This window comes from Sulfitobacter litoralis (genome assembly GCF_900103185.1).
Lineage (GTDB): Bacteria > Pseudomonadota > Alphaproteobacteria > Rhodobacterales > Rhodobacteraceae > Sulfitobacter > Sulfitobacter litoralis.
In genome coordinates this window covers 1-94,641 of sequence record NZ_FNJD01000013.1, presented here as the reverse complement: position 1 = coordinate 94,641, position 94,641 = coordinate 1, and the positions used below count along the sequence as shown (strand labels likewise).

Sequence of the window (94,641 nt, the reverse complement as noted above, 5' to 3'; positions counted from 1 at the left end):
AGCTCCTTTACCTCAGGCGACGTCGCCTGCCGTGCCGTGTCGCCAGATAACCGGCGCTTGCCAGCTTCGAGAAACTCTTTTGACCAGCTGTAATACAGGCTCTCAGCAATACCCTCCCGGCGGCATAGCACCGAGATGCTTTCCTCGCCACGCAGGCCCGCCAATACAATGCGGATCTTCTCTTCAGCTGAATAGGTTTGCCGCGTCTTGCGGCGGATGTTCTTAACCACCTTCTCGGCGGCTTCTTTGGATGTCTGCGGCTTCTTCGTCATCTCGATCTCCTAATCGATAAGATGAACCAGAAATCCTCCCTTATTCAAATCCTCAAATCTGTCCCAAGGGTGCTGACGTCAGACAGTCGAAACAGGCCCGACCGACGCTGTTCTTAATGCGCCAGCTCATCCCTACTCTGCGGCTCTTCGTGCCGCTGCGCCCCAATTTTTTGAGCCGCTTTCAGAGCCATTGTCCGGGGAGATCCCAAGCCCTCTCAACTTGCCAGAAGGGTGCCGTTTTTCGACACGTTGCCCAAGCGCGCAGAACGATTGCCGGCTGAAAGATCCGCAGTTGGGAAAGCTCAGCCTTCAACGCGCAGTCGCGTGTCTGCATCCGCTGGCATTAAAATAGTCGTTCCTCTTCAGCTAAAACAAGATCATCGCGAGCCCGTGGCAAGTGGTGCTAACTACAGGAAACCCGTAATGTTTGACTTCTTCTCTGCTCGCCGTCCCAGTACGCTTGCTTCTTCAGCGATGATCGCAACTTCTCACCCGTTATCAACCTCAGCCGGCCACGAGATCCTGACCAAAGGGGGCAACGCAGTAGATGCGGCGATTGCTGCAGTGGCTGTGCAATGTGTCGTCGACCCTTTGATGACCGGTATAGGTGGAGACTGCTTTGCGCTTTATGCGCCAAAAGGCGGTAAGGTGAAGGCCCTGAATGGGTCGGGACGCGCGCCAGCTGCCGCGACAGTCGAAGCTCTAAAAAATGCAGGTCTCACGGATGAGATCCCCCAAACAAGTCCACATTCGGTCACGATCCCAGGTGCCATTTCGGGGTGGTGCCTTTTGCACAAGGATCATGGCTCTTTGCCAATGGACCAGTTGTTCGCACGCGCGATAGAATACGCTGAAAACGGCTACCCTGTAACACCGCGCGTCGCAATGGATTGGGCTGCGAACGCAGATATTATTGGAGGTGATGAACATGCCGCAAAGCTGTTTCTGCCCGAAGGTAAAGCGCCGAAAGCGGGCGACATGCACGCCCAACCCCTGCTCGCCGAAAGTCTGCGCATCATAGCAAAAAACGGCGCTGCAGGATTCTATGAAGGTGACGTGGCAGCGAAAATGGCGGCACATCTGCAATCTCTTGGTGGGCTGCACACCGAAGCGGATTTCCACGAAGGTCGGGATCAAGCGCACTGGGTTGACCCGATTTCATCGCGTTACGGCGATCATGACGTCTTTGAATGTCCACCGAACGGCCAAGGTTTGGCGGCCCTTCTCATTTTACGGATCCTGTCACGCTTTGACATGGGTAAGGGACTTTCCGACGCTGACCGCATCCATCTGCACGCTGAGGCAACTAAACTTGGATACCATCACCGCGATGCTTTGATCGCTGATCCTGCAGACTGCCCAGATGTTGTCGAAACACTCTTGTCTGACGAGGCCGTAGACGCACTGGCCGCGCGGATCGACATGCGCCGAGCTATGCCCCCTACGCTTTGGAATGAGCCAGAGCATAAAGATACGATCTATCTCAGCGTCGTTGACACACAGGGAAATGCGCTGTCTTTCATCAATTCAATCTTCCACGGTTTTGGCTCGACGCGTTTAGACCCCACCACAGGTGTTCTTTTTCACTCTCGGGGTGCGTCGTTCAGGCTTAATGAAGACCATCCCAATGCCATTGCGCCACGCAAACGCCCCATGCACACGATCATCCCTGGAATGCTTTGCAAAGATGGTGTCGCCGTGATGCCCTTCGGCGTCATGGGCGGGCACTATCAAGCGGCTGGCCACGCAGCCTTTTTGTCTGGCGTGCTGGACTTGGGAATGGATATCCAAGAAGCAATGGATGCACCGCGCAGCTTTGCGCATGATGGTGTGTTGGATATTGAACCAAGCGTTGCCTTGGAAGTCCGCGAAGATTTGACGGCGCGCGGGCACGTGCTGGCCTTGCAGGAATCCCCGATTGGTGGGAGTCAGGCAATCTATATCGACCCCGATACAGGCTTGCTGACAGGTGGGAGTGACTCAAGAAAAGACGGAATGGCTTTGGGATTTTAGTATTAGTTTCTTGTGATCTACTGGGGTTCAGAATGCATAAATTTCGGCGTCTTGCGGTATCTGAACCCCAAATTCTCTCTTCAATTTGCAGCCTCTCATTGGGCGCACCGGCAGCATAAAGGACTTTCACGCCAGCTTTACCATCCGGTTTCGAACCGATTAGATGGCCTGAGAATATCTGGCAGATAAGAACGACACACGAGACGGGGAAATTATGGCGGCAAAATGTGGTGGTAGTCCTAACGCCCCAACAAAATCCCCTAAATTCAGAAGTCGCGATGCGACACGGACACAAGCCGAAATATTGGCCGTCGCTATAGACGAGTTTGCCGAACACGGTTTTCACGGTGCACGGATTGACCGCATAACAAAGGCTGCCAAGTGCAACTCGCGTATGATCTACCATTATTTTGGTGGGAAAGAGCAGCTCTACATCGCGGCTCTTGAGGACATTTTTCAACAGATCCGAGACCAAGAAGCGCAGCTAAATTTTAGCGTAGGGGATCCTGTCACGAAGTTGAATGAACTGGTGGAATTCACCTTCGATTACTTTAAAAATAACGCCGATTTTCGCAAAATGACGCGCAATGAAAACGCTCTGAACGGGATGTATATCGCGCGCTCAGCTGTGATGCGCGACATGTCGGAGCCTCTCATCGTAGCAATCCGCAATCTGGTAGAACGTGGATATTCAAGCGGAGTGTTCAGTCGAAAGCCTGATCCCGCCCAGCTTTATCTTAGTATTGTCGCCCTTTCAGCCCACCACCTGAACAACGCTGCCACTCTTGGCATTGTTGTCGGCCAGAACCTCCATGACGACGCGTGGCAAGAAGAACGTCGGCAACACGCCAAGGACGTCATTCTGAGCTACCTCGGCATCCAGAATCATTAACGCTGTTGCCGCTTCGGAATTGACGCCCAAACTGCCTCGAAAGCGAAAGAAGCGTCAATTCCCCCAATAGGGGAACATGGAGTGCTGTAATTTCAAGCCAGCACCCAGGACCGCGCCTCTTTCTTGAGCGGAGCCTTTTAATTCTAAAACTTTTTACTTAATTTTATTTATAGGCTCACCGCTCTGCAGTTTGATGACTGCATGAACATATTAAATCATCATAAACAAAGCACCGGCACCCCTCTCCAAGTAGGGCCGTCGCCATATCGCTATGCAGTAGAATTGCAGTCGGCGTCTGTTGTTTTCGGCAAGGGAGATGATGCTGTTACAGCACTGTCGCCTACGTCTTTAAAAATGGATGCAGGTGACTTCGTGGCACTTGTCGGCCCGTCGGGTTGCGGCAAGTCGACTATCCTGCGCCTTGTGAGCGATCTGATACAGCCGTCGTCTGGTGTAGTCCTTGTCGGCGGGCGAGAAGCTTCAGCCAAACAGCTGCGCATCGGTATGGCGTTCCAGAACCCCACTATGCTGCCGTGGCTGACAATCGAGCAGAATGTGATGCTGCCGCTCAAGATCGTGGCCCCGTTCAAGGCGACATTCCGCAAGGATCGTAAAGGGGCTTATCGGGACCGCGTCCATCGTTTGTTAAAACAGGTAGGCCTTCAGGATTTTGCCAATCACTATCCTTGGCAGTTGTCCGGTGGGATGTTGCAGCGATCAAACCTTTGTCGCGCACTCATCCATGAGCCCGATCTGTTGCTGCTTGATGAACCCTTCGGGGCGCTGGACCAATTCACGCGCGAAGAGCTTTGGCAAATTCTTCAAGACCTGTATCTGGACCGCAAACCGACGGTGCTGCTGGTCACACATGACCTGCGCGAAGCCGGTTTTCTGGCAAAACGTATCTGCGTGATGAGCGCACGACCCGGACGGGTCATATCGGACGAACCCGTCAACATCCCGCAGCCCCGGGACATTAGCATGATCTACAGCCCAGAATTTGTCGAAATGACCCAAGGCCTGCGCGAGTTGATCGCACAGGTGCGTAAATAGGATGAGTGCTATGACCGAGAAAAATCGCATCCGAATGCTGTCGTTTTCACTGATCTTCGGCTTCTTTCTGATATGGGAAGTACTTTGCGTCTTACTGGACGTCTCTGACCTTGTTCTGCCGCGCCCGTCCGAAATCCTCGTGACGCTCTGGGTCAAGTTTCCGATCTTGGTGCCCCACATCGCCCAGACATTATATTCAACGCTCACCGGCTTTGTGCTTGGTGTCGCGATTGGGACGGCATTGGGAATCATGGTGGGTACATCCAAAGTCGCCTACGCCGTCGCTTCTCCTTTGCTGGTTGGCTTTTCATCCATCCCCAAAGTCGCAGTAGTCCCGATTTTTGTGCTCTGGTTCGGATCGGGCACGACACCTGCGATCCTGACGGCGATGGTGATTTGCGTCTTCCCGATTGTGGTGAATATCGCCACGGGACTGGCCACAACAGAACCTGACCTTGAGGACGTGCTCAAAACGCTTGGCGCTTCAAAGCGGGAAATCTTGGTAAATGTCGGGCTACCGCGCACCATGCCCTACTTCTTTGCGGCGCTGAAGGTTGCGATCACGCTGTCCTTTGTTGGTGCCGTACTGTCCGAAACCGTGGCGTCCAACCGTGGCATCGGAAATGTCATGATGACCGCCTCATCGAACTTCCAAGTGTCGCTCGTATTTGCAGGTTTGATCATTCTCGCTCTGCTTGGTGTGGCCCTCTACTCCCTGTTTTCGCTTCTTGAGAGGCGCGTCACAGGATGGGCAACCCGCGGCAATGACATCGCAATGTCCTAACCAACCCTCCCCTCATCGAAATAAGGAAAGCTGAAATGAAGAATGTTCTCGTGGGTGCCACCTTGGCGCTAATGGCTGGCGCAGCCCCAGTGTTTGCCGAAATGACCGACATCCGATTCACCCTGGGCTGGAAAACGCAGGGCTCTGATGCGCCTTTCCTTCTGGCGCTGGACAAGGGTTACTTTGAAGACGAAGGGCTGAATGTGTCCATTGACCAAGGCGAAGGCTCGGCTGCGACCGTGACGCGGATCATGGGTGGTGCCTATGACGCAGGTTTTGGCGACATCAACGCAATCATTCAGAATGCTGCGGCACGCCCGGGTGAGGCACCTGTCATGGTTTATCAACTGTGGAATCGTCCCCCTTTCGCGATTGTGACACCTAAGACGGCAGGCATCGAAAACCCTGAAGATTTCGAAGGCAAGACACTTGGGGGCGCTCAGGGCACGCCGACAACACGGCTCTTCCCTGTTTTCGCCGAAATCAACGGCATTGACCTCGATAAAGTCGCCCAAGAAAACATGGCACCAAACCTGCAGGAACCAATGATGATCCGCGGGGATATCGATGGCGCGTTCGTGTTCACTTCGACAAGCTGGTTCAACCTGATTGCAAACCGCCAAGACCCGGCAAATGACTACAACTGGTTCAACTTCGAAGACTACGGCATGGACCTGTATTCCAACGGCATGATGGTGTCCCGTGAGCTTCTGGCGGAAAACCCCGAAGCCGTTGCAGGGCTGGTGCGCGCGGTGAACAAAGCGACGATGGAGGTATCTGCCAAACAAGACACTTCGGTCGAGGCGATTATGGCATATGACAATCTGGTGGACGCCGACCTGGAACGCGCGCGGTTGGAATTTGCGCTGACCAATCTGATGAACGCCCCTGAAGTCACGGACATCGGCATGGGTGATCTTGTAGACGAACGTCTGACCCGCTCGATCGAGATCGTCGCGAAAGGCTATGATCTGGAGCGTCTGCCAGAAGCTTCAGAGATTTTTGACCGGTCCTTCCTTCCTCCGGTTGATGAGCGCCGCTTTGAAACGACCATTAACTAACGCTTAACCTCACTGCGGCAGGTGATCGCCTGCCGCAGTGAGGTATCCTGAAAATTTCCCCCACCAACTTGTTCGCGGAACTCTATATGTCCAAGCATCGGTTATTGCTCAGCGGTGGGCTCGTTCTTGTTAAGAATGAAACCTTCGAGCGCGTTTCGATCCTTGTGACGGATGGCATAATTACGGCCCTACTCGCAGATGGCGACGGCCCGGAAGATGCGAAGCGCATTGATGTCAGCGACCGCCTTATTATTCCCGGTCTCGTGAACGGCCACACCCATTCACACGGTGCGCTTGGGCGTGGTGGCGTCGCTGGTGACATGACGCTTGAACCGTTCCTTGCGGGATCAGCTTGGCTGAATGCATCACGCAGCACCCATGATCTGCGCCTCGCAGCAGAACTTTCGGCAGCTGAGTTGATCCGCAAAGGCTGCACAAGTTGCTTTGACCTGTTCATAGAACTACCAGGCCCGACAGTTGAAGGTATCCATGCGGTTGCCGAGGCGTATCAAGGTGCAGGCTTACGCGCCGTCGTTGCCCCTATGATCGCAGACAAGACCATCTATCAGGCCTTGCCTGGACTGCTGGAGCAATTTGACCAGCCCCTGCGTGACATCGTTGCCGCCCTGTCGATGCCGGACTGGCAAGATATTATCGCAGTATGCAATGAGGCTTTCGCGACTTGGCCCGTACCAGATGGGCGTGTCCGACCCGGGATCGGTCCAACGATCCCGCTGCACTGTTCAGATGCTTTTCTTACCTCGTGCGCAGACGTTGCCGCACAGCATGAAATACCGCTGCAAACCCATTTGGCTGAAACGCGACTGCAACAGGTCATCGCACATCAGAAGTATGGCACCAGCCTTACCGCACATCTGGATCATCTACAGGTTCTAAGCCCGAAATTCAGCGGCGCGCATGGTGTTTGGCTATCGCAATCAGAGGCCGACCTCCTTGCGGCCCACGACGCCTGTATCTGCCACAACCCCCTTAGCAACCTGCGGCTCGGTTCTGGTATTGCACCCGTACGGATGCTTATGAACAGCGGTGTGACCCTGGGGGTCGGAACGGATGCTTCGAATACCAGTGACGGTCAATCCATGTTCGAAGCCATGCGCCTTGCGGCGACGCTAAGTCGGGCACAGGCAAGCGACAGCGAAGAATGGATATCCACCCGTGATGCTTTTGCCATGTCAACGACAGGCAGCGCTCGCATTATGGGACTTAAGAATGTTGGTATGATCGCCGAAAGCTGGGCCGCAGACATGCTGTTTCTGGATGCTGGCTACTGCCACTATACGCCACTGCGTACCCCGCTTGACCAGATTGTATTTGCCGAAAACGGTGCTGGCTTGCGTGAGGTGATGATTGCGGGTGAGTATGTATTCGCCAATGACCGCGTGCTGACCCTCGACGAACAAAGCCTTGCTAAACGCGCCGCGGATGCCGCTACACGGCTGGATGAGACAAACACTCAAACACGTTTAATGAACGCAGCAGCATCCGCTGTCGTGCAAAGCTTCTGCCGCGCGACCTGCGCGCTCCCCTACCCCAATTAAAATGAAAGTTACCGCCATGACCCAGCAAACAGACCCTGTAGCCACAGCAAAAGCAATCGTGGAAAGCTATCTTGAACGGTCGATGGTGCCCGATCCTGAAGGAGCCGCAGCCTATGTCAGTGACGGTTTCAAATTGGTGTTTACCGGGGGACGCGTTTTCGCCGGCCCCGCAGAGAGCGCCGCCTTCAACGCAAAACGATATGACTGGGTCAAGAAGAAGTTCCTACGTACTGACGCCGCCCTCGACGAGGCGACAGGGGAGGTCCATGTCTACAACACCGGCTATCTTTACGGGGCGTGGAAGGACGGGACCACATTCGAAACGAACCGGTATTTGGATAAGTTCGTTGTTCGCCACGGCAAAATTGTCAGCACCGACGTCTGGAACGACAGTGCCGAAATAATATTGCACAAGGCTGGTTTAGCAGAAGCGGAACTCTGAATTATGCTCCCTCATCATGGTAGGTACGACTACTCTCCAATCTCTAAACGCGCCGACTATAACTGGCCTGAAGGCAAACGGCTTGCAGTCTACATAGGACTCAATCTCGAACATTTTTCCTTTGGCTCTGGACTTGGTGCCGAACTGGCACCTGGGGGCCCGCAACCAGATGTCCTAAACTACGCTTGGCGCGACTATGGCAACCGCGTTGGTGCATGGCGGCTGTTAGAGTTGTTTGATGCATTAGGGCTGCCTGCCAGTGTGCTCGCCAACAGTGAAATGTATGAATACGCGCCAGACCTCATGGCCTCGTTCAGCGCGCGCGGACACGAGATCGTCGGGCACGGGCGAACGAATTCCGAACGCCAAAGCGACCTGACGACAGAGAGAGAAGCCGAGCTGATCTCCGAAGCTACGAAAGTCCTCAACGATGCCGAAGGTAAACAGCCAAAGGGCTGGCTATCTCCCTGGATCTCGGAAAGCTTCGATACGCCAGATCTACTTTCAGAGACTGGGTACAAATATACGCTAAACTGGTGCATGGACGATCAACCTGTTTGGATGAAAACACGCCACGGACGTCTCTTGTCGATCCCCTATCCGCAAGAGGTCAACGACATTCCCTCTATCGCCGCACGCAAGGATGGTGCGGCCGAATTCGCGAATATGATCATCGATAACTTTGACGAAATGCTTGAACAGTCGTCGCGGCAACCACTTGTCATGGGCATCGCTTTGCATCCCTATTTGGTCGGACAGCCCTATAGGCTTAGACATTTACGCCGGGCGCTGTCTCATATTGTTTCCAATCAAGACCAGGTATGGCTGACGACAAGCGGGGCTATTTCAGACTACTGTTATGAAGTGATACCTGACTTGGTTCCCTGAGCGATACGGTAAGCCCACTTTATCGTATCGTGTTTTTCAGGATTGCGCTTCTCATGAGAACCGCTACCCGAGATTGTTAAATTTTCCCCTTGAGAGGCTCGGTTTCGCGAATGCAGACCACGAGCGTTCAGCCGTCACCGCATATCTAACACCTCGTTTACACCGAGAGTGATAGCGGTTGACGGCCAACATGCTTGTCCGTGACACACATTCGACTCAAACCTATTCTCAAGAAAACAAACCGGACAAACTTTCAAATGCCATCAAGTCACTGATATTATGGCAGAAAATCCTACCATCCCAGCCACTTCACTTTAGACATTCTTAAGATCAGGCCCTCGGGCCGCTGTAGGGTCCGAAATGCCCGATACGTAGGGTTGGCAATGCCCCACTACCTGCACCCTCATTCCGACACGACTGTATTCTAGCTGGATTTATTGAAGAGCGACTCTGGAAGTTTCAGACCGGTTCGATAAGGGTGATGAAAATCCGCAACCGAGGCATCTTTCAATGTTCCGCGATCTTTCAGTGCCCGCAGTTTCCATGGGCCTACTTGCCGCATTTGTCGGATATTCAGCGTCATTCGCGATTGTACTGGCCGGGTTGACCGCAATGGGGGCCACTGGCGCGCAGGCGACGACGGGTCTGTTTTTCGCGACCCTCGGCATGGGGATTTGCAGCATCTGGCTTCCTGCCGTAACGCGCATCCCCGCCGCAGTGGCATGGTCTACGCCGGGGGCGGCCTTTCTTGCGACAACGGCCATCTTGCCTGGCGGGTTTGCCGAAGCCGTGGGCGCTTTGATCTACTGCGCCGGATTGATCGTTTTGACGGGGCTGGTCCCCGCGCTTGGCCGGATCGTGGCCGCGATACCGAAGCCCATTGCAAATGCCCTGCTCGCGGGCGTTCTGCTCAAGCTCTGTCTTGCCCCTGCGCTTGCACTTGGCAGCATTCCCTTGCTGGTTTTGCCGGTGCTCATTGCATGGCTGGCGGGCTTGACGTGGAACAGGCTGGCCGCGATGCCTTTCGCTGTGATTGCGTTTATCGTGGTCCTCTTTTTCGCCGTCGATACGTCGAGCAGCCCGCTTCAGAACGATGGGGGATGGCTCCCTACCTTTGCTTTAACAGCCCCGTTCTTTACGGTTCAGTCCTTCTTTTCTGTCGCTCTGCCGCTGTATCTAGTGACGATGGCGGGGCAGAATATCCCCGGTTTTGCGGTGCTGGAATTGAACGGCTATTCAGTCGAGCGCCAACCCCTAATCCGCAAGACCGGCCTTGTCAGTCTTGCGTTTGCACCGTTCGGGTCCATTCCTGTCAACATGTCCGCGATCACCGCAGCGATGATGGCTGGCGACGACGCGGGCCGCAATCCGGCAACCCGCTATTGGGCGGCAATCACTTCGGGGATTGTCTATATCCTGCTTGCGTTTGCTGCCGCGCTGATCACCGCACTGGCAAGCCTAGCACCGCTTGCTTTGATCACTGCGGTGGCCGGGCTTGCACTTATCCCCGCTTTGGTTGGCTCGCTCTCGGCGGCGTTCACCACGCCCACCCAATTAGAGGCACCGGCGCTGACGTTCTTGATCGCGGCAAGCGGTATGACGCTTTTTGGCATAAGCGGCGCGTTTTGGGGCGTCATCGTAGGGGCGATCATCTGGGTGGCAAAGGCCATCGCGCATCGATTAAAGGCCTGAGCTTCTATTGGCACCAGAGGTTAAAAAAAGTCGATGCATTGCACATATATTTTCCATGAAAAGATTTATATCTGATGATAACGTATTCCAACTGCCCAGTTTACACTTTGACCGAGTGACCTAGTTAACCAAAAATGAACCAACTGAAGAAAATGCAGAATGACTGAAACAACAACGCCCGACGTAGCGCAAAGGTTATCAACCGGGACTTCGGGTCTCGACGATGTGCTGCGCGGTGGCATTACACCCGAACGGCTTTATCTGGTCGAAGGCACCCCCGGAGCGGGCAAAACAACGCTCGCGTTGAAGTTCCTGATGGAAGGACGTGCGGCGGGCAGTCAGGGGCTTTATATTACTCTGTCCGAAACCGTGAATGAGCTGACCGCCGTGGCACGGTCGCACGACTGGACCCTGGATAACATCGCACTGTTCGAGATGGTGGCAGAAGATGAATTCAGCCCCGACCACGAACAATCCCTACTACACCCAAGCGAAGTTGAGCTTGGTGAAACCGTGCGCGGGATCATTGATTTGGTAGAAAAAACCAATCCGGACCGGGTCGTACTTGATAGCCTGTCGGAACTGCGTTTGCTAGCCCAGAATCCGCTGCGGTATCGGCGGCAAATCCTTGCGCTCAAGCATTTCTTTGCGCGTCGCAAATGCACAGTATTGATGTTGGATGACCGCACCGCCGAACCAGGCGATCTGCAATTACATTCGATCGCCCACGGCGTCATTTCGCTGGAGCACTTGGCGAATGACTTTGGCTCTGAGCGGCGACGCCTGCGGGTGATCAAGATGCGCGGGCTAAAGTACCACGGCGGCTATCATGACTTCACGATCGAGCGGGGCGGCATTTGCGTCTATCCCCGTCTGATCGCAGCGCAACATCACCGCACGCATTCGACGGACCCTGTTACCACGGGGCTCAAAGAGCTGGACGCGCTCTTAGGCGACGGTTTGTTCCCCGGCACCAATGCGCTGATGGCAGGCCCTGCGGGCGTGGGTAAGACGACAACTGCGGTGCGCTGCATGATCGCGGCGCTGAAGCGTGGACAGAACGCCGCCTATTTCCTGTTCGACGAACGCCTCTCGACGCTCATGATCCGGTCCAAGGCGCTTGGTATGGACCTGCAACCGTTCATCGACAACGGGACGCTGCAGATCCGGCAAGTTGATCCGGCAGAATTGTCACCTGGTGAGTTCGCCCATGCCGTGCGTAGCGCGGTCGAGGATAGTGATGCCAGTGTTGTGGTGATCGACAGTCTGAACGCCTATCTGCACGCGATGCCCAGCGATAATTTTCTGGTGCTCCAGATGCACGAGCTGCTCAGCTACCTCGCCCAGCAGGGGGTGGTTTCGATCATGGTCCTTGGCCAACATGGCGTTACCGGCGACCTGCGCTCGGATATCGACATCAGCTATCTAGCAGACACCGTTTTGATGATGCGGTTCTTCGAGGCAGGGGGCGAAATTCGCAAATCCATATCTGTCATCAAGACGCGGACGTCGGACCATGAACGCAGTATTCGTGAGTTCAAGATCGATCAAGATGGCATCAGCATCGGCGAGCCGCTCCGCGGCTTCTCATCCATTCTGTCCGGTTCCCCTGTCTATAACGCCTCCAAGGATCACCTTATGGCGCTCAGGGGCGACGACAAGGATGGACCAAAGTGACAGGCCTGCCGCCACTCGGGGAAACTCAGGAAGCGCCGCCTTTAGATTTCTTCTCGTCCGTTGCGGTCATGGCACCGCGGGGGCGGGATGAGACCGTCGCGCGGCAATTACTGGCGAAGGATGGGATCGCGTCGATCTCCGTCTTATCGCTGACGCAGTTGTCCGAGCTTATATCACAACATATCGGCGCGGTGCTGATCACCGAGGAAGCCCTCAGCGGCGCGGATGCCGACGCGCTGGCCCTTGCACTGGATGCGCAGCCGTCTTGGTCGGACGTGCCGTTTATCGTTCTTGCCAATGGGACCACCGGCAGCCGCAGCGAGCGGGCTGCGCAGCGCATCGACACGTTAAGCAACGCCGTGTTATTGTCGCGCCCGCTTCATGCCGAAGAGTTAATCCGCGCCGTGCGGTCATCACTGACAGCCCGCGGTCGGCAGCATCAAGCGCGTCGCCAGCTCGAAGAATTGCAATTGCGCGAACGCCAGCTGTTCGAGAGCGAAGCAAAATTTCAAGCCATTGCCAATTCGGTGGACCAAATGATCTGGTCTACCTTACCCGATGGGTTTCACGACTATTTTAACGATCGATGGTACGAATTTACCGGCGTGCCTGCTGGCTCTACCGACGGCGAAGGCTGGAACGGAATTTTCCACCCCGACGATCAAGAGCGCGCATGGGAGCGGTGGCGCCACAGCCTCAGCACCGGTGAGAACTACGAGATCGAATACCGCCTGCGTCATCGTTCGGGCGACTATCGCTGGGTGCTTGGCCGGGCCCAGCCGGTACTAGACAAGGACGGTACCATTCTGCGGTGGTATGGCAGTTGCACCGATATTCACGAAATCAAAGTCGCCGAAGAACAGCGCCACTTGATGCTGGGTGAAATGAACCACCGTGTCAAAAACACGCTGGCCATGGTCAATGTAATGGTCTCGCAGACCCTCCGGCTGGCAGATAATCTTCGGGATGCGCAGACGTCTTTGCAATCGCGTATCGCCATGATGGCCCAGGCCCATGACCGCCTGATCGCGACGTCTTGGGCAGAAACCCGGCTGCCCGAAGTGGTCGACGCCGCACTGGCAGCGCATCGCACCGGTGAAGGTCGCTTTGATATCGAGGGACCGGATCTCGAAGTGGGTTCAAAGCAGGCGCTGGCGATGACCATGGCGATCCATGAGCTAAGCACCAATGCCAGCAAATACGGCTCTCTTTCGGCTCAGGGCGGCAAGGTCCGCATCTGCTGGGCGAAAAAAGATGATGTCTTCACGTTCACTTGGGTCGAGACAGACGGCCCCCGGGTTTCGCCCCCAACCAAACGCGGCTTTGGCAGCCGGATGATCGAACAGGCACTCGCAGGATATTTTCAGGGAAAGGTGGAACTTTCTTACGACCCAGAAGGTTTACACTTCAAGCTCAGTGCGCCCGGCTCCGGATTGCTGCTCTGATACTTCCGTCTCTGCAGAATGAAAGGTTGCGCTGCGCTATGTATTCCGAAAACACCTCACGGCTTGCCGTCCTTGTTGTCGAAGACGAACCCCTGCTGCGCATGGACGCCGTCGACATGATAGGCGATGCTGGTTTCAAGACCTACGAAGCCTGTTCGGCCGATGAAGCGATGGCACTGATCCGCGACAATAATGATATCGGAATCCTGTTTACAGATATCGACATGCCAGGGTCCATCAATGGGCTAAAACTTGCGGCCTGCATCCGCGAAGGCTGGCCGTCAGTAGAAATTCTTATCGCGTCGGGCGTCGTGGGCGTGACGGATGAGGTTATGCCGGAGGGTTCGAAATTCTATTCCAAGCCCTATGTAACAGCGCAAATTATTAGCGATATGAAAACGATCGCGGCGTCCGAAGAACATTCCGTCTAGGCCGGAGTTCGAAGGTAGGGTCGATTTTATACCGGCAGGGTCGCCCCCGCCGTTTTTTTGTTTACAATACCAACGGCTAGGGTCCTACATCTTATAGAAATTGCAAGCAGACGTCGGCTTTCTCAAAAGGGCTAAGGTCTGTCGCGACTTCGATTTACACGATCCGCAACCGACCGACGCGCCAAGCAGGCAAGCGTACGATCGCAGCTGTACCCTTATCCGTGGCTTGAACCTCGAATTCACCACCATGAAGCTCAACCAGTTTTCGGGTTAACGGCAAGCCAAGCCCCAAACCCCCGCGGGTATCTCTGGTTCTAATATGCCCCCCGACGACGAAAGGTTCATACAGCGCCGCGAGATCAATATTGTCGTCCAATGTGCCGGTATCAGTGATTGAAAGTTCAAGATTTCTAGCGCTATCCAACCTACTTCCGATGGTGATCTCTGATCCGCCGTGGTTGATCGCATTAAGGGCAAGCGCGTGCAAAGCAAGTTTGATATGATGGGGGTCGATGTAAATGGATGCGGTGTGCGCATTCTCATCTAGCGCAATCGACTTCAACTCGCCATTCGCACCCGGCAATACCAATTGGGCAACACCGTTCAGAATATCGTCCAATTCGCAATCTTGTTCGTTCAGGGAAAGCTCTCCGGTCGACGCGTCACTATAGGTGATAATCGCTTCAACCAGCCCCATAAGATGCTCTGTCGATTTTCGTGCCGAACTGATCAGCCCTGCATTAACGCCACGATCTGCCATCGCCTCGAGCAACCGCAAGCTCCCAAAGAGAATGGTCAGCGGCGTTCGTAATTCATGGCCGATAAGGGTGATAAAGGTCGATTTCGCGCCTTCGTCTTTCGTAAGATCTACCGGGGTTGGCGGCACGCCTTCCAACGCGGCGACGACGGCTTTTCCCAAATCTGTCAAGATCGACATCTGGTGATCCGATGGCGCTTCGTGAGGAACCAGATCAAGGACGCACAGGCTCCCAAATCGGTGCCCAGACGACAACACCAACGGGACCCCCGCATAGAACCGGGCACCAGGCCCGCCTTCAGCTACCATCGGATGGGTCTCGAACCGAGGGTCTTTGCTGAGATCCGGCACGACCATCGGTTTACCCGACATTATCGTATGGGTGCAAAAGCTGTTGTTCTTGGACATCCGGTCAAGCGCGATACCAACGACGGACTTGTACCACTGGGTCTCACCTTCAACGACACTGATGTGTGCAATTGGACAATCCAGTATCTTTCGTGTCGCGTCGCAAATGGCATCGAAAACGCCACTATTTGCTTCGGTCAGGCCGGGAACAGCAAAGACTGATCTAAGGCGTGCTTCTTCATTGAAGGGAATAGGATAGGTTCTCAATGTGCACCTCGTTAACTCTTTATTCAGCGACTATTGACTAGAAATTGTGTCTAATCAATTATTTATTAGCCACCGGTGCGTCTGGGTTTGGTTAAACGTTGCCGCAACTATCACAGCGGGAAGTTTGCCATGATTTCGCGCTAAGCGGGTGAGTATTCGACCGACACTGACTTACCCAGCGAGCTGTAAGTTTGGGGTGAAGCGCGCGGTCGACGCCTCTACCGCGTAGGCCTCTGTAAAGACTTCTGGATCGCGCGCGATACAGGACACGGCATCGGTGATAAATTCCACTTTGGCGTCGTCCATCAGGACCGAGAATGCAAGCCTGGTCCAGCCGGGTTTGGCGACTTCGTTGCCAGATGCAATTTCCGCACGCAGCTGATCAGATTGTGCCCGGTCGATCCCCAGCAAGCGGTGTGCATAAGGACCGGCACAGGCACATCCGCCGCGGGCTTGAATGCCAAAATGATCAGAGAGGATGCGACAGACCAGTTGCGGGTGCACGACACTCCCGTATCGGTCGCGGACCATGAAAGAAAAAATGGGCAAGGCCGTGGCATCGACCGTACCCAGAATAGTCAGCCCCGGCACGTTTCGCCACGCCGTCAAAGCTTTGCGCCGATGCGCGCTCAGGGTCGCTGCCATATGCGCCTCGCCGATTGCCTCTTTCACAATAAAACACAGTGCCGCGCGGATATCGCCGATGACATTGGGCGTGCCGGCTTCTTCTCGTGCGACCACATCGGCAGCATAATCCTGCCCCCAGGGGGATACAAAGCGCACTGTGCCGCCACCCGGGCTGGTCGGCCGGGCGCGCTTGACTGCATCGCGGCGCAAGATCAGCACGCCAGAAGCCCCCGGCCCCCCGATGAATTTATGCGGCGACACGACGACCGCATCCATCCCCATCCCCATATCAATGGGCAGATACGGCCCTGCCCCCGCATAATCCCAGACGCTCATCGCGCCGCTCCGCTTGAGCAAACGGGTGATCGCGGCGACATCGCTGACAATGCCCGTGACGTTCGATGCGGCCGAAAAACTTCCAATCACGGACCGGTCGGCATGGGCCGCGAGCCGTGCCGCCAGATCATCCATATCGGGCCCGCCAGCAGCGGCTTCGGCGATATCTATGACCTCTGCGCCGGATTCGCGCCATGGCAAGATGTTGGAGTGATGCTCATAAGGTCCAATCAGCACCAGCGGGCGCTTTCCCTCGGCCATCATCGCATCGACCCCAAGCAAAGCGGCCAGCTTTGTCAGTCCAGCTGTGGCCCCGGCCCCGGCAAAGATAACCGCATGATCCGTGTCCGCGCCACACGCCTGCGCCACAACGCGTCGGGCTTGCGCCCGCAAACGGTTCATATGTCGGCCGCAGTAAGACGCTTCGGTATGCGCGTTGGAATAATAGGGAAGCACATCCTTGGCGATCCGGTCTTCAAGCTGCTTTAGCGCCCGCCCGGAGGCGACATAATCTGCATAGATCAAAGGGTGGGGCCGCGTGGCCCAGGGACCATCATGCCCTCTCCTATCAAGCCAGAGCGCAGATCGGGTATGATGTCGCCAGCAGTAATCTCGTGGCGAAAGCTGTCAAAGAGCTCGGGCGTCTCGGTCATGGGTCAATCCTTCTATCTTGCCGTAAGTTAAAGTGACAATGACATGAGAAGCTGCAATAAACTTACCCTATTACCACCAACTTTCCGAGGTTTTTCGTTCAAATGACCCAACAACCAGCCCCAAAGCTCGACCGGATCGATGCCGCGATTTTGCGCGTGCTCCAAAAAGATGCGTCGCTGTCGCAACGTGACGTCGCTGATCGGGTGGGGCTGTCGCAGAATGCGTGCTGGCGTCGCATCGTCCGCTTACGGGAAACGGGGGTCATCACCGGCCAAACGCTGCGGCTGGATCATGAGCGGATCGGGCTGGGATTAACGGTTTTTGTCATGCTGCGCACACGGGATCACTCTCCGGAATGGCTCGAGACCTTTCGCAAGACGGTCCTTGGGATCGAGAACATCATTGACGTGTTTCGGATCGCCGGAGATTACGATTACATGCTGAAAATCGTCGCGCAGAACATGAATGATTTTGATCGCATCTATCAGCGATTGATCGCAGGGGCCGCGCTAGAAACAGTTACATCCTGCATCGCCATGGAAGCCATCGCCGATCGGCGCGACCTGCCGGTCTGACGCGGCCCAAAGGCGCATTGCGCGTTAAAAAGAAGGGCGTTCGGCGCAGCTCTTTGCACCATCGGCAAGGTCCCGCATACAAAACAGGCCGCGGCACAATAGCCGCGGCCTGTAGGGTCCAACGCGTCCGGTTGTTAGTCGGCAATACCGCCTCCGCGTAACCGAACGACGCGATGATTAGCAGTTACTGCATGCCGTAGTTTGCACGGTCCAGCTTGTCGTAGATCTCTGCTTTGGCCAATGCTGCCAATGCGTCCGTCTCGCTGTGCTCCACATCCGCCAGCAGATCGGCCCAGCGATCAACGATGCGCTTATAGTCTTCCAGCAGCGCTTCGGGGTTCTCGATGCCGCGGCCCTTGGCGTTCTCGATCAGGACGGCCTCGTCGGCGATCACAAATTCCGCCAGCGCATCCGTCAAAGCCTGATCAGGTTCAAACACCTCCATGCCGCCTTCTTTGGCCGCGGAAACCGCTTTTTCAACATCTTTGTCAAACTCGACCCGGTGCTGCGCAAGGTAGTATGCCATCTGGTCAAACAATACGCCGCGCGACTCTTCCGACAGGCCTTGCCAGAACGCAGGGTTATAGCCCCATTCGAAACCGGCATAATAGTTGCCGACGGCCAACGTGTTCATGTGCGTGACCACATCCGAAAGCGAGAAGGAATCCAACGCATCCGCAGCCGCAACCGCACAATCAAGCGATCCTGTGTCGAGGCCAGTGTACATCTCGCTTGACGGGATAGACACGGGTACCGCGCCCACATGTTCGGCAAAGCGTGACCAGGCACCGCCCGCCATGCGCAGACGCTTGCCCTGAATATCCTCGTAGGTAGCGACAGGCGTGTTGCACATCATGTAGTATTGCGAAGTCGAATATCCGCCGCCGAAAACGACGCCATTCTCTTTCCACTCGGCCAGTGCGGCCTCGTTGGTGAGGCCGAATTCGGTCGAGGCAAAGGCCATGACCATCGGATCGGTGTTATAGAAAGCAAAGTTGCCGATCAGGTTGGCAACGGGCAGTTCGGACGGGGTGTAGGTGCCCGCGTGATAGGTCACTTGTGCCACGCCATCGCGCACGCCTTGCAAGGATGCGGCCGGCGGCAGAAGCGATCCACCGGCGAAAACGGTAAAGTTCACGTCCCCGTTGGTTTCCTCGGCCACGCGCTTGGCGAACTCGACATAGGGGCCGCGCACCATCGAATGGCGTTCGGCAAAGAAGTGGTTGGCGTTTTGCGCGATGGCAGCAGTGCCAAGGCCACAGGCCGCGAGGGCCAAAAGGGATGTCTTCAGTTTCATATTGTCGTCTCCTCCGGTTGAAAAGTTTTCACTGCGCCATGAGCGAGGGCAGGAATAGGCTGATCGCGGGAAAGGCGATCAAGATGAACAGGGTTAAAATATCCATAGCGATGAACCACGTGGTGCCCGAGATGATGTCGCTGAGCTTGACCTCGCCCGATAGCGCGCTGTGTAGGACGTAAAGGTTCAGCCCAACGGGTGGCGTCACAAGGCCGATTTCAAGCAGTTTGATGCAGATGATGCCGAACCAGATCAGGTTGATGTCAGCGGCCTCTAGCACCGGCAGAAGGATCGGCAGCGTCAGCAGGATCAGACCGATGGAATCGATCACCATGCCCAGAATGATGAACAGCGCAGCGATCATCAGGATAATAACGATCTGATTATCCGAAACGGCCAGCATCATGTCGGTCAGCGCCCGTGGCACACCTGACAGCCCCATGAAACGGGTGAACATCACCGCTCCAATGGACAGAAAGAAGATCGAAGACGTCGCCAACGTCGTCTGACGGATCGCCTCGGCCAGTGCTTTGCGCGTCAGTGAACGACGCAACAGCGCGACGGTTGCAGCCAGAAACGCCCCGACGGCCCCTGCCTCGGTCGGCGTGAAAAACCCACCAAAGATGCCACCTAAAACGCCCAGAACCAACACAGGAAACGGCCAGACCGACCACAACAGGCGCAGCAGTTTCTTGCGGTCAATCCGCTCTACTACGGGTGGCGCAAGCGCAGGTGTCACCGTGGCACGCACGGTAATCATCGCCATATAAACAAACGCTGATAGCACGCCGGGAATAACACCTGCGATAAACAGCTGGCCGATCGATTGCTCGGTGAAGATGCCGTAAAGCACCATCAGGATCGATGGCGGAATGAGCGAACCAAGCGTCCCAGACGCCGCGACGACGCCGGTGGCCAGCGACGGGTGGTAGTTTGCCCGCAGCATCTCGGGCACGGCGATTTTCGACATGGCAGCAGTCGTCGCGATGGACGACCCAGAGGCCGCGGCGAACAGGCCACAGGCACCGACGCTCGCCGATGCCAATCCGCCCGGCACCCGCGCCAACAAAACGCGCAGCAGATCAAACGCGCCCGCCGTCAGGCCGGTATTGGCCGCGATAAAGCCCATAAACAGAAACATCGGGATCGCTGTCAGCGACCAGTCGCCGATCAGGTTAAACGGCATCGCACTCACGATCCCAAGTGCGGCTTGCAGGTTGAACATGACGGTGATGCCGACAAAGGACACCGCCATAAGCGCCGTGCCGATGGACATCCGAAAGGCCAGCAGGCCGAACAGGCTACCGACGCCGATCCATCCGATCAAAAGGTTGCTCATGACATGTTCCCATCAAGTTGAGATTGCGTGACGGGCTGCCCGCGCAGCACAAGGATGGCGCGAAGAAAAGCCGCGAGACTGGCAAGGCCGAAGCCAAGCGGCAACACCATGCGTGACGGCCAGACGATGACCTCGCGCCCGCCCATGACCACCTCTCCGACGCGCAGCGCCCGCGCGGCATCAAGCCCCGTACGCCATGTCATCACCGCAAGGATCGCCGCTGCGGCAAGGCAACTTAGTACCAAGGCCAGCTTCTGAAGCCAGCTGGGAAAGTGATTGAATAAAAGATCGACCGAGATCTGCTGGTCCTGCATTTCAACAAAGGCCATCGGCAGCATCACCAGCGCGATCATATAATAATAGGAAGACATCTCGACGGTGCCTTGGATCGGCGCATTCCACACCAGTTTCGCGACGACATCGGCCACGATATTCAGCATCATCGCGATGACCCCGAAGCCGCCAATAAACATCAGCGATGCGCATAATTTGTTGAATAGTGTCAGCATCGGGCCTCCTCCCCATACCAAAACGGGGACCAAGCCCGTCATTCCGCCTCAACCTCTCCGCTCAGGGGGCGGTTGACAAATAGCGATGATTGATCGAGTGATAACGAAACGCGATCACCCGGGAACATGCGCATGACCGACACCAAGAAACCCACCCGGCTCGACCTGCGGCATCTGCGATATGCTTTGGCCGTGGCGGACGCCAGCGGGTTTCGCGCAGCCGCCGAGACGCTCAATATCGCGCAGCCCGCCATTTCGAAAGCCGTGAAAGACACTGAAATCGATTTGGGGTTCCGTATCTTTGACCGCAGCGGCCCGCGCGTTCTGCCCACGCCCGAGGGGGCCGTCTTTCTTGAGGATGCGCGCCAGACGGTGGCCCAGTTCGAACGAACCATCCGCGCCTCGCGCCAGAATGCGGCCGGCGCACGGGGGCATATCATCGTCGGGTATTCGGCGCTTGCCACCTCGCGGCAAATCTCTGAAGCGCTGGATGCTTTCCACCGCAGCGTGCCGGGTGTGCAAGTCGAGATGCATGTCATGTCTACCGATAACATGCTGAAAAACCTGAAATCTGGCGTGATCGATCTTGGTTTCCTGCTGTCTCATCCCACCGTCGGCGCGCCGGGGATCGACCAGATGCCGGTTTGGCGCTCGCGCATTGGTGTGGTCGCCCCCGCCGGAGAAGCCCCCGAACGGGTCGAAGACCTAACAGGCGTGCCCTTTGTCATGGGGCTGCGCGAAAACTGGCGGTCTTGGCGCGCCCTTCTCGACAGCGCGTGTGATCGGGCGCGGCTTAGCCCCGTGGTGGTGGACGAGGCATGGGACGTACAGGTGATCTTGCAGCGCGTGGCCGAGCGGCGCGGCGTGACGCTGTTCCCCACGAGCATGGCCGATAGTCTGCCCGCCGCGCTGGAATTGACACCGGTCGAGGGGCTGGATGCAGAAGCGACGATCGCAATGGCATGGAGCATCAAGGCAGATACCGGCTTGCTGCGGCAGTTTCGCGGTCACTTCCCCCCGCTGGGTTGATCGCTTTCGGTTATCGCGCGATATCGCGAGTCTATTTGCGTAACCGCCCCATAACGCGATTTTATGGCAGCATGAAACAGATGCCGATTGCCCCATTCGACCTGCCCCAAGCGCAGCCTTTTCTCCTTGAGGGCAGCGATATCGGCTTTCTCTTTTTTCACGGCTTCACCAGCACGCCGCAAAGCGTGCGCGAAGTCGCCCTAGCTGTGCACGCGGCAAGCGGTGCGACGGTGTCTTGCCCATTGCTCGCAGGGCATGGCAAAGACCCGGCAGCCTTGGCGCAGACCGGCCAAAGCGATTGGGTCGGCTCTGCCGAAGCGGCTCTTGAAACGCTATCGGCGCGTTGTGCGCGGGTGATCGTCGGGGGGCTTTCCCTAGGCGCAACCCTGTCTCTGAATCTTGCCGCGCGTATGCCCGACAAGATACATGGCGTGGTCAGCATCAATGGCTCTACCGGGCTGTACCGCCCCGAAGTGGTCGCCCCGCTTTATGAGCCTCAGGGGGCGGCGTTCATCAGCGGCATCGGTTCGGATATTGCCGAACCGGGCACCACCGAAATCTGCTACGACCGCATCCCGCGTGAAACCCTGAAAGAGCGTTTCCTTCTTACCAATGCCACCGGTGCGCTGCTGCCACTGATCCGCCAGCCCATTTTGATCTTGCAATCGCGCCGCGATAACGTCGTTGATCCGCAAAATGCACCGCGTATCGCGACCTCGGTGGCGTCTAGCGATATCCAGCTTGGCTGGCTCGAGCGATCCTACCATGTTGCGACATTAGATTATGACCGCGGCCTGATCGCCGAACGGATCACCGAATTTTTGCGGCGTTGCACAGCCTGAGATAGCCGCAATCTACGCGATTATACCGCCGCCGCCGACACAGATCCGCCATCAGGGCGGAACCCTGACCCGCTGACCGGGGTTCTATTCCCTAGATGTCATCGGACAAAGGGCCTCCTTCTCATGCGAACCACACTGACTGTTAACGGCAAAGACCATAGTCTTGATGCAGACCCCCGCACCTCGCTGCTGGATGCGCTGCGCAATCACCTGAACCTCACCGGCACCAAAAAAGGCTGCGATCACGGACAGTGCGGGGCCTGCACGGTCATGATAAACGGACGCCGCATCAATTCATGCCTCAGCCTTGCCTGCATGCATGACGGCGACGAGATCACCACAATCGAGGGGTTGGGCGACGAACACAACCTGTCGGACATGCAGCAGAATTTCGTGAAACACGACGGGTTCCAATGCGGTTATTGCACCCCGGGTCAAATCTGTTCAGCCACCGCCATGCTCGAAGAGTTCAAAGCCGGCTGGCCCTCCAATGTTTCGGGCAGCCTTACCGCGTCGCCCGAGCTGACCGATGCTGAAATATCAGAGCGGATGTCGGGAAATATCTGCCGCTGCGCCGCCTACCCCAATATCGTCGATGCAATCCGCGAAACCGCGGAGGAGAAGTCATGAAGCAGTTCGACTATATCCGCGCCAGTGCCAACAGCGATGTCACCCGCACCCCAGACGCGACAATCATCGCGGGCGGGACCAACCTGCTAGACCTCATGAAGCTAGAGGTGATGACCCCTGACAAACTTGTCGACATCTCGCGGCTGGACCTGAAACAGATCACTCCCACGCGCGACGGCGGGCTGCGTATCGGCGCTTTGGTCACGAACTCTGACCTCGCGGCGGATATGACGGTTCGCGAAGACTATGCCGCACTGTCGTCGGCCCTGTTGGCCGGTGCGTCGGGTCAACTGCGCAACAAGGCGACCACCGGCGGCAACCTTTTACAACGGACCCGCTGCTATTATTTCTATGACACCGACCAACCATGCAACAAACGCGAGCCAGGTTCAGGCTGCGGCGCGATGGAGGGGGCGAACCGGCTCCATGCGATCCTTGGCGTCACCGACAAATGCATCGCCAGCCATCCCAGTGACATGGCGGTTGCGATGCAGATGCTGGGGGCCGAAATCGAGATCGAGGGCACGGATGGTGCCTCTCGCACGGTACCGCTGTCCGAATTCTATCTGATCCCCACCGATCCCGCAGTTGAAACAGTTTTGCAATCGGGTGAACTGATCACCGCCGTCACCTTGCCCGCCCCTGCGGAGGGGAACCAGACGTATCGCAAAGTACGCGATCGCGCATCCTACGCGTTTGCCATGGCATCAGTCGCGGCGCGGATCGAGGTGTCGGAAGGCAAAATTACCCAAGCCGCAATCGCCTGTGGTGGCATTGGATCCATGCCGTGGCGCGACCCGGCGGTCGAAGAGGCGCTCGTCGGGCAAGAGCCTTCGGCCACCTTGTTCAGCAAGGCCGCCGATATTCTGGTGGCAGATGCAGCGCCCAAAGACGGCAACGCATTCAAAGTGCCACTGGCACGGCGCACGTTGATTGCCACACTCAAGGAACTGACGGGGGTACAGCAATGACCGACGGTATCAACATCTCGACCGCCGAACTGACGATGAACGAACCCGACGACCGCAATCGGCTGGATGTCACGGTTCAAGGGTTGATCCACACCGGCATGGACCGTCCCGACGGCCCGCTCAAAGTCTCTGGTCGCGCCACTTATGCGCACGAAGACCAACCGGCGGGCATGATGACCGGCGTGCTTGTCCGCGCGCCTGTTGCAGGTGGGCAGATCACCGGATTGAACGCCGAAGCCGTGCGCAAGCTTGACGGTGTGCGCGACGTGTTTCACGGCAAGACCTTCCTGCGCAACCCTGCCCAAGGCACCGCAAACGAGGCCCCTGTCCAGCCGGATGGCAAGATTTCCTATATCGGGCAACCCGTCGCGCTGGTTGTGGCCGATACCTTTGAACAGGCCCGTCACGCTGCCCATATGATCGAGCTTCAAATCACGCCCGAGGATGCCGTGACCGATCTTGATGTGGCAGAAATTGAAACGCCGAAGGACAAGCAATCGTCCCAAGGCGATCTGGATGCCGCGCTGTCAGATGCCGCCTATACCGTGGATGAAACCTATCGCACCAGCGGGCACAGCTCGTCTGCGATGGAACCCCATGCCGCGATTGCCCAGTGGGATGGCGGCAAGCTGACCCTGCGCGGGTCGTATCAGATGCTCAAATACAATGTGAATGAACTGGCCGACGCGCTTGGGGTTGACGCTGAAAATGTGCATATTCTGGCGCCTTACGTCGGTGGTGGCTTTGGCTCGAAACTCGGGATTAGCCACGAGGCAGTTGCCGCGGCCCATGCCGCACGTGAACTTGGGGCCCCCGTAGCCGTTGTACTAAGCCGCCAACAAGTACTTGAGGCCACGATGCGCCGGTCCGAGACGGTTCAGCACATCAAACTAGCCGCGGACGCTGATGGACGGATGACCGGCATCGGGCATGATTCCACCGTCTCGCAATTGTTGGATGAAAGCTTTGCAGAGCCGGTATCGCAGGCGACGCCTTTCCTTTATCGCGGTGAAAACCGTGAAATCGGGATGCATATCAAACGGATCAACCGCATGTGTGCCGGCTCTGTTCGTGCACCGGGCGAGGCGGTGGGTATCACCGCGCTCGAGATCGCGATGGACGAGCTGGCTGACGTGAGCGGCATCGATCCGGTCGAACTGCGCAAACGCAACATTCCTGAAGTGGACCCTTCGGACGGGCGCGAGTTCTCATCTCATAAATTGGCCGAGGCACTGGACGACGGGGCCAAGACCTTTGGCTGGGCCGACCGCGAGGCCGGCAAAACAGACGGAGAGTGGTTGATCGGCTACGGCATGTCTTCGGCCACGCGGGTCAACATGCTGGGCGAAAGCCATGCGCGTGTCACGCTGAACGAAGACGGCAGCCTGCTGGTCGAAACCGATATGACTGACATTGGCACCGGCACCTATGCGATCCTGACCCAGATCGCCGGCGAGATGCTGGGCGTGCCGGCGGACCGTGTGACGGTGCGCTTGGGCGACAGCAGCCTGCCCAAAGCCGCCGGTTCAGGGGGCAGCTGGGGTGCCGCATCATCGGGCGGGTCAGTCTTTGTTGCATGCGAGGCGCTGCGCAAAAAGATTGCCGAGACCATGGGCGTAGAAGAACGCGACCTGACCCTGCAAGACGGCGTAGCCACTACCAACAATCGCCGCGCCGATTTGCCAGAATTCACCAAGAACGGCCCCTTCACCGTCGAAGGCACGATCAACAAGGGTGATACCCAGACCGACCGTCGCCAGGCAACCTTTGGTGCATTCTTTGCAGAGGTCGGTGTAAACAGCGTCACCGGCGAAACACGTGTGCGCCGGATGCACGGCAGCTTTGCCGCAGGGCGCATCCTGAATGCCAAGACGGCGCGGTCTCAATGTCTAGGCGGCATGACCTTTGGCATCGGCATGGCACTGACCGAAGAGCTGATGTTCGACAAACGCGACGGCCATTTGGTTAACAATGATCTGGCTGAATACCACGTGCCGGTAAACCTTGATGTGCCTCAGCTTACAGTCAACTTCGTGCAGGAACGCGACCCTTGGGCCAATCCGATGCAGGCCAAAGGCATCGGCGAGCTTGGCATCTGTGGCGCAGGGGCGTCGATCATCAACGCGATCTACGATGCCTGCGGCGTGCGTGTGCGCGATTTGCCCGCGACGATGGACAAAATTCTGCCGGGGCTACCGGATATGTAAGACTGCCTGCGCGAACCCCGACCAAACCGGCGCGGCTTTGCCGCTGCGCCGGTAAAATGACAAAGCGATGACGGTATGGCCGCCCAGCTTGAGGATCACGTCGTCTGCGTCACCCTACGGCATCTCTTTCTGCCCGATGGCGTCTAACTGCCCTGCGGGACCCCCGGAAGTGCACATAGCATTTCATACAGATAACTGGCCGCGATCATTGCCGTATTGCCCGCCGGATCATAGGGCGGAGAGACTTCAACCAGATCACAGCCCACCAAATTTAGTCCCGCCGTCCCGCGGATGATTTCCAGCCCCTGCATCGTGGTTAACCCACCCACCTCGACCGTGCCTGTACCGGGGGCGAACGCGGGATCAAGGCTGTCGATATCAAAGGTCAGATAGACCGGCGCGTCCTCGATCTTGGCGCGGATATCCGCCATCATGGGCGTCAGCGATTTGTGCCAGCATTCTTCGGCCTGAATACAGGTCCAGCCCTGTTGCCGCCCCCAATCGAAATCATCCTTACTATAGCCGGTACCCCGCAGACCAATCTGGAACACCTTGTCGTTTTGCAGACAGCCTTCCTCCCACGCGCGTCGGAACGGGCAGCCGTGAGCCTCTTTCTCGCCGAACATTTCATCGTTGGTATCCGAATGGGCATCCACATGGATCAGCGCGACAGGCCCGTGTTTTTCAGCGACCGCCCGCAAGATTGGCCAGCTGAGCGTGTGATCCCCGCCCAGTGTCAGCGGGATCACCCCATGGGACAGGACCTCGCGGTAGTGATCCGCGATAATGGCCACGGTTTTCTTGAGGTCAAAAAGGTTGATCGGCACGTCACCGATATCCGCCACCTGAAGATGTTCGAACGGGGCCGCACCGGTCGCCATGTTGTAGGGGCGGATCATGCGGCTTTCGTCGCGTATCTGGCGGGGGCCTAGCCGCGTCCCGGGACGGTTCGAGGTGCCAATATCCATTGGGATGCCCAGAAAACAGGCATCCAGCCCCGCCGCCGTTTCTGCCATCGGCAAGCGCATCATGGTCGCAGGCCCACCCGTGCGCGGCATGGAATTCCCGCTAAGCGGCTGATTATATGCTGGTTTGTTCATCGTCCCATTCCTTTTGGCTCTGGCATGGTACTTGGCGCACAGACCAATTCACGCGTCCCCGTTTGCATGCAGCTTCGCAGCTTTATCCGCAAAGCCAAGCAGCTTTCCGCGGCAACGCCCCCCATGCCTCTTGCAAACCGCGCCCGGCTTTGCCACCTATGGTACCGAGAGGACGACCTCCCCTGAATGGAAAATTGCCGGGACGACCCGGCCCTTCACCGAGGTATACCCATGCGCTCCGCATTAGACCGTCTTCGCCACGCCCTCAGTTTTGAAATCATCGCGCTGATCCTTGTGATCCCCGCTGGTGCGATCCTGTTTGACGTACCCTTACATGACTTTGGTGTCGTGGGCATTGTCAGCGCCACGCTCGCGACGCTTTGGAACCTTGGCTATAACGTGCTTTTTGACTTGGCCTTGCAACGGCTGACGGGAACCACCCTGAAATCGCGCATCGTCCGGGTGCTGCACGCGCTGGCATTCGAGGCGGGGCTGCTGGTGGTGCTGCTGCCGTTCATCGCTTGGTATCTGGGCATCAGCCTGTGGGATGCCTTCGTGCTGGATATCGCATTGGCGGCTTTTTATATCGTTTATGCCTATGTCTTTAACTTGATCTACGACACGCTCTTTCCGCTGCCGGAATGGGCGCAAGAGCAGGCAGAAAGCACCTAGCCTGCCACGGCGTCGTGGTGATCAGACCGGCAGCGTGAAAGACGCCTTGATCCGGTCCATCACCACGGTGGTTTTGAACCCTTTGATATCCGGGTTGTTATAGAAAAAATCGCGGGTGAACGCCTCGTAATCCTGCATGTCCTTGGCGCTGACGATCAACATAAAGTCGGTCTCTCCCGTCACGTAATAGGCGCTCATCACCTCTGCCCGCTCACGCACCGCCCGTTTGAACCTGTCAATGATATCAGAGCGTTCCCGCGCCAGCTCCACCGCGATGAGCATGGTCAGCGGGCGCCCCACCGCTTCGGGCGATACGACGGCAATATCGGCCTCGATCGCCTTGGTGGCCCGCAGCCGCGCGAGCCGCCGCTGGATCGACGTTTGCGACAACCCCACCAGTTCTGAAAGACGCGCGCTGGTCAGCAGATTGTCACGCTGCACGTGATGCAGGATTTTCCGGTCTATCGCGTCAATCATCCTGAATTCCCCATATTTTCCAAAAGTTTGCAGCTTTTACCCACGTGACGTTGATATTCGCATAAATGCGGAGGCCGAAAAAGCTAAACTCGCACAATACCCTGGCAGGATTTCCCACATGATTGACCATTCTTTTACGCAGCCCGAATATGCAGCACGTCTGGCAAAAACACGCGCCGAAATGGCCACCCGCGGGCTGGACGCACTGTTTGTCACCGATCCGTCAAATATGGCGTGGTTGGCGGGCTATGACGGGTGGTCGTTCTACGTGCATCAGGGCGTGCTGCTCACCCACGAGGGCCAGCCTGTCTGGTGGGGCCGCGCGATGGACAGTGCAGGTGCCCAGCGCACCACCTATCTGGATGATGACAATATCGTCGGCTACGACGACACCTATGTCCAGAACCCCGACAAACACCCGATGGAGGATCTGGCCCGCCTGATCGCCGCCCGCGGGCTAGAAAACGCCCGTATCGGGTTCGAACTGGACAATTATTATTTCACCGCCTCTGCGTTTCTGACGCTGCAAACACGGCTACCGGGCGTCAACATTCAGAACGCCACCGCGCTGGTGAACTGGCAACGCGCCGTCAAATCCCCCACTGAACTGGAATACATGCGCCGCGCCGCCCGGATCGTTGAACGGATGCACGAGGTAATTCGCGAAAAGGCCGAAGTCGGCATGCGCAAGAACGATCTGATCGCGGATATCTACCACGCCTCTGTCAGCGGTGCCCACGGGCACTGGGGCGACTACCCCGCTTGCGTGCCCATGACGCCCTCCGGTCTGGATGCCACCGCGCCGCACATCACATGGGATGACGCCCCCCTGCGGAATAACGAAGGCACGTTCTTTGAAATCGCAGGGGCGCACCGGCGCTACCAATGCCCGCAGTCGCGCACCTTGTTTCTGGGCAAACCGCCACAAAAGTATCTGGATGCGGAAAATGCCGTTCTCGAGGCAATTGACGCGGGGCTAGAACAAGCCAAACCAGGCAACCGCTGCGAAGACATCGCCCGCGCCTTCAACACCAACCTACGCAAACGCGGGTTCGAGAAAGACAGCCGTTGCGGGTATGCGATCGGGTTGTCTTATCCGCCCGATTGGGGCGAACGCACCATGTCCTTCCGCGCGGGCGACACCACAGTGCTTGAACCGGGGATGACCTTTCACTTTATGCCAGCGCTGTGGCTGGACGACGGCGGCATCGAGATCACGGAACCTATCGTCATCACCGAAACGGGTGCCGACTGTCTGTGCACCACCCCGCGTGCGCTTATGATCAAGGAATAGCGCCATGCGAGACAATCCAATCTCGGCCACCATCGATTTTGAAGGCACGGGCGTGCAGCACGGCTATTTGCGTCTGCCCTATAGCCGTAACGACAGTGCTTGGGGGGCGATCCAAATTCCGGTGACCCAAGTGAAAAACGGCGACGGCCCCTCTGCCCTGCTAACCGGCGGCAACCACGGCGACGAATACGAAGGCCCGTTGGCCTTGGTCGAGCTTGCCCAGACCTTGCAGGCCAAGGACGTCACGGGTCGCGTGATCATCATCCCGTTCATGAACCAGCCTGCCTTTGCGGCCGGCACACGCGTGTCTCCGCTCGACGGGGTGAACATGAACCGCAGCTTTCCCGGTCGTCCCGATGGCACGCCCACGCAGAAGATCGCGGATTACTTTCAACGGGTGCTGCTGCCGATGGCGGATGTCGTGCTTGATTTTCACTCGGGTGGCAAAACGCTTGATTTTCTGCCCTTCGCTGCCTGCCACACGCTGGAAGATGCGGACCAGCAGGCCCGCTGCCGCGCCGCGCGCGATGCGTTCAACGCGCCGTTCAGCGTCGAGATGCGCGAGATCGACGCGCTAGGCATGTACGACGATGCGGCAGAAGCTATGGGCAAGACTTTCGTCACCACCGAACTGGGCGGCGGTGGCACCGCCACGCCTGAAACAGCACAGATCGCTCGTAAAGGGGTGCGTAACCTGTTGATCCACGCCGGTATCCTTGAGGGGCGGCCCGTCACCGCCCCATCACGCGTCCTGTCTCAAGACGACGACCGCTGCTTTCATGTCACCAATCAAGGTGGGCTCGTCGACTTCAACGTCACCCTTGGGCAAACCGTAGCCGAAGGCGACCTGATTGCACGTCTGTGGGACGGCCAACTCACCGGCGCCCCCCCGCGCGAGATCCGCGCCCAGATGGGGGGCATCGTGATCGCCCGCCATCACCCCGGACTGGCACAGCCGGGCGATTGCCTTGCCGTGCTGGCCACCGAACTCACCTAAAACTCTCCTAAACAGAAAGCCTGACCTATGCTTCGCAATGATGATCAACTCGCCACATGGGACCGCGAAAACTTTTTCCATCCCTCTACGCATCTGGCACAGCATGCGCGGGGTCAATCCGCGACGCGGGTGATCACAGGGGCGTCGGGCGTTCATATCGAGGACCGCGATGGCAACCGGATGCTGGACGCCTTTGCCGGGCTTTATTGCGTGAACGCAGGCTATGGCCGGACCGAAGTAGCCGACGCCATCGCCGAACAGGCGCATCAACTGGCCTATTACCATTCCTATGTGGGCCACGGCACCGAGACCTCGATCACGCTGGCGAAGATGATTATGGACCGCGCACCGGCGCATATGTCCAAGGTCTATTTCGGTCTGTCAGGCTCGGACGCGAACGAGACGAACATCAAGCTTGTCTGGTACTACAACAACATCCTTGGCCGCCCGCAGAAAAAGAAAATCATCTCGCGCTGGCGCGGCTATCACGGGTCGGGGCTGATGACCGGCTCGCTGACCGGCCTGTCACTGTTCCACGACAAATTCGACCTGCCGATGAACCCCGTGATCCACACGGACGCCCCCTATTACTATCGTCGCAAGGACCGCACCCAGTCCGAAGCCGAGTTTACCGCGCAATGCGCCAACGCGCTTGAGGCGCTGATCCAGGCCGAAGGGCCGGACACCATCGCGGCCTTTATCGGGGAACCCGTATTGGGCACCGGCGGCATCGTGCCCCCGCCCGCCGGATACTGGGACGCAATCCAAGAGGTGTTGAACCGCCACGACATCCTGCTGATCGCGGATGAGGTCGTGACTGGCTTTGGCCGTCTGGGAACGATGTTCGGGTCCGATCACTATGGGCTGAAACCCGATCTGATCACCATCGCCAAGGGACTGACATCGGCCTATGCACCGTTGTCAGGCTCCATCGTATCGGACCGGATGTGGAAGGTGCTGGAACAGGGCACGGACGAGAACGGCCCCATTGGTCACGGCTGGACCTATTCGGCGCATCCCATTTGTGCGGCGGCGGGTGTCGCCAACCTCAAGCTGATCGACGACCTGAACCTTGTGAGCAACGCCGCCGAGGTGGGCGGATATCTGAACGCCTCGATGAAAGAGGCGCTTGGCGATCATCCGAATGTGGGGGACATCCGTGGCGAAGGGCTGCTTTGCGCGGTGGAATATGTGGCCGACAAGGCAGACGCCACGCCGCTTGACCCTGCTGCCAAGGTGGGGGCCGCGATCTCTGCCGCGATGCTCGAACGCGGCGTGATCGCGCGTGCTATGCCCCAAGGCGATATTACCGGCTTTGCGCCCCCCTTCTGTATCTCCCGCGAAGAGGTCGATACCGTCGTCGCCGCAACCGCCGACGCGGTGGAAACTGTGCTGGGATAAGCGTCTCGGTTCGCCTTGTTTCGCAGGGCGAACCGCCCGTTGGAAAGGGTTACCCTATAAGGGCGCTAACACCGCTCTTGCCCGTTGCAGCCCCTGATCGTTTGCGCAATGACTAACCCCAAGCTACGGGAGGAGCGCAGATGCCACATTGGTCACAGACGATCACGGATCGCATACAAACAGAAACCCATTTCGACGGACGCGAGATCAAGTGCTTTAAGGATCGTCCCGCCGACTTGAACGCCATGCTCGCCGCCGCCCTTGCCCGCGCCCCCGATCAAGAGGCCGTGGTCAGCGGCGACACCAGACTGACCTATACCGACCTTGACCTGCACGTGGGCCGCATCGCCGCAGGTCTGAGCGCGCGTGGCGTGGCCAAGGGCGACCGCGTCGCGCTGCTGCTGTCGAACCGTTGGGAATTCATCGCCACGATGATGGGCTGTCTGCGGCTTGGTGCGATTGCCGTGCCGATCAACATCCGCGAAGGCACGCCAGAGCTGGCGTTTATCTTGCGACAATGCGGTGCCAAGATCGCCGTGCATGGCACGGATGTCGCCGACCGCCTGCCCGCGCCCGCCGATCTGCCCGGCCTGACCCACCGCTTTTGTGTTGGCGGCACCGCAGCCGGAACTGACGTTTTTGACACGCTCCCCGCCGAGGCACCGCTGACCGACGCCGTGCCACTGCACGAGGACGATATCGCGGTGATCCTCTACACCTCCGGCACCACAGGCCAGCCCAAGGGCGCGACACTGACCCATCTTAACATTGCCCATTCGGCGATGCATTTTGAACTTTGCATGGAACTGGGCGCGCGCGAACGCTCCCTCCTCTGTGTGCCTGCGAGCCACGTGACCGGCCTTGTTGCCACCGTCTTTACCATGCTCCAAACCGCTGGCTGCACCGTGATGATGGAGCACTTTGGCGCACATGAATTCCTGTCGCTAACCGCAGATGAAAAAGTCACGCAGACGCTGATGGTGCCGGCGATGTACAACCTCTTTCTGCTGCGCTGCAATGTCGACGACTACGACCTGCAACACTGGCGGGTCGGTGGCTACGGCGGCGCGCCGATGCCGCAATCCACCATCACGGAGCTGTCAGAAAAGCTGCCGAACCTGTGCCTGATGAATGCCTATGGCGCGACCGAGCTTACCTCTGCTGTAACGATCCTGCCTATGGGTTTCGGCACCAAACGCGCGGACAGTATCGGTATCGCCGTGCCCTGCGCCGACATCCGTATCGTTGACAGGCAAGGCAATGACGTGCCCGACGGCACCCACGGAGAGCTTTGGATCAAGGGCGCGATGACCGTGCCCGGCTATTGGGACAACCCAGACCGCACCGCCTCCGAGTTTCACGACGGCTATTGGAAAAGCGGCGACATGGGGTCACGCGATGCCGAGGGGTTCATCTGCCTGCACGACCGCCGCAAGGATATGATCATTCGCGGCGGCTATAACATCTACAGCGCCGAGGTCGAAAACGCGCTGACCGCCCACCCGTCCGTGATCGAATGTGCCGCCATTGGCTGCCCTGATCCGGTGCTGGGGGAAAAGATGCATGTGTTCATCCACACCACCGATACGGCGCTGGACCTCGATGCGATCAAGGCCTTCGCACGCACAAAGATGGCAGACTACAAAGCGCCGGATTTCGCGACGTTCGAACCCGATCCCCTGCCGCGCAATGCCAATGGCAAGATCGTCAAGAACACGCTTCGGGATAGGCTAAAGGCGCAGGCCTGAGCGCATGAAAAAAGCCGCAGGGCATATCGGCGCTGCGGCTTTCATCTGTGTTGGATTAGGCGCGATCAGGTCGCTGCCGGTTCCTCGTAGGCAAGCTCATGGTCGCCAAGGTCCATGATATCCTCGCCGGATTTTTCCCACTCTGCACGATCCTCGTCCGTCGCCTTGGGCGAGAACAGACCGGTCACCGCATAGAACACGCCGATCAACGGTGCGGTCCAGCAGGCAAAGGCCAGCGGGATATACAGCAGGTTGGTCAGGTTACCATCCATCACACCCAGCCCCAGCGCCGAGATCACAAAGGCACCACCGGCGTTCCAAGGGATCAGCGGGCTCATCAACGTGCCGCCCTCTTCGACCGCGCGGCTCAGGTTCAGGGTTGAATAGCCCATCCCACGGTACAGGGGCGCATACATACGGCCCGGCAGCGCAATCGAGATATAAGGATCACCCGCCACCATGTTGGTCGCAAATGCCGTCCCGATGGCCGAACTTTGAACCGCGCCGAAGCTTTTCACACGGCTGACGATCGCCATAATAATCGCCTCGAGGCAGCCGGTACGTTCCAGCGCACCGCCAAAACCCAAGGCAATCAACATCAGCGAGATGGTCCACATCATCGACTGGATGCCGCCCGCGTTCAGCAGGCTGTCGATGTCGGCGATGCCAGTGTCGATAGAATAGCCCGACTGCGCAAAGGCAAACACGTCATGCAGACCGGCACCCTGCCAAAAGATCGCGACCAGCCCACCGGCCAGCACACCCGCAAACAGCGACGGCAGTGGCGGCTTTTTCATCAACGCCAGCACAATCACGATCAACGCAGGTGTCAGCGGGATGATCCCTAGGCTGAACCGTTCTTCCAGACCGGTCGTGATCGCATTGATGCTGCTTACATCGCCAACGCCCTCTTCGATCAGCATGAAGCCAACCACAATATAGATCACCAGCGCGATAATCATTGCAGGCACAGTGGTGGGCAGCATGTTCTTGATGTGGTCGAAGACGTTCGTGCCCGTTACCGCAGGGGCAAGGTTCGTCGTATCCGACAGCGGTGACACCTTATCTCCAAAGAATGCGCCCGATACCACAGCACCTGCGGTCCAATAGGCCGGAATACCAAAGCCCGCACCAATGCCCATCAACGCCAGTCCGATGGTCCCGACCGTGCCCCAGCTGGTCCCCAGCGACAGCGACACCACGGCACACAAGATCATGGCGGCTGCCAAAAAGATCGACGGCGTCAGCAACGTCAGCCCATAGTATATCAACGTCGGCACCGTGCCCGACGCGATCCATACACCGACGATCATGCCCACCACGATCAACACCGCAAGCGACGGCATCGACACGTGGATCACGTGAAACACGCCCTCGCGGATGTCCATCCACGTCTGCCCGCGAAACACACCAAGCAGGGACGTAATGGCCAATCCGAGGATCAGCGGAATATGCGGCGTGAAATCGCCGTAATAGAAGAGTTGCAGCGCCAAAAGCCCAAGCGTCAGAACGACGGGCAGCAGCGCCAGCGGGAGCGATGGAAGATCTTTATTGTCCATTTTGTCCTCGTTTTTATTGTCTTATTTACTTTTACACACACAGATTCCCCTTAGGGTGGCATTGCAGCCCTGTGATGCCAACCAATCTTATTCTAGGGCGTCTGATTGAAATTTCAGGCAATTTTCCGCTGTTATTTGAAGGCGCTAAATAAAATTGGCCCTCTGTCCCGCTGGAAATTTGGAATTACAGATGGTTGATTCCGCGTTAAAATCGCAATTTTCGCGCAAACCCCGCATTGGGCAGCAAAATTCAGCGCATTCCGCTTCATGTCATTGAACTTCCCGCGTAATTATAAGAATTCTGCAATGCAGCAACGAACAGGAATCAGTTTTGATGCATCATTTGTCTCGCACCCGCCCGATGTCTCGCCGCTCTGTTTTGCGCACAGGGGGGGCTGCCTTGGCTTTCGCAGCTGCAATAGGTGTGCAGGATACGGCTGCATGGGCGCAGACCAGCGATGCGGCAGAGCCTTTTACCTTCGAGACATTGATCGCACAGGCGCGCAGCCTTGCCGGCGAAGACTATGTCGCGCCGACGCAATTGGGCGACCCGTTTACCTCGTTGGACTATGACGACTATCGCAACATCCGGTTCCGCGAAGACAGCGCGGTCTGGAAAGGCCCCGCGGCGCAGGCTGTGGTACACGCCTATCACCCCGGCTGGCTATTCGACGGCACCGTGGCACTCTACGAGGTTATAGACGGCACGGTACAGCCGCTTGGCTTTACCTCGGACGACTTCATCTATCAGGCCAAGGCGCTCGAGAAAATTCCGACTGGCACAGAGCTCCCCGGCGTGGCGGGCTTTCGCATGAACGCGCCGTTGAATGACCCGCAACAGTTCGACGAGATCGTGTCGTTTCTGGGCGCGAGCTATTTCCGCGCCTTAGGGGCGGGCAACCGCTATGGCCTCAGCGCGCGCGGGTTGGCGGTGAACACCGCGACCTCAGAACCCGAAGAATTTCCCCGTTTCAGCGCCTTCTGGCTGCAACGGCCAAAACCCGGTCAGACGGCAATGACCTTCTTTGCCCTGCTCGAAAGCCAGTCGGTGGTGGGGGCGTACAAGTTCACCGTGACCCCCGGGGCCACCACCACGATGGATGTGACCACCGAATTGTTCTTCCGCCAAGACGTGCAGCAGCTGGGCATCGCACCGCTGACCTCTATGTATCTGTTCGGGCTGAACGATCAGGGCAGCTTTGATGATTACCGCGCCCGCGTCCACGACAGTGAAGCCCTGATCGTGAACACCGGCGAGGACACGCTATTTCGGGTGCTCAACAACCCGCCGAAACTCGCGAATTCATACTTTGGCGCGCAATCACCCAAGTCCTTTGGCCTTGTGCAACGCCACCGCGCCTTTGACGACTATCTGGATGCCGAAGCCCATTACGAGTTGCGCCCCACCCTCATGGTCGAACCCAGGGGCGACTGGGGCGAAGGTATGGTCCGCCTGATCGAGATTCCTTCGGATCTGGAAGGAAACGACAATATCGTCGCCTTCTGGACCTATAAAAACGGGTTCTCTGCGGGGGACAGCAAAAGTATTTCTTACCGCCTGAACTGGGGCATGACCCCACCCGGTGCCTCTTCTACACTTGCTCAAGTTTCACGCACACTTGCCGGACATGGCGGCGTTGCAGGCGTAAAACCGCGCAATGATCGCCGAAAATTTGTCATCGACTTTGAAGGTGCAACTTTAGCGGAACCAAATGCCGAGAACGTGGTTGAGGCCCATGTAAACATCGTCGGCGGCAAAGTTGCAGGACAAGTGCTTCAGCAGATCGACGGCCACGACCACATGTGGCGACTGGTTCTAGAGGTCGTCGCCGAAACTGATGCTACGGTTGAACTGCGTGCCAATCTGGCCGCGGGTGACCGACGCTTGACCGAGACTTGGGTATACCAATGGCTGAAAGAATGAATACGTCTGTGACATCAACTTCTTCCGAACCAATGACCGACTTTGACCGCTACGCGCCCCGTGCTGCCCCGCTGGATATGCCGCGGCAGGTACTTGAACATGATGCCCGCCCGTCGCTTTTCGAGGTGCTGAGCCGTATCTTCATGCGTAGTGCCTGACATGCCCTCTTATGTGCGCGATGGTGCCACGCGGGCCAGCCGCGTCGGTGCAATTTGCTTTGCCCTGCTTTGTGCGACGGCCGCAGCCGCGACGCTAGCGCAGGCGGGTCTTAACACGGGCTTTGATATCTGGGACGGTTTTGCCGTTGCGCTTATTGCGCTCACCACCGCATGGTTAGCATGGGGGGCGGGGCAGGCGTTTTTAGGCGTGCCGTCCTTTGACCCGCTGCCCGACATGGACCTGTCCAACGCAGCCTTCCCCCCCACAGCGATCCTTGTGCCGATCTGCAACGAAAACCCTACAGAGGTTTGCGCCCGCATCACTGCGATGCGCCAATCCATGCAAGCTGCCAATGTGCCGGTCGATTTTGCGATCCTATCCGATACCTTCGACCCTGACGCGCTGATCGCAGAGCGAGCGGCACTCGCCCCGCTTTTCGCCGATGATAGCGCCTCTAATCCAGTCTTCTACCGCAACCGCACAGACCGCCATGGCCGCAAGGCTGGAAACGTCGAAGATTTCATCCGCAAATCCGGCGGGGCGTATGAATACGTCGTGATCCTTGACGCCGATAGCTTGATGGAGGGCAATACGATCCGCCACCTCGTCGCGCGGATGGAGGCAGATACGACCCTCGGACTGCTGCAAACACTGCCCAATATTTTCGGGGCGGGGTCACTATTTGGCCGTGCGATGCAGTTCTCTGCGAGTTTTCACTCACCTGTCTTTGCCCGCGGTCTGGCACGGATGCAGGGCCGTGCGGGCCCGTTTTGGGGGCACAATGCCATCGCCCGTGTACGCGCTTTGTCGCAGTGTTGCGGCCTGCCCGAACTCAGCGGCCCTGCCCCTTTCGGCGGCACAATCCTGAGCCATGATTACGTCGAAGCCGCGCTGCTTGTGCGTGGCGGTTGGCGCGTGGAAATGGACCCGCGCATCACCGGATCGTTCGAAGAAGGCCCCGACAACCTTCTTGCCTTTGCGCGTCGGGATCGTCGGTGGTGCCAAGGCAACCTCCAGCATATGCGTCTTGTCGGTGCCCCCGGTCTGCATGGCTGGAGCCGTTTTGTCTTTGTCCAAGGTATCATGGCCTATCTGGTGTCGGTCGCTTGGGGCGCATTCCTGATCGTATCGCTGTTGGCCGCCGCGACCAACGCAAGCCCTGATTACTTCCCCAATGCCTATCAGCTTTTTCCGGTTTTCCCCGACGACAAGACCTTTCAGATTGTTGCGCTGGCCTTTGGCATTGGCGTGCTGCTTTTGCTGCCTAAGCTCGCGATCTTTGGCGAAGCTGCTGCAACGGGGCGCGCACGGGGCTTTGGCGGCGCGCTGCGCGCGCTTGGGTCCGTGCTGGCCGAAATCCTGCTCACCGCGCTGATCGCGCCGATCATGCTGATGTATCAAAGCCGCGCCGTAGCCGAAGTCTTTGCGGGCAAGGACGGTGGCTGGCCTGCGACTGCACGTGGCGAAGGGCGACTGACGCTGACAGAAAGCTGGCGTGCAAGCCGCTGGGTGTCGCTGTTCGGGATCGTGGTCACAATTGCAGTCTATCTGTTGGTGCCGAACCTGATTTACTGGCTGCTACCTGTGACGCTTCCCATGTCGATCGCCCCGCTGCTGATCACCGTGACCTCGCACCCCAGCAATGGCCGTGTCTTTACCACGCTGCAAGAACGGGTCACGCCCGCTGTAATTGCCGCCTACCGCGAGCACCTGAGAACGGGTACCGCCCAACAAGGATCGTCGCATGACCCAATCGTCCAACCGGCCTGACGCCCAGCTTATTCCCATCCGGCGTGGCGTTGATCTTCCACGTCGCGCCCGCGATCCGCGTATTGATGCCTTTCGCGGGCTGGCGCTGATCATGATCATCATCGACCACATGCCCGGCAACCCGTGGGAGCATTTGACCATTCGCAATATCGGGTTCTCCGACGCGGCAGAGGCGTTCTTTATCATGTCCGGCATCGCCGCCGGCATCGCCTATTCCCCCGCCATCGGTCGGTGGATGTCGGGCGATCTGCGCCTATGGGATGCGATAGCCCCGTTGTGGCGGCGTGCGTGGCAGCTTTATATCGTGCACATCGTGCTGACGGTCGCCGCCATCGGGCTGTATGCTTGGGCGGCGGATACGTTTGTTCGATCCGAATTTCGGGTGATGCACAACCTCGCCTTGCTCTATGAGCAGACCGGTGCCGCGATGGCGGGGCTTGTTACGTTGGGCTACCAAATCGGCTATGTGAACATTTTGCCGTCTTATACTGTCTTGTTGCTGGCAGGCCCTGTTCTGATTGCCGCCGTGCTATATGCGCCGCGTACGACGCTGGCTGTCGCGGGGGCGTTTTGGCTTTATGCGGGTGCCACGCGGCTTACCATCCCGAACCACCCCGGTGGCGGCGGCTGGTTTTTTAACCCGCTCACGTGGCAGCTTATCTTTGTGATCGGTCTGGCAATCGGTGTCCGCCACCGCAAGGGCGAACGGCTGGTCCGCAACTCTGCGCTGTTGTTCAAACTGGCGGTCAGTGTGTTGCTGTTCATCGCGGCGTGGCGCTACGTGCCCGGTCTGGGCAGTTTTATGAACCACAAGATGGCGCAACTTGGCGGGATTGGCCTGCCCGCTAATATCGTGACTCATAATAAGTCCATGCTGGCGCTGCCGCGTTTGGTCCATGTCCTTGCGCTGGTCTATGTGCTGTCCTGCCTTCCCATCGTGACACGCATATGCGCGCACCGTCTGGCCGCCCCGTTCCGGCTGATGGGCAGTCACGGGCTGCTGGTGTTCGGTCTTGGCACCATTCTGGCACTGGCCGGTCAAATCATGATGGACATTGAAGCCACCGTGACGGCCTTGCCGTGGATCCTGCCGCCGGTCGCGGTCGCGGTCTGCTATGTCGCTGCCTTGCTGGCCGAAGCTGCACGTAAACAACCGCAGCCAAAGCAGCCAGCAGCAGCCAGCAGCCGCCACAGCCCCACGCCCCGAGATGGTTGCCAGCAGTTCAACGGCCTAATGCCACGGCCCAGCCCCACCCATTGACGTAACACCCGATGTGCGACCTTATCCCGCGCATCGGGTTTTCTTTGCGTTCAAGACCACCCATAAGCACAAAACAGTGGAAATAGGGATCATTCCCCTATCTCGTAGCGTAATTTAGAAATGTCGAAAGAGGCCCCCATGTCAGGAACCGGAAAAAGCGCGATACCAACCCGAGGGTGGCTACAATTCATCGCGAGCCTTTTGATGGCGGTGTTTCTGACGCTCTCCCCCCTCGCGGTACAGGCGCAGTCCCTGTTTATGGGGGGCGGGTCCTCTGACAAAGAAACGACCGAAGCGGCGCCTGATGCCGTAGCGAAGGCACCGCTGGATAGCCTGCTTGAGGTTCTGAAAGATGACGACGCGCGTGCGGCGCTGATCGCGGACCTTGAAAAATCGCTGGACGCCTCGGGCAACCCTGCGGGCGACGAGAACCCCGCGATTGAAACCATCACCGCTGCGGCCGATGCCGAAGGTGTGTCAGTCGGGCGGCAGATCGCGCTGATTACCCAGCAGATCGGGCAAGACACGGTGAACACGCTTACGTCGTTCTGGACCGCGATCGAAGGCGGCGGCGGCGTGTTCTCCGGCCTTAGCGGATCAGAGCTATCGGTCTTACTAGACGCCCTGCCCGGCCTGTTGGTGGTGATTGCGATCACCGTTGTCTTGTTTCTGGTGCTGCGCTATCTGGCACGCGGGCTGTATGCCCGTATGGGCCGAACGGCTGAAAACGTCGGCATCTTCCGCTCTATCGGTCTGTTTCTGGGGTCGAACCTGCTGGACGCGTTTATCGTCATTGTGGCCTGGGCTGCGGGCTATCTGATTACCATCCTCGCCGTGGGCGAAGCCGGCCAGATCGGCATCCGTCAGTCGATGTATCTGAATGCCTTTCTGCTGGTCGAGATGACCAAAGTCATCATCCGGTCCTTCCTGTCGCCCGTCGCCTCGGGGCTGCGGCTCGTGCCCGTAGGAGATGCGGCCGCCAAATCGCTGACCCGGTACCTAAGCGTCGTGGTCAGCCTGCTGGGGTATGGCCAGCTGCTTGTCGTGCCGATCGTCAATCAAAGCGTCAACGTGGCTGCGGGTGCAGGCGTTTCGGCACTGCTGTCGGTGATGGTACTGCTGTACCTCGTCTATATCGTGCTGCGCCGCCGCAAGGCCGTTACCCGCTGGCTTCAAAGCGAAGCAGATCCCGTTGAGGCGACGGCGGCAGAGGGTGTCGACCCGGCCACCATCGCCAAGGCACGGCGCGGGTTCATCGCTCGTATTCTGCATGGGCTTGCCGGCATCTGGCATTGGGTTGCACTGACATATATTGCGGTAATGTTCATCGTCCTGATGACCCAGCCTGCTGATGTGACGCTCGAGGCGATTGTTGGGTCGGGCAAGATTTTGGCCGCGATTATCATTGCAGCCCTGCTGTCGGGCTGGTTGGCGCAGGCCGTGCACCGTGGTATCTCTTTGCCCGATGACGTGAACGCCAAACTGCCGCTGCTTGAACGCCGTATCAACACGTTTGTCCCGCGTGCCTTTAGCACATTGCGTCTTTTCCTGCTGATCTGCGTGCTGTTCTTTACACTGGACGTGATTGGCATGATCGACATGCGCAGCTGGCTTGAGGGTCAGGTCGGTCTGGCGGTCACCAAGGCGCTGATCTCTGTTGGGTTGATCCTGACCGTGGCCTTCGGCATCTGGCTCGCGCTGACATCCTTTGTTGACTACAAGCTGAACCCTGAATACGGCGCTGTGCCGACCTCGCGGGAAACCACCTTGCTGACGTTGCTGCGCAATGCGGCGACCATTGCGCTGATCATCCTGACGCTGATGTTCGTGCTTAGCGAAATCGGGCTGGATATCGGGCCACTGCTGGCGTCTGCTGGGGTGTTAGGTCTGGCCATTGGTTTTGGCGCTCAAAAGATGGTGCAAGACATCATCACCGGTGTGTTCATCCAGTTCGAGAACGTCATCAACGTCGGCGATGTGATCACCGTGGGCGGCACCACAGGCACGGTCGAAAAGCTGTCAGTGCGGTCCGTTTCCCTGCGCGATGTGCAAGGGGTGTTCCACATGATCCCCTTCTCGACCGTGGATGTGGTCAGCAACTATATGCGCGGCTTTGCATATACGGTGTGTGACATGGGCATCGCTTACCGCGAGAATGTCGAAGAGGCCAAACAGGCCATGTTTGATGCCTATGACCGGATGATGGAGAACGAGCCCGAGATCGCAAATAGCATCATGGGAGAGCTGGAATGGTTCGGCGTGCAGTCGCTTGGCGACAGCGCCGTGGTGCTGCGCGTGCGGATCAAGACCGATCCGGGCAAGCAATGGGGCATCGGGCGCATGTACAACGGTTATCTCAAGACGGTCTTTGACGAGCGTGGGATCGAAATCCCCTTCCCACAGCAAACTATTTGGCTGGGCGAGAACAAGGACGGCACCACTCAGCCGTTCAAGATCGAAGGCCCCGCAGCCCAAGATGCCGATAAGGGCCCCAAAAAGGCCAAGACGGTGTCCAAGCCGATCAAGGCGGATGATGTGCCCGACAGCGACGATGCCGACGGCGACGGTGGCGCAGACCGCTAACAGACGCGGATGACTGAGATAAAAAAGGCCCCCGATCAGCGCTGATCGGGGGCCTTTTTGTATCGGATAGTCTTCGCGGGCGCTACATCACCGCTTCGATCAGATACGGGCCTTTATGTGCCAGCCCTGTCTCGATCGCCAGCTCCAGCGCTTCGCAATCGCTGACCTGCGTTGCCTCCACGCCCATCGACTTTGCCATCTGCGCGAATTCGAGCGTTGGTTGGTCAAGCGACAGCATATCCATCGCCTTGGGCCCCGCATTGCTGACACCAACGTTGGTCAGCTCGCCGCGCAGGATCTTATAGACGCGGTTGGCGAAGATCACGATGGTGATGTCCAGCCCCTCGCGCGCCATCGTCCAAAGCGCCTGCACCGTGTACATCGCGCTGCCATCGCCAACCAACGCCATCACCTTGCGGTCAGGGCATGCCACCGCTGCCCCAATCGCCACGGGCATGCCATAGCCGATGGACCCGCCGCAGTTGTTCACCCAGGTGTGTTTCGGGGCGCCTGCCGTTGCGGGGAAGAATGCGCGGCCTGTGGTAATCGCCTCGTCGACGATAATCGCATCCTCGGGGATACTGCGCGCCAAGGCTTGCGCGATGCCGCCGGGTTCCAGCGGGCCGCTGGGTTTGTCCGGCGTCGATGCCTCTGCCACATGCGCAGGCGCGGTGCCCGTCGCGTCAGCCCCGCTGCAAAGCGCTGCCAGTGCCGCTTCGATATCCTGACCAGTGGTGCACAGATTGGTAATCTGCGTGCCTTCGGCGGTCAGGATGGCGGGCTTGTTTGGGTAGGCAAAGAAACCGACCGGCGCGCGCGCGCCCACCAGAACGATGCGTTTGAACGGGGCCAATGTCTCTAGCGCTTGATCAATCGGATAAGGCACGCGGTTGACCACCACACGACCCGCCCCGCGTTCCTGCCGCGCATTGGCCCATTCGCTTAGCAATTTGCAGCCTGTCTTTGCCGCGATCCGCCCTGCGACCTCCAGCATCTCGGCGCTGAGCGCGGCACCGCCCAACAACAGCAAGCTGTCGGGACCGGACAGCGCGGCGACGGCTTCCGCCAGCGCGGCCGCGTCAAAGGCGGGGCGCACTGCGGGTTCAAGCGCGGGCGCGACGGTTCCGCCCTCGTTCCAGGCGGTATCACTGGGCAGCATCAGCGTCGCCACCTGCCCCGGTGCCACATTCGCCGCCTGCACGGCACGGGCTGCATCCGCGCCCACATCCGCCGCCGACAGCGATGTATGCACCCAATGCGACACGGGCCGCGCGATCCCTTCGATGTCAGAGGTCAGCGGCGCGTCCAGCTCGATATGCGTGACCGCATGTTCGCCGACGATGTTCACCACGCCGGACCCGGCCTTTTTTGCGTTGTGTAGGTTCGACAACCCGTTGGCCAGACCCGGCCCAAGGTGCAGCAGGGTGCAGGCGGGCTTGCCGGCCATACGGTAATAGCCATCCGCCGCCCCCGTCGCCACGCCCTCTTGCAGGACAAGGATCGACCGCATGCCGGGCACGTGATCCAGCGCAGCAACAAAGTGCATTTCCGACGTACCGGGGTTGGTGAAACAGGTGTCGAGCCCGCTATCGAGCAGCGTCTGCACAAGGCTATCCGCGCCGTTCATCTTGTCCGTATCCGTTTGATCGTTCATGAGTTTTTCCTTGTTCACGCAGAGACCGCCGCCCAGAAAGGCGCACGCAATTCTTTCTTGAGAATTTTCCCGATAGAGCTGCGCGGCAGTTCGCCGCGCAGTTCCACCGCCGACAGACGCTGGCTTTTGCCTAGTTTGGCATTGGCATCCGCGCAAACGTCATCGCCCGAACGCGTCGCCCCTTCGCGCAGCACAACCAAACCATAAGGCGTTTCACCCCATGCCTCAGACGGCACACCGATCACGGCGGCATCAATCACATCTGGGTCCGCCAGCAGCACCAGCTCGAGATCGTCAGCATAGATGTTCAACCCGCCCGAGATGATCATATCTTTCTTGCGGTCCGACAGGATCAGAAAGCCGTCGTCGTCAAAGCGCCCCATATCACCCGAGCGGAAGAAGACGTTGCCCGCTTCGTCACGCCAGATGTAATCCGCCGTCAGATCATCGCGCCCGAAATAGCCCGCCATCATCGTTGGACCACGGCCGCAAATCTCTCCCACCTCGCCCTTGGGGACCTCTTTGCCGGTCTCGTCAATCAGCCGAATTTCATTGCCCGGCGCAGTCTGGCCCACCGTATGCAATTTGTCGGGATGTTCGGCAGAATTCAGCACTGTGACCCCGCCCCCTTCGGTCAGGCCATAGTATTCAAGCAACTTACCGGGGAACCGCGCCAGCACGTCCGCTTTGACCTCGGCCCGCAGCGGCGCGGAGGTCGAGAATTTGACCTGCATCGACGACAGGTCAAACTGGTCAAAATCGGGCACATCCATGATCCGTTTGTACTGCACAGGCACCAGCATCGTGTGGGTTATCTTTTCACGCTGCACAATCTCGAGATACCCACGCGCGTCGAATTTCGGCATCAGATACACTGTGGAGCCGCCGTAAAGCGTGGGCAGGAACGACACGATCGTCGTGTTGGAATAAAGCGGTGTCGACAGCAGAGTACGCGCATTATCGTCGTATCCGTTGGGCGACACACGATCCATCTGCGCCGACCGCATCCAGTGATTGTGCAAGATGCCCTTGGGCGTCCCCGTTGTGCCCGAGGAGTAGATCAGGTTGAACGCATCCGACATCTCGGTCTTGATTTCGGGGTCGGTGTCAGACGCCGCGGCGACCGCCGCTTCATAGGGGTCGAACGCGGGGTGGTCAAAATCAATGGCAAACCGTGCCAGATCCAGATCAGCAATAAACCCGTCGACCAATTCAAGGTATTGCGCCGCGACAAAGATCGCACGCGCCCCGCAATCGGTCAGCATCTTTTGCAGCGCATCGGGCGACGCCATCGTAGACAGCGGTGTCACACAGGCCCCCGCCCGCAAGATGCCCATGAACAGCTCTGCATAAGGAATGGAATTGGGAGAGATGATTGCGATGTTATCGCCCTTGCCCACCCCCAGCGACAGCAGCAGATTGGCGATCTTGTTGATGCGCTGGTCGAACGCTCCCCAGCTGACGGTTTTTCCGTCACAGACCAGCGCGGGTTTGTCCGGATGCGCTTTGGCGTTGCCTCGCACGACCTCGACGATGGTTTGCGTGGGTGTGTTTGCCGGTGCCGGCGGATTGATCGGTATCATATCAACTGTCCTGAAATAGTTCTCTCCCCGCTGCGGAACGCCGTTCCGCAGCCCCTGACAGCAGTTGTAACGATCAATCAGAAACTTGCAAACTATGGGTGACTATGCGGCAACTTTTCCCAAGGCGACATAGGCCTCATGCTGGGACAGGAACACGCTGCCTGTCAAATCGGAGATGAAGTGCTGCTTTTTCAGGCGATCCATAACGGGGCCTTTGACCTCGGACAGGTGCAGCTTGATTCCCATATCCCGCAGCCTTGTGTTGATCGCCTCGAGCGATTCCAGCGCGCTAAAGTCGATCTCGTTGATGGCAGAGCACATCAGTACCACGTGGCGCAGGCAGGTATCTCCGGCCAAACGGTCATAGATGCAGTCCTCAAGGAAACGCGCGTTGGCGAAATACAGGCTCTCGTCGATGCGTAGGGTCAGCACGGTCGGGCAGGTTTCGACGTCGTGGCGGTTGATATTTCGAAAGTGTTCGGTGCCAGGCACCAGGCCCACCTCGGCAATATGGGGTTTGGTGGTCTTATAAAGATGCAGGAAGATCGAAAGGACCACCCCGCAGGTGACCCCCAGTTCGACTCCGCTGCCCAAAGTGATCAGCATGGTGGTCAGAACGGCCGCGAAATCGGATTTGGAATAGGACCACGACTTTTTCAAAATCGTAAAATCAACCAGCGTCAGGACAGCAACAATGATCGTCGCGGCCAGTGTCGCTTGCGGTAGAAAGAACACCAGCGGCGTCAGCGCCAATGCGGCAATGGCCAGCCCCACGGCGGTATAGGCCCCCGTCGCCGGTGTCTGGGCCCCTGCGTCAAAATTGACTACCGACCGCGCGAAACCGCCCGTGACCGGATAGCCGCCGGTAAACGCCGCCCCGATATTCGCGGCCCCCAGCCCGATCAGCTCTTGGTCCGGATTGATGCGCTGCCGCCTCTTTGCGGCAAGGGTCTGAGCGACCGATATCGATTCCACAAACCCGATGACAGAGATCAGGAACGCGGGCAGCAGCAGGTTGCCCATCAGGTCGAACGACAGATCCGGCATCGTCAGCGGCGGCAGGCTTTGCGGGACAGCGCCCACAATTTTGACGCCCTGCCCCGCGAGATCAAAGAACCAGACCGCTAGCGTCGTGACCACAACAGCCGCCACCGGCCCTGCCTTGGTCGCCACATCCGCCGCCCGCGGGCCGACGCCGCGGGCACGTAAAAACGGCTTGAGCCCCTTGCGCACCCAGAACAGGAACAGCGTCGCTGACACGCCGATGGAGACCGTCGTCCAGTTCACATTGCCCAGATTGCCCCAAATCGACATCAGCAGCTCTGCAAGATTGCCGCCCGAGGCATCAATGCCCAGAAGGTGCTTGATCTGGCTGGCCGCAATGATCACGCCTGAGGCGGTGATAAACCCCGAGATGACGGGGTGTGACAGGAAGTTCGCCAGAAACCCCAGCTTGAACACCCCCATCACCAGAAGCATCACACCCGACAGCAACGCCAGCGTCAGCGCTGCGAGGGCATAGCCCATCGTGCCCTGATCGGCGATATTGCCCAAGGCAGCCGCCGTCATCAGCGACACCACCGCCACAGGCCCCACCGCCAGCGCACGGCTGGTCCCAAACACCGCATAGAGCAGGATCGGCACGATGGACGCATAAAGCCCCGCCTCGGGCGGCAGTCCGGCCAACAAGGCATACGCGAGAGACTGCGGGATCAGCATGATGGTGACGATCACCGCCGCCATCAGATCATTGGACAAAGCCGACTTGTCATAGTCGCGCCCCCAGTCGAGGACTGGCAAATAGCGGCGGACAGCGACAGGAATACGCACCCGCTTACAACCCGTTCACCGGCACCTTGAGCATTAAATTTCCATCCTTGTCGCGCGGCATATGCCCTGCACGCATGTTCACCTGAAGCGACGGGATGATCAGTTTCGGCATGGCAAGCTGCGCGTCACGTTCGGTGCGAAAGGCAATGAATTCGGCGCGGGTTTTACCGCCGCCCACGTGGATGTTATGCGCCTTCTCGTCGCCCACCGTGGTCTCCCACTGTATATCGCGACCGTTGGGGCCATAGTCGTGGCACATGAACAGGCGCATATCTTCGGGCAAGGCCAAGACCTTTTGGATGCTGTCATACAGCTCTCCGGCGTCGCCACCTGGGAAATCCGCGCGGGCAGAGCCACCGTCGGGCATGAAAAGCGTATCGCCCGTGAAGGCCGCGTTGCCCATGACATGCACCATACAGGCGGGCGTATGGCCGGGGGTGTACATCGCGAAACATGCCATACCGCCAACGCTGTAGCGGTCGCCGTCCTTGAACAACGCATCGAACTGCGACCCGTCGCGCTGGAATTCGGTGCCTTCGTTGAACACTTTCCCAAAGGTGTCCTGCACGGTCATGATCTGCTCTCCGACGCCGATTTTGCCCCCCAGCTTTTGCTGGATGTAGGGCGCGGCAGACAGGTGGTCGGCGTGGACATGGGTCTCTATGATCCACTCCAACGCAAGGCCCTGCGCTTCAACCTCGGCAATCAGCTTGTCCGCGTGGTCATAGGTGATCCGTCCGGCGGCATAGTCGATATCCATAACTGAATCGATGATCGCACAGGCGTTGGAATCCGGATCGCGGACAATATAGCTGATCGTATTGGTCACCGGATCAAAATGCCCCGACACGATAGGGGTGACATCCATATTTACAGGGTACTCAGTCATTGTCATCCGCTCCACTTGCGTTTGGCCGGCCTGAAATGCAGGCTTGCCATCAGTCTTCGAGTCAAACATATTCATACTATGGAATTCTTAGCGAGGGAAGCGGATTATGAGACTTGATCGACGCAGTTTCTTGCAGCAAAGCGCTGCGACATTCGCCTTGACCGGTCTGGCCCACCCCGCCCTCGCGCGCATCACCATCGCAGAGATGACGCTGGATGTTGTCAGCGACGGCCACCTAGAGCTGCCCGGCAGTTTTGCGTTTGAGGGACTGCCCAAGGATGATCTGATGCCGGTGCTGCAAGCCCTTGGCCAACCCTATGATCCGCTGACCCCACCTTGCAACCTCAGTCTGCTGCGCGGTAACGGACGTACCGTGTTGTTCGACACGGGCGCAGGATCGGCCTTTATGCCAAGCGCAGGCAAGCTGCCTGACACGCTCGATGCCCTTGGCGTTGCCCCCGAAGAGATCACGGATGTCGTGTTCACCCACGGCCATCCCGACCATCTGTGGGGCGTGCTGGATGATTTCGACGACCCGTTGTTCGCCAACGCCAGCTATCATATGGGCCAGGAAGAATGGGCACATTGGACCGACCCCAACACCGTCAGCACCATCGGCAGCGCCCGCCAGTCCTTTGCCGTGGGCGCGGCACGCCGGCTAGAGGTCATTGCAGAACGGACGCAGTTTTTTACCGACGGGGCAGAGGTCCTACCCGGCGTCGGGGCGCGGCTGACGGCGGGGCACACGCCCGGACATATGTCATTCGAAGTGCGCGCCGGTAACAGTGCAGCGATGATCGTGGGCGATGCCATCGGCAATGACCATATCGCGCTGGCCCGCCCGTCTTGGGAGGTACCATCAGACCAGAACCCGCAACAGGCCGCGCGTACGCGGGTCGGATTGATCGGCGATCTTGCCGCTTCACAAATGCCGATTGTAGGGTTTCACCTTGGGCAGGGCGGTATGGGGCGCATCGACAAAAGCGCCGAAGGTTACGCGTTTATCCCCGTCGCCTAAGCACCCAGACGGCGCTCAAAATCCGTCAAGCGCGCTTTGCGTGATCTCGTCCAGCAAGCTCTGGACCTCTTGCATCGGGCCGTCAGGATAGGTCGGGTAGCCGACAGAGACTTCACCCTCGATATCCGTGACAAAGATACTGTAGGGACAATGGGCGATGTTCATCGGATCTGCCTCCATCATCTTGCGAGACACCACGGCAGAGCAGAATAAAAACACATCCGCCGCGCGGAAAATCTCTACGTCGCTGCCAACATCCCGAGCTGTGCGGGCCAGCATTTCGCCGGTGTGGCTGACGTGATCAATCACCAGCCCCTTGCCGACAATCGCGTTCTCGACCGCGAATGTCGCATCGTCAAAGCTGCCGTCATAAGGGTAGGTCACCGCCTGATCCTGCGCGGCCAGCGGGGCCGCACTTAGGCAAAGGGCGGCGGCAATAAGCATCGGTTTCATACTCTGTCCTTTCGCGACGGGCACGCCCTTAGTGTAGCACCGAAAGGTCATTCCGCCAATCGGGCGCAGGATCAAGGCGCCGGAAAGCTCTTGAGATAGGCGATCACTGCCTCGATCTCGGCATCGCTTTTCAGACCCGCAAACCCCATCTTGGTCCCCTTCATGAACCCGCGTGGCGAGGTCAGGAAGGCGTCAAGCGTCTGGGGTGTCCAGACCAATCCTTCGTCGGCTTGCGCCGTCAGTGCACGCGAATATTTGAACCCGTCGACCTGCCCCGCAGGCGCATCAACGATCCCGTTCAGCACCGGACCCGCGCGGTTCTTCGCCCGCTCGCCCAGTTGGTGGCAGGCTTTGCATTTGCGAAACACCAGCTCGCCATCGGCAAGCAATTCCGGGTCGACGGAGGCCTCTTTCGGCGCGTCCTTGGCCACTACGGGTGTCTCTGGCTGTGCTGTATCGGTCGCCGTATCCGGGACCTCATCCTTGGGCGTCACATCCAGCGACAGCGCCCGCATGGTCACCTCAACGCCGTCTTTGCAGTCGGTCATACAGGGTTCGGCGCGCCATTGGGCAAGCTCTGCGGTTTCGCGGTCGTCACGGATAAAACCGTCAGCATTGGGCATCTCGACCGAGGTAAAGTTATCCTGCGTCAGCACGAAATCCTCGTCCACCAGATCGTTGGAATACAGGATATAGGCCACGATGCTATAGACCTCGTCCACTGTCAGCGTCCCTGCATCGCCGTAAGGCATGGACCGGCGGATATAGTCGAAACTCGTCGATAGATGCGGCCAGTATGACCCCACCGTTTTCACTGGATCGGCATCAGCAAGCGTGTCTTGTCCGCCCGCCAAGGCTGGCCAGTTTCCGCGCCCCTCGGCAAAGTCCCCATGGCAGGCAGCGCATTTCTCGGTAAAGATGTCCTCCCCCGTGAGGGCATCCCCCTGCCCTTGCGGCAGATCGCTTCCATCGGGGTGCACATCGATATCCCACGCCGCGATTTCCTCGGGCAGCGCTGCGCGACCTAACCCGTAGGGGGCCGCATCCACGGGCAGCGCCATAACCGATACGCCCAAACACAGGGCGATGGCCTTAAGATACTTCGACATTTTCAACGCTCCCGTCCTTGTGCAGCCACCACGTCTGGATGCCGTTGTTGTGGTAGATAGAGTTCAGCCCCCGCACATCGCGCAGCTGGGTTTTAGTCGGCTGGACATAGCCGGTGTCATCCATCGCGCGCGATTGCAGCAGCATCTCTGCGCCGTCCCACTGCACATCCAGATAAAAGCGGGTCAGGGCCATGGGCGTACCCGGCTGCGCCAGCCGCGCTGTCTGCCACGAGGCCCCGCCATCCGTGGAGACATCCACGCGGGTGATCGCACCGCGCCCCGACCATGCCAGCCCCGTGATCACCAAAGGCCCCGCCCCATGCGGGACTGGCGATTGCGGACTTGGCGCTGTGATGACGGATTTGGCGTCCATCTCCCACGTCCATTTGCGGCTGGTGCCATCGGCCAGCGTATCGGTATATTTCGAGGTTTCCTCGCGGCTCTCTACCGGCGCGTCCGTGACCTCTATCCGGCGCAGCCATTTGACCCACAGGTTGCCCTCCCAGCCCGGCACGACCAATCGCACGGGATAACCGTGTTCCTTGCGCAGCGCCTCGCCATTGGCCTTGAATGCGACCAGCACGTCATCAAGCGCCTTGTCCATCGGGATCGACCGCCCGTTTGACGAGGCATCCGCCCCCTCGACGTAGACCCACTTGCCTGCGGTGTCATAGCCTGCTTCCTCTAGCAGCAGGCGCAGGGGCACGCCGGTGTATTCCATGTTGTGGATCATGCCGTGCGTGAACTGCGCACCGTTCAACTGCGCGCCAGCCCATTCCATCCCCGAATTGGCGGCGCATTCACAGAAATACACATGGTTTTCGCGCGGAAAGCGTTCCAGATCGGCGTAGGTGAACACCAGCGGGCGGTCCACCAGCCCATTCAACATCAGGCGATAGTCCTGCTTTGACAGTTCAATCGCGCCCGAATGGTGCCGTTCAAAAGCGCAGCCCTGCGGGGTGATCGTGCCGTCAAGCGCATGGATCGGCGTAAAATTGATCGAGCTGATGGTATCCGCCGTCAGCCAGGGCACATTGCGCCGCACCACATCGTCTTCGAACCGGATCGGCAAGCCGTAGGGGGTAACATCGACACCGTCGCCCAGTCCCTGCGCCCAAGGTTGAGGGTCGGTGATCAACGGGTCCGGCGCTTGCGCCGTAGCACCGCGTGCGGCCATTGCCCCGAGGCTGGCCGTCGCCGCGCCGCGCAAAAAGGCCCGTCTGTTTGTTTTCTTACGTGGTGCCATGGCGCTGCCCTCCCGTGCTGCCGTGTTACGCGCCTTTGACGCTGACGCTGGTGTTGGGGTCCAGCGACACCGTGCCCTGCTTGCGAATGTGGTTTTCCACGACATCCCAGATCGGAGGGCCTTCGGTGCCTTCGTTCACACTGGCCCATCCCGCGACCTGATAAGACTTGGCCGGATCAATGCGTTCGCCGGTTTTCAGCAAGGTTAGTTCGGTGATGCGGCTGCCTTGGGGTTGGGTCACATCAATGCGGTAGCCAAGCCCACCTGTGCGCACCATATCGCCCCCCTGCTGGTAATAGGGATTGGGGTTGAACAAGTTGTCGGCCACGTCTTCCAGCACGATATGCAGGAATTCACCGGTCATCTCGGTCCGGTAGGCTTCGGGGTAGGTCATGGAGGTGACGTTAAAGATGTCCTCGCGCGTGATGTCCTGTCCCGGCAGGATCGACGGCCCCCACCGCACACCCGGGCTCAGCGCGATATCGGCCTCGCGCTCGGACAGCAGTGCGTCGCAAATCAGGTCATCCCACGTGCCGTTGAAGTTGCCACGCCGGTACAGCAGCGTGTCCTCTGCGGTGGTGCCGATCACCTCGGTCAGTTGGTCAAGGTAAGGCGCACGCTGTTCGTCGATCAATGCGGTCATCGCGGGATCAGGTGCAATCACATCCGAGAAGATCGGGATCAGCTTGTGCCGGAACCCCATCATACGGCCGTTCTGCACATCTAGATCGACGCGGCTGACGAATTTGCCGTTCGACCCTGACGCCACGATAATCGTCTCGCCCACCAGCACAGGCTCGGGCAGCGCGTCATGGGTGTGGCCGGACAGGATCACGTCGATCCCCGTCACCACGCCCGCCATCTGCTTATCTACGTCAAATCCATTGTGGCTCAGGCAAACGACCAGCTCGGCCCCTTTGGCGCGCACCTCGTCTACCATTTCCTGCATACGTTCGTCGCGGATACCAAAGGAGTATTCGGGGAACATCCAGCCGGGGTTGGCAATCGGCATATAAGGGAACGCCTGCCCGATCACCGCGACCTTGACACCACCGGTCTCGTAGAACTTGTAAGGGGGGAACAGCTCGGCTGGTTCGTCCCATTCGGCGTCAAAGATGTTTTGGCCAAGGGCGGCAAAAGGCAGCCCTTCCACGAGCTCGGCCACGCGGTCAGAGCCGAGCGTGAATTCCCAGTGAAAGGTCATTGCGTCGGGCTTGAGCGCGTTCATCACATTGACCATGTCCTGACCTTGGGTGTGATAACAGGTATAGCTGCCGTGCCACGTATCGCCGCCATCCAGCAGCAGCGCGTCAGGCCGGTCGGCGCGGATCTGGTTGACCACGGTCGCCACGCAGTCCAGCCCGCCCATCTTGCCGTAGCCCTGCGCCAAAGCTGTGAAATCGTTATAGGTCAGCGCATAAGCCGACGGGCTGCCATCAGCGATGCCATAAAGCTTGCGGAAATCCGCACCGGTCACATGCGGCACCTGCCCGCGGTTCTCGCCCACACCGATATTCACCGACGGTTCGCGGAAATAGATCGGTTTAAGCTGCGCGTGGATGTCGGTCACGTGGATCAGGCTGACGTTGCCAAACGTGTCGAATTCCAGCAGCTTGTCCTGCGTGAGCGCCTGTTGCGCGGCCAGCTTGCCCCAGTTGCCAAAAGAAGACGCACCATACAGAGCTGTTGCAGCCATACTAGCCTGAAGAAAATCACGACGAGAGATCATAGATTGGCCTTTTCGACGCGCAATTCATATGCGCATGTTTGAATAACATTGTGAGAAAAAAACCTGCCTCGCCTCAGCAAGACAGGTCTTTTCAGGTTAGTTGCGGACAGAGGGTCCTTCGACCGAAAGCCCGTTACCACGTGAGCCTACATAAAGCTCCAGAGCCACGAACTCGGGGCTGCCGGGGGCAAAGGTTTCGGCACGGGTGTCGCGCACGCAGCCTTTGAAGCGGGCCTGCACCGCGTTCAACTTGGTGTTTTTCAGACGGTAGGTTGGAAAGCCGTTGATCTGACCCTGGCTCAGGTGATCCGCGCGGATCATGTTGCCATAGTTGTCCTCGTGGCAATTCGCGCAGGACAGTTCAAGCTGGCCAAAACGGGTATAATAGATGTCCTTGCCCTGCTCCCATGTGGACTGGGCCGGACCGTCGATGGCGACATTCACCGGCATCCCGCGCGACACAGAGGAAATTAGCGCGGTCATGTTCACCATGTCCCCGCCCGTGTATTTCCACTTTTCCGCACCCATGCGGTTCTCGCGGCAGTCGTTGATCTGCATTTCAAGCGTACGCACTTCGCCTGCAGATTCCACATACTTTGGATAGACCGGACGCACACCGGCCATCTCGGACGACGCACCGTGACAATCAGCGCAAGATTTACCCTCTGCGCCGTCGGCGGTGTTCCAGACCTCCTCGGCCTGTTCCACAAAGATCATGCCGGGGTTGTCAAAGTCATCTGCTTCCATCGCGCGGGTTTCGGTGCCGCGAAACAGCCAGCCTGACATGACTTCGTCGACCGCATCCGACATATGCGCGGGTGCGGCAGTACGGGTCACGATGTCGATCTCTTCGTTGATCACCAGCGTATCATCCACGGGATCGGCAAAGGCCCCCGTCGACATCAGCACCGCAGCAAGGCACACGCCCAGACCTTTTGTGAAATTGCTCATTCCTGTTCCTCCCAAGGATGCGGACGCTTAGCTGATCGTGATGTCTTTGGTTTCCTCGTAGACATCGCCGTCATCGTCATACCACGTGAAAGTGAATGTCCCCGCTTCGGGCACTGTCGCGTCGAATTCGAAATACGGGTTGGTCGAGATCGCAGGTTCCATCGTCACGTCGACAACATTCTCACCGTTAAAATCGCAAGTAAAACGGTTGATGATCGACCGCGGGATCGTGTTGCCGTCGCCGTCCTTGCGTTGACCGGATTCCATCTTGTGGCTGATCAATGTCTTGATCGTGATGGTTTCGCCAGCCGCTGCTGACTTGGGGACTTTGACGCGGGGTTTTACACCAGATGCCATAATATTCTTCCTCTAAGCCTTAGCCGCCGCAGCCGCCGATTGTTACTTTAATGGTACTGGTTGCCTTGGCAAAAGAGCCGTCCGCCAGCTTGGCAATGGCGATCACATCTTGTGTGCCGGCCAGACGAATGCGTGTGGATGCGTGCTGTGTCGCGGCAAGCGGACCGAACTTGAAAGTCGCCACGGGCGGCGTGGGATTGCCAAGCGCCAGCACCAGGATTTCGGTCGCGCCGGGGGCGTCCACCTCGATCGGGACGGTATTGCCGTTTTCCGCAATCTCGGGGGCGGTCAGGGTCACACCTGTGTCCGCCATCTCAGCGCCACCGGTAAAGGCAGCAATCGCGTCGTCACCGGCAGCAGCCACCGCCAGCTTGGGCAGGAACAGCGCGGCAAAGGCACCTGCCCCCATCACAATCGCACTACGTCGTGTAAATTCCATTATCATCACTCCTGATCAGATCCCGCGCGGGGGCTCTTACTCTTTCAATGTGGCAAGATAAGCCACGACATCCTCGATCTGCTGGGCGGCCAGAATAGGCCCCAGCGTGTCGTCGGCTGCCTTGCCGGTATAGGCTTTGCCCGGACGGATATAGCCGCTGTCCTTGTAAAAGGCGGGCATCATTGTCCCTTCGAACATCATCTTGGCGTTGGCAACAATGCCGCGCAGTTCGGCTTCGGTCCAGCGGTCACCTGCACCATCCAGCATCGGGCCGATTTCACCCTGCCACGGCACGTCAGGCAAAGCGCTGATCTGGTGGCAGGCAATGCAGTTGCCAAGCTTTTTGCTGCCCACGATCTTGGCCCCCTCTTCGGGGTTGCCGGGCGTGCCGGTCAGCGATTGCTCGACCGCGCCATAGTCGTCATAGGCCACGTCACCGGGGATCACGTCGGCCGCATGGGCAGCCGCCGCAAAGCCAACAGAGGCCACCAAGGCAAATACGGAAACTTTCATGCGTCCTCCCACAGACATTACTTTTGAAAACACTACTGCCCGCGCCAAAGTGACGCAACTATAAATTCAACTTTTTGAATTTCTAAGCACAGCTAAGCATTTAACCATTCCTACCGCCGCTATTCCTGTTCTTCAATCAGCATACGGGCATGATATTTCTGAAATGTCTCATCGCCGTCATAGCCCTTGTCCACGACCCAGTTCATCATGTGAAACGTCGTCGCCGGACCAAAGGCCCCTGGCACCGTCGCAACCGCGGCTTCGACCGCTGTTTGCCCTTCGGCCACGGTTTGCGGAAAATACATCAGCGTCGGCGTGAACATCTGCCGCCATTTGCGCACCATATCCTTTTCGGGCAGCGTTTCTCCGTCAAAGTCGGTGACATCGACGTCGCCGAACATATTGATCTGCACGACATAGAAGTTGTCCTTGAGGTAGGCGTCAATCTTGGGCAGCGGAAAGACCTCTTCGTGCATCTTGTTGCAGTAGATGCAGCCACGCTGTTCGATGATGACCATCAGCCGCTTGCCCTCGTCCGTGGCTTCGGCCAGATCGTCGCGCAGGTCCTTGAAGGTGTCGCGCATCCATGCGGCCTTATGCAGACCATCATCACCCAAAGTTGCAGCCCCGACCGCCGTCGCCAGACATGCCGCAGCCACAAGCACGGCCAAACTGTTTCGGATCATCTTCATCACAAGGTCCCTCCGGTTGTTAGCCAATGACGCTGAAAACGGGGAAGGTTTCAAGCATCCACTGCGCAATATAGTTGATCGAATTCGTAGCGATCAGCAGACCAAACACGATCAGCAGCACCCCCATCGCTTTCTCTACCGTCCCCAAATGCTGCCGGAAACGCGCCATCCAGCGCATGAACGGGCCGACGAACAATGCCGCCAGCACGAAGGGCGCGGTCATCCCGATGCCATAGGCCAGCAAAAGCAACCCGCCCGTCACTGCCGTTTCTGCGCCGGCGGCGGTGAACAGGATCGCCGCCAGGACCGGGCCGACGCACGGCGTCCAGCCAAAGGCAAAGGCCAGCCCGATGACATAAGCCCCCCAAAAGCTGGTCGCGGTGGTGCTGCCCGCATCCGCGCGAAACTGGCGGTACAGAAATCCGATGCGGATCACCCCCAGAAAATGCAGCCCCATTGCAATAATAACCGCCGCCGCAACCCATCGCAGAACGTCAAAGTAATCACGCACGATTTGGCCAAAGGTGGTCGCTGCCGCGCCGAGTCCCACAAAGATCGTGATCACCCCAGCCGCAAAAAACAGCGCCGCGATCACCGCGCGACGCCGTACGCCCGCGTCAATCGGCCCGTCTGCGGTGATCTGGTTCATGCCAACCCCCGCCAGATAGCTCAGGTAGAATGGGACAATCGGCAGAATGCAGGGCGATAAAAAGGACAATAGCCCAGCCAGCGTCGCGCCTACAAAGGTGATTTCTAGCATGCAACTTGCCTTTATCTTGTACCATTCACATATTCACATTATGTATTTTGAAATCAACAGGTGAATTCCCTATGCGGCTGCGCACTGCTTTCTTATCCCTATCGGTGGCCGCGGGTCTGGCGTTTACCCCGATGATCGCGGCGGCTCAGACCACGCTGGTCATGGTCGAAGAGCAGGGCTGCGTGTGGTGTGCCCGCTGGAACGAACAGATCGCGCCGATCTACCCCAAGACCCAAGCCGGCCAAGCCGCCCCGCTGCGCCGCGTCGATATTAACGATGAAAAACCGGCGGATCTGCACTTTGCCCGCAGCCTGCATTATACGCCGACCTTTGTGCTGATGGTCGACGGCAAGGAAATCTCTCGGATCGAAGGCTATCCGGGTGAAGATTTCTTTTGGGGCGTGCTGGAAAAGATGCTATCCGACGCCGATCTGATGCCAGACCCCGCCAAAAGCTAGCGCATCCCTTATGCGCACGCCAATCCCTTCTCACTACGCTAAGGATTTTAATCAGTGGGTATCCCCGGTTCCGATACAGAAATGAGCCAAGCCGATCTGGACCGTATGTCCGAGAACGCGATACGGGCCTCGAACTTCCTCAAGGCGATCAGCCATGAGGGTCGTTTGATGATCTTGTGCCATCTGTCTGCCGGCGAGAAATCAGTCACTGAGCTGGAGGCGCTGCTGTCGGCGCGTCAGGCTGCCGTATCGCAGCAGTTGTCACGCTTGCGGCTTGAAGGGTTGGTGACCCCGCGCCGCGACGGCAAGACGATCTATTACCGGCTAGCGGATGACCGGCCCCAAAAGATCATGGAAGTGGTCTACGAAATGTTCTGCAAGCCAGACGCTCAGGACTAGCCCGCGTTCAGCACTGCTCCAGATAGGCCAATAGCCGCGCTTCGGATGCGAAAAGGCCCGTTTTGCGGCCCACGTCGATCGCCGGCGCGTCTGCGCCCGCCAAATCAATCACCGCCGGATGAATATAGCTGTTGCGTGCCACCGTGGGCGTATTGCTGAGCTGTGCGGCAGCGGCCTCGGCCAGTTGCTTGATCGTCGCGTGCCCTTGTTCAGCGGCCTCAAAGGCGGCGACGGTGCCTGCCCAGGTGCGAAAGGTCTTGGCGGTAAAATCATCGCATCCCGCCGCTTCGGCGATATAGGAGTTCAATCCCGCAGAGTTGAGCTGTTGAACCGTGCCCTGCGCGTCCGCCCATGTCAGCAGCTCGGCCCCCGGCAGGTCACTGACTTTGTCGAGCGTCTTGGCAAGCGTCCGGTCATTGATCTGACGCCGCACCTTCTTGCCCCCTTTTGCGGTGTACCGCAGACGGATCACATTTCCGTCGAGCTTGACGTGTTTCGCCCGCAACGTCAGCGTGCCATAGCTGCCATTCTCGCGGGTGTAGTCAGCGTTTCCCACCCGCAAGGACGCGCGATCGATCAACGTCACAGCGCTCGCCAGTGCAAAGCTTCGCTCACCTGCCTCTTGATCCAGATCTCGGGCCACAAAGCGCCGCAATCGGGGCAACGCATGGGCGAAATCTATCAGACTGGCGAACTTCGTCTCGGACTGTGCCTCGGACCATTTCTCGTGATAGCGGTACTGCTTGCGGTCACGTGCATCACGCCCAGTGGCCAGCAAATGCCCGTTCGCGAGCGGCGTCATCCACACGTCTTCATAAGCAGGCGGGACCGCCATCGCCTCGAGCCGCGCGCGTTCCGCGCCGCGGGCAATCGTTGCCCCGTCTGGCGCTTTATAGGTGAACCCGCGCCCGTGGCGCTGGCGGGCAATGCCGGGGCGGTCATCCCCGTAATAGGTCAGCCCCGCGCCGCCCATCCGGTCAGGTCGCCTCGACTTCGGAGGAAAGCTTGAGCACCTCATCCCCGTCGTCCTGTTCGATTAACAATGCGGGATCATCGTCGGACCCGTTGCGCGTCACCTCTGACCCTTTCAGGGTGCGTGTTACGCTTTTGGTAAACCGTTCCGTCACTTCGCCGGTGGCAGTCCCCTGCCCCCAGTCCCATTTCACTTTTGTGCCTTTGGATATACCAGACATCGTCGTCCCCCCCCCAACTGCTGTGTATGGAGGGATAACCACGGATGCGAGAAACGGTTCCCGCGGCTCAGACCCGCCAGCGCAACACGCGCGTCTCGATCGCCGCGATCACGGCACTGACGCAAACCCCCAATACCGACAAGATCACCACGCCCGCGAACAGACGTTCAAGATCGTAAAGGCTGCCAGCTTCAAGGATATATGCCCCGATGCCATATTCCGCGCCCAGCATTTCAGCGGCCACAAGCAGGATAATCGCAATCGCCAAGGAAATGCGCAGCCCCGACAGGATGCCCGGCATCGCCCCTGGCAGAACGATTTTTCGCACGATCGACCACCATGACAGGCCAAAACTTTGCCCCATCCGGATCAGCCCGCGGTCCACGTTGTCCACCGCCGCATAGGTCGCCACGACCGTGGGCGTGAACGTCCCAAAGGCGATCAGTGCATATTTACTGCCCTCGTCAATGCCGAACCAGATCACAAACAGCGGCAGCAGCGCGATCTTGGGGATAGGGAACAGCGCCGCAACGAGGGGCACCAGTCCTGCACGCACATAGCTGAACAACCCGATCATAACGCCCACGCCCACGCCAACCAAAGCGCCAAGGGTCGCCCCCACGGCCAGCCGGCTCAGCGACGGGGCAAGATGTTTATACAGCATTCCCGATTGCCATAGCTCGACAAAGGTCATCGCCACATCCGACGGGCGCGGCAAGGTAAGGTTCGTGATAAACCCACTGCGCGTTCCCCATTCCGCAAAGAGGATCAGCAGAACAAAAACCAGAATACCCATGCCCCGCCGCTGTTTCGGAGCGAACCCGCCCCCGCGAAAATCGACGCGGCGGCTGGTTGTGTGTGCTGTGTCAGACATGAATGAGCTCCGCATCGGCGGCAGCGGCTTCTTCGCGCATCAGCCCCCACAAATGTTGTTGTTGTGCCTCAAGGGCGGCGTCGCCATAGGCGCGCTCTGCCAACGGGGTGGTCAGATCAACCACCTCGCGGATCTGTCCGGGACGGCGCGACAGAACCACGATCTTATGTCCCAGACGCACGGCCTCTGCCAGATTGTGCGTGACATAGACGGCGGTGAAAGGCTGGCGTGTCCACAGGCTGATCAGATCGTCCATCAGCAGCTCGCGCGTCTGGCTGTCCAGCGCGCTGAGCGGTTCGTCCATCAACATCACCGCAGGGTTCACTGCCAAGGCGCGTGCAATGGCCACGCGCTGCTTCATCCCGCCAGAAAGCTGTTTGGGCAGGGCATCGGCAAATTCGGTCAGCTTGGTGCGCGTCAGCACATCATCGATGATCCGCGCCCGCGCAGCGGCGTCCAGCCCGTGATCCTCAAGCACCAGCGCCACATTGCCGCGCACGCTGCGCCATGGCAGCAACGCGAAATCCTGAAATACATAGGTCAGCGGGTTCAGACAGCCAGCAAGCGGTGTGCCCAGTTGCAGTACCTCGCCCGACGTCGGCTGCTCCAGCCCGCCAAGCATCCGCAACAGGGTCGACTTGCCACAGCCCGAAGGCCCGACGATGCAGACAATCTGCCCCGACGGTATATCAAGGTTGATGTCGCGCAGCACTTCGGTCTCGCCATAGGTATGGCTGACGTTCGCTAACCTAAGATCCATGAGAAACGTCCTGAAATATAAAAGGCCGGGCAAAGGCTGCCCGACCTTACGTTGGTGAAGGCGACGCGATCAGGCGCCGATGGTGTCAACGAACGACGTGTCGATCAGTGTCTCAAGCGTGATATCCGCATCCACCAGACCTTCGGACTGGAACCAATTCAGCTGGTCGCGCACCGATGCTACGTTCAACGCGGCACCTTCGTTCAGACGCATGGTGCCGTTGACGATGCCCGGTGTCGCGGCCTCTAGCGTCTTGTCGGTATAGACATAGTTGTGGATCAGCTTGACCATCTCGGCCACACCTTCAGCGCCGGCGGTCTGTTCGATCATCGCCGCGTTGTAGTCGGCAGCCCCCTTGGCATAGGCCGCAAGGTAATCCTGCGTTTGCTGCTTTTCGTCGGTCGCATTCTTGGTCGAGGTAAAGACCGTGGTGACCTGATAGTCGGGCAGATAATCGGACACGTTCCCGATGATATGCACCGCGCCCGACCCCGCCAGAGGCTTGGCGATATGCGGCACGATCGACCAGGCATCAATTTGGCCGGTTTTCAGCGCGCCGATGATGGCTCCCACCTTCTGCAACGGCTTGAACGACAGGTCGATCCCCTCGGCCTGCGCCATCTTCGAGCCCATATAATGGAACGACGATCCTGCCGTGGTCATGCCAAAGCTCTTCCCGTCCAGCATCGCCGGCGCCGTCACACCCGCCTGATAGGCCGCGTCCGAGGCTAGAAACTTCTGCCCATCGATGCCCTTTTCCTCGGACAGCGCACCGCCGATCACCTTGATCGCGCCCTTGTCCGCGAGGGACACCAACCCGCCCGAGATCGCGGTCACGGCATAATCGACATCCCCGCTGGCGATCGCCACGGCCATCGGCTGCGCCGCCTGAAAGAACTTGATCTCTACGTCCAGACCCGCCTGCTTGAAATACTCGCGCTGATACGCCACGAATGTGCCTGAATGGCTGGTAAAGCGCAGCGCACCCAACGTGATCTTTTTACCTTGCGCAATGGCCGGCGCGGCCAGCCCGACGGCAGCGGCAGCACCCATGGTGGCCAGTGTCTGGCGGCGGTTGAATGTGGTCATGCTATCCTCCCCTTGGATTTGCGCGCACAATGGGTCGTGGCAAGACGGTGTGTCAAGCACCCGTCCCCCGAAAACTATCCTCAAGAACGAACCGTCACCACACGCGGCACCCAGCCTCGCCAGCTTCCAAATGGTCTTAAATCCTCGCCGAAGGCTCCCCAGATTGCCTCCGACAGCGACAGTGCCTATATGGGCGCAAAGGGTGCTCCTGCCCGTCCTCTCTACAAAAGGCCCGATCCCATGACCTTCGACCGTTCGATCAAAATCGCCCCGTCTATCCTTGCCGCCGACTTTGCCAATTTCGGAGCCGAGTGCGAAGCCATCGAGGCGCAGGGCGCTGACTGGGTACATGTCGATGTGATGGACGGGCATTTCGTCCCGAACATCAGCTTTGGCCCGACCACCTGCGCCGCGATCCGGCCCCATATCAAGGGCGTAATGGACGTACACCTGATGATCGAACCCGTTGATCCCTATATCGATGCGTTTGCCAAGGCCGGTGCCGATGTGATCACCGCCCACGTAGAGGCCGGCCCCCACATCCACCGCACGCTGCAAGCGATCCGGGGCGCGGGTGCCAAGGCCGGTGTCGCGCTGAACCCCGGCACGCCTGCCTCTGCAGTAGAGCACCTGTTGGACGTCGCCGATCTGGTCTGTGTGATGACAGTGAACCCGGGTTTTGGCGGACAAAAATTCATCGACATGAGCGACAAGATCCGCACCCTGCGCGCGATGATCGGCGACCGTCCGGTGCATATCGAAATCGACGGCGGCGTTGATGTGAACACTGCGTCCAGCGTGGCGCAAGCAGGGGCCGATGTGCTGGTCGCAGGCTCCGCCGTGTTCCGTGGCGGGTCTGTCAGCAACCCCGCCCCCTACGGCGAAAACATCCGCGCCATCCGCGCCGCGGCCGAGGGCGTTTACGTCTAAGCATCAGCGCAGACCAGCCATGACCGAGAAAGGCCGGCCCCCGCACGGGGACCGGCCTTTCTCTATTGGGTATCACAAAGGTACTTAGGCAAGCTGGTCCTTGAACGTCTCGATCAGCTTGTGCTTGAGAATCTTGCCCGTAGGTGCTGCGGGCAGTGACGTCCCGATGATGAACTGGCTGGGGCGTTTATAACCGGTCAGCCGCTCTTTGACGAAGGCCTTGAGGTCTTGCGGGTCCAGCGTGTCGCCCTCGGCAATCTGAACAAAAGCCAGGACCTCTTCGTCATTGCCGGTGGACCGGCCGACCACAGCGGCCTGAATAACCTGCGGATGATCGTTAATCGCGGCCTCGACTTCGGGCGGATAGACGTTGAACCCGCCGTGAATGATCAGCTCTTTCGAGCGCCCCAGAATATGCAGGTGGCCGTGTTCGTCAAAGGACCCCAGATCGCCAGTGCGGAGCCAGCCGTCAGCACTCAGGACTTTGGCCGTCTCTGTCGGGTTCTTGTAGTAGCCCTTCATCACATGGCCCCCGCGGGTCAGGACCTCGCCCTTGCCGTTGCTGCCGCCCTCGACTGTATCGTCGATCTTGGTCTCGACGCCGGGCAACGAAGGCCCGACCGAAATATCAGGCGATCCCAGCGGGTTGCTGGTGGCCGAGATACCAGCCGTGGATTCCGTCATGCCATAGCCATTCTGGATCGCGACGCCATAGAACCCTTCGGCCTTGCGCTTCCACGTGGGGTCAAGCGGTGCCGCCCCCGACGACACATAGCGCAGCGTTTCGGAGTTCAGCTGCGTCAGCCCTTGCTCCTTAGTGTATTGCATCAACAGCGCATGCATCTGTGGCACAGCGGATAGGAAATTCACCCCCGTTGTGAGGGCCGTGTAGAGTTTTCCGGCCGAGAAACGCGCCTCGAGCCGGATTTCGGCTCCGGCACAGCAAGATGCGGTCATGACCGAGCACAGGCCAAAGACGTGGGTCAGCGGCAGCACCCCATACACCACATCGCCCGGATTGATCCCGCGCAGTTTTGCCGACGCCTTGCCGCCAAAGCGCACGTTGTCATGGGTCAGCATCACACCTTTGGGATCGCCTGTGGTGCCGGTCGTATACAGCAGCACGGCCACATCGCTTAGTTCATCATCGGGGTTGCTTGCGATCGGCGTCGCCAGATGCATCGTGCCGAAGGCACCGGTGATTTCTGCGGCATTCAGGGTTTCGGCGTGGACGGTTGCATCGATTGAAGCATGGCAGGTCAGCACCACCGCAGCCGGTGCTGCATGGTCGATGATCCGCTGGATTTCGCCCGCACTTTGCCGTGCATTGACAGGGATAATGACGGCACCCGCTTTCCATGTGCCAAACACCGTCGCCACGGCGGCGGCACAGTTTTCCGACAGCATCAGGACGCGGTCATTGGGCTGCACACCGGCATCCTTGAGCGCCTGCGCGATGTCGTCGCTTGCCTTGTCGAAATTCTTGTACGTCCAGCGTACCCCTGTGCTGTCGCTCAGCGCGGGCGCGTCGCCGCGTGCGGCCACTTGATCCGCCAGAAATTGCTCTACACGTACCATAATATTCTCTGCCTCCCCGCAGTCAGTCAGAACCCGGTCAGCGCGTCTGGCTGCGGGTTGGGTCAATAGATCGGTGGCTGAGGCTCAGCCGCCGTAATTCGGTGTGCGCTTTTCCAAGAAAGCGGCGATGCCTTCGGCGGCCTCATCAGCGCCGGTGGCGTGAGCCATCGCATCACATTCTGCGTCAAGCTGGTCAGCCTCGGACACGTCATAGGCCTGCGCGACCAAGCCGCGGATCACCCGTTGGGCATCGCGGGGTCCTGCGGCCAAACGATCGGCCAACGCCATAGCAGCATCAAACGCGCCGCCTTTTTCGGTAACGACATTCACCACGCCCAGATCATGCATCCGCTCTACCGTCACGGGCTGCGCCAGCAGACACATCTCCATGGCGAGCTGCCGTGGCAAGGCACGGGCAAGCGAGGCGGTCAGCCCCCCGTCAGGCACCAGACCCGCCTTGACGTAGGCGGCGGTGAACTTGGCACCGGCAGCGGCAACGATCAAATCGCAGGCCAGCGCGAAAGACAGCCCCGCGCCCGCGGCACCACCTTCGACGGCGGCGATGACAGGCACCGGACAGGACCGGATCGCGCGGATCAAGCTGTGCAATTCGTTGATCTTGCCGCGGCGTTCATCTTTGGGCATGTCGCGGCGCGCGATCAGAACGTTCAGATCGCCCCCTGCGCAAAAGAAATCCCCTTCGGAGGTCAGGATCACGGCACGGATACGCGGCTCGGCGGCCATTTCAATCGCTTGGCCGATGCAAGCGTAAAGCTCGGGCGACAGGGCACCCCGCTTATGCGCGTTTCCGTTCCAGATGACGATCCGGTCACCCTTGTCTTCGATCCGAGCGCTCATTTCAGTTTCTCCTGTGGGACGCGCTTGAACACGCCTGTGGATGTCGCAATGACCGTGCCGTCTTCGTGGACGAGTTCAGCGTCGATATACAGCAGGCTGCGGCCACCGCCCTTGATCGTTCCGGTCGCGGTCACGCGACCCGGCATACCAGCGGCCAGAAACTGCGTCGTCAGCGAAATCGTGAGGAACGGGTGCTGGCCCGTGGGGTCCACGCTGAGCGATCCGGTCATACCACAGGCGTTATCCAGCAATGTGGCGGCAATACCGCCATGAAGAACCCCATGGCGGTTAAAGTGCTGCGGACCCAGATCAAGAAAGCAGCGCCCGTGGGCCTTGTCGGATATATCCACGACATATCCGACAAGGGTTTGGGTGCCGGTCTCGTTCCGGATCAGCTGGCTTTCATCAAGCTGCTGCAAGGGCAATGAAACGCTCCAGATGGTGGTCTGTGTCCCCAAAGCGGTGATCGGCCATGATGATACGCTTGGCGATATGAGCCAGTTCGTATTCTTGGGTCATGGCGATACCACCGTGCATCTGGATACTGTCTTCGGCAACCAGACGGCCCGCGCGGCCCAGCAGGTTCTTGGCGGCAGAGATATGTGTCTCGCGCGCTTTGTAATCGGCGTCGAGGTGGCCAGCCGCAACGATCACGGCGGAACGCGCCTGTTCCATCTCGATCAGCAGATCGGACATCCGGTGCGCAAGCGCCTGGAACGTGCCGATGGGCTTGCCGAACTGTTTGCGGGTCATCAGGTATTCGCGGGTCAGGCGGGTTGCCGTTTCCATTGCGCCCAGTGTTTCCGCACAGATCGCGACATTGGCCGCTGCGACGCGGGCCTCAATGGCCTTGAACGCCTTACCGGCTTCACCCAGACGGGCAGAGGCAGGCACGGACACATCATCCAGCGTGACTTCGGCGGCACGGCCACCGGCCAGCAGCGCATAGCCTTGCAGCGTGATACCCTTGGCGTCCGCCGGAACGAGGAACAACGAAATACCGTCTTCGTCGCCCGCATCGCCGCTTTCGCGGGCAGAGACGATGAGCATGTCGGCGTTTTCTGCGTTGACCACAACAGCCTTGCGACCGTTCAGCACCACGTTGTCGCCATCGACCTTGGCCGTAGACGTGACCTGGTTCAGGTCATAGCGGCTGGTGGGTTCACCGTGGGCAAAGGCCACCTGCAGCGTGCCTCCGATCAGCTCTTCGATGTGGGCCTGCTGGTCGTCGTTGCCCAAATCGGCAATCAGACCGCCGCCCAGAATGGCGGTATCAAGGAAAGGTTCGACCACGCCTGCGCGGCCCAGTTCCTCGAACACAACTGCGATGTCGAAACCAGCGCCGCCAAAGCCGCCCTGATCTTCGGTGAACAGTGCGCCAATGACACCCAGCTCGGCCAGACCGTTCCAGATATCCGCGGAAAAACCGGAGTCGCTCTCGAGGATTTTGTTACGCGTTGCCGTGTCGTATTTGTCGCGCAGGAAACGGCGCAGGCTGTCTTGCAGCATTTGGCGTTCTTCTGTCAGGTCGAAGTTCATGCTCCACCTCCCATCGTTGTTTTGGCAATGATCTGGCGCTGGATTTCGTTCGAGCCGCCAAAGATCGACAGTTTACGGTTGTTGAAATATTGCGCGGCGACGGGGCCGGCATTCAACGGATCAGGCAGGGCCAGGTTTGACCCTTCGATCGCTTCGGATGCGAATGGCATCGCATAGGCACCAGCGGCACGACGCGCGAGATCGTTGATCTCTTGACGGATGATCGTACCTTTGACTTTCAGCATGGACGATTCAACACCCGGTGCCGCACCCGCTGCCGCCTTGGAGACGATGCGCAGGTTTGTGGTGCTCATCGCCATCAGGTCGATCTCGACCTGCGCCACACGTGCCGCGAAATGCGGGTTCTGCATCAACGGCTTGCCGCCGGACATCTCTGCCTTTGCGATACGTTTTACCGCGGTCAGACCCGCCTGCGAGAAACCGACGCCCGCAATGTTGGTGCGTTCGTGGGTCAGCAGGTACTTGGCATAGGTCCAGCCTTCGTTCTCTTTGCCAACAAGGTTTTCAACCGGTACTTTCACGTCCGAGAACCAGACTTCGTTCACCTCGTGGGTGCCATCGAGCAGGATGATCGGGCGCACTTCGACACCGGGGGTGTCCATGTCGATCAGCAGGAAGGAGATACCCTCTTGCTGCTTCACCGTCTTGTCGGTGCGCACGAGGCAGAAGATCATATTCGCGTGCTGACCCAGCGTGGTCCAGGTCTTCTGGCCATTGACGATGTAGTGCGTGCCTTCGTCGTTCAGAACCGCTTCGGTCTTGAGCGAGGCAAGGTCGGAACCGGCACCCGGCTCGGAATAGCCCTGACACCACCAGTCTTCACCCGCCAAGAGGCGCGGCAGCCAGTAATCGTTCTGCTCTTGCGAGCCGAATTTCTGCAGCACGGGTGCCAGCATCGACAGGCCAAAGGGTACAATGCGCGGCGCATAGGCGGCGGCGGCTTCTTCTTCGAAGATGTGACGCTGAACCGCGTTCCATTCCGCACCACCAAATTTCTTGGGCCAGTTCGGGGCCAGCCAGCCTTGGGCGTTCAGGATCGCATGCCACTGTTCCTGACCGTCCTTACCAAGCTCTTCACCCTTGCGGATTTTGTCGCTCATTTCCTTGGGGAGCTTTTCCTCTAGAAAGGCCCGCACTTCGGCGCGGAAAGCCTTTTCTTCGTCGCTATAGCTCAGATCCATTTGTCTTCCTCCGGTTTATATTGTCGGGCATTGCGCCCTTGTCATTTACTTTGCGGCTTGTTTGTTCAGGTCATCAAAAGTGCGACCCTCTGCGACCAGCTGTTTCAGCAGCGGCGCGGGTTCCCAGAACCAAGCGTCTTCCTTGGCGTAGCCTTCGATATCGGCCAGCAGCGCGGGCAGGCCTTGCAGGTCGGCCCATTTCATCGGCCCGCCCCAATAGCGCGGGAAGCCGTAGCCAAAGAGCAGGACCATATCCACGTCCAAGGGCCGCTTTGCGATGCCCTCGCCCACGACCTTTGCCGCCTCGTTGACCATCGCGGCCATATAGCGGCGTACGATTTCTGCGTCGGTAAAGTCACGCGGGGTGATGCCGCGTTCGGCGCGTTCGGCGGCGATCAGTTCGGACACCTCGGGGTTCGGCACCCCGCCGCGCGATCCGGCCTCATAGATGTAGAAACCTTTGCCGGTCTTCTGGCCAAAGTTGCCGGCTTCGCAGATCTTGTCGGGGTATGTCGGTACGCGTTCGGCAGGGTGGCGCGTCGCCGCCTTGCGCTTTCGTGTGGCCCAGCCGATGTCGAGACCGGCCAGATCGCCCACGGCAAACGGGCCCATGGCAAAGCCGAAGTCGACCAGCGCCTTGTCGATCTGGTATGGCGACGCGCCATCCAACACCATATGATCGGCCGCAGTGCGGTAAGTGGCCAGAATACGGTTGCCGATAAAGCCGTCGCAAACACCAGCGCGTACTGAAATCTTGTTCAGCGCCTTACCAAGAGCAAAGCCCGTGGCGACCACATCGGGGGCGGTCTTTTCGGCGACCACCACTTCGAGCAGCTTCATGATATGCGCGGGCGAAAAGAAGTGCAGCCCGATCACATCCGCAGGGCGCGAGGTGCTGGCCGCGATCTCGTCCACATCCAGATAGGACGTGTTGGACGCCAGAATTGCACCCGGTTTGCACACGGCGTCGAGCTTGCCGAACACGTCTTTCTTGACGCCCATGTCCTCGAACACCGCTTCGATCACCAGATCGACCGAGGCGAGGCTGTCATAGTTGATCGACACCTCAAGCGCGGTGTTGGTCATCGCATCGTATTTCATTTGGGTGATCTTGCCGCGCTTCAGCGCGCCGGAAAGATTGCCCGCGATGCGACCGCGTGCGGCCTCTGCGGCATCTTCCTTCATCTCGATCAGCACGACGTTGAAGCCTGCCAACAGCGCCGCCGTGGCGATGCCTGCGCCCATGGTGCCACCGCCGATGATGCCGATGGATTGCAACGCCCGTGGCTCGACGCCTTTCAGTTCCGGCAGGTTGCCTACCGCACGCTCAGAGAAGAACGCGTGGATCATGCCCTGACGCTGGTCTGTCTCCATCAGCCCCATGAAAATCTTGCGCTCGGCCAGCATGCCTTCGTCAAAGGGCAGCTCTGCCGCGGCTTGAACCGCACGAACCGCTTGCGCCGGAGAGATTTGCCCGCGACCTTTTTTCAGCGTCCCGCCATAGGCCGCATCCCAGTCGATCGGCGCGGGTGCGGCCATCTCGCTGACGGGGCGGCGCGGTGCGTTGGTGGCGATCAGGTTATCGGCGTAGGCGACGCCCACATCCTCGGGGTCGCCCTCGGTGACCTGATCGATGATGCCAAGGCTTTCGGCTTCGGCCGCTTTGACCTGACGGCCCGAGGTGATCAGATCAAGCGACGGATCCACCCCGATCAGGCGGGGTAAACGCTGGGTCGCACCGGCACCGGGGATCAGGCCCAGATGTACCTCGGGCAGACCCACTTTGGCCGACGGCTGCGCCACACGGTAATGCGCCGATAACGCGATCTCGAGCCCACCGCCCAACGACACACCATGCATGGAGGCGACAACGATCAACGGAGAATCCTCGATCCGTTTGCACACATCCGGCAGGAAAGGTTCAAGCGGCGTTTTACCGAATTCGGTGATATCCGCACCGGCGATAAAGGCACGGCCCTCCCCGACGATAACCACGGCTTTAACGCCTTCGTCCGCTTCAGCCTGTGCCATGCCGGCAACCAGACCTTCACGAACAGCATGGGACAACGCGTTGACCGGGGGGTTCTTGATCCGCAGTACGGCCACGTCGCCTTTGCGGGTATATCCAATCTTGTCAGTCATTTAGCATATTCCTTGGTCTAGTCTTGTTTCAGTCGCGGCGGCTCAGCGCAGGCGTGCGCCCGGTGCGCTGTTCAAGCGCGCGCACCAGTTCACGTAAGGCGGGGCCCACCTCTTGCACGATACGGGAATCGGGCAAATCATGAGGCATGGCTCCGGCGGTGAACGATACCGGCTCGCCGAACTCTTCGGCAAAATAGGGGACACTTACGGCGTTGATTGTTCTGGCATATCGCGTGCCTTCCATCGCGTAAACGAACCCTTGTTCTATCAATTGCGAATATCCCTCCGCCCGGAACCTTCGCATATCCGCTTCGGGCGTCAACTGCTCAAAGCGCTCTTCACTAAGTGACGCCACGACGGCCATGCCCGAAGACGATCCGAACACGGGAATCCTGTGCCCCGGCTCCAGCCAGATGGTCGACCCATTCTGCGGGCGCCAAGTGCGCACCAGCATCATCTTTTCGTCGTCGCGTACGGCCACCAGCAACAATGTGCCCGTCTCATCGGCAAGCTGCTGCATCGCATCAGACACCAGATCCAGAAAGTTGACCGCCACCGACGCGACAGAACCAAGGGCGATGGCCGACGGCCCCAGACGAAAGCGGTCATTGCGCCCGCCGTGGCTAAGATAGCCCAGTTCGCACAGGGTATAGGTCAACCGCGATACGGTGGGTTTCGGCAGCCCAGTGCGATCTGCAATCTGTGCGTGGGTCAGCCCGCTGTCACTGGCGCGAAAGGCCCGCAATATAGCAAGCCCCCGCGCCAGAGTGTTGGCAAATTTCCGATCTGTGGTATCGCCACTCATCGCGCCGCCATAGGAATAAGCAACGAGATCATCGGGAAGGACATGATCAGCACCAGCACGATCACATCAACGCTCAGGAAGCGCGTGATACCAGCAAAGATCTTGTCGATCGGAGCCTCCTTGCCCACCACATTAGCGATGACAAAGACGTTCAGGCCGACAGGCGGCGTGATCAGCCCGATTTCCAGCAGCTTGATCACCACAACACCGAACCAGATCAGGTTCATGTCATAGCTTTCTACCAGCGGAATCATCAGTGGCAGGGTCAGAACCATGATGCCAATCGGATCAAGGAACATGCCAAGCAGCAGATAAATCGCCGCAATCGCCAGCAGCAGGACCACAACGGACAGCTCGGCCTCGGCCACGACATTCACGATCATCGGGGCGACGTTGGTCAGGGCGATAAAGGCCACAAAAATCTTGGCCCCCGCCGCGATAAAGAAGATCGCCGCGGTCTGTATGCAGGTTTCTTTCACCGCGTCCCAGAGGCCCTGCAAGGTCAGCTTGCGCTGCGCAAAACCGATCAGCGTCGCCGCGACCACACATACAGCCGCCGCTTCGGTTGCGGTAAAGATGCCGCCGTAGATGCCGCCGATGATCAGCACGAACAGCATCACCGCAGGCCAGCTTTCCGCAGCTGCAGCGAACCGTTCCTTGGTGGAATAGCGCGTCGCTGTGGACGGAGCGATTTCAGGCGAGCGCCAGACCCAGACGGCAATCACAAGGATAAAGCCTGCCAGCGTCAGCAAGCCCGGCAGAACACCCGCGAGGAACAGCGACGAGATAGAGGTCTCGGTAAAGATACCGTAGATGATGAACAGAACAGACGGCGGGATCAGCGACCCCAGCGTGCCCCCTGCGGCGACCGACGCGGTGGCAAGCCGGGGGTCATAGCCCATGCGCAACATCTCGGGCGTGCAGATTTTCCCCATGGTCGAGGCGCAGGCAATAGAGCTGCCGGTAATCGCCGAGAATCCGCCACACCCCATGACGCTTGCCATCGCAACACCGCCGGGCAGGCGCGTCAGCCAAACCTTGGCCGCGTGGTAGATCTTGGTCGTGATGTCGGCGCGATAGGCGATGTGCCCAAGGGCAACAAATAGCGGGATCATCGATAGATCATAGGAGTGTATCAGGTCAAAGGAGTTCGAGAACACCATCGACGTTGTCGCGCGGATGGCACGTTCTGGCATAAATGTGCCGGTGCGGAACGCGAAGATAAAGAAGGTGGCGATGGTGGCCACACTGGCCAGAGCAAACGCAATCGGCACCCTAAGCGCCAGCAGGATTAACACTGCGGCAAAGGCGATCAGGCCAATGGTTGACGCGTCCATTACAGCACCTCTTTTTCAGCAACGAGCTCGATTGTGTGATTTTCTTCGTCCGAGACAGTACCGCCGGACAGGATCGTGCGAACATCGCGGATCGCCAGTTCGGCCAGACGCAGCCAGCAGGCCGCGATACCGACCACAAACAATAAACGCCCGGGCCATTTGGGCAGGTTCAGGTCGCCGTAGAAAAAGCTGCCCTTTTCCCAAACGCTCAGGAATTCGCGGCCACCGGCATAGATCAGACCGCCCAAGGCGATCATCCCCATCACCGATCCCAGCACGATAAGCCAGGACCGCAGCTTGGGCCCGAACCGGTCGGACACAAAAGCCACGCTAACGTGCGCGCGGTTGGCAGTTGCTGCCGCAAGGGGCAGGAGGATGGCCGCGACCATCAGCTCCCGCACCAAAGTGACGCTATCGGGTACGCTAGATGCGAAGACGGCGCGCGCGACCACGTTGGACGTGATCAAGATCCCCAGCAGGATGACCGCAGCCGCGCCCAACCCCAACAGGATTTTCTCAAGTGGTACCAACATGGTCCCTGCTCCTCCCAAAGCTAATGCTTAGTTGTTGTCAGCTGCCCAAGGGTAACCGTTCTCATCGCGCTCTTTCGTGTACTTCGCGATCAGCGCCTTGTAGTCTTCCAGAAGCTGTTCGCCGGGAAGGCCGGTGCTGTTGGCTGTCTCGACCCACTCGGCCAGATACTTTTCGCCGCCGGCGACCAGCTTGGCACGCTCTTCTTCGGGCAATTCCAGAACTTCGACACCTTGCTCTTTCATCGCTGCGATCGCTTTGTCGTTGGCGTCTGTGATCATGCGGCCGAATTCATCGGACAGATCAGCACCGGTTTCCAAAAGCACGCCTTGCTGATCTTCGGACAGCGCATCGAACATGTCTTTGTTCATGAAGATGCCGACGCCGCCAACCTGGCCCCAGTTCAGCAGGGTGTAGTTATCCATGACTTCGGCCTGCTTCAGCGCTGCAACGGCGTAGGAATACCCTTGGCTACAGTCGATCAGCCCAGTGTCGAGCCCTTGGTACGCGTCATAAATGGACATGTTGACCATGTTCGCGCCTTCGTCGCCAAAGACCTTACCGTAGGCCCCTGTACCACGTACTTTTTTGCCCGCGATATCAGCGACCGAACGGATCGCGTCGCCTTTACAACCGATGTTCACCTGGCTGGTGGTCCATGTCCCGATGTAGACAAGGTCCTTGTCTGCCAAGTTGTCCGCAATCGCTGGGTTCGAACGCATCAGCTCGTCCGTGGCGCGCATACCGACCCAGGCATCGGGGTTGTTTACGGGCAGATCAGCGATGCCATAGGCGGCCATTTCTTGCGGGTAATAGACAGCGATCACAGACCCCATGTCAGCCACACCGTCACCGATAGACTGTACGGCAGCGTTCGCTTTGAACAGCGCGCCGCCCCACTGGATGTCCAGACGCAGATCGTTTTCCGACCGCTCGGCCACTTGGTCCGCGAACCACTGCAGGGCGTCTGCGCGGGCACCGCGATTCGGGCCTGCTTCGCCGTGGATCAGGACGGTTTCGGCACCGGCAACGGAGGCTGCAATACTCATTGCGGCTGCGAAGGATAGGTTTTTCAAAAAGGACATGTAATTCCCTCCCAAGAATTGTTTCACCATGCGAAACATCGTTTCACTATGTCTCGGGCGCACACTAGGGAGGGGACTTGGAACACGCAAGAGAAACTTAAAACGGCACCGGAATACCGGTGCCGACGATAATTTGTATAAGACTTACATATACTTAAGTCACATCAAGACATTTCACGGCGGTACATAAAGCAGCGCCCGGCGACCGCTTCGGGCGGCAAAGCGATTTCGATCAAATTGTCGAAATACATCCTATCGCTCGACACCATCACGCCGCCTACGGCCAATAAAGGCTCGATCAGAGGCGAAAGAACACGCGCAAAAGCATCGTTTTTCGCGAGGTTATGACCGCCGAGGTCCGCGTGAATCAGTGCGGCATTTGGTCCGAACCGGTTTAACGCGGCCGGCAGGGTTTCATGCACATCGCCCAAAATCAGCTGATGATCTTCGGGGGTGCTATCAGGATTCGATGCAACCGCGCGTTCAAACACAAAGATATCGCGGTTGGGCATCGTTTCGCGGATATGATGAAACGTCCGTCCGTTGCCCAACCCCAGTTCGAACACCGGCCCTGTCAGTGTTTGCGTCAACGCGGCGGCATGATCGATACACGCACGCTGCGACACCATACGGTCGATAAAAATATCTAGGCGGCTCATCGCGGTTCTCCTTCGGGTTGGGTCGTACTGATGCAACATGGGGACGCAGCCCCCCTTTGTGTACCGATGACGCTTGGTTTTTACGCTGCCCCCTAGACGCCTAGGCGTTTATCGGCTTCACTCGGTTGGTAATTTTCGCTTTGATGCGCTTGGGATGACCATGGCCCCCCTTCTTGAAGTAAATGATCTGTCGATCGGTTTCGGTGCCGGCCCGCCCGTCGTTGATCGCGTCAGCTTTGCGCTGAACGCAGGCGAGACCCTTGCACTGGTGGGCGAAAGCGGGTCGGGCAAAACGTTGTCATGCCGGTCTGTACTACGTTTGCTGCCGGATGCAGCTCAGATGCGCGGCGGCTCGATCCGATTTAACGGAGCCGAAGGCCCCGTCGATCTTCTGGCGCTCCCCGAGAAACAGATGCGCGCCATTCGGGGCGACCGCATTTCAATGATCTTTCAGGAACCGATGCGGTCCTTGTCGCCCTTGCACCGTATTGGTGACCAAGTCGCCGAGGTGCTGCGTCTACATCGCGACATGGGGCGCGGTGCGGCCAAACGCGCGGTTTTGCAGCAGTTCGAAAAGGTCGGCTTTGCCGATCCAATGCGCGCCTGGAAAAGCTATCCGTTCGAGATGTCAGGCGGGATGCGCCAACGTGCGATGATCGCCATGGCCATGGTCGCCAAGCCCGAGCTGCTGATCGCGGATGAACCGACGACGGCGCTGGATGTGACGACGCAGGCGCAGGTGCTCGGGCTGATCCGGTCGCTACAGGCTGAAACCGGCATGGGCGTAATCCTTGTGACCCACGATCTGGGCGTCGTGGCAAATATGGCGCAAAAAGTCGTCGTGATGCACAAGGGGCGCGTGATGGAACGGGGCGATGCACAGGATGTGCTGGGCAGCCCTGCCCACCCCTACACCGCCAAGCTGTTCGCCGCCGCCCCGATGATCCCGGCCGTGGCCGCCCCTGCCCCTGCATCCACGACGCCCGCCGACGATATGATCCTTGATCTGCGCAATGTATCTAAGACCTATACCATGCGGGCGGGCGGCTGGCGCAAACCCGTAACCGTATCCGCCTGCCAGAACGTCGACCTGCAATTGCCGCGCGGCAAGACGCTGGCGATTGTCGGCGAAAGCGGATCGGGCAAGACCACCTGCGCCCGCATCGCGATGGGGGCCGAACGCCCCGATGCTGACGGCGAGGTGCTGTTTCGCCCCGCCCCCGCTGCCCCGCCGCTGGCCGTTCATGACCTGTCGCCCGCCGAGCGGAAAGCGTTTCAACGGCAGGCGCAGATGGTGTTCCAGGACCCGTATTCATCGCTCAGCCCGCGTATGCGCGTGCAGCAAGCCCTGACCGAACCGATGGAGGTGCACAACATCGGCACCGCCCGCGACCGCCGCGAAAAGGCGGCCGAAATGTTGCGGTGGGTCGGATTGAACCCTGATATGCTTGGCCGTTTCCCGCACGCGTTTTCAGGCGGCCAGCGCCAGCGGCTGTCCATTGCCCGCGCGCTGACGCTCGACCCGAAGCTGCTGATCTGCGACGAACCCACCTCGGCGCTGGATGTGTCGGTGCAAGAGCAGATCCTGACCCTGCTCGAAGACATCCGCGACCGTGCCAACCTAAGCTATCTATTCATCAGCCACGATCTGGCTGTCGTTGCCCGCATCGCGGACGAGGTTGCGGTCATGCGCGCTGGCGTTATCGTCGAACAGGCCCCGCCCGACACGTTGTTCTACAACCCGCAACACCCCTACACCCGCGCCCTGATCGCGGCACAGCCCGAACCCGACATCAGTCGCCCGATTGACCTTGATCTGGTCGCCAAGGGGGCGGGCTCTCCCACGCTCTGGCCCGAACAGTTCCGCTTTGAAGGCCATCACGCGCCCGCCCTGCGCGAGCTTGAGCCCGGCCATAAGGTACGTTGTCATGCGTAAGCTCTTCCTTGCCCTCGCCGCGACCCTCGCCTTTGCCCCCCTTGCCGCGTACAGCGATGGTCCCGTGCTCCGAGAAAGCAGCTTTTGGGCGCAAGAGGTCAATGCCGGCAGCCTGCCCCACGTGCAGGACCGCATCCCGTCAGAGCCGCTGGTCGTCGATCTCGAAGCCAAGGGCCGCAGCTTTGGGCGTCAGGGTGGTACGCTACGCACATTGATCTCGCGCACCAAGGACGTGCGGCAAATGGTCGTTTACGGCTATGCGCGGCTGGTGGGGTATCAGCCCGACTACACGCTTGCCCCCGATATTCTCGCCGCGGTGGACGTGGAAGAAGGGCGCAAATTCACGCTGCACCTGCGCCCCGGTCACCGCTGGTCGGACGGCATCCCCTTTACCTCGGATGATTTCCGTTACTGGTGGGAAAATGTCGCCAACGACCCCGACATCACCCCCAGCGGGCCGCCGGATTTCATGATTGTGGACAACCGCCTGGGAAAGGTCACCTTCCCCGATGAACATACGGTCGTGTTCGAATGGCAGATCCCCAATCCGAATTTCCTGCCGCTGTTGGCGCAAGCAAGCCCGCCGTTCATCTATCGCCCCGCCCATTACCTGAAGCAATTTCATCAGAAGTTCGCCGATCCCGATACGCTGGTCGAAAAGGTCAAAGCCGCGCGGGTCAAAAGCTGGGCCGCGCTGCACAACAAGCGCGATAATATGTACAAGTTCGACAACCCCGCGCTGCCGACCCTCCAGCCGTGGATCAACACCTCGGACAAGGACAGCTCGCGCAAGCTGTTTGTACGAAACCCCTATTTCCACCGTGTCGACAGCCGGGGCGTGCAATTGCCCTATATCGACGTGGTGCAGATGACCGTGGTCGGCGGTGGGCTGATCGCGGCCAAGGCCAACGCAGGCGAGGTCGACCTGCAGGCGCGCGGGCTCGATTTCCCCGATGTCGCGATCCTCAAGAAAGGCGAGGCGGACGGCGGCAAATACCGCACTCTGCTTTGGGCCAACGGCGTCGCCAGCCAGATCGCGATCTATCCCAACCTGAACTTCGCCGACCCTGTGTGGCGCGATGTCATGCGCGACGTGCGTTTTCGCCGTGCGCTGAGCCTCGGCATCGATCGACGCATGATCAACCGCGCGCTCTATTTTGGCCTTGCCAGCGAAGGCGACATGTCCGCCCTGTCGCAAAGCGCGCTTTACAACGACGATAATACGCATTCGTGGTCAGCGATGAACCTTGCCCATGCCAATGCGTTGCTTGACGACATGGGCCTGACTGAACGCACCCCCGCCGGCCTGCGCGAACTGCCCGACGGCCGCCCGATGGAGTTCGTGATCGAGACCGCAGGCGAACGCAGCGAGGAAGAAAACGCGTTGGCGATCATCACTGACACATGGCGAGATCTGGGCATCCGTCTGATCATGCGCCCGCTGGACCGCGACATCCTGCGCAACCGGATCTATGCGGGGCGGACCATGGCGTCGGTGTGGTACGGCTGGGACAACGGGCTTCCGGGGCCGTCGACCTCTCCGTCCTATCTGGCGCCCACCAATCAGGAATTCTTTGCCTGGCCGATGTGGGGACAATACTACCAAACAGTCGGACAGGCCGGGTCGCCCCCCGATATGCAGCCCGCGAAACGGCTGATGCTGCTGGCGAATGACTGGAACCACACCGACGACCCACAGATGCGCGAAGACATCTGGAAGCGGATGCTCGCCATCCACGCCGAACAGCAATTCGCCATCGGCGTGCTGGCCGAGGCCCCGCAACCCGTCGTCGTCTCGAACGATCTGATGAATGTACCGGAGCATGGGATCTGGGCCTTTGATCCCGGCGCGCATTTCGGCATTCACCGCATCGATGAATTCTACTTCCAAGACCCCCATGTGCAGGTAAGCCGATGATCTTCCTCAGATACGCCGTGTGGCGTTTCATCACCATGCTGCTGACCCTCTGGGTGGTCTCCCTACTGGTCTTCGTCATCATCAACCTGCCGCCCGGCGATTATCTGTCGAACCAGATCGCCGAACTGCGCGCCACGGGTCAGGCCGAAGGCGTCGCCAAGGCCGAGTTTCTGCGCCACGAATACGCGCTGGATGAACCGATCTGGAAACAATACCTGATCTGGGTCGGCATGGTGCCGGGGCCACAGGGGTTCGCCGGCTTGATCCAGGGCAATTTCGGCTGGTCGTTCGAATTCGATCGCCCCGTAGGCGAAATCGTCGGCGATGCGCTGTGGATGACGGTGCTGGTCAATCTCGCCGCCGTGTTGTTTGTCTATCTCATCGCCTTGCCGCTTGGGGTGCTCGCCGCCGCCAAATCCGAGACTTGGGTCGATTATACCGCCGGCTTTCTGGGCTACCTCGGGCTCGCGACACCGAACTTCCTGTTGGCGCTGATCCTGTTTTATTATGGCCATAAATACTTTGACCTGCCGATTGGCGGGCTTATGGCCCCCGAGCTTGAGGGCCAGCCCATGTCATGGGAAAAAGTACGCTCCGTCCTGCTGCACCTGATCGTCCCGACCTTTGTGATCGGCACCGCCGGTGCCGCCGCAATGATGCAGCGATTACGGGCGAATATGCTCGACGAGCTTGATAAACCCTATGTGGAAACCGCCAAGGCCAAGGGCATGGGCCCCGCACGGCTGCTGTCGAAATACCCGTTGCGCGTGGCCTTCAACCCCTTTGTCGCCGATATCGGGAACCTGCTGCCTGCTATGGTATCGGGCTCCGTGCTGGTATCGGTGGTGCTGGGCCTGCAAACCATCGGGCCCTATCTGCTGGTCGCACTAAAGTCCCAAGACCAGTTCCTCGCGGCGTTCATCCTGATGTTCGTAGCCCTGCTGACGCTGATCGGCACGATGATCTCTGACATGCTGCTGGTCCTGCTTGATCCGCGCATCCGTTACGGGGCACGCAGCTCATGAGCATCCAGCCTGACAACCGCTTTGTCGACACAACCCCCTGGACCGACGACGGCGATCTTTCCGCGCTTGAGCGGGCCGAGATGGACGCCTCTGTCACACGGCTCATGTGGCGCAAGTTCCGGCGGCACAAGCTGGCGCTGGTATCCGGGCTGTTTCTGGCCTTCTGCTATCTGATCTTGCCAGTGGCGGGGTTCATCGCGCCCTACACACCAAACGAGCGCAATGCCGAACACATCTACGCGCCACCGCAAAGCATCAACCTTTGGCACGAGGGCAGTTTCATCGGCCCCTTTGTATACGAGACGACGGGCACTGCGGATCTGGTGAATTTCCGCTGGGTCTACGACACCGATACCAGCAACCCGCGCAAGATTGAGTATTTTTGTAAGGGTGAAACCTACCACCTCTTTGCGCTCATCCCCAGCGACACCCACCTGTTTTGCGCCCCTGACGGCGCGACGGTGTTTCTCTGGGGCTCGGATCGGTTGGGGCGCGATGTGTTCAGCCGCATCCTCTATGGTGCGCAGCTTTCTTTGACGGTGGGGTTGATCGGCATCACGGTCAGTTTTGTGCTGGGTATCTTCTTTGGATCTTTGGCCGGTTACTTCGGCGGCAAGACCGACTGGCTGGTCAACCGCGCGATCGAGATTTTGCGGTCACTACCAGAACTCCCGCTCTGGCTGGCGCTTTCGGCGGCGGTGCCGTCGAACTGGGGGCCGGTGTCGGTGTTCTTTATCATCTCGATCATCCTCGGCATTCTGGATTGGCCCGGGCTGGCGCGGGCGGTGCGGTCAAAATTCCTGAGCCTGCGTGAAGAGGAATACGTCAAAGCGGCCGAGATGATGGGCGCGTCCCCGGCGCGGGTGATCCGCAAACACCTGTTGCCGAATTTCATGTCGCATCTGATCGCCAGCGCGACCCTATCGATCCCGGCAATGATCCTTGGGGAAACCGCGCTTAGCTTTCTGGGGCTCGGTCTTCGCGCGCCCGCCGTCAGCTGGGGCGTCATGCTGAATGACGCGCAAAATCTGGCGAGCATCGAAATCTACTGGTGGACCGCTATTCCCATGCTGCCGATCATTGTCGTGGTGCTGGCGTTCAACTTCTTGGGCGATGGTCTGCGCGCAAGTCTTGATCCGTATAAATCCTGACCCACCGGGGCCTTCAGTTCCAAATGGTCTAAATCCCGGGGGGTGCGGGGGGCTGGCCCCCCGCTGCGCTGGCTTAATACCAGTCGCCCATTTTGACTTCGATCCCTTCGCCGACCATGGCGGCAAAGGCGGCGGGGTCTTGCGTGCCATCATCGCGCCCGCGGTAGTGATAGGGGTAGACGAACGCGGGTTTGAACGTCGACACTGCCGCTGCAGCCGAGGTCGCGTCCATGGTAAACGGCAGGTTCATACAAACAAACGCCAGATCGATATCCTCTAGCGCCAGCATCTCCGGCGTCGCTTCTGTATCGCCGGAAATATAGACACGGAAGTCGGCGAGGTTCACGATGTAGCCGTTGTCGCGGCCTTGCGGGTGGAACTGCTTGCGCTCTTCGGTGGTGTTATAGGCAGGGATCGCCTCGATTGATACTTCGTTGAACATCGCGTTCTCGCCGTTGGCCAGCGCGTTCGCCTTGGCTTTAAGCGCGGCGGGCAGCATGTCGAATACGGCAGGGTTGGTAATGATCTGCGTGTTGTCACCAACGATACCGGCCAGCGTTTCGGCATTGTAGTGATCCCCGTGCTCGTGGGTGATCAGGATCAGATCGGGCGTGGCAAAATCACTGTAGTTCGCAACATCGCCCACGGGATCGCAATAGATCACACCGGCTGGTGTCTCCATCACGAAGGACGCGTGGTCGACGGGGTGAACTTTGACTTCGCCACCACTGACGGGGAACATGTTGCCGCCGTGGGCTGCGGCTTGTGCGGCATAGGGCAGTAGCGTCACAACACCGGCTGTAGCAGCTGTGGTCGCGAGGAATTGGCGTCTGGACTGTTTCATAGGAACTCTCCTGTTGCAGATGCCTAGATGCTAGCGCCAGCGGAGCCCGTTTCAATGTCACAACTGCGTCAAAGGCGACTAACGGTCGTCCTCGCTTTGCACGGGGCTTGCTTCTGCCTCTTCTTCCATCGATGCCTGTGCTGCGGCGGTCACCGCGTTGCGTTCCTCATCGCTAAGGTCCTGCACCTTTCCATCTGCCAGACGCACGGTGACTTCGCGGTGGGCAAAACGGATGCCTTCGCGTTCGAACAGGGCGCGGATTTCCTCGTAGACCTTCTTGCGCACCAGCCATTGATCCCCCGGTTTGGTCATAAACTTGACCCGGATAATCATCGCAGAGTCCTGCATTTCGATGACGCCCTGCGATTTGAGCGGCTGGATAAAGTTATCTCCGATTACCGGATCATCCAGCAGTTCGATGCCGAGCTTTTTGATCAGCTTGCGAACCCGTTCGACATCCGTGTCATAGGTCACACGCAAGGGCAGCTTCATGATCACCCAGTCACGGCTATAATTCGTCATTACCTGTAGCTCGCCAAAGGGGATAGTATGTAATGCACCCAGATGGTGGCGCAGCTGGAACGACCGAACCGAAATTTTTTCGACCGTGCCCTTCACCCCGCCCACGTCGAGGTATTCGCCCTTGCGAAAAGCGTCATCGAACAGAAAGAATGCACCGGCAAAGATATCGCGCACCAGCGCCTGACTGCCAAAGCCGACAGCAACACCGACGATCCCCGCGCCTGCAAACAACGGGCCGACGTTGATCCCGAATTCCATCAACACGATCAGAGCAATGGTCACGATCAGGACGATCAGGACAAAGTTGCGAAACAGCGGCAGCAGCGTGGCCAACCGGCTGGCTGAGGACGCCCCGCTGCCTTCGTCTCCCAGCTCTGCCTCGGGCTGGTCGGCGGTTTCGGCCTCGATCTTGCTGTCGATCCAGATGCGGAAGGCGTGATAGACGACGTAGCCGATAAACAAAATTACCATCACGTCGAGCAGCTTGTCCGCGTGGCTTTCGACCATTACGGTGGCTTCGGTGTCCCAAATATAGAAAAACGCGTAAGCCCCGCTGACAAAAGCGAGGATACCGGCCACCCGCCGGGCCAAACTCTCGAAGCTGGTCAGGCTCTGACGCGGTGTCAATGCGGCCTGTTCAGCGGCAGCATCTAGCGCATTCGTGCCATCCGCGCCCGTGATATCTGCGGCTATCGCATCGCCATCGTCCGGCAAAATACCGGCCTGTTTCTCGCGGCGCAGCGCATTCAGGCGCCGCATCATCCGCGCGCGTGCAAAGCCGCGTTCAATGGCATAGTTGATCACGCCGTAGACTACGATGATCGACACCAAGATACCGTAAGCCCCCGCGATAAGCGGCACAGAGCTAGGGTTTTCAAGCACCAGATCATAGGTCAGTTCGACCCAGGCGAAAAGCGCATAGGCCACCACCAGCGGGGCCCAGGCCCGCGACATGAAGCGCCCAACCGCGCTACATTCCGAGGCGGGTTTGCCCTGCCGAAGCGCGTTTGAAATGGCCCGCCGGTTGACCCAGATCATCAGGATATTCGCGACCACAATTGCCGCTGACATCAGCGACGCAATGAACGCGTAGACGTCGTAGTTCAGTCCCAGCTCTCCGATCCATATCCCGAACAGGATCGCGCAAGTGTCTAGGCTGGCCATTATCCACAGCCAGCGATGCAGGCGTTTGGCATCGCGGTCGCTGAACACCGGAATGCGGTATTGCATCAGGAACGGCGACAGGATCATCCGCCACAGCCCTGCCGCCACGCGACAGACAAAATAGCCGATGTTGATCAACGTCGCAGTGAACTGGATCGCGGTATCTTCAAGTGGGCCGAACAACAACGCCCCGAGGACATAGGCGACCAGCATCGACACCAGCACGCCGATGATACCCATGAAAAAGCGAAACACCAGGAACGGCATCTTTTCGGCATAGCCGACGGGGGCCTCCTGAACCTTGGCGGTAACAAACCTGCGCGCGATCCGTTTGCCAAAAACCTCTACCTCGACCACGACCCCGACAGCAAAAAGCGCGAGCGCAATCAGCAGCGTCTTCCCAAAGGCCCACAGCGTGCCATCGGGGCTAGCGGCGCGCAGGATATAGACGACTTCGTTGATCGCGTCGGGCAATTGCACGATGCGCTTGATCAAAGCGGTGCGGAACTGGTTGCCCCGTTCCTGCAGGTGCATCAGCGGCGAGGCGTCAGTTGCCAGCGCGTCCTCTGGCTGGGCACCCTCGCCGGTTCGGGCGGGCGCAGGCTGGTTCAGCAGCCCGCCTGCGCTGTCGACGACCACCACGCTCACGCCGCTTTCGGCAGCCTGTTTGATGACCTCTTGCAGCCGTGCGGCGTCGGTATCTGTGTCGCTGGCGGCTTTTTCTTGCGCTTTTGGCAAAAGGGATAGAACCCCTTGCGCCATTGATGCGTTAGCTAGGGGTATGAACCAAAGCGACACGAGCAGGGTGAAGATAAAATGCCGCATAAGTCCTCGCTCGTGATGTGGGAGAGCAGGATTAGAACGCTATGCGACCCCCGTTACCATTGCAATATGAACCCCGCGGCCCCACCTAGTTCCCCTGACAATGAACCGCGAAGGAAGACGACCATGACAGGCGCCGCAGCTTCTGGTGGGCTTGCCCCGTTCAAATGCCGGCTTTCGCAGCCCACTCAGGGTCGACGATGGCGGAAGGTGCTGAAATGCATGACATGTTCGCCAGAGATGCCTAAGGTATTTTCACTGGCCTGTTCGGCCGGCAGACCATGGTGATGTGAGTGTATTCGGTTTCTGGGTGCATCGGGCGGGACGGGTTCACCTGCCTTCGACAATAAACGCTTTCTCGCCGCCCGACTGATAGGCGCGGCCAAGAATATTTGACCAAGTTAGGATCGGCCCATGCGCCAGACGGTCTCGAAGAATACCCGCAACGGCAAACCAGCGCGGCGGGTCCTTTTTTACAGTCACGACACTTTTGGGTTGGGGCACCTGCGCCGCTCGCGGGCACTGGCCGCTGCGTTGATGGATGGGGACGAAGACGCCTCCGCCATCATCCTGACCGGATCGCCTGTAGCAGGGCGGTTTACATTTCCCAAAGGGGTCGACCACATCCGTCTGCCCGGCGTGACCAAGTTGGTTGACGGCAGCTATGTGGCGCAGTCGCTGCATCTTGATATCGACCAGGTTACCTCTTTGCGGGCCAACCTGATACGTACGGCCCTTGAAGAATATACCCCCGACCTGCTGATCGTCGACAAAGAGCCCACAGGCTTTCGCGGAGAGCTGCTGCCCGGCCTTGACTGGCTGCGCGAAAACGGCACGACCAAAGTCGTGCTTGGCCTGCGCGACGTTCTGGACGAACCGGATGTACTGGCCGCCGAATGGGAACGTAAAGGTGCCGTCGAAGCGGCAGAGAAATACTATGACGAAATCTGGGTCTATGGCATGGACGACGTCTATGATCCGACTAAGGGTTTGCCCCTGTCACAGGCGGCGCATGACCGGATGCACTGGACAGGATATCTACGCCGCGAAGCCCCCGAAGAAACACCCCCGGCCGAAGAGCCCTATGTATTGATTACCCCCGGTGGGGGTGGTGACGGGGCCGCGATGGTGTCGCTTGTGCTGGACGCCTACGAGCAAGACCCCGACCTGACCCCCAATGCCAAGCTGATCTATGGGCCTTTCCTTTCGGGCGACGTGCGCGAAGCCTTTGATGCGCGGGTGGCCAAGCTGGGTGGACGCGTAACCGCGCTTGGTTTTGATAGCCGGATTGAGCAATTGTATGTCGGTGCCGAGGGCGTGGTTTGCATGGGCGGTTATAACACCTTTTGCGAAGTGCTTTCCTTTGACAAACGCGCCGTGATCGTGCCCCGCACCGTGCCGCGCCTGGAACAATGGATCCGTGCCAGCCGTGCCGAAGAATTGGGGTTGGTCCGCATGCTTGATGAAACCCGCGACGGCATGACGCCACAAGCGATGATCGCCGCGATCCGCAACCTGCCCCATCAGAACAAACCATCGCAGGCGGGTGCGAACGGTCTGTTGGACGGGCTGGACGTGGTTGTCGAACGGGGCCGCGCCTTGATGGATGGTGCCGCATGACCGATATCCCTGCCCCCCTCGCCATTGTCGTCAAAGGCTGGCCGCGCCTGTCAGAGACGTTCATCGCGCAAGAGCTCGTCGCGCTAGAAGAAGCGGGATTGCGGTTTGACATATGGTCTTTGCGCCACCCGACCGATGTCAAGACCCACCCCTTGCACGACCGGCTGAAGGCGCGTGTGCGTTACTTGCCCGAATACCTGCGCGACGATCCCGAACGCGTGGCCGCAGCGCAGGACGCCGCGCAGTCCATGCCTGGCTACGCTGCCGCGTGGGATGTCTTTCAGCAGGATCTGGCACGCGACGATACCCCTAACCGCCGTCGCCGCTTTGGGCAGGCCTGCGTCATGGCACATGAGCTACCCGCCGACACCCGCGGCATCTATGCCCATTTCTTGCATACGCCCTCGTCTGTTGCGCGATACGCGGCGATCCTGCGCGGACTGCCGTGGAGCTTTTCTGCCCACGCCAAGGACATCTGGACCTCGCCCGAGTGGGAACTGCGCGAAAAGCTTGACCCCGCCAATCACGGAGCCGCCTTCGGGGCCACCTGCACAGATTTCAACGCGCAACATCTGCGCAGTCTCTCTGGCGATCCCGACCGGATTGATCTGGTCTATCACGGGCTTGATCTTGCACGTTTTCCCAAACCCCCAATACGGGTCCAGCGCGCCAAAAGCGATCCGTTCCAGATGATGTCCGTCGGGCGCATGGTCGAGAAAAAAGGCTTTGATAATCTGATCGACGCGCTGGCGCTGCTGCCAGAAAGCTTTGACTGGCACTGGACCCACATCGGCGGCGGTGACCTGTCAGATACGATGAAAGCGCGGTCAGAGGCGCATGGAATCAACGACCGCATTATGTGGCGCGGAGCCTGCGACCAGCCAGAGGTGATCGACGCCATGCGGGTCGCCGACCTGTTCGTGCTGCCGTCGCGTATTGCCAAAGACGGCGACCGTGACGGCCTGCCCAACGTATTGATGGAAGCCGCAAGCCAGAAGCTCCCCATGCTCAGCACGCCCGTATCCGCCATACCTGAATTTATCACCAGCGGCACCACCGGTATACTCAGCGATGACGCCCCCGCCGCGCTGGCTGATGCAATGCGGCGTTTCGCCGATGACCCTGCGCTTGGCCCGCGACTGGCCGAGGCGGCCCACGACCGGCTGCACGCCGAATTCACCATGGCCCCGGGCATCCGTCAGTTGCACAAACGGCTGAACGCGATGCTGGCACAGGTCGGCTGATGCAGCTCGCGTTCTACGCTCCGTTAAAGTCGCCGGATCATCCTGTGCCGTCGGGGGATCGTGCGATGGCACGGGGGTTGATCGCGGCGTTGAACGGTGGCGGCGCTACAGTTGCGATGGCCAGCACCCTGCGCAGCCGCGACGGCGCAGGCGACAGCGCAGTTCAACGCGACCTCATTGACGCCGCACAGACCGAAATCATAAACGCAATCGCCCGTGGTCGTGCCGAGGGCTGGCAGGCGTGGATCACCTATCATAATTACTACAAGGCACCTGACCTCATTGGCCCCGCTGTCACACGGGCCTTGGGCATACCCTATTTACTTGTCGAATCCAGTCGCGCGCGCAAACGTCTGGCCGGTCCTTGGGCCGGTTTTGCCCAAGCCGCAGAGGCCGCTAGTGACGCGGCGGATGTGATCTTCTATCTGACCCACCGGGATGCCGAAACGCTGCGCCGCGACCAGACGCCGGACCAACGCCTCGTCCATCTGCGCCCGTTTTTGGCACAAGAAGCCTTGCCACCGCCCTCGACGCTGAACGGCCCCATGCTGGCCGTCGGCATGCTGCGCGGAGGCGACAAGCGCGCCTCTTACCAAATCATTGCCGACACGCTGGCGCTGCTTCCCCCCGATACTTGGCGTTTGGACATCGCAGGCGACGGCCCCGCCCGCGCAGAGGTCGCGATGTTGATGGCCCCCTTTGGCAACGCGGTCCGGTTTCTGGGCCAGCTTGATGCGGCGGCGATGGCACAGGCCTATCAACAGGCCACGCTCTTGTTCTGGCCCGGTGTGAACGAAGCCTTCGGGCTGGCCTATCTTGAGGCGCAAGCTGCGGGTCTGCCCGTCGTGGCCCAAGACCGCCCCGGCGTGCGCGATGTACTGGCCCCTGCCGCCTATCCCGCGCCTCAGGACGGGGAAGCGCCGCTGGCATCCCAGATCACCGCGCTGCTGACAGATGACGCGATGCGCCAGCAGCGCAGCACTGCCGCACGCGCCTTTGTCGCCGGCCAGCATTTATTACCCTCGGCGACGGCGACCTTGCTGGCGGGGCTGGCCGACTGCGGGGTGCACCCGTGATCCACCTAGCTCTGTTGCGCCACGGCCATACGGCGTGGAACCGCGCCGGCCGTATTCAGGGGCGCACAGATATCCCCCTGGACGACGAGGCGCGTGCGCAACTGGCCGCGCAACAGCTACCCGCGCCTTGGGACCGCGCCGATCTGGCATCAAGCCCCTTGGCCCGCGCGGTAGAAACCGCCCGACTTGTCGCAGGGCGCACGCCCAAGACGTCCTTTGCCCTGATGGAGATGAACTGGGGCCAATGGGAAGGGTTGCACGGCACCGACCTGAAGGCAGACCCGGCCAGTGGATTTCGCGACATTGAGGATTGGGGCTGGCACTATACCCCGCCGGACGGCGAAAGCCCCGATAGCCTGCGTACACGGCTGATCCCTTGGGCGAACAACCTGAACCGCGATACCGTCGCCGTCTGCCATATCGGTGTCATGCGCGTACTGCTGGCCCATGCGATCGGCTGGGATTTTGACGGCCCCGCCCCCTTTCAGGTCAAGCGCAACCGCTTATATCTTCTAAAGATTTCACCGAACGGCTGGTCCGCCCTGCCCGACCCGACCCGACTGGAGCCACGTTTATGAAGGTTAGCATCATCGTCACCCACCTGTTGGGCACCGGCCATCTGGCTCGCGCCCTGACCCTAGGCCGTGCCTATGGGGCGGCGGGGCATGATGTGCAGGTCGTCTCGGGCGGGATGCCTGCCCCGCAGTTGAACAGGGACGGCGTTGACGTGGTGCAATTGCCGCCCCTGCGGTCCGACGGGGTGGATTTCGCGCGGTTGCTGGATGATCGCGGGGACGTCGCCTCGGACGCGGTCATGACGGCACGACGCGAGATGCTGGTGACACATATCAAGTCTTCGCAGCCGGATCTTCTGATAACAGAGCTGTTCCCCTTTGGCCGCCGCACGCTCAAGGCAGAATTCGTCGCCCTGCTTGACGCTGCACAGGCGCTGCGCGTGCGGCCCCTGATCTGTGCCTCGGTTCGGGATATCCTCGCCCCGCCGTCGAAACCCGCCAAGGCGCGGCTGGCAGATGACCTGATCGCGCAATACTATGACGCGGTGCTGGTGCACGCAGACGGCGACGTCACACCGCTGTCGCTCAGCTGGCCGGTGTCACCCGCGTTGCAGGACAAACTGCACTATACCGGCTTCGTTGCACCGCCCGCCGCCAGCCCCCACCCCGACCAGCTGGGTGCAGGTGAGATCATCGTCAGCGCCGGTGGTGGCGACGTGGGGGCGCATGTCTTTAACACCTGCCTTGCGGCTGCGGCGCGCGATCCGGATAGGGTATGGCGCTTGCTGCTGGGTGGTCAGGACGCTGCGCGGCGCAGCGCCGAACTGATGCAGAATGCCCCCCCGAATGTCATGATCGAACCCGCCCGCCCCGAGTTCCGGCAGATGCTGCATCACGCCGCCGCTTCGGTGTCGCTGTGCGGGTACAACACCGCACTGGACGTGCTGCAAAGCGGGGTGCGCGCCGTGTTTGTGCCCTTTGATGCAGGCAATGAAGTTGAACAAGGGCTTCGGGCCGATGCTCTCGCCGTGCTACCGGGAATCGAGGTGCTGCGCAGTGCCGCCTTGACGCCTGATGCGTTGCTGTCCACCTTGCACACGGTACTGGCCGATGCGCCTCGCCCTGCACAGACCGACGGGTTTGACGGGGCAGCGATGACCGTCACTTTGACGGAAACCCTCAGAAAGACAGCGCCATGACAGTAGATTGGTCCCGTCTAGACACCGAGCTTGCTGTGTGGCGCGCGCAGGGGCTGACCCTGCCACTTTGGTGGCGTGACGATGATGCCATTGCGCCGACGCCCGCGTTGGACCGTCTGGCGACAATGGCCGGTGACCTCTCACTCCCCGTGCATATCGCCGTGATCCCGAAGCATGCAGACCCCGCGCTGGCACAGCTTTGCCAAGAGCGCCCGCTGGTCCGACCGCTGGTTCACGGCTGGCAGCATATCAGCCACGCGCCCGAAGGGGCGAAAAAGGCAGAGTTCGGCCACCCCCGCCCTGATGCGGCGCTCGAGCTGACCCAAGGGTTGGACCGGATGCAAAGCCTGTTTCGCGACGACCTGCTGCCGGTCTTTGTGCCGCCGTGGAATAGGTTGGACGACGGGTTGCTGCCGGTTCTGGCGCAGGCGGGCTATGTCGGGGTATCGACCTATCTGCCACGCAAAGACCGGATCGCCGCCAGCGGGCTGGTGCAGATCAATACCCATATCGACCCGATTTACTGGCGCGGCACACGCAGCCTTGTCCCGCCGGACACGCTGATCGCAGATATCACCAAGCTGCTTCAGGACCGCCGCAACGGCCTGGCCGACCCACAGGAACCGCTGGGGTTTCTGACCCACCACTTGGTGCATGACGAAGATATCTGGGGGTTCACCCACGCCTTTCTGGCGCGGCTGCTGGACGGTGGGGCGGTGCCAGCGGATATGCGTAGCCTGCCCTAATCGTTCGAAAAAAGGGGGCGCTTAATGCGCCCCCTTTTGAATGACTTGCCTTAGTTGTCCATCTTGAGCGCGGAAATGAACGCTTCCTGAGGAATATCGACCTTGCCGAACTGGCGCATCTTTTTCTTACCCGCCTTCTGCTTGTCCAGCAGTTTGCGTTTGCGCGAGGCGTCGCCGCCGTAGCATTTCGCGGTCACATCCTTGCGCATCGCGCTTAGGGTTTCGCGCGCGATCACCTTGCCGCCGATGGCCGCCTGAATAGGGATCTTGAACATGTGGCGCGGAATCAAATCCTTGAGCTTTTCAACCATCGCACGGCCCCGCATTTCGGCGCGGTCGCGGTGCACCATGGTGCTGAGCGCATCAACCGGTTCGTCGTTCACCAGAATAGACATCTTGACCAACGCATCCTCGCGGTAGCCAATCATCTGATAGTCGAACGAGGCATAGCCCTTGGTGACCGATTTCAGCCGGTCATAAAAGTCAAAGACGACTTCGTTCAACGGCAGGTCATAGACCACCATGGCGCGGCTGCCCGCATAGGTCAGGTCCATCTGCATCCCGCGGCGGTCCTGACAGAGCTTTAACACGTCGCCAAGGTAGTCGTCAGGCACAAGGATCGTCGCCTTGATCCGCGGCTCTTCGATGTGATCGACAAAAGTCAGGTCGGGCATGTCAGCGGGGTTGTGCAACTGCTCGACCGTGCCGTCTTTCATGTGGATGTCATAGATAACCGATGGCGCGGTTGTGATCAGATCGATGTCATACTCGCGCTCGATCCGGTCGCGGATCACCTCGAGGTGCAGCAAGCCGAGGAAACCACAGCGGAAGCCGAAACCAAGAGCGGCAGATGTTTCCATCTCGAAGCTGAAGGACGCGTCGTTCAGCGCCAGCTTTTCGATGCTGTCGCGCAGGTCTTCGAATTCGGCGGCGTCCACGGGGAACAGACCACAGAACACCACGGGCTGCGCCGGTTTAAAGCCCGGCAGCGGGCTCTCGGTGCCTTTTTTCTCGTGCGTGATCGTATCGCCGACCCGCGTGTCGCGCACCTGTTTGATCGACGCGGTCAGAAAACCGATTTCACCCGGATTGAGGCTGTCGATCTCGGTCATGGCGGGGCGGAAAACGCCGATGCGGTCAACGTGGTGCACCGACCCGTTCTGCATCATGCGGATGCGGTCGCCCTTTTTCAGCTGACCATCCATAATGCGCACCAGAACAATCACGCCCAGATAACTGTCGTACCATGAATCGACCAGCATCGCTTTCAGCGGCGCGTCTTGCGTGCCGGTAGGCGCGGGCAGCTTGTGCACGATGGCTTCAAGCGTTTCGACAATGCCCTGACCTGTCTTGGCCGAAACACGTATCGCTTCGGAGGCATCGATGCCGATCACGTCTTCGATCTGCTCGGCAACACGGTCGCAGTCCGACGCGGGCAGGTCGATCTTGTTCAGGACCGGCACGATGTCATGATCCGCGTCAATCGCGTGATACACGTTGGCAAGCGTCTGCGCCTCTACGCCTTGGGTACTATCGACAACCAGCAGCGACCCTTCGACCGCGCGCATGGACCGCGAAACCTCGTAGGCGAAATCGACGTGACCGGGGGTGTCGATCAGATTGAGGATATATTCCTCGCCATTTTTGGCCGTGTAATTGATCCGCACCGTCTGGGCCTTGATCGTGATCCCGCGCTCGCGCTCGATATCCATCGAATCGAGCATCTGCGCCTTCATATCGCGCAGGGAAACGGTGTTCGTCTCTTGGATCAGGCGATCGGCGAGCGTGGATTTACCATGATCGATGTGGGCGACGATGGAGAAATTGCGGATATGTGAAAGTGGTATCATGGATCAACGATATGGTGCGGATTCATGCGCTGGTCAATGGGCTGGATCGCCTGTTCCCGTTGATCCTTGGGGCGTCATGGACGCATGGGCGGATTTACCTGCATTCTGATCGCGACTGTCAAAGGGGAGATGCGATTTTTTCGCGGGCATCTGGCATGCAAAATCCGCATACCGTCGTTCGAGCCAATGTAGCAAGGAGGCGCGCGGTACCCTCGCCCTACGCAAGGATGCAACACAGCCATTTAGTATGGCCGCCTTACAGTTCCACCCATCGGAGCCTCCTGTTAGAGGAACCTTCTCAAATGATCTGCACCCTCGCAGATAGGGCGAATAAGGAATTTTGAGATGAAGATGAAACACTCGCTTGGCACAGTGACCGTTGCAGCTCTTGGCTTGGCATCGCTTCCCGCGTTGGCTCAGGCCCAAGAAGGTCCCGTCTGGGACGTTTACGGCCAGCTGAACTTTGGAGAGTGTCCGATCTTCTGTGTAATTGCGATCTGGTCCATGCTTCCTGAGAGGAGCAAGGACGATGACCATATCCAAGGAACTGCTGGACGAACTACTGAAGGGCTGCGAGCGGCCTGAAGATCTGCTTGGCGATGCCGGTCTAATGAAAGAGCTCAAGATCAAGCTGATGGAGCGAATGCTCGGTGCTGAGTTGACGTCACATTTGGGCTATGAAGACGGCAAGGATGCCCCGCCTGATCAGACCAACCGTCGCAACGGGTCATCCGCCAAGAGATTGAAGGGGCAAGACGGCGAACTGCCTATCGCTGTGCCACGGGACCGGCCCTCTCGGCAGATT

Annotated in this window: 86 protein-coding genes and 1 pseudogene; 44 read left to right on the top strand and 43 right to left on the bottom strand. The window is 59.2% G+C overall.

Annotated features, from left to right (window positions below; genetic code table 11):
• On the bottom strand, positions 1-272 hold a 272-nt coding region (locus BLQ98_RS11730), incomplete at its 3' end, for a transposase (protein ID WP_141135321.1).
• Between the two features lie 142 nt (positions 273-414).
• Here BLQ98_RS11730 and BLQ98_RS11725 point away from each other — a divergent pair.
• From BLQ98_RS11725 to BLQ98_RS11665, 13 genes and pseudogenes are all read left to right on the top strand, one after another.
• Positions 415-624, top strand: a pseudogene (locus BLQ98_RS11725) (oligopeptide/dipeptide ABC transporter ATP-binding protein); the annotation flags it as partial.
• A 71-nt stretch (positions 625-695) separates the two neighbouring features.
• Positions 696-2,285, top strand: coding sequence for a gamma-glutamyltransferase (gene ggt, locus BLQ98_RS11720; RefSeq protein WP_093733499.1), 1,590 nt, complete (start codon positions 696-698; stop codon positions 2,283-2,285).
• A gap of 214 nt (positions 2,286-2,499) precedes the next feature.
• A complete protein-coding gene (locus BLQ98_RS11715; protein WP_208596059.1) occupies positions 2,500-3,177 on the top strand; it encodes a TetR/AcrR family transcriptional regulator in 678 nt (225 codons plus the stop codon).
• Between the two features lie 201 nt (positions 3,178-3,378).
• The gene (locus tag BLQ98_RS11710) at positions 3,379-4,230 is read left to right on the top strand and encodes an ABC transporter ATP-binding protein (protein WP_093733497.1); all 852 of its coding nucleotides are present in this window, start codon (positions 3,379-3,381) and stop codon (positions 4,228-4,230) included.
• A gap of 10 nt (positions 4,231-4,240) precedes the next feature.
• A complete protein-coding gene (locus BLQ98_RS11705; protein WP_208596058.1) occupies positions 4,241-5,014 on the top strand; it encodes an ABC transporter permease in 774 nt (257 codons plus the stop codon).
• 35 nt (positions 5,015-5,049) lie between these two features.
• Positions 5,050-6,075, top strand: coding sequence for an ABC transporter substrate-binding protein (locus tag BLQ98_RS11700; protein ID WP_093733495.1), 1,026 nt, complete (start codon positions 5,050-5,052; stop codon positions 6,073-6,075).
• A gap of 86 nt (positions 6,076-6,161) precedes the next feature.
• A complete protein-coding gene (locus BLQ98_RS11695) occupies positions 6,162-7,634 on the top strand; it encodes an amidohydrolase family protein (protein WP_093733494.1) in 1,473 nt (490 codons plus the stop codon).
• Positions 7,635-7,650: 16 nt separating this feature from the next.
• The gene (locus BLQ98_RS11690) at positions 7,651-8,076 is read left to right on the top strand and encodes a nuclear transport factor 2 family protein (protein ID WP_167354542.1); all 426 of its coding nucleotides are present in this window, start codon (positions 7,651-7,653) and stop codon (positions 8,074-8,076) included.
• Positions 8,077-8,079: 3 nt separating this feature from the next.
• Positions 8,080-8,964, top strand: a complete 885-nt coding sequence (locus tag BLQ98_RS11685) for a polysaccharide deacetylase family protein (RefSeq protein ID WP_093733492.1) — start codon at positions 8,080-8,082, stop codon at positions 8,962-8,964.
• A gap of 510 nt (positions 8,965-9,474) precedes the next feature.
• Positions 9,475-10,656 carry a benzoate/H(+) symporter BenE family transporter gene (locus BLQ98_RS11680; protein ID WP_093733491.1) on the top strand — a complete coding sequence of 394 codons (1,182 nt, stop codon included), beginning with the start codon at positions 9,475-9,477 and terminating at the stop codon, positions 10,654-10,656.
• Between the two features lie 159 nt (positions 10,657-10,815).
• Positions 10,816-12,333: an ATPase domain-containing protein gene (locus BLQ98_RS11675; protein ID WP_093733490.1), complete on the top strand. Its 1,518-nt coding sequence runs from the start codon at positions 10,816-10,818 to the stop codon at positions 12,331-12,333.
• Entirely contained in the window at positions 12,330-13,778 is a 1,449-nt protein-coding gene (locus tag BLQ98_RS11670; protein ID WP_244148426.1) for a sensor histidine kinase, read from the top strand. The genes BLQ98_RS11675 and BLQ98_RS11670 overlap by 4 nt, the downstream gene beginning before the upstream one ends.
• A gap of 38 nt (positions 13,779-13,816) precedes the next feature.
• Positions 13,817-14,209, top strand: coding sequence for a response regulator (locus BLQ98_RS11665; protein WP_093733489.1), 393 nt, complete (start codon positions 13,817-13,819; stop codon positions 14,207-14,209).
• Positions 14,210-14,363: 154 nt separating this feature from the next.
• On the opposite strand, the gene BLQ98_RS11660 is transcribed toward BLQ98_RS11665, so the two are convergent.
• From BLQ98_RS11660 to BLQ98_RS18630, 3 genes are all read right to left on the bottom strand, one after another.
• Entirely contained in the window at positions 14,364-15,581 is a 1,218-nt protein-coding gene (locus BLQ98_RS11660; protein ID WP_093733488.1) for a GAF domain-containing sensor histidine kinase, read from the bottom strand.
• A gap of 171 nt (positions 15,582-15,752) precedes the next feature.
• A complete protein-coding gene (locus BLQ98_RS11655; RefSeq protein WP_341833159.1) occupies positions 15,753-17,069 on the bottom strand; it encodes an aminotransferase class V-fold PLP-dependent enzyme in 1,317 nt (438 codons plus the stop codon).
• Positions 17,066-17,197, bottom strand: coding sequence for a hypothetical protein (locus tag BLQ98_RS18630; protein WP_341833158.1), 132 nt, complete (start codon positions 17,195-17,197; stop codon positions 17,066-17,068). The genes BLQ98_RS11655 and BLQ98_RS18630 overlap by 4 nt, the downstream gene beginning before the upstream one ends.
• A 102-nt stretch (positions 17,198-17,299) precedes the next feature.
• Between BLQ98_RS18630 and BLQ98_RS11650 the strand changes: the two genes are divergently transcribed.
• Positions 17,300-17,773 (top strand): Lrp/AsnC family transcriptional regulator, encoded by a 474-nt coding sequence (locus BLQ98_RS11650; protein ID WP_093733487.1) that lies wholly within the window; start codon positions 17,300-17,302, stop codon positions 17,771-17,773.
• A gap of 184 nt (positions 17,774-17,957) precedes the next feature.
• Here BLQ98_RS11650 and BLQ98_RS18480 read toward each other — a convergent pair whose 3' ends face one another.
• The 3 genes from BLQ98_RS18480 to BLQ98_RS11635 are packed head-to-tail and all read right to left on the bottom strand — an operon-like array spanning position 17,958 to position 20,918.
• On the bottom strand, positions 17,958-19,070 hold the full coding sequence (locus BLQ98_RS18480; RefSeq protein WP_237273510.1) for a C4-dicarboxylate TRAP transporter substrate-binding protein: 1,113 nt from the start codon (positions 19,068-19,070) through the stop codon (positions 17,958-17,960).
• Positions 19,071-19,098: 28 nt separating this feature from the next.
• A complete protein-coding gene (locus BLQ98_RS11640; RefSeq protein WP_093733486.1) occupies positions 19,099-20,409 on the bottom strand; it encodes a TRAP transporter large permease in 1,311 nt (436 codons plus the stop codon).
• The gene (locus BLQ98_RS11635) at positions 20,406-20,918 is read right to left on the bottom strand and encodes a TRAP transporter small permease (protein WP_167354541.1); all 513 of its coding nucleotides are present in this window, start codon (positions 20,916-20,918) and stop codon (positions 20,406-20,408) included. The genes BLQ98_RS11640 and BLQ98_RS11635 overlap by 4 nt, the downstream gene beginning before the upstream one ends.
• A gap of 132 nt (positions 20,919-21,050) precedes the next feature.
• Between BLQ98_RS11635 and BLQ98_RS11630 the strand changes: the two genes are divergently transcribed.
• The 5 genes from BLQ98_RS11630 to BLQ98_RS11610 all read left to right on the top strand — a co-directional run bounded on the left by BLQ98_RS11630 (position 21,051) and on the right by BLQ98_RS11610 (position 26,597).
• Positions 21,051-21,947: a LysR family transcriptional regulator gene (locus BLQ98_RS11630; protein WP_167354540.1), complete on the top strand. Its 897-nt coding sequence runs from the start codon at positions 21,051-21,053 to the stop codon at positions 21,945-21,947.
• A gap of 71 nt (positions 21,948-22,018) precedes the next feature.
• Positions 22,019-22,789 (top strand): alpha/beta hydrolase, encoded by a 771-nt coding sequence (locus BLQ98_RS11625; protein WP_167354539.1) that lies wholly within the window; start codon positions 22,019-22,021, stop codon positions 22,787-22,789.
• Between the two features lie 123 nt (positions 22,790-22,912).
• Positions 22,913-23,419 (top strand): 2Fe-2S iron-sulfur cluster-binding protein, encoded by a 507-nt coding sequence (locus tag BLQ98_RS11620; protein ID WP_093733482.1) that lies wholly within the window; start codon positions 22,913-22,915, stop codon positions 23,417-23,419.
• Positions 23,416-24,390, top strand: coding sequence for an FAD binding domain-containing protein (locus BLQ98_RS11615; RefSeq protein WP_093733481.1), 975 nt, complete (start codon positions 23,416-23,418; stop codon positions 24,388-24,390). The genes BLQ98_RS11620 and BLQ98_RS11615 overlap by 4 nt, the downstream gene beginning before the upstream one ends.
• Positions 24,387-26,597 (top strand): xanthine dehydrogenase family protein molybdopterin-binding subunit, encoded by a 2,211-nt coding sequence (locus BLQ98_RS11610; RefSeq protein ID WP_093733480.1) that lies wholly within the window; start codon positions 24,387-24,389, stop codon positions 26,595-26,597. Before BLQ98_RS11615 ends, BLQ98_RS11610 begins: the two co-directional genes overlap by 4 nt.
• A 143-nt stretch (positions 26,598-26,740) precedes the next feature.
• Here the strand turns inward: BLQ98_RS11610 and speB are convergent, their stop codons facing one another.
• The gene (gene speB / locus BLQ98_RS11605) at positions 26,741-27,697 is read right to left on the bottom strand and encodes an agmatinase (RefSeq protein ID WP_093733479.1); all 957 of its coding nucleotides are present in this window, start codon (positions 27,695-27,697) and stop codon (positions 26,741-26,743) included.
• A 231-nt stretch (positions 27,698-27,928) separates the two neighbouring features.
• Here speB and BLQ98_RS11600 point away from each other — a divergent pair, with 231 nt between their 5' ends.
• Positions 27,929-28,369: a PACE efflux transporter gene (locus tag BLQ98_RS11600; RefSeq protein ID WP_093733478.1), complete on the top strand. Its 441-nt coding sequence runs from the start codon at positions 27,929-27,931 to the stop codon at positions 28,367-28,369.
• 21 nt (positions 28,370-28,390) lie between these two features.
• On the opposite strand, the gene BLQ98_RS11595 is transcribed toward BLQ98_RS11600, so the two are convergent.
• Positions 28,391-28,846 (bottom strand): Lrp/AsnC family transcriptional regulator, encoded by a 456-nt coding sequence (locus BLQ98_RS11595; RefSeq protein ID WP_093733477.1) that lies wholly within the window; start codon positions 28,844-28,846, stop codon positions 28,391-28,393.
• A gap of 118 nt (positions 28,847-28,964) precedes the next feature.
• Here BLQ98_RS11595 and doeA point away from each other — a divergent pair, with 118 nt between their 5' ends.
• The 4 genes from doeA to BLQ98_RS11575 all read left to right on the top strand — a co-directional run bounded on the left by doeA (position 28,965) and on the right by BLQ98_RS11575 (position 34,286).
• Complete coding sequence (doeA, locus tag BLQ98_RS11590) at positions 28,965-30,140, top strand: ectoine hydrolase DoeA (protein WP_093733476.1); 1,176 nt, start codon at positions 28,965-28,967, stop codon at positions 30,138-30,140.
• 4 nt (positions 30,141-30,144) lie between these two features.
• Positions 30,145-31,137 carry a N(2)-acetyl-L-2,4-diaminobutanoate deacetylase DoeB gene (gene doeB / locus BLQ98_RS11585; protein ID WP_093733475.1) on the top strand — a complete coding sequence of 331 codons (993 nt, stop codon included), beginning with the start codon at positions 30,145-30,147 and terminating at the stop codon, positions 31,135-31,137.
• 27 nt (positions 31,138-31,164) lie between these two features.
• Positions 31,165-32,538: an aspartate aminotransferase family protein gene (locus tag BLQ98_RS11580; RefSeq protein WP_093733474.1), complete on the top strand. Its 1,374-nt coding sequence runs from the start codon at positions 31,165-31,167 to the stop codon at positions 32,536-32,538.
• Positions 32,539-32,678: 140 nt separating this feature from the next.
• Entirely contained in the window at positions 32,679-34,286 is a 1,608-nt protein-coding gene (locus BLQ98_RS11575; protein WP_093733473.1) for a class I adenylate-forming enzyme family protein, read from the top strand.
• A gap of 65 nt (positions 34,287-34,351) precedes the next feature.
• Here BLQ98_RS11575 and nhaC read toward each other — a convergent pair whose 3' ends face one another.
• Positions 34,352-35,845: a Na+/H+ antiporter NhaC gene (nhaC, locus tag BLQ98_RS11570; protein ID WP_093733472.1), complete on the bottom strand. Its 1,494-nt coding sequence runs from the start codon at positions 35,843-35,845 to the stop codon at positions 34,352-34,354.
• Positions 35,846-36,206: 361 nt separating this feature from the next.
• Between nhaC and BLQ98_RS11565 the strand changes: the two genes are divergently transcribed.
• The 5 genes from BLQ98_RS11565 (at position 36,207) to BLQ98_RS11550 (ending at position 43,542) form a co-directional block, all read left to right on the top strand.
• Positions 36,207-37,769, top strand: a complete 1,563-nt coding sequence (locus tag BLQ98_RS11565) for an OpgD/OpgG family glucan biosynthesis protein (protein WP_167354543.1) — start codon at positions 36,207-36,209, stop codon at positions 37,767-37,769.
• 32 nt (positions 37,770-37,801) lie between these two features.
• Positions 37,802-37,927 (top strand): hypothetical protein, encoded by a 126-nt coding sequence (locus BLQ98_RS18590; RefSeq protein ID WP_279614918.1) that lies wholly within the window; start codon positions 37,802-37,804, stop codon positions 37,925-37,927.
• Positions 37,920-39,698 (top strand): glucans biosynthesis glucosyltransferase MdoH, encoded by a 1,779-nt coding sequence (mdoH, locus tag BLQ98_RS11560; protein WP_093733471.1) that lies wholly within the window; start codon positions 37,920-37,922, stop codon positions 39,696-39,698. Before BLQ98_RS18590 ends, mdoH begins: the two co-directional genes overlap by 8 nt.
• Positions 39,673-40,959 (top strand): OpgC family protein, encoded by a 1,287-nt coding sequence (locus tag BLQ98_RS11555; RefSeq protein ID WP_244148425.1) that lies wholly within the window; start codon positions 39,673-39,675, stop codon positions 40,957-40,959. Before mdoH ends, BLQ98_RS11555 begins: the two co-directional genes overlap by 26 nt.
• Positions 40,960-41,097: 138 nt before the next feature.
• A complete protein-coding gene (locus BLQ98_RS11550; protein ID WP_093733470.1) occupies positions 41,098-43,542 on the top strand; it encodes a mechanosensitive ion channel domain-containing protein in 2,445 nt (814 codons plus the stop codon).
• An 82-nt stretch (positions 43,543-43,624) separates the two neighbouring features.
• On the opposite strand, the gene BLQ98_RS11545 is transcribed toward BLQ98_RS11550, so the two are convergent.
• The 4 genes from BLQ98_RS11545 to BLQ98_RS11530 form a co-directional block, all read right to left on the bottom strand.
• Complete coding sequence (locus tag BLQ98_RS11545) at positions 43,625-45,196, bottom strand: acetolactate synthase large subunit (protein ID WP_244148424.1); 1,572 nt, start codon at positions 45,194-45,196, stop codon at positions 43,625-43,627.
• Positions 45,197-45,210: 14 nt separating this feature from the next.
• On the bottom strand, positions 45,211-46,779 hold the full coding sequence (locus BLQ98_RS11540; RefSeq protein ID WP_093733468.1) for a class I adenylate-forming enzyme family protein: 1,569 nt from the start codon (positions 46,777-46,779) through the stop codon (positions 45,211-45,213).
• A 102-nt stretch (positions 46,780-46,881) separates the two neighbouring features.
• Entirely contained in the window at positions 46,882-48,609 is a 1,728-nt protein-coding gene (locus BLQ98_RS11535; RefSeq protein ID WP_093733467.1) for a SulP family inorganic anion transporter, read from the bottom strand.
• 4 nt (positions 48,610-48,613) lie between these two features.
• Entirely contained in the window at positions 48,614-49,498 is an 885-nt protein-coding gene (locus tag BLQ98_RS11530) for an MBL fold metallo-hydrolase (RefSeq protein WP_093733504.1), read from the bottom strand.
• A 106-nt stretch (positions 49,499-49,604) separates the two neighbouring features.
• Here BLQ98_RS11530 and BLQ98_RS11525 point away from each other — a divergent pair, with 106 nt between their 5' ends.
• Positions 49,605-50,516, top strand: a complete 912-nt coding sequence (locus BLQ98_RS11525; RefSeq protein WP_093733466.1) for an MBL fold metallo-hydrolase — start codon at positions 49,605-49,607, stop codon at positions 50,514-50,516.
• A 15-nt stretch (positions 50,517-50,531) separates the two neighbouring features.
• On the opposite strand, the gene BLQ98_RS11520 is transcribed toward BLQ98_RS11525, so the two are convergent.
• The 10 genes from BLQ98_RS11520 to BLQ98_RS11475 all read right to left on the bottom strand — a co-directional run bounded on the left by BLQ98_RS11520 (position 50,532) and on the right by BLQ98_RS11475 (position 58,765).
• Positions 50,532-50,969 carry a DUF302 domain-containing protein gene (locus tag BLQ98_RS11520; RefSeq protein ID WP_093733465.1) on the bottom strand — a complete coding sequence of 146 codons (438 nt, stop codon included), beginning with the start codon at positions 50,967-50,969 and terminating at the stop codon, positions 50,532-50,534.
• Between the two features lie 71 nt (positions 50,970-51,040).
• Positions 51,041-52,078 carry a c-type cytochrome gene (locus BLQ98_RS11515; RefSeq protein ID WP_093733464.1) on the bottom strand — a complete coding sequence of 346 codons (1,038 nt, stop codon included), beginning with the start codon at positions 52,076-52,078 and terminating at the stop codon, positions 51,041-51,043.
• A complete protein-coding gene (gene soxC / locus BLQ98_RS11510; RefSeq protein ID WP_093733463.1) occupies positions 52,062-53,324 on the bottom strand; it encodes a sulfite dehydrogenase in 1,263 nt (420 codons plus the stop codon). Before soxC ends, BLQ98_RS11515 begins: the two co-directional genes overlap by 17 nt.
• Positions 53,325-53,349: 25 nt before the next feature.
• Positions 53,350-55,053 (bottom strand): thiosulfohydrolase SoxB, encoded by a 1,704-nt coding sequence (gene soxB / locus BLQ98_RS11505; protein WP_093733462.1) that lies wholly within the window; start codon positions 55,051-55,053, stop codon positions 53,350-53,352.
• 96 nt (positions 55,054-55,149) lie between these two features.
• Entirely contained in the window at positions 55,150-56,004 is an 855-nt protein-coding gene (gene soxA, locus BLQ98_RS11500) for a sulfur oxidation c-type cytochrome SoxA (RefSeq protein ID WP_093733461.1), read from the bottom strand.
• Between the two features lie 27 nt (positions 56,005-56,031).
• Positions 56,032-56,361, bottom strand: coding sequence for a thiosulfate oxidation carrier complex protein SoxZ (gene soxZ, locus BLQ98_RS11495; protein ID WP_093733460.1), 330 nt, complete (start codon positions 56,359-56,361; stop codon positions 56,032-56,034).
• 19 nt (positions 56,362-56,380) lie between these two features.
• On the bottom strand, positions 56,381-56,800 hold the full coding sequence (gene soxY / locus BLQ98_RS11490; protein ID WP_093733459.1) for a thiosulfate oxidation carrier protein SoxY: 420 nt from the start codon (positions 56,798-56,800) through the stop codon (positions 56,381-56,383).
• 36 nt (positions 56,801-56,836) lie between these two features.
• Entirely contained in the window at positions 56,837-57,313 is a 477-nt protein-coding gene (gene soxX / locus BLQ98_RS11485; RefSeq protein WP_093733458.1) for a sulfur oxidation c-type cytochrome SoxX, read from the bottom strand.
• A gap of 119 nt (positions 57,314-57,432) precedes the next feature.
• Positions 57,433-58,005 carry a thioredoxin family protein gene (locus BLQ98_RS11480; protein WP_093733457.1) on the bottom strand — a complete coding sequence of 191 codons (573 nt, stop codon included), beginning with the start codon at positions 58,003-58,005 and terminating at the stop codon, positions 57,433-57,435.
• Positions 58,006-58,024: 19 nt separating this feature from the next.
• On the bottom strand, positions 58,025-58,765 hold the full coding sequence (locus tag BLQ98_RS11475) for a cytochrome c biogenesis CcdA family protein (RefSeq protein WP_093733456.1): 741 nt from the start codon (positions 58,763-58,765) through the stop codon (positions 58,025-58,027).
• A 71-nt stretch (positions 58,766-58,836) separates the two neighbouring features.
• Here BLQ98_RS11475 and BLQ98_RS11470 point away from each other — a divergent pair, with 71 nt between their 5' ends.
• The gene (locus BLQ98_RS11470) at positions 58,837-59,223 is read left to right on the top strand and encodes a thioredoxin fold domain-containing protein (protein WP_093733455.1); all 387 of its coding nucleotides are present in this window, start codon (positions 58,837-58,839) and stop codon (positions 59,221-59,223) included.
• Between the two features lie 81 nt (positions 59,224-59,304).
• Positions 59,305-59,622 (top strand): ArsR/SmtB family transcription factor, encoded by a 318-nt coding sequence (locus tag BLQ98_RS11465; RefSeq protein WP_093733503.1) that lies wholly within the window; start codon positions 59,305-59,307, stop codon positions 59,620-59,622.
• Positions 59,623-59,629: 7 nt separating this feature from the next.
• Here BLQ98_RS11465 and BLQ98_RS11460 read toward each other — a convergent pair whose 3' ends face one another.
• The 5 genes from BLQ98_RS11460 to BLQ98_RS11440 all read right to left on the bottom strand — a co-directional run bounded on the left by BLQ98_RS11460 (position 59,630) and on the right by BLQ98_RS11440 (position 63,538).
• Positions 59,630-60,595, bottom strand: a complete 966-nt coding sequence (locus BLQ98_RS11460; RefSeq protein WP_093733454.1) for a DNA topoisomerase IB — start codon at positions 60,593-60,595, stop codon at positions 59,630-59,632.
• Between the two features lie 4 nt (positions 60,596-60,599).
• Positions 60,600-60,815, bottom strand: a complete 216-nt coding sequence (locus BLQ98_RS11455; protein ID WP_093733453.1) for a hypervirulence associated TUDOR domain-containing protein — start codon at positions 60,813-60,815, stop codon at positions 60,600-60,602.
• A gap of 67 nt (positions 60,816-60,882) precedes the next feature.
• The gene (locus BLQ98_RS11450) at positions 60,883-61,689 is read right to left on the bottom strand and encodes an ABC transporter permease (protein ID WP_208596057.1); all 807 of its coding nucleotides are present in this window, start codon (positions 61,687-61,689) and stop codon (positions 60,883-60,885) included.
• Positions 61,682-62,449, bottom strand: a complete 768-nt coding sequence (locus tag BLQ98_RS11445) for an ABC transporter ATP-binding protein (protein ID WP_093733452.1) — start codon at positions 62,447-62,449, stop codon at positions 61,682-61,684. Before BLQ98_RS11445 ends, BLQ98_RS11450 begins: the two co-directional genes overlap by 8 nt.
• A gap of 69 nt (positions 62,450-62,518) precedes the next feature.
• Positions 62,519-63,538 (bottom strand): ABC transporter substrate-binding protein, encoded by a 1,020-nt coding sequence (locus BLQ98_RS11440; RefSeq protein ID WP_093733451.1) that lies wholly within the window; start codon positions 63,536-63,538, stop codon positions 62,519-62,521.
• Positions 63,539-63,778: 240 nt separating this feature from the next.
• Here BLQ98_RS11440 and rpe point away from each other — a divergent pair, with 240 nt between their 5' ends.
• Positions 63,779-64,468: a ribulose-phosphate 3-epimerase gene (rpe, locus tag BLQ98_RS11435; RefSeq protein WP_093733450.1), complete on the top strand. Its 690-nt coding sequence runs from the start codon at positions 63,779-63,781 to the stop codon at positions 64,466-64,468.
• A gap of 84 nt (positions 64,469-64,552) precedes the next feature.
• Here the strand turns inward: rpe and BLQ98_RS11430 are convergent, their stop codons facing one another.
• The 11 genes from BLQ98_RS11430 to BLQ98_RS11380 all read right to left on the bottom strand — a co-directional run bounded on the left by BLQ98_RS11430 (position 64,553) and on the right by BLQ98_RS11380 (position 76,204).
• Positions 64,553-66,046, bottom strand: coding sequence for a class I adenylate-forming enzyme family protein (locus tag BLQ98_RS11430; protein WP_093733449.1), 1,494 nt, complete (start codon positions 66,044-66,046; stop codon positions 64,553-64,555).
• Positions 66,047-66,130: 84 nt separating this feature from the next.
• On the bottom strand, positions 66,131-66,904 hold the full coding sequence (locus BLQ98_RS11425; protein ID WP_093733448.1) for an oxepin-CoA hydrolase, alternative type: 774 nt from the start codon (positions 66,902-66,904) through the stop codon (positions 66,131-66,133).
• Positions 66,901-67,323: a PaaI family thioesterase gene (locus tag BLQ98_RS11420; RefSeq protein ID WP_237272206.1), complete on the bottom strand. Its 423-nt coding sequence runs from the start codon at positions 67,321-67,323 to the stop codon at positions 66,901-66,903. Before BLQ98_RS11420 ends, BLQ98_RS11425 begins: the two co-directional genes overlap by 4 nt.
• On the bottom strand, positions 67,310-68,443 hold the full coding sequence (locus BLQ98_RS11415) for an acyl-CoA dehydrogenase family protein (protein WP_093733446.1): 1,134 nt from the start codon (positions 68,441-68,443) through the stop codon (positions 67,310-67,312). Before BLQ98_RS11415 ends, BLQ98_RS11420 begins: the two co-directional genes overlap by 14 nt.
• A complete protein-coding gene (locus tag BLQ98_RS11410; protein WP_093733445.1) occupies positions 68,440-69,645 on the bottom strand; it encodes an acyl-CoA dehydrogenase family protein in 1,206 nt (401 codons plus the stop codon). Before BLQ98_RS11410 ends, BLQ98_RS11415 begins: the two co-directional genes overlap by 4 nt.
• Positions 69,646-69,690: 45 nt before the next feature.
• Positions 69,691-71,787, bottom strand: coding sequence for an FAD-dependent oxidoreductase (locus BLQ98_RS11405; RefSeq protein ID WP_093733444.1), 2,097 nt, complete (start codon positions 71,785-71,787; stop codon positions 69,691-69,693).
• A gap of 28 nt (positions 71,788-71,815) precedes the next feature.
• Positions 71,816-72,592: an IclR family transcriptional regulator gene (locus BLQ98_RS11400; RefSeq protein ID WP_093733443.1), complete on the bottom strand. Its 777-nt coding sequence runs from the start codon at positions 72,590-72,592 to the stop codon at positions 71,816-71,818.
• Positions 72,589-73,929: a TRAP transporter large permease gene (locus BLQ98_RS11395; protein WP_093733442.1), complete on the bottom strand. Its 1,341-nt coding sequence runs from the start codon at positions 73,927-73,929 to the stop codon at positions 72,589-72,591. The genes BLQ98_RS11400 and BLQ98_RS11395 overlap by 4 nt, the downstream gene beginning before the upstream one ends.
• Positions 73,929-74,462 carry a TRAP transporter small permease gene (locus tag BLQ98_RS11390; RefSeq protein WP_093733441.1) on the bottom strand — a complete coding sequence of 178 codons (534 nt, stop codon included), beginning with the start codon at positions 74,460-74,462 and terminating at the stop codon, positions 73,929-73,931. The genes BLQ98_RS11395 and BLQ98_RS11390 overlap by 1 nt, the downstream gene beginning before the upstream one ends.
• A 27-nt stretch (positions 74,463-74,489) precedes the next feature.
• Positions 74,490-75,545 (bottom strand): C4-dicarboxylate TRAP transporter substrate-binding protein, encoded by a 1,056-nt coding sequence (locus tag BLQ98_RS11385; RefSeq protein WP_093733501.1) that lies wholly within the window; start codon positions 75,543-75,545, stop codon positions 74,490-74,492.
• A gap of 164 nt (positions 75,546-75,709) precedes the next feature.
• Positions 75,710-76,204, bottom strand: coding sequence for a class I SAM-dependent methyltransferase (locus tag BLQ98_RS11380; protein ID WP_093733440.1), 495 nt, complete (start codon positions 76,202-76,204; stop codon positions 75,710-75,712).
• A gap of 160 nt (positions 76,205-76,364) precedes the next feature.
• On the opposite strand from BLQ98_RS11380, the gene BLQ98_RS11375 reads away from it, so the two are divergent.
• Genes BLQ98_RS11375 through BLQ98_RS11360 form a run of 4 tightly spaced genes read left to right on the top strand, consistent with a single transcriptional unit; the run spans position 76,365 to position 82,234 of the window.
• A complete protein-coding gene (locus tag BLQ98_RS11375) occupies positions 76,365-78,140 on the top strand; it encodes an ABC transporter ATP-binding protein (RefSeq protein WP_208596056.1) in 1,776 nt (591 codons plus the stop codon).
• Positions 78,133-80,058 carry an ABC transporter substrate-binding protein gene (locus tag BLQ98_RS11370; RefSeq protein ID WP_093733438.1) on the top strand — a complete coding sequence of 642 codons (1,926 nt, stop codon included), beginning with the start codon at positions 78,133-78,135 and terminating at the stop codon, positions 80,056-80,058. The genes BLQ98_RS11375 and BLQ98_RS11370 overlap by 8 nt, the downstream gene beginning before the upstream one ends.
• Positions 80,055-81,083 carry an ABC transporter permease gene (locus BLQ98_RS11365; protein ID WP_005851921.1) on the top strand — a complete coding sequence of 343 codons (1,029 nt, stop codon included), beginning with the start codon at positions 80,055-80,057 and terminating at the stop codon, positions 81,081-81,083. Before BLQ98_RS11370 ends, BLQ98_RS11365 begins: the two co-directional genes overlap by 4 nt.
• Positions 81,080-82,234, top strand: a complete 1,155-nt coding sequence (locus BLQ98_RS11360; RefSeq protein WP_093733437.1) for an ABC transporter permease — start codon at positions 81,080-81,082, stop codon at positions 82,232-82,234. Before BLQ98_RS11365 ends, BLQ98_RS11360 begins: the two co-directional genes overlap by 4 nt.
• Before the next feature lie 73 nt (positions 82,235-82,307).
• Here the strand turns inward: BLQ98_RS11360 and BLQ98_RS11355 are convergent, their stop codons facing one another.
• Together BLQ98_RS11355 and BLQ98_RS11350 are read right to left on the bottom strand one after the other, a co-directional pair.
• A complete protein-coding gene (locus tag BLQ98_RS11355) occupies positions 82,308-83,078 on the bottom strand; it encodes an MBL fold metallo-hydrolase (protein ID WP_093733436.1) in 771 nt (256 codons plus the stop codon).
• A gap of 78 nt (positions 83,079-83,156) precedes the next feature.
• Entirely contained in the window at positions 83,157-85,589 is a 2,433-nt protein-coding gene (locus BLQ98_RS11350; protein WP_093733435.1) for a mechanosensitive ion channel family protein, read from the bottom strand.
• 411 nt (positions 85,590-86,000) lie between these two features.
• Between BLQ98_RS11350 and BLQ98_RS11345 the strand changes: the two genes are divergently transcribed.
• The 6 genes from BLQ98_RS11345 to BLQ98_RS11320 are packed head-to-tail and all read left to right on the top strand — an operon-like array spanning position 86,001 to position 91,986.
• Positions 86,001-87,206 (top strand): glycosyltransferase family protein, encoded by a 1,206-nt coding sequence (locus BLQ98_RS11345; RefSeq protein ID WP_093733434.1) that lies wholly within the window; start codon positions 86,001-86,003, stop codon positions 87,204-87,206.
• A complete protein-coding gene (locus tag BLQ98_RS11340; protein ID WP_093733433.1) occupies positions 87,203-88,450 on the top strand; it encodes a glycosyltransferase family 4 protein in 1,248 nt (415 codons plus the stop codon). The genes BLQ98_RS11345 and BLQ98_RS11340 overlap by 4 nt, the downstream gene beginning before the upstream one ends.
• Positions 88,450-89,526 carry a glycosyltransferase family 4 protein gene (locus BLQ98_RS11335; protein WP_335754870.1) on the top strand — a complete coding sequence of 359 codons (1,077 nt, stop codon included), beginning with the start codon at positions 88,450-88,452 and terminating at the stop codon, positions 89,524-89,526. Before BLQ98_RS11340 ends, BLQ98_RS11335 begins: the two co-directional genes overlap by 1 nt.
• Positions 89,523-90,104, top strand: coding sequence for a histidine phosphatase family protein (locus tag BLQ98_RS11330; protein WP_093733432.1), 582 nt, complete (start codon positions 89,523-89,525; stop codon positions 90,102-90,104). The genes BLQ98_RS11335 and BLQ98_RS11330 overlap by 4 nt, the downstream gene beginning before the upstream one ends.
• On the top strand, positions 90,101-91,240 hold the full coding sequence (locus BLQ98_RS11325; protein ID WP_093733431.1) for a glycosyltransferase family protein: 1,140 nt from the start codon (positions 90,101-90,103) through the stop codon (positions 91,238-91,240). Before BLQ98_RS11330 ends, BLQ98_RS11325 begins: the two co-directional genes overlap by 4 nt.
• Positions 91,237-91,986 carry a polysaccharide deacetylase family protein gene (locus tag BLQ98_RS11320; protein ID WP_093733430.1) on the top strand — a complete coding sequence of 250 codons (750 nt, stop codon included), beginning with the start codon at positions 91,237-91,239 and terminating at the stop codon, positions 91,984-91,986. The genes BLQ98_RS11325 and BLQ98_RS11320 overlap by 4 nt, the downstream gene beginning before the upstream one ends.
• A 50-nt stretch (positions 91,987-92,036) precedes the next feature.
• On the opposite strand, the gene lepA is transcribed toward BLQ98_RS11320, so the two are convergent.
• A complete protein-coding gene (gene lepA / locus BLQ98_RS11315; RefSeq protein ID WP_093733429.1) occupies positions 92,037-93,836 on the bottom strand; it encodes a translation elongation factor 4 in 1,800 nt (599 codons plus the stop codon).
• A gap of 529 nt (positions 93,837-94,365) precedes the next feature.
• On the opposite strand from lepA, the gene BLQ98_RS11305 reads away from it, so the two are divergent.
• On the top strand, positions 94,366-94,641 hold a 276-nt coding region (locus tag BLQ98_RS11305), incomplete at its 3' end, for a transposase (protein ID WP_208596055.1).

Bases quoted from the DNA above. Each gene is read 5' to 3' on its own strand.
- ggt (WP_093733499.1), top strand. From the start codon at position 696: ATGTTTGACTTCTTCTCTGCTCGCCGTCCCAGTACGCTTGCTTCTTCA.
- BLQ98_RS11715 (WP_208596059.1), top strand. From the start codon at position 2,500: ATGGCGGCAAAATGTGGTGGTAGTCCTAACGCCCCAACAAAATCCCCT.
- BLQ98_RS11710 (WP_093733497.1), top strand. From the start codon at position 3,379: ATGAACATATTAAATCATCATAAACAAAGCACCGGCACCCCTCTCCAA.
- BLQ98_RS11705 (WP_208596058.1), top strand. From the start codon at position 4,241: ATGACCGAGAAAAATCGCATCCGAATGCTGTCGTTTTCACTGATCTTC.
- BLQ98_RS11700 (WP_093733495.1), top strand. From the start codon at position 5,050: ATGAAGAATGTTCTCGTGGGTGCCACCTTGGCGCTAATGGCTGGCGCA.
- BLQ98_RS11695 (WP_093733494.1), top strand. From the start codon at position 6,162: ATGTCCAAGCATCGGTTATTGCTCAGCGGTGGGCTCGTTCTTGTTAAG.
- BLQ98_RS11690 (WP_167354542.1), top strand. From the start codon at position 7,651: ATGACCCAGCAAACAGACCCTGTAGCCACAGCAAAAGCAATCGTGGAA.
- BLQ98_RS11685 (WP_093733492.1), top strand. From the start codon at position 8,080: ATGCTCCCTCATCATGGTAGGTACGACTACTCTCCAATCTCTAAACGC.
- BLQ98_RS11680 (WP_093733491.1), top strand. From the start codon at position 9,475: ATGTTCCGCGATCTTTCAGTGCCCGCAGTTTCCATGGGCCTACTTGCC.
- BLQ98_RS11675 (WP_093733490.1), top strand. From the start codon at position 10,816: ATGACTGAAACAACAACGCCCGACGTAGCGCAAAGGTTATCAACCGGG.
- BLQ98_RS11665 (WP_093733489.1), top strand. From the start codon at position 13,817: ATGTATTCCGAAAACACCTCACGGCTTGCCGTCCTTGTTGTCGAAGAC.
- BLQ98_RS18630 (WP_341833158.1), bottom strand. From the start codon at position 17,197: ATGACCGAGACGCCCGAGCTCTTTGACAGCTTTCGCCACGAGATTACT.
- BLQ98_RS11650 (WP_093733487.1), top strand. From the start codon at position 17,300: ATGACCCAACAACCAGCCCCAAAGCTCGACCGGATCGATGCCGCGATT.
- BLQ98_RS18480 (WP_237273510.1), bottom strand. From the start codon at position 19,070: ATGAAACTGAAGACATCCCTTTTGGCCCTCGCGGCCTGTGGCCTTGGC.
- BLQ98_RS11640 (WP_093733486.1), bottom strand. From the start codon at position 20,409: ATGAGCAACCTTTTGATCGGATGGATCGGCGTCGGTAGCCTGTTCGGC.
- BLQ98_RS11635 (WP_167354541.1), bottom strand. From the start codon at position 20,918: ATGCTGACACTATTCAACAAATTATGCGCATCGCTGATGTTTATTGGC.
- BLQ98_RS11630 (WP_167354540.1), top strand. From the start codon at position 21,051: ATGACCGACACCAAGAAACCCACCCGGCTCGACCTGCGGCATCTGCGA.
- BLQ98_RS11625 (WP_167354539.1), top strand. From the start codon at position 22,019: ATGAAACAGATGCCGATTGCCCCATTCGACCTGCCCCAAGCGCAGCCT.
- BLQ98_RS11620 (WP_093733482.1), top strand. From the start codon at position 22,913: ATGCGAACCACACTGACTGTTAACGGCAAAGACCATAGTCTTGATGCA.
- BLQ98_RS11615 (WP_093733481.1), top strand. From the start codon at position 23,416: ATGAAGCAGTTCGACTATATCCGCGCCAGTGCCAACAGCGATGTCACC.
- BLQ98_RS11610 (WP_093733480.1), top strand. From the start codon at position 24,387: ATGACCGACGGTATCAACATCTCGACCGCCGAACTGACGATGAACGAA.
- speB (WP_093733479.1), bottom strand. From the start codon at position 27,697: ATGAACAAACCAGCATATAATCAGCCGCTTAGCGGGAATTCCATGCCG.
- BLQ98_RS11600 (WP_093733478.1), top strand. From the start codon at position 27,929: ATGCGCTCCGCATTAGACCGTCTTCGCCACGCCCTCAGTTTTGAAATC.
- BLQ98_RS11595 (WP_093733477.1), bottom strand. From the start codon at position 28,846: ATGATTGACGCGATAGACCGGAAAATCCTGCATCACGTGCAGCGTGAC.
- doeA (WP_093733476.1), top strand. From the start codon at position 28,965: ATGATTGACCATTCTTTTACGCAGCCCGAATATGCAGCACGTCTGGCA.
- doeB (WP_093733475.1), top strand. From the start codon at position 30,145: ATGCGAGACAATCCAATCTCGGCCACCATCGATTTTGAAGGCACGGGC.
- BLQ98_RS11580 (WP_093733474.1), top strand. From the start codon at position 31,165: ATGCTTCGCAATGATGATCAACTCGCCACATGGGACCGCGAAAACTTT.
- BLQ98_RS11575 (WP_093733473.1), top strand. From the start codon at position 32,679: ATGCCACATTGGTCACAGACGATCACGGATCGCATACAAACAGAAACC.
- nhaC (WP_093733472.1), bottom strand. From the start codon at position 35,845: ATGGACAATAAAGATCTTCCATCGCTCCCGCTGGCGCTGCTGCCCGTC.
- BLQ98_RS11565 (WP_167354543.1), top strand. From the start codon at position 36,207: ATGTCTCGCCGCTCTGTTTTGCGCACAGGGGGGGCTGCCTTGGCTTTC.
- BLQ98_RS18590 (WP_279614918.1), top strand. From the start codon at position 37,802: ATGACCGACTTTGACCGCTACGCGCCCCGTGCTGCCCCGCTGGATATG.
- BLQ98_RS11555 (WP_244148425.1), top strand. From the start codon at position 39,673: ATGACCCAATCGTCCAACCGGCCTGACGCCCAGCTTATTCCCATCCGG.
- BLQ98_RS11550 (WP_093733470.1), top strand. From the start codon at position 41,098: ATGTCAGGAACCGGAAAAAGCGCGATACCAACCCGAGGGTGGCTACAA.
- BLQ98_RS11545 (WP_244148424.1), bottom strand. From the start codon at position 45,196: ATGAACGATCAAACGGATACGGACAAGATGAACGGCGCGGATAGCCTT.
- BLQ98_RS11540 (WP_093733468.1), bottom strand. From the start codon at position 46,779: ATGATACCGATCAATCCGCCGGCACCGGCAAACACACCCACGCAAACC.
- BLQ98_RS11530 (WP_093733504.1), bottom strand. From the start codon at position 49,498: ATGACTGAGTACCCTGTAAATATGGATGTCACCCCTATCGTGTCGGGG.
- BLQ98_RS11525 (WP_093733466.1), top strand. From the start codon at position 49,605: ATGAGACTTGATCGACGCAGTTTCTTGCAGCAAAGCGCTGCGACATTC.
- BLQ98_RS11520 (WP_093733465.1), bottom strand. From the start codon at position 50,969: ATGAAACCGATGCTTATTGCCGCCGCCCTTTGCCTAAGTGCGGCCCCG.
- BLQ98_RS11515 (WP_093733464.1), bottom strand. From the start codon at position 52,078: ATGTCGAAGTATCTTAAGGCCATCGCCCTGTGTTTGGGCGTATCGGTT.
- soxC (WP_093733463.1), bottom strand. From the start codon at position 53,324: ATGGCACCACGTAAGAAAACAAACAGACGGGCCTTTTTGCGCGGCGCG.
- soxB (WP_093733462.1), bottom strand. From the start codon at position 55,053: ATGATCTCTCGTCGTGATTTTCTTCAGGCTAGTATGGCTGCAACAGCT.
- soxA (WP_093733461.1), bottom strand. From the start codon at position 56,004: ATGAGCAATTTCACAAAAGGTCTGGGCGTGTGCCTTGCTGCGGTGCTG.
- soxZ (WP_093733460.1), bottom strand. From the start codon at position 56,361: ATGGCATCTGGTGTAAAACCCCGCGTCAAAGTCCCCAAGTCAGCAGCG.
- soxY (WP_093733459.1), bottom strand. From the start codon at position 56,800: ATGGAATTTACACGACGTAGTGCGATTGTGATGGGGGCAGGTGCCTTT.
- soxX (WP_093733458.1), bottom strand. From the start codon at position 57,313: ATGAAAGTTTCCGTATTTGCCTTGGTGGCCTCTGTTGGCTTTGCGGCG.
- BLQ98_RS11480 (WP_093733457.1), bottom strand. From the start codon at position 58,005: ATGAAGATGATCCGAAACAGTTTGGCCGTGCTTGTGGCTGCGGCATGT.
- BLQ98_RS11475 (WP_093733456.1), bottom strand. From the start codon at position 58,765: ATGCTAGAAATCACCTTTGTAGGCGCGACGCTGGCTGGGCTATTGTCC.
- BLQ98_RS11470 (WP_093733455.1), top strand. From the start codon at position 58,837: ATGCGGCTGCGCACTGCTTTCTTATCCCTATCGGTGGCCGCGGGTCTG.
- BLQ98_RS11465 (WP_093733503.1), top strand. From the start codon at position 59,305: ATGAGCCAAGCCGATCTGGACCGTATGTCCGAGAACGCGATACGGGCC.
- BLQ98_RS11460 (WP_093733454.1), bottom strand. From the start codon at position 60,595: ATGGGCGGCGCGGGGCTGACCTATTACGGGGATGACCGCCCCGGCATT.
- BLQ98_RS11455 (WP_093733453.1), bottom strand. From the start codon at position 60,815: ATGTCTGGTATATCCAAAGGCACAAAAGTGAAATGGGACTGGGGGCAG.
- BLQ98_RS11450 (WP_208596057.1), bottom strand. From the start codon at position 61,689: ATGTCTGACACAGCACACACAACCAGCCGCCGCGTCGATTTTCGCGGG.
- BLQ98_RS11445 (WP_093733452.1), bottom strand. From the start codon at position 62,449: ATGGATCTTAGGTTAGCGAACGTCAGCCATACCTATGGCGAGACCGAA.
- BLQ98_RS11440 (WP_093733451.1), bottom strand. From the start codon at position 63,538: ATGACCACATTCAACCGCCGCCAGACACTGGCCACCATGGGTGCTGCC.
- rpe (WP_093733450.1), top strand. From the start codon at position 63,779: ATGACCTTCGACCGTTCGATCAAAATCGCCCCGTCTATCCTTGCCGCC.
- BLQ98_RS11430 (WP_093733449.1), bottom strand. From the start codon at position 66,046: ATGGTACGTGTAGAGCAATTTCTGGCGGATCAAGTGGCCGCACGCGGC.
- BLQ98_RS11425 (WP_093733448.1), bottom strand. From the start codon at position 66,904: ATGAGCGCTCGGATCGAAGACAAGGGTGACCGGATCGTCATCTGGAAC.
- BLQ98_RS11415 (WP_093733446.1), bottom strand. From the start codon at position 68,443: ATGAACTTCGACCTGACAGAAGAACGCCAAATGCTGCAAGACAGCCTG.
- BLQ98_RS11410 (WP_093733445.1), bottom strand. From the start codon at position 69,645: ATGGATCTGAGCTATAGCGACGAAGAAAAGGCTTTCCGCGCCGAAGTG.
- BLQ98_RS11405 (WP_093733444.1), bottom strand. From the start codon at position 71,787: ATGACTGACAAGATTGGATATACCCGCAAAGGCGACGTGGCCGTACTG.
- BLQ98_RS11400 (WP_093733443.1), bottom strand. From the start codon at position 72,592: ATGAGTGGCGATACCACAGATCGGAAATTTGCCAACACTCTGGCGCGG.
- BLQ98_RS11395 (WP_093733442.1), bottom strand. From the start codon at position 73,929: ATGGACGCGTCAACCATTGGCCTGATCGCCTTTGCCGCAGTGTTAATC.
- BLQ98_RS11390 (WP_093733441.1), bottom strand. From the start codon at position 74,462: ATGTTGGTACCACTTGAGAAAATCCTGTTGGGGTTGGGCGCGGCTGCG.
- BLQ98_RS11385 (WP_093733501.1), bottom strand. From the start codon at position 75,545: ATGTCCTTTTTGAAAAACCTATCCTTCGCAGCCGCAATGAGTATTGCA.
- BLQ98_RS11380 (WP_093733440.1), bottom strand. From the start codon at position 76,204: ATGAGCCGCCTAGATATTTTTATCGACCGTATGGTGTCGCAGCGTGCG.
- BLQ98_RS11375 (WP_208596056.1), top strand. From the start codon at position 76,365: ATGGCCCCCCTTCTTGAAGTAAATGATCTGTCGATCGGTTTCGGTGCC.
- BLQ98_RS11370 (WP_093733438.1), top strand. From the start codon at position 78,133: ATGCGTAAGCTCTTCCTTGCCCTCGCCGCGACCCTCGCCTTTGCCCCC.
- BLQ98_RS11365 (WP_005851921.1), top strand. From the start codon at position 80,055: ATGATCTTCCTCAGATACGCCGTGTGGCGTTTCATCACCATGCTGCTG.
- BLQ98_RS11360 (WP_093733437.1), top strand. From the start codon at position 81,080: ATGAGCATCCAGCCTGACAACCGCTTTGTCGACACAACCCCCTGGACC.
- BLQ98_RS11355 (WP_093733436.1), bottom strand. From the start codon at position 83,078: ATGAAACAGTCCAGACGCCAATTCCTCGCGACCACAGCTGCTACAGCC.
- BLQ98_RS11350 (WP_093733435.1), bottom strand. From the start codon at position 85,589: ATGCGGCATTTTATCTTCACCCTGCTCGTGTCGCTTTGGTTCATACCC.
- BLQ98_RS11345 (WP_093733434.1), top strand. From the start codon at position 86,001: ATGCGCCAGACGGTCTCGAAGAATACCCGCAACGGCAAACCAGCGCGG.
- BLQ98_RS11340 (WP_093733433.1), top strand. From the start codon at position 87,203: ATGACCGATATCCCTGCCCCCCTCGCCATTGTCGTCAAAGGCTGGCCG.
- BLQ98_RS11335 (WP_335754870.1), top strand. From the start codon at position 88,450: ATGCAGCTCGCGTTCTACGCTCCGTTAAAGTCGCCGGATCATCCTGTG.
- BLQ98_RS11325 (WP_093733431.1), top strand. From the start codon at position 90,101: ATGAAGGTTAGCATCATCGTCACCCACCTGTTGGGCACCGGCCATCTG.
- BLQ98_RS11320 (WP_093733430.1), top strand. From the start codon at position 91,237: ATGACAGTAGATTGGTCCCGTCTAGACACCGAGCTTGCTGTGTGGCGC.
- lepA (WP_093733429.1), bottom strand. From the start codon at position 93,836: ATGATACCACTTTCACATATCCGCAATTTCTCCATCGTCGCCCACATC.